At 57.5% G+C, this 102,994-nt stretch carries 88 protein-coding genes, 6 tRNA genes and 1 riboswitch; of the genes, 56 read left to right on the forward strand and 38 right to left on the reverse strand.

Annotated elements, in window-relative coordinates; all coding sequences use genetic code 11:
* Window positions 1-380 precede the first annotated feature (380 nt).
* Window positions 381-1,805 carry a type I glutamate--ammonia ligase gene (gene glnA, locus ACQQCD_RS10015; RefSeq protein ID WP_430268246.1) on the reverse strand — a complete coding sequence of 475 codons (1,425 nt, stop codon included), beginning with the start codon at window positions 1,803-1,805 and terminating at the stop codon, window positions 381-383.
* 256 nt (window positions 1,806-2,061) lie between these two features.
* Here glnA and ACQQCD_RS10020 point away from each other — a divergent pair, with 256 nt between their 5' ends.
* Window positions 2,062-2,499 (forward strand): RDD family protein, encoded by a 438-nt coding sequence (locus ACQQCD_RS10020; protein ID WP_430268247.1) that lies wholly within the window; start codon window positions 2,062-2,064, stop codon window positions 2,497-2,499.
* Between the two features lie 84 nt (window positions 2,500-2,583).
* Here the strand turns inward: ACQQCD_RS10020 and ACQQCD_RS10025 are convergent, their stop codons facing one another.
* The 3 genes from ACQQCD_RS10025 to lipB form a co-directional block, all read right to left on the reverse strand.
* On the reverse strand, window positions 2,584-3,336 hold the full coding sequence (locus ACQQCD_RS10025; protein ID WP_430268248.1) for a DUF4191 domain-containing protein: 753 nt from the start codon (window positions 3,334-3,336) through the stop codon (window positions 2,584-2,586).
* 119 nt (window positions 3,337-3,455) lie between these two features.
* The gene (gene lipA, locus ACQQCD_RS10030; RefSeq protein WP_430268249.1) at window positions 3,456-4,463 is read right to left on the reverse strand and encodes a lipoyl synthase; all 1,008 of its coding nucleotides are present in this window, start codon (window positions 4,461-4,463) and stop codon (window positions 3,456-3,458) included.
* Window positions 4,460-5,128 carry a lipoyl(octanoyl) transferase LipB gene (gene lipB, locus ACQQCD_RS10035; protein WP_430268250.1) on the reverse strand — a complete coding sequence of 223 codons (669 nt, stop codon included), beginning with the start codon at window positions 5,126-5,128 and terminating at the stop codon, window positions 4,460-4,462. The genes lipA and lipB overlap by 4 nt, the downstream gene beginning before the upstream one ends.
* A gap of 124 nt (window positions 5,129-5,252) precedes the next feature.
* On the opposite strand from lipB, the gene ACQQCD_RS10040 reads away from it, so the two are divergent.
* Window positions 5,253-6,989 carry a serine/threonine protein kinase gene (locus ACQQCD_RS10040; protein ID WP_430268251.1) on the forward strand — a complete coding sequence of 579 codons (1,737 nt, stop codon included), beginning with the start codon at window positions 5,253-5,255 and terminating at the stop codon, window positions 6,987-6,989.
* A 77-nt stretch (window positions 6,990-7,066) separates the two neighbouring features.
* Window positions 7,067-10,696 carry a S41 family peptidase gene (locus ACQQCD_RS10045; RefSeq protein ID WP_430268252.1) on the forward strand — a complete coding sequence of 1,210 codons (3,630 nt, stop codon included), beginning with the start codon at window positions 7,067-7,069 and terminating at the stop codon, window positions 10,694-10,696.
* A gap of 77 nt (window positions 10,697-10,773) precedes the next feature.
* Here ACQQCD_RS10045 and ACQQCD_RS10050 read toward each other — a convergent pair whose 3' ends face one another.
* The 5 genes from ACQQCD_RS10050 to ACQQCD_RS10070 all read right to left on the reverse strand — a co-directional run bounded on the left by ACQQCD_RS10050 (window position 10,774) and on the right by ACQQCD_RS10070 (window position 16,950).
* Entirely contained in the window at window positions 10,774-11,205 is a 432-nt protein-coding gene (locus ACQQCD_RS10050; protein WP_430268253.1) for an OsmC family protein, read from the reverse strand.
* A gap of 74 nt (window positions 11,206-11,279) precedes the next feature.
* Window positions 11,280-11,633: a hypothetical protein gene (locus tag ACQQCD_RS10055; protein ID WP_430268254.1), complete on the reverse strand. Its 354-nt coding sequence runs from the start codon at window positions 11,631-11,633 to the stop codon at window positions 11,280-11,282.
* A 185-nt stretch (window positions 11,634-11,818) separates the two neighbouring features.
* Window positions 11,819-13,585 carry a 2-oxoglutarate dehydrogenase, E2 component, dihydrolipoamide succinyltransferase gene (sucB, locus tag ACQQCD_RS10060; RefSeq protein ID WP_430268255.1) on the reverse strand — a complete coding sequence of 589 codons (1,767 nt, stop codon included), beginning with the start codon at window positions 13,583-13,585 and terminating at the stop codon, window positions 11,819-11,821.
* A gap of 109 nt (window positions 13,586-13,694) precedes the next feature.
* Window positions 13,695-15,077, reverse strand: coding sequence for a dihydrolipoyl dehydrogenase (lpdA, locus tag ACQQCD_RS10065; RefSeq protein ID WP_430268256.1), 1,383 nt, complete (start codon window positions 15,075-15,077; stop codon window positions 13,695-13,697).
* 349 nt (window positions 15,078-15,426) lie between these two features.
* On the reverse strand, window positions 15,427-16,950 hold the full coding sequence (locus tag ACQQCD_RS10070) for a leucyl aminopeptidase (protein ID WP_430268257.1): 1,524 nt from the start codon (window positions 16,948-16,950) through the stop codon (window positions 15,427-15,429).
* Between the two features lie 250 nt (window positions 16,951-17,200).
* Between ACQQCD_RS10070 and ACQQCD_RS10075 the strand changes: the two genes are divergently transcribed.
* From ACQQCD_RS10075 to ACQQCD_RS10085, 3 genes are all read left to right on the forward strand, one after another.
* Window positions 17,201-18,139: a proteasome assembly chaperone family protein gene (locus ACQQCD_RS10075; protein WP_430268258.1), complete on the forward strand. Its 939-nt coding sequence runs from the start codon at window positions 17,201-17,203 to the stop codon at window positions 18,137-18,139.
* Between the two features lie 98 nt (window positions 18,140-18,237).
* Window positions 18,238-19,443 carry a DUF4192 domain-containing protein gene (locus tag ACQQCD_RS10080; protein WP_430268259.1) on the forward strand — a complete coding sequence of 402 codons (1,206 nt, stop codon included), beginning with the start codon at window positions 18,238-18,240 and terminating at the stop codon, window positions 19,441-19,443.
* 235 nt (window positions 19,444-19,678) lie between these two features.
* Window positions 19,679-20,986 carry an RNA polymerase sigma factor gene (locus tag ACQQCD_RS10085; RefSeq protein ID WP_430268260.1) on the forward strand — a complete coding sequence of 436 codons (1,308 nt, stop codon included), beginning with the start codon at window positions 19,679-19,681 and terminating at the stop codon, window positions 20,984-20,986.
* A 167-nt stretch (window positions 20,987-21,153) separates the two neighbouring features.
* Here ACQQCD_RS10085 and ACQQCD_RS10090 read toward each other — a convergent pair whose 3' ends face one another.
* Window positions 21,154-21,375: a DUF7455 domain-containing protein gene (locus tag ACQQCD_RS10090; RefSeq protein ID WP_430268261.1), complete on the reverse strand. Its 222-nt coding sequence runs from the start codon at window positions 21,373-21,375 to the stop codon at window positions 21,154-21,156.
* Window positions 21,376-21,619: 244 nt separating this feature from the next.
* On the opposite strand from ACQQCD_RS10090, the gene ACQQCD_RS10095 reads away from it, so the two are divergent.
* Complete coding sequence (locus ACQQCD_RS10095) at window positions 21,620-23,728, forward strand: DNA gyrase/topoisomerase IV subunit B (RefSeq protein WP_430268262.1); 2,109 nt, start codon at window positions 21,620-21,622, stop codon at window positions 23,726-23,728.
* A 10-nt stretch (window positions 23,729-23,738) separates the two neighbouring features.
* On the opposite strand, the gene ACQQCD_RS10100 is transcribed toward ACQQCD_RS10095, so the two are convergent.
* Entirely contained in the window at window positions 23,739-24,737 is a 999-nt protein-coding gene (locus tag ACQQCD_RS10100) for a M56 family metallopeptidase (protein ID WP_430268263.1), read from the reverse strand.
* A 6-nt stretch (window positions 24,738-24,743) separates the two neighbouring features.
* Window positions 24,744-25,124: a BlaI/MecI/CopY family transcriptional regulator gene (locus ACQQCD_RS10105; RefSeq protein ID WP_430268264.1), complete on the reverse strand. Its 381-nt coding sequence runs from the start codon at window positions 25,122-25,124 to the stop codon at window positions 24,744-24,746.
* A gap of 244 nt (window positions 25,125-25,368) precedes the next feature.
* Here ACQQCD_RS10105 and ACQQCD_RS10110 point away from each other — a divergent pair, with 244 nt between their 5' ends.
* The 4 genes from ACQQCD_RS10110 to ACQQCD_RS10125 are packed head-to-tail and all read left to right on the forward strand — an operon-like array spanning window position 25,369 to window position 32,726.
* Window positions 25,369-26,970: a cytochrome ubiquinol oxidase subunit I gene (locus ACQQCD_RS10110; RefSeq protein ID WP_430268265.1), complete on the forward strand. Its 1,602-nt coding sequence runs from the start codon at window positions 25,369-25,371 to the stop codon at window positions 26,968-26,970.
* 9 nt (window positions 26,971-26,979) lie between these two features.
* Entirely contained in the window at window positions 26,980-28,029 is a 1,050-nt protein-coding gene (gene cydB, locus ACQQCD_RS10115) for a cytochrome d ubiquinol oxidase subunit II (RefSeq protein ID WP_430268266.1), read from the forward strand.
* A gap of 38 nt (window positions 28,030-28,067) precedes the next feature.
* Entirely contained in the window at window positions 28,068-31,670 is a 3,603-nt protein-coding gene (gene cydD, locus ACQQCD_RS10120) for a thiol reductant ABC exporter subunit CydD (protein ID WP_430268267.1), read from the forward strand.
* 9 nt (window positions 31,671-31,679) lie between these two features.
* Window positions 31,680-32,726 carry a GNAT family N-acetyltransferase gene (locus ACQQCD_RS10125; RefSeq protein ID WP_430268268.1) on the forward strand — a complete coding sequence of 349 codons (1,047 nt, stop codon included), beginning with the start codon at window positions 31,680-31,682 and terminating at the stop codon, window positions 32,724-32,726.
* Between the two features lie 38 nt (window positions 32,727-32,764).
* Here ACQQCD_RS10125 and ACQQCD_RS10130 read toward each other — a convergent pair whose 3' ends face one another.
* Together ACQQCD_RS10130 and ACQQCD_RS10135 are read right to left on the reverse strand one after the other, a co-directional pair.
* Window positions 32,765-33,283, reverse strand: a complete 519-nt coding sequence (locus ACQQCD_RS10130) for a DinB family protein (protein ID WP_430268269.1) — start codon at window positions 33,281-33,283, stop codon at window positions 32,765-32,767.
* Window positions 33,284-33,286: 3 nt separating this feature from the next.
* Window positions 33,287-35,833, reverse strand: coding sequence for a DNA gyrase/topoisomerase IV subunit A (locus tag ACQQCD_RS10135; protein ID WP_430268270.1), 2,547 nt, complete (start codon window positions 35,831-35,833; stop codon window positions 33,287-33,289).
* 62 nt (window positions 35,834-35,895) lie between these two features.
* On the opposite strand from ACQQCD_RS10135, the gene ACQQCD_RS10140 reads away from it, so the two are divergent.
* From ACQQCD_RS10140 to ACQQCD_RS10150, 3 genes are read left to right on the forward strand one after another with little or no spacing between them, the layout of a single operon-like run.
* On the forward strand, window positions 35,896-38,598 hold the full coding sequence (locus tag ACQQCD_RS10140; RefSeq protein ID WP_430268271.1) for a GNAT family N-acetyltransferase: 2,703 nt from the start codon (window positions 35,896-35,898) through the stop codon (window positions 38,596-38,598).
* A gap of 49 nt (window positions 38,599-38,647) precedes the next feature.
* Complete coding sequence (locus ACQQCD_RS10145; protein WP_430268272.1) at window positions 38,648-39,433, forward strand: DUF5998 family protein; 786 nt, start codon at window positions 38,648-38,650, stop codon at window positions 39,431-39,433.
* 1 nt (window position 39,434) lies between these two features.
* Entirely contained in the window at window positions 39,435-40,655 is a 1,221-nt protein-coding gene (locus tag ACQQCD_RS10150; protein WP_430268273.1) for an alkaline phosphatase family protein, read from the forward strand.
* Between the two features lie 76 nt (window positions 40,656-40,731).
* Here ACQQCD_RS10150 and sepH read toward each other — a convergent pair whose 3' ends face one another.
* Entirely contained in the window at window positions 40,732-42,090 is a 1,359-nt protein-coding gene (sepH, locus tag ACQQCD_RS10155; protein ID WP_430268274.1) for a septation protein SepH, read from the reverse strand.
* A gap of 239 nt (window positions 42,091-42,329) precedes the next feature.
* Here sepH and ACQQCD_RS10160 point away from each other — a divergent pair, with 239 nt between their 5' ends.
* A complete protein-coding gene (locus ACQQCD_RS10160; protein ID WP_430268275.1) occupies window positions 42,330-42,629 on the forward strand; it encodes a DUF4193 domain-containing protein in 300 nt (99 codons plus the stop codon).
* Window positions 42,630-42,744: 115 nt separating this feature from the next.
* On the opposite strand, the gene ACQQCD_RS10165 is transcribed toward ACQQCD_RS10160, so the two are convergent.
* Window positions 42,745-43,215, reverse strand: a complete 471-nt coding sequence (locus ACQQCD_RS10165) for a DUF3093 domain-containing protein (RefSeq protein ID WP_430268276.1) — start codon at window positions 43,213-43,215, stop codon at window positions 42,745-42,747.
* 82 nt (window positions 43,216-43,297) lie between these two features.
* Here ACQQCD_RS10165 and dut point away from each other — a divergent pair, with 82 nt between their 5' ends.
* The 4 genes from dut to ACQQCD_RS10185 all read left to right on the forward strand — a co-directional run bounded on the left by dut (window position 43,298) and on the right by ACQQCD_RS10185 (window position 45,600).
* Entirely contained in the window at window positions 43,298-43,771 is a 474-nt protein-coding gene (gene dut, locus ACQQCD_RS10170; RefSeq protein WP_430268277.1) for a dUTP diphosphatase, read from the forward strand.
* Window positions 43,772-43,793: 22 nt separating this feature from the next.
* Complete coding sequence (locus ACQQCD_RS10175) at window positions 43,794-44,528, forward strand: DUF3710 domain-containing protein (protein WP_430268278.1); 735 nt, start codon at window positions 43,794-43,796, stop codon at window positions 44,526-44,528.
* Window positions 44,521-44,874 (forward strand): hypothetical protein, encoded by a 354-nt coding sequence (locus ACQQCD_RS10180; RefSeq protein WP_430268279.1) that lies wholly within the window; start codon window positions 44,521-44,523, stop codon window positions 44,872-44,874. The genes ACQQCD_RS10175 and ACQQCD_RS10180 overlap by 8 nt, the downstream gene beginning before the upstream one ends.
* Window positions 44,875-44,967: 93 nt before the next feature.
* Window positions 44,968-45,600 (forward strand): DUF3159 domain-containing protein, encoded by a 633-nt coding sequence (locus ACQQCD_RS10185; protein WP_430268328.1) that lies wholly within the window; start codon window positions 44,968-44,970, stop codon window positions 45,598-45,600.
* Between the two features lie 86 nt (window positions 45,601-45,686).
* On the opposite strand, the gene ACQQCD_RS10190 is transcribed toward ACQQCD_RS10185, so the two are convergent.
* Both ACQQCD_RS10190 and ACQQCD_RS10195 read right to left on the reverse strand, forming a co-directional pair.
* The gene (locus ACQQCD_RS10190) at window positions 45,687-46,436 is read right to left on the reverse strand and encodes a potassium channel family protein (RefSeq protein ID WP_430268280.1); all 750 of its coding nucleotides are present in this window, start codon (window positions 46,434-46,436) and stop codon (window positions 45,687-45,689) included.
* Entirely contained in the window at window positions 46,433-47,107 is a 675-nt protein-coding gene (locus ACQQCD_RS10195) for a potassium channel family protein (protein WP_430268281.1), read from the reverse strand. Before ACQQCD_RS10195 ends, ACQQCD_RS10190 begins: the two co-directional genes overlap by 4 nt.
* Window positions 47,108-47,240: 133 nt before the next feature.
* On the opposite strand from ACQQCD_RS10195, the gene ACQQCD_RS10200 reads away from it, so the two are divergent.
* From ACQQCD_RS10200 to ACQQCD_RS10230, 7 genes are all read left to right on the forward strand, one after another.
* Complete coding sequence (locus ACQQCD_RS10200) at window positions 47,241-49,253, forward strand: APC family permease (protein ID WP_430268282.1); 2,013 nt, start codon at window positions 47,241-47,243, stop codon at window positions 49,251-49,253.
* Window positions 49,250-50,584 (forward strand): class I SAM-dependent RNA methyltransferase, encoded by a 1,335-nt coding sequence (locus tag ACQQCD_RS10205; RefSeq protein ID WP_430268283.1) that lies wholly within the window; start codon window positions 49,250-49,252, stop codon window positions 50,582-50,584. Before ACQQCD_RS10200 ends, ACQQCD_RS10205 begins: the two co-directional genes overlap by 4 nt.
* 66 nt (window positions 50,585-50,650) lie before the next feature.
* Entirely contained in the window at window positions 50,651-53,461 is a 2,811-nt protein-coding gene (gene acnA, locus ACQQCD_RS10210) for an aconitate hydratase AcnA (RefSeq protein WP_430268284.1), read from the forward strand.
* 182 nt (window positions 53,462-53,643) lie between these two features.
* Entirely contained in the window at window positions 53,644-55,617 is a 1,974-nt protein-coding gene (gene dxs, locus ACQQCD_RS10215) for a 1-deoxy-D-xylulose-5-phosphate synthase (RefSeq protein ID WP_430268285.1), read from the forward strand.
* Window positions 55,614-56,246 carry a DUF402 domain-containing protein gene (locus ACQQCD_RS10220; protein WP_430268286.1) on the forward strand — a complete coding sequence of 211 codons (633 nt, stop codon included), beginning with the start codon at window positions 55,614-55,616 and terminating at the stop codon, window positions 56,244-56,246. Before dxs ends, ACQQCD_RS10220 begins: the two co-directional genes overlap by 4 nt.
* Window positions 56,246-56,809 (forward strand): hypothetical protein, encoded by a 564-nt coding sequence (locus ACQQCD_RS10225; protein WP_430268287.1) that lies wholly within the window; start codon window positions 56,246-56,248, stop codon window positions 56,807-56,809. Before ACQQCD_RS10220 ends, ACQQCD_RS10225 begins: the two co-directional genes overlap by 1 nt.
* Window positions 56,810-56,814: 5 nt before the next feature.
* Window positions 56,815-57,792, forward strand: coding sequence for an aldo/keto reductase (locus ACQQCD_RS10230; RefSeq protein ID WP_430268288.1), 978 nt, complete (start codon window positions 56,815-56,817; stop codon window positions 57,790-57,792).
* 128 nt (window positions 57,793-57,920) lie between these two features.
* Here ACQQCD_RS10230 and ACQQCD_RS10235 read toward each other — a convergent pair whose 3' ends face one another.
* The 9 genes from ACQQCD_RS10235 to ACQQCD_RS10275 form a co-directional block, all read right to left on the reverse strand.
* Window positions 57,921-60,071 carry a 3-hydroxyacyl-CoA dehydrogenase NAD-binding domain-containing protein gene (locus ACQQCD_RS10235; protein WP_430268289.1) on the reverse strand — a complete coding sequence of 717 codons (2,151 nt, stop codon included), beginning with the start codon at window positions 60,069-60,071 and terminating at the stop codon, window positions 57,921-57,923.
* Entirely contained in the window at window positions 60,068-61,324 is a 1,257-nt protein-coding gene (locus ACQQCD_RS10240; protein ID WP_430268290.1) for a thiolase family protein, read from the reverse strand. The genes ACQQCD_RS10235 and ACQQCD_RS10240 overlap by 4 nt, the downstream gene beginning before the upstream one ends.
* A gap of 103 nt (window positions 61,325-61,427) precedes the next feature.
* Window positions 61,428-62,729, reverse strand: a complete 1,302-nt coding sequence (locus tag ACQQCD_RS10245) for an HRDC domain-containing protein (RefSeq protein ID WP_430268291.1) — start codon at window positions 62,727-62,729, stop codon at window positions 61,428-61,430.
* 22 nt (window positions 62,730-62,751) lie between these two features.
* Window positions 62,752-63,387 carry a DUF3000 domain-containing protein gene (locus tag ACQQCD_RS10250; RefSeq protein WP_430268329.1) on the reverse strand — a complete coding sequence of 212 codons (636 nt, stop codon included), beginning with the start codon at window positions 63,385-63,387 and terminating at the stop codon, window positions 62,752-62,754.
* A gap of 67 nt (window positions 63,388-63,454) precedes the next feature.
* Window positions 63,455-64,546 (reverse strand): threonine aldolase family protein, encoded by a 1,092-nt coding sequence (locus tag ACQQCD_RS10255; RefSeq protein ID WP_430268292.1) that lies wholly within the window; start codon window positions 64,544-64,546, stop codon window positions 63,455-63,457.
* 9 nt (window positions 64,547-64,555) lie between these two features.
* Window positions 64,556-65,296 carry an SDR family oxidoreductase gene (locus tag ACQQCD_RS10260; RefSeq protein WP_430268293.1) on the reverse strand — a complete coding sequence of 247 codons (741 nt, stop codon included), beginning with the start codon at window positions 65,294-65,296 and terminating at the stop codon, window positions 64,556-64,558.
* Between the two features lie 5 nt (window positions 65,297-65,301).
* Window positions 65,302-66,690 carry a DUF6421 family protein gene (locus ACQQCD_RS10265; protein WP_430268294.1) on the reverse strand — a complete coding sequence of 463 codons (1,389 nt, stop codon included), beginning with the start codon at window positions 66,688-66,690 and terminating at the stop codon, window positions 65,302-65,304.
* Between the two features lie 122 nt (window positions 66,691-66,812).
* Window positions 66,813-67,247 carry a peptide-methionine (R)-S-oxide reductase MsrB gene (gene msrB / locus ACQQCD_RS10270; RefSeq protein WP_430268295.1) on the reverse strand — a complete coding sequence of 145 codons (435 nt, stop codon included), beginning with the start codon at window positions 67,245-67,247 and terminating at the stop codon, window positions 66,813-66,815.
* Between the two features lie 51 nt (window positions 67,248-67,298).
* A complete protein-coding gene (locus ACQQCD_RS10275; protein WP_430268296.1) occupies window positions 67,299-67,790 on the reverse strand; it encodes a hypothetical protein in 492 nt (163 codons plus the stop codon).
* Window positions 67,791-67,856: 66 nt separating this feature from the next.
* On the opposite strand from ACQQCD_RS10275, the gene ACQQCD_RS10280 reads away from it, so the two are divergent.
* The gene (locus tag ACQQCD_RS10280; RefSeq protein WP_430268297.1) at window positions 67,857-69,143 is read left to right on the forward strand and encodes an alpha/beta hydrolase family protein; all 1,287 of its coding nucleotides are present in this window, start codon (window positions 67,857-67,859) and stop codon (window positions 69,141-69,143) included.
* Window positions 69,144-69,155: 12 nt separating this feature from the next.
* Here the strand turns inward: ACQQCD_RS10280 and ybaK are convergent, their stop codons facing one another.
* The 3 genes from ybaK to ACQQCD_RS10295 are packed head-to-tail and all read right to left on the reverse strand — an operon-like array spanning window position 69,156 to window position 71,051.
* Entirely contained in the window at window positions 69,156-69,662 is a 507-nt protein-coding gene (ybaK, locus tag ACQQCD_RS10285) for a Cys-tRNA(Pro) deacylase (RefSeq protein WP_430268298.1), read from the reverse strand.
* Between the two features lie 3 nt (window positions 69,663-69,665).
* Entirely contained in the window at window positions 69,666-70,112 is a 447-nt protein-coding gene (locus ACQQCD_RS10290) for a SufE family protein (RefSeq protein ID WP_430268299.1), read from the reverse strand.
* A gap of 21 nt (window positions 70,113-70,133) precedes the next feature.
* On the reverse strand, window positions 70,134-71,051 hold the full coding sequence (locus ACQQCD_RS10295) for a sulfurtransferase (RefSeq protein WP_430268300.1): 918 nt from the start codon (window positions 71,049-71,051) through the stop codon (window positions 70,134-70,136).
* 268 nt (window positions 71,052-71,319) lie between these two features.
* Here ACQQCD_RS10295 and zapE point away from each other — a divergent pair, with 268 nt between their 5' ends.
* On the forward strand, window positions 71,320-72,354 hold the full coding sequence (gene zapE / locus ACQQCD_RS10300; protein WP_430268301.1) for a cell division protein ZapE: 1,035 nt from the start codon (window positions 71,320-71,322) through the stop codon (window positions 72,352-72,354).
* A gap of 134 nt (window positions 72,355-72,488) precedes the next feature.
* Here zapE and ACQQCD_RS10305 read toward each other — a convergent pair whose 3' ends face one another.
* The 5 genes from ACQQCD_RS10305 to ACQQCD_RS10325 all read right to left on the reverse strand — a co-directional run bounded on the left by ACQQCD_RS10305 (window position 72,489) and on the right by ACQQCD_RS10325 (window position 73,322).
* A complete protein-coding gene (locus ACQQCD_RS10305; protein ID WP_430268302.1) occupies window positions 72,489-72,698 on the reverse strand; it encodes an antitoxin in 210 nt (69 codons plus the stop codon).
* Window positions 72,699-72,900: 202 nt separating this feature from the next.
* A tRNA-Gly gene (locus ACQQCD_RS10310) sits at window positions 72,901-72,973 on the reverse strand.
* Between the two features lie 42 nt (window positions 72,974-73,015).
* Window positions 73,016-73,087, reverse strand: a tRNA-Val gene (locus ACQQCD_RS10315).
* 48 nt (window positions 73,088-73,135) lie between these two features.
* Window positions 73,136-73,206: transfer RNA gene (locus ACQQCD_RS10320), tRNA-Cys, on the reverse strand.
* A gap of 43 nt (window positions 73,207-73,249) precedes the next feature.
* Window positions 73,250-73,322 (reverse strand) — tRNA-Gly (locus ACQQCD_RS10325).
* A 250-nt stretch (window positions 73,323-73,572) separates the two neighbouring features.
* Between ACQQCD_RS10325 and ACQQCD_RS10330 the strand changes: the two genes are divergently transcribed.
* The 15 genes from ACQQCD_RS10330 to hisF all read left to right on the forward strand — a co-directional run bounded on the left by ACQQCD_RS10330 (window position 73,573) and on the right by hisF (window position 85,318).
* Window positions 73,573-73,644: transfer RNA gene (locus ACQQCD_RS10330), tRNA-Val, on the forward strand.
* Window positions 73,645-73,801: 157 nt separating this feature from the next.
* Window positions 73,802-74,641 (forward strand): cytochrome, encoded by an 840-nt coding sequence (locus ACQQCD_RS10335; protein WP_430268303.1) that lies wholly within the window; start codon window positions 73,802-73,804, stop codon window positions 74,639-74,641.
* Window positions 74,642-74,782: 141 nt separating this feature from the next.
* Window positions 74,783-75,376: a peptide deformylase gene (def, locus tag ACQQCD_RS10340; RefSeq protein ID WP_430268304.1), complete on the forward strand. Its 594-nt coding sequence runs from the start codon at window positions 74,783-74,785 to the stop codon at window positions 75,374-75,376.
* Window positions 75,377-75,378: 2 nt separating this feature from the next.
* Window positions 75,379-76,299, forward strand: coding sequence for a methionyl-tRNA formyltransferase (fmt, locus tag ACQQCD_RS10345; protein ID WP_430268305.1), 921 nt, complete (start codon window positions 75,379-75,381; stop codon window positions 76,297-76,299).
* Entirely contained in the window at window positions 76,296-77,813 is a 1,518-nt protein-coding gene (locus tag ACQQCD_RS10350) for an RsmB/NOP family class I SAM-dependent RNA methyltransferase (RefSeq protein WP_430268306.1), read from the forward strand. Before fmt ends, ACQQCD_RS10350 begins: the two co-directional genes overlap by 4 nt.
* A gap of 46 nt (window positions 77,814-77,859) precedes the next feature.
* Window positions 77,860-78,525, forward strand: coding sequence for a ribulose-phosphate 3-epimerase (rpe, locus tag ACQQCD_RS10355; protein ID WP_430268307.1), 666 nt, complete (start codon window positions 77,860-77,862; stop codon window positions 78,523-78,525).
* Between the two features lie 65 nt (window positions 78,526-78,590).
* A riboswitch (FMN riboswitch) is annotated at window positions 78,591-78,743 on the forward strand.
* 94 nt (window positions 78,744-78,837) lie between these two features.
* Complete coding sequence (pnuC, locus tag ACQQCD_RS10360) at window positions 78,838-79,560, forward strand: nicotinamide riboside transporter PnuC (protein ID WP_430268308.1); 723 nt, start codon at window positions 78,838-78,840, stop codon at window positions 79,558-79,560.
* A gap of 56 nt (window positions 79,561-79,616) precedes the next feature.
* Window positions 79,617-80,636: a bifunctional diaminohydroxyphosphoribosylaminopyrimidine deaminase/5-amino-6-(5-phosphoribosylamino)uracil reductase RibD gene (gene ribD, locus ACQQCD_RS10365; RefSeq protein ID WP_430268330.1), complete on the forward strand. Its 1,020-nt coding sequence runs from the start codon at window positions 79,617-79,619 to the stop codon at window positions 80,634-80,636.
* A gap of 12 nt (window positions 80,637-80,648) precedes the next feature.
* Window positions 80,649-81,320, forward strand: a complete 672-nt coding sequence (locus ACQQCD_RS10370; RefSeq protein WP_430268309.1) for a riboflavin synthase — start codon at window positions 80,649-80,651, stop codon at window positions 81,318-81,320.
* Window positions 81,317-81,988 (forward strand): 3,4-dihydroxy-2-butanone-4-phosphate synthase, encoded by a 672-nt coding sequence (gene ribB / locus ACQQCD_RS10375; RefSeq protein WP_430268310.1) that lies wholly within the window; start codon window positions 81,317-81,319, stop codon window positions 81,986-81,988. Before ACQQCD_RS10370 ends, ribB begins: the two co-directional genes overlap by 4 nt.
* Complete coding sequence (gene ribA, locus ACQQCD_RS10380; protein ID WP_430268311.1) at window positions 81,988-82,725, forward strand: GTP cyclohydrolase II; 738 nt, start codon at window positions 81,988-81,990, stop codon at window positions 82,723-82,725. Before ribB ends, ribA begins: the two co-directional genes overlap by 1 nt.
* Window positions 82,722-83,204, forward strand: a complete 483-nt coding sequence (ribH, locus tag ACQQCD_RS10385) for a 6,7-dimethyl-8-ribityllumazine synthase (RefSeq protein ID WP_430268312.1) — start codon at window positions 82,722-82,724, stop codon at window positions 83,202-83,204. Before ribA ends, ribH begins: the two co-directional genes overlap by 4 nt.
* 89 nt (window positions 83,205-83,293) lie before the next feature.
* Window positions 83,294-83,557: a phosphoribosyl-ATP diphosphatase gene (locus ACQQCD_RS10390; protein ID WP_430268313.1), complete on the forward strand. Its 264-nt coding sequence runs from the start codon at window positions 83,294-83,296 to the stop codon at window positions 83,555-83,557.
* Window positions 83,558-83,642: 85 nt separating this feature from the next.
* The gene (gene hisG, locus ACQQCD_RS10395; protein ID WP_430268314.1) at window positions 83,643-84,485 is read left to right on the forward strand and encodes an ATP phosphoribosyltransferase; all 843 of its coding nucleotides are present in this window, start codon (window positions 83,643-83,645) and stop codon (window positions 84,483-84,485) included.
* Between the two features lie 50 nt (window positions 84,486-84,535).
* On the forward strand, window positions 84,536-85,318 hold the full coding sequence (gene hisF, locus ACQQCD_RS10400) for an imidazole glycerol phosphate synthase subunit HisF (RefSeq protein WP_430268315.1): 783 nt from the start codon (window positions 84,536-84,538) through the stop codon (window positions 85,316-85,318).
* 42 nt (window positions 85,319-85,360) lie between these two features.
* On the opposite strand, the gene ACQQCD_RS10405 is transcribed toward hisF, so the two are convergent.
* Window positions 85,361-86,005: a TIGR03085 family metal-binding protein gene (locus tag ACQQCD_RS10405; RefSeq protein WP_430268331.1), complete on the reverse strand. Its 645-nt coding sequence runs from the start codon at window positions 86,003-86,005 to the stop codon at window positions 85,361-85,363.
* A gap of 87 nt (window positions 86,006-86,092) precedes the next feature.
* Between ACQQCD_RS10405 and hisI the strand changes: the two genes are divergently transcribed.
* The 11 genes from hisI to pyk all read left to right on the forward strand — a co-directional run bounded on the left by hisI (window position 86,093) and on the right by pyk (window position 101,241).
* Complete coding sequence (gene hisI, locus ACQQCD_RS10410) at window positions 86,093-86,563, forward strand: phosphoribosyl-AMP cyclohydrolase (RefSeq protein ID WP_430268316.1); 471 nt, start codon at window positions 86,093-86,095, stop codon at window positions 86,561-86,563.
* A gap of 2 nt (window positions 86,564-86,565) precedes the next feature.
* Window positions 86,566-88,176, forward strand: a complete 1,611-nt coding sequence (locus ACQQCD_RS10415) for an anthranilate synthase component I (protein ID WP_430268317.1) — start codon at window positions 86,566-86,568, stop codon at window positions 88,174-88,176.
* Between the two features lie 47 nt (window positions 88,177-88,223).
* The gene (locus ACQQCD_RS10420; RefSeq protein WP_430268332.1) at window positions 88,224-88,859 is read left to right on the forward strand and encodes a Trp biosynthesis-associated membrane protein; all 636 of its coding nucleotides are present in this window, start codon (window positions 88,224-88,226) and stop codon (window positions 88,857-88,859) included.
* Window positions 88,860-88,926: 67 nt separating this feature from the next.
* On the forward strand, window positions 88,927-89,205 hold the full coding sequence (locus tag ACQQCD_RS10425) for an HGxxPAAW family protein (protein ID WP_430268318.1): 279 nt from the start codon (window positions 88,927-88,929) through the stop codon (window positions 89,203-89,205).
* 2 nt (window positions 89,206-89,207) lie between these two features.
* Window positions 89,208-90,023 carry an indole-3-glycerol phosphate synthase TrpC gene (gene trpC, locus ACQQCD_RS10430; RefSeq protein ID WP_430268319.1) on the forward strand — a complete coding sequence of 272 codons (816 nt, stop codon included), beginning with the start codon at window positions 89,208-89,210 and terminating at the stop codon, window positions 90,021-90,023.
* A gap of 59 nt (window positions 90,024-90,082) precedes the next feature.
* A complete protein-coding gene (trpB, locus tag ACQQCD_RS10435) occupies window positions 90,083-91,453 on the forward strand; it encodes a tryptophan synthase subunit beta (RefSeq protein WP_430268320.1) in 1,371 nt (456 codons plus the stop codon).
* Complete coding sequence (gene trpA, locus ACQQCD_RS10440) at window positions 91,450-92,259, forward strand: tryptophan synthase subunit alpha (protein WP_430268321.1); 810 nt, start codon at window positions 91,450-91,452, stop codon at window positions 92,257-92,259. The genes trpB and trpA overlap by 4 nt, the downstream gene beginning before the upstream one ends.
* 5 nt (window positions 92,260-92,264) lie before the next feature.
* Window positions 92,265-93,386, forward strand: coding sequence for a prolipoprotein diacylglyceryl transferase (gene lgt / locus ACQQCD_RS10445; protein ID WP_430268322.1), 1,122 nt, complete (start codon window positions 92,265-92,267; stop codon window positions 93,384-93,386).
* A 226-nt stretch (window positions 93,387-93,612) separates the two neighbouring features.
* Window positions 93,613-98,229 carry a glutamate synthase large subunit gene (gene gltB / locus ACQQCD_RS10450; RefSeq protein WP_430268323.1) on the forward strand — a complete coding sequence of 1,539 codons (4,617 nt, stop codon included), beginning with the start codon at window positions 93,613-93,615 and terminating at the stop codon, window positions 98,227-98,229.
* The gene (locus ACQQCD_RS10455; RefSeq protein WP_430268324.1) at window positions 98,222-99,679 is read left to right on the forward strand and encodes a glutamate synthase subunit beta; all 1,458 of its coding nucleotides are present in this window, start codon (window positions 98,222-98,224) and stop codon (window positions 99,677-99,679) included. The genes gltB and ACQQCD_RS10455 overlap by 8 nt, the downstream gene beginning before the upstream one ends.
* A 59-nt stretch (window positions 99,680-99,738) precedes the next feature.
* Window positions 99,739-101,241, forward strand: a complete 1,503-nt coding sequence (pyk, locus tag ACQQCD_RS10460; RefSeq protein ID WP_430268325.1) for a pyruvate kinase — start codon at window positions 99,739-99,741, stop codon at window positions 101,239-101,241.
* 66 nt (window positions 101,242-101,307) lie between these two features.
* Here the strand turns inward: pyk and ACQQCD_RS10465 are convergent, their stop codons facing one another.
* Complete coding sequence (locus ACQQCD_RS10465) at window positions 101,308-101,913, reverse strand: ANTAR domain-containing response regulator (RefSeq protein ID WP_430268326.1); 606 nt, start codon at window positions 101,911-101,913, stop codon at window positions 101,308-101,310.
* Window positions 101,914-102,080: 167 nt separating this feature from the next.
* Here ACQQCD_RS10465 and ACQQCD_RS10470 point away from each other — a divergent pair.
* Window positions 102,081-102,161: transfer RNA gene (locus ACQQCD_RS10470), tRNA-Leu, on the forward strand.
* 76 nt (window positions 102,162-102,237) lie between these two features.
* Here the strand turns inward: ACQQCD_RS10470 and ACQQCD_RS10475 are convergent.
* The gene (locus tag ACQQCD_RS10475; RefSeq protein WP_430268327.1) at window positions 102,238-102,468 is read right to left on the reverse strand and encodes a hypothetical protein; all 231 of its coding nucleotides are present in this window, start codon (window positions 102,466-102,468) and stop codon (window positions 102,238-102,240) included.
* Between the two features lie 91 nt (window positions 102,469-102,559).
* Here ACQQCD_RS10475 and ACQQCD_RS10480 point away from each other — a divergent pair.
* Window positions 102,560-102,994: transposase (locus ACQQCD_RS10480; protein ID WP_430267761.1), on the forward strand; the 435-nt coding region annotated here is incomplete at its 3' end.

Raw genomic sequence — 102,994 nt, forward strand, 5'->3', positions numbered from 1 at the left:
GAGCTAATGGCCGGCCAGAGGAACTAGCCAACGCAACAGCATCAGCCTTGAACTCATCAGAATAGGTGGGTCGAGAAGACATGAGAACAATCCTTTCAAAGACTGTCTCAGATCAGTAGTACACCTCGGTGTCGTCGAGATAGAAGAACCGCTCCAGATCGTTCTGCGAAGGTTCTCCCACGAACCGCCCGAACGCGGCGGCCTGCGCATCACTCAAGAATGCAACTGGCACAACCTACAGACTACCGACAGCCACGTAGCAGAGGGCTAAACGCGCAATCCTGTTCCATCACTACTCAGAACCCAACACAACAAAAAAGAGGGACTGTGCTCCGCACCAATGGGTACGGAGCACAGTCCCTCTGAGTTTTAGCTACGGATTACACGCCGTAGTAGAGCTCGAATTCATACGGGTTCGGACGCAGTGAGAGCGGCTTGATCTCGTTCTCGTACTTGTAATCGATCCAGGTGTCGATCAGGTCCTGGGTGAAGACGCCACCGGCCTGCAAGAATTCGTTGTCCTCGCGCAGAGCCTGGAGAGCTTCCTCGAGGGAACCCGGAGCCTTGGGGATGTCCTTGGCTTCTTCAGCGGGGAGCTCGTAGAGGTCCTTGTCGATCGGAGCCGGCGGTTCGATCCGGTTGCGGATACCGTCGATGCCAGCCATCAACTGGGCAGCGAATGCCAAGTATGGGTTGGAGGACGGGTCCGGTGCGCGGAATTCGATGCGCTTTGCCTTCGGGTTGGAACCGGTGATCGGGATACGGATACCAGCGGAGCGGTTGCCCTGCGAGTAGACCATGTTGACCGGAGCTTCGAAGCCCTTGACCAAGCGGCGGTATGAGTTCACCGTCGGGTTGGTGAAAGCCAAAACAGCGCTGGAGTGCTTGAGCAGACCACCGATGTACCAGCGGGCGGTGTCAGAGAGGCCGGCGTAGCCCTTCTCGTCGTAGAAGAGCGGCTCGCCGCCGGTCCACAGCGACTGGTGGCAGTGCATACCGGAACCGTTGTCACCAAAGACCGGCTTCGGCATAAAGGTAACCGACTTGCCCCAAGCATCAGCGGTGTTCTTGATGATGTACTTGAACTTCTGCAGGTCATCTGCAGCGTGAGTCAAAGTGGTGAACTTGTAGTTGATTTCGGCCTGACCAGCAGATCCAACCTCGTGGTGGCTGCGCTCAACCTCAAGGCCAGCTTCGTCCAAAGCGATGCACATGGCGTCACGGAGGTCAGCCTGCTTGTCAGTCGGGGATACCGGGAAGTAACCGCCCTTGACGGGGGTCTTGTAACCGAGGTTACCGCCCTCTTCCTTGCGGCCTGTGTTCCAGTGAGCTTCTTCAGAGTCGATCTTGTAGAAGCTGCCCTGCGGGGAGGACTCGTACTGAACGTTGTCGAAGACGAAGAACTCAGCTTCGGGCGCAAAGAATGCGGTGTCTGCAATACCGGTGGAAGCCAAGTAAGCTTCAGCCTTCTCGGCTACACCACGAGGGTCACGGTGGTACGGGTCACCGGTGCGCGGGTTCACGATCGAGAAGTTCAACGCGAGGGTCTTCTCGATACGGAAAGTGTCAACGAACGCAGTGGTCACGTCCGGGATGAGCTGCATGTCAGACTCGGCGATGCCCTGGAAGCCACGGATGGAAGAACCATCAAACAACTGACCGTTGACAAAGAAGTCCTGGTCTACGCTCTTGGCGGGGACATTGAAGTGCTGCTGAACTCCCGGCAGATCCGTGAAACGGATATCGACGAACTTAATATCTTCGTCTTTGATGAACTGGAGGACTTCGTCCGCGTTCTTGAACATCTATGCTCCTTATGCATATTTACAGTCAGGCTGCTGAGCCTGGTGATCAAGCTAGGGTACGTCTCTATAACCCAACGGGTCATCGGTGCTGATCTTGGAACTGGTACTAGCCTAGGCAGGTGGCATTTCCCGGCCGTGTCCGTATTGTTTCGAGCAGGTTACAGAAGGCTCCCTCGTGTAAACGCTAGTCGAATGTCCACAGTGTGAGCCACTCGAGTCCGATCTGTGGAACGTTGAGAGGAACTAAACTTGGATAGTGGTAAACCGTAGAGACTTAGGTTCGTGGCTTGAAGGCCCGGACACATCCGCAATTTCCAAGTACCCAGGCGCGCGGTTAGGACTGCCCGAATCCGGGCCAGGTTCCATGGCTCGCGCCGGGCGACGCATCTTAGCGATCGTTATTGATTGGACACTGTGCTTGCTGATCAGCAACGTGTTTTTCGGTGGCGACTCATGGGCTACCTTGGCGATATTTGCGATTGAGCAGGCCATTCTGGTGGGAACGCTCGGTTACAGCATTGGCCACAGGATCACCGGCATTCATGTGGTGCGCCCAGGTGGTGCCCCGGCCGGTCCGCTGGCCGGTCTGGTGAGGTCTGTACTCCTATGTTTGGTCATCCCGGCAGTGATTTTTGATCCGGATCAGCGAGGCCTTCATGACAAGGCAATGAACACCGTTTTGATCCGGCGCTAAAGCCAAGAGCATCCTTTAACGCAGAAGGTGCGGGAACAACCAATCGGTTGTCACCCGCACCTTCTGCGTTGTTACTGAATTTAGTTAGCGTCCACGCTGCGGGCGAGCCTTGTATGGATCAATGCCCTTCGGGATTGGCAAACGGTTTCCAAGGGAGTTGATGCGCTTAGAAACGGCGCTAACCTCAGTCTTGGTCAACTCGACCTTGAGCTTGCGCATCTTCTTGGCCACTTCACTGATCGGAGTCTGGTTTTCTTCGCGGCCGGTCTGGATCACGTGAATGGTCACATTGGGCAAAATACGGGACAAGCGTTTGCGCTCGGCGTCCGTGAGCTGCTTAACGCGGCTAGCGGGGCCCTCACTGACCAGTACGACGCCGGGACGTCCCACAGCGCGAAAAACGGCGTCTTGGGTACGGGGATTCACGGCAACGGGCTGTTCTTCAACGATCCATCCACGACGCAGTGTGCCCAGGGCGGCACCGGAAGCACCGGGCTGGCCTTCAATTTGCGCGAACGCGGCACGTTCGGCACGGCGCGACAAGATGAGTGTGGCTGCCAAAAGCCCCAAGGGAATACCAATAATCAGGCCGGTAACCCAGTTGTTGAACAGAAAGCCGATCCCGAGGCTCACTGCTACAACGGCCAAGAAGGCGAGCAGCATCAACCAAGTGATGAGTGGATCGTTGCGACGGGTCATGGTGAAGACGTCGGCGATCTGCTTGAGGCGGCCGGGCTTCTTCACCTTGGCTGCTTTGGGCTTGCGCGAGAAAAGGCTTCGCTTTGCCGGGGCGTCACCCATGGGTGCGCTGGACGTGGAGTCGGAGGATTTTGCCATAGTGCCCTTATTCTACGTGATCTAGCAGCAACGAACTGCGGCGGTAGCAGCGCTCAAGGCGCGGCTACCGCCGTCGTTATTTCCTAAACTCAGTTCCGCTCCCGCGGCAGCAACGGTTCTTAGTGGTGCGCCGCGATGAGAGAAGAAGCTTCCTGACGAGTGGTTCCCGAGGACTCAATGTGAGCCAAGTTCGCGGGGATCTCCCAGCCTTTTTTGCGCATTGCGGTGGCCCACAAACGGCCTGCACGGTAAGAAGAACGAACCAAGGGGCCAGACATTACGCCCAAGAAGCCGATTTCTTCGGCTTCTTGCTGCAGTTCAACGAATTCTTGGGGCTTGACCCAGCGGTCAACCGGCAAGTGACGCTCTGAGGGGCGCAAGTACTGGGTGATGGTGATCAGGTCAGTGCCAGCATCGTGAAGATCGCGAAGCGCTTCGGAAATTTCTTCGCGTGTCTCGCCCATACCCAAAATCAGGTTTGACTTGGTGACCATGCCAAGGTTCCTGCCCTGGGTAATGACGTCCAGCGAGCGGTCGTAACGGAAGGCGGGGCGGATGCGCTTGAAGATTCGCGGAACGGTTTCTACGTTGTGCGCAAAAACTTCAGGCTTTGAGTCACAGATTGCGGCGATGTTCTCGGGCTTGCCGGAGAAATCGGGGATGAGAAGTTCCACACCGGTGCCCGGGTTCAACTCATGGATCTTGCGTACCGTCTCGGCGTAGAGCCAGACGCCCTCATCTTCGAGATCATCACGGGCCACGCCAGTAACCGTTGCATAGCGCAGGTTCATTGATTTGACCGAGCGAGCCACCTTGGTCGGTTCAAATCGGTCAATCGCGGAAGGCTTGCCAGTATCGATCTGGCAGAAGTCACAACGCCGCGTGCATTCTGAGCCACCGATCAGGAACGTTGCCTCTTTATCCTCCCAGCATTCAAAGATGTTAGGACAACCGGCCTCTTCACAAACTGTGTGGAGGCCTTCTTTATTGACCAAATTCTTCAACTGAACGAATTCCGGGCCCATCTGGACCTTGGCCTTAATCCATTCCGGTTTGCGTTCCACGGGAACGGCTGCATTGCGCTGCTCAATACGCAGCATCTTCCGGCCTTCAGGTGCCAGGGTCACAGTAGAGCTCCTTCTGATGTTGCGACTAGCTCTGTCTCATTGTTGCGTAGTTCCTCAACAACACGCGAAACGATGTCCATTGGGGTTACGTTCTGACCGATTTCTTCTGAAATCGTGGTGGTACCGGCGTCTGAAATTCCGCACGCGATGATTTGGCCATAAGGGGCCAAGGAGTTGTTGCAGTTAATCGCGAAGCCGTGCATGGTCACACCTTCGTGGACTCGAATGCCAATGGCTGCGATCTTGCGTGCCGGGCCATTGGAATCTTGATCAATCCACACACCGGCGCGGCCGTCGATGCGGACGGCGTTGATCTTGTAGTCGGCAAGAACGTTGATCAAGACCTCTTCGAGGATATACACGTACCTCCGGATTGCGGCAGGGTCTTTCAGCTTGATGATGGGGTAACCAACGAGCTGGCCCGGGCCGTGCCAGGTCAACTTGCCGCCACGGTCCACAGCAACAACCTCGGTGCCGTCCATGGGGCGTTCGTGTTCCTCAGTCCGTTTTCCTGCCGTGTACACCGGATGGTGTTCCAACAAGAGGACTGTGCTGGGGGCCGAACCGCGAACAACTTCATTGTGCAACGTCCGTTGGATTTGCAAGGCCTCGCTGTAGTCAACGAAGTCAGGGGCAAGTCCAAGCGTGGAGAACTCAAGAGCCATGCGTAACAGTTTAGACCTCATGGCCGTTTGCGAAGGATGTTGTGGGCAAGCTCTCATTGACGCTTCAACTTTGCCTGTGGATAACTTCTGCGCGTTTCAACCGCTTTGGGATAAAACAGGGGATATGGAGAATTTCTCGGAGAAGCCGAATTCGCGTTCCGTATCGGGTGGCCGGCATCGTGGTGAACGGTCCCCATGGCCATTAAGCGCGGGGGAGGCGTCACAAGAGACGTCGCTGCAACCCGAAGTGCCTGGCTATGAAGTCATTCGCCGTTTGGGAGTTGGGTCCACCGCCACCGTTTGGCTGGTTCGCAATAGCACGGGAGCTCATGCTGGCAAGCTCTTTGCGCTCAAATGTCCGCACCCTGGATTGGATATTGCTGGGGATGAGCGCTATACCGTCGTTCAACGGGAGGCGGCCATCCTAGGCAATCTTGAGCACCAGCATTTAGTAAAAATTCATGATGTTATCCCTCTGGGCGGGCAGGATGATGGTGCTTTTGCTCTTTTGATGGATTACGCCGCCGGTGGGTCACTCACTGAGCTGATTGCCAGCCGAGGTTCATTGTCCTCGGGGGAGACGGCCACCATTTTGACGCCTCTTGCACAGGCACTTGAATACCTCCATGCCGCTGGGCTTACTCACTCTGATGTTTCTGCATCCAACGTCCTTTTTACCGCTGACGGGTGCCCGTTGCTCACAGATTTGGGCGTTGGCCGGATGCTCGGAGAACCTGGCTCGCAGCTCTGGGCTGGGACTCCGGGCTTCGCTGATCCGGCCACATACAACAGCACGGCAAACTTGCGGCCGGAGCGGGACTTGTATTCACTAGCGGCAGTGGGCTGGTATTGCCTTGCTGCCCAAGTACCGGAGCCAAATAACAGCCGGCCGCCGTTGGGGCTTCTGGTCCCTGACGTTGCGCCAGGGCTGGTAGCCGCGATTGAGGCCGGCTTGAAGCTTGATCCCAAACAACGGCCAGCGGCAGGGGAGTTCGCCCACGCGATTTATCGCAGTGCGCGCTGTGAACCGGTAGACCTTTCGGCGTCCGTCCATGCCAGCGTGGTACCTGATTTGATGACGAGAATTGAGCCAAACGCTAATGGACGACGGCGTTGGGCGGCGTTGTATCCAGGTGCCCGCTTTGCGGCTGGCAAAGGTCGCAAGAGGAGTCTTCGCAGGGGTTTTGCAGGTCTGGATCTTGCACACGGGGGACTTGCGGGCGTGGGGCACGCTGGCAATGGCAGAGTTGTGGCCACAGTGGTCACAGCTGCGTTGGTACTGGGCGGGGGAGGAGCCACTGTCTGGGCTATTTCCACTGCCCGTCATACTGCGGAGCTTCAGACTGGCAAGGTAACCGGAGGTAGCAATGCTGAAGCTGTTGAATCGGCAAAGTTGGCCAGTGGAATTTCTGCTGAGACCGGCACACAACTTGGCCTGGACGCCGGGGCCGTGCAACAGCTGAATGCGCGTTTAGCCGCTGTAGATCCGGTGCAGGCAGCTAAAGGCATTACGGAGCTACGTGATCTGGCGTTGAGTTACGGCAAGGTGGACCTCTTGGCCAGAGTGAACAGTCCTAACTCCAGTGCTGCCAAGTCCGATGCTCAACTTGCGGCGCAATTGCGCAACCGGGGACATGCTCTTAAAGGTTTTAGTACGGAACTGAAAACTTCTGCGCTTGAACAGGGAAGTAACGAGCACCAAGCCAAGGTCAAAATCTTGGCAGTCACCAGTGCCTATCAAGAGGTTGACGCTGCTGGCAAAGTAGTGGCTCAAACTGAGCACGGAGTGGATCAGTCGTTGGTTTTGGCACTGACACGTAAGAGTGGCACTTGGCTGATCGAAGAAGTTCAGAGCCCGTAGGCAAGCTATTAACCTCGCTTGCTAGACTCCCCGGAGAGGTTTCAACAAGGCATGCCGAGCGTGACTAAGATCGATGGATGACCTCTTCGAGCTACTTCCGCTTCCCACACATTCATGGCGATCTCATCACCTTTGTGGCCGAGGACGATGTTTGGCTGGCCCCTTTGACCGGCGGCCGTGCGTGGCGTGTGTCCTCCCTGCAAATGCCGGCCCGCAATCCACGATTTAGTCCAGATGGTAAGAACCTCGTGTGGACTGTGGTGCAGGGCAGCTCACCGGAAGCTGTCACTGCGAAGGTTGACGGCGGCGAATTCCGTCAATTGACGTACTTTGGCCACGCAAGCACACGCGTACGCGGCTTCACTCCCGAGGGTGAGGTGGTAGTCACCAGCGCCTTTGAACAGGGCGATTTCCGTTTGACCCATGCCTATGCGCTGGGCCTGAACGGCGGTTGGGCGCGTCGGCTCGAGTTGGGACCCGTGGATTCTGTGGTCTACGGTCCTGTCAACGGTGACGAACGCCCCGTTGTGGTCTCCAGCGTGCTCTCTCGAGAGCCTGCATGGTGGAAGCGCTACAAGGGCGGCACCGCCGGAAAACTGTGGATTGACCGTGACGGTAATGGTGAATTTGTTCGCCTTCTGAGCGAAATCACCTCTAACCTTGCTGACCCAATGTGGATCGAAGGACGCGTCGCATTTCTCTCCGATCATGAGGGATATGGAAATATCTACTCGGTTGCTCCAGATGGTAGCGATTTGAGCAGACACACCGACTTCGAAGAGCACTACGTGCGTCACGCCGCAACGGACGGAACACGAATTGTTTTCGAGTCCGCAGGGCAGCTCTTTGTGATGCACCACTTAGCGGCTGCACCGATTCCCCTAGATATTTCATTAGGTTCGGCGTCAATGCAGCGTCGCAAAACTGGCCTGAAGGTTCAGAAGCATCTTGGTGAAGTGGTGCCAGGCCATAATGGCAGCGCGAGCGCGGTTGAATCGCATGGCACCATTCACTGGCTCACCCACAAAGACGGTCCAGCCCGGGCCATCGAAGTTACACCTGGTGTTCGAGCCAGGCTTCCGCGCCCGGTGGGCGAAGACAAAATTGCTTACATCGCTGATCATGGCGGCGAGGAAGCACTCTACATTCGCGAACTCGCCTTAAGTTTGCCGGGACTAGCCAACACCGGGAACCACACAAAAGTTACCGGGGCAGTGCCGCCGGGGGCCCAGCATTCAACGCAGCATTCAACCCAGCCAACAACGCAGCTAACAACCCAGCCAAACCTCCCGGTTGCCGCTCCAGCGGAGAAAGGGGAGCCTGCGGCTGCAGAGGATTCAGACGCGCTTCCAGCACCGGTCTCAGCCCTCTCCGGTAGTTCAGTTCTTTCGGCTACGCCCGCTGCACCCAGTGTCACCGCGGCACTTGGAAACGCTGCCGAAGTTTCCAATGACGAATCACCAGCAAACAACACTCAGCTGGCTGAGAACACGGCAGGGGAGAATGGTCTAAATACGGCTTCGGTTGGCATTCGCTTCCCCTCGGTGACCCGGGCTAGCTCTATGTCCGTGAGCCCCAACGGAGAATGGATCGCGATCGGTGGAGCCTTCGGTGACTTCTACCTTGTGGAAGTAGCGGCACGCCGAATGTCGCTGCTGACCAGTGTGGGCGAGGGAAGCATTGGCGACCTAGCATGGTCCTCTGATTCAAAGTGGTTGGCCTTCGCTGAACCGCTAACAGCCTTTGGATCCCGGACACGCCTGCGGTTGGTTGAGGTCGCCTCCCAAGACTCACAGATCATCAACGTCACTGACGGTCGCTTTGCCGACGAATCACCGGCCTTCACCCCCGATGGCAAGTTCTTGGCTTTCCTATCCAGCCGCAGTTTTGACCCGGTCTACGACGGTCACTCCTTCGATCTGTCCTTCCCTAGCCCCATCAAACCGTACCTTGTGGCACTTTCTGCTAACACGCCGTCGCCCTTTGGACCTGCTGTGGCCAGCTTCGGTGAGAATACCGCCGAAACTGCGGCAGTCAGGGCCTTGAGGGACGGAAGCTTGAAGGAAGTTGAAGAAACACCGAAGCTAGTAGTTGATGCCAACGGTATTGAGCAACGAATACTGCCACTGCCTGTGGCGCAGGGAAACTACAGTGACCTGAGCGCCGGCGATGGCTGCTTGTACTGGCTGGAAAACCCCATCAGCGGCGTTCTGGGCGATGGCCGCGCTTCCACGGAAGACAAAGCAGCGAGCCCCAAGCTGGTCCGTTTTGATCTCGCTAAGCGCAAGTCCGTTACCCTCAACGAATCAGTGGACAGTTACCGCCTCTCCGGAGACGGCAAACGGATTGTGTTTATCAAGGACAAACAAGTCAGCGCCACCATTTCCTCCGCTAAGGCCGATGAAGAATCAGGGGATCTCGTCAAGGTGGACCTCGGCCGGATCCGGGTACAGCTTGAACCCGTGGCTGTATGGGAACAAGCCTTCAACGAAGCATGGCGTTTGCAGCGGGACTTCTTCTGGGCTGCGGACATGGGTGGTCTTGACTGGGACGGCGTGAAGGCAAAATTCGCTCCGATCATTCAGCGCCTTGGAAGCCATGATGATTTGGTTGACCTGCTGTGGGAAATGCACGGCGAATTGGGTACCTCCCATGCCTATGTCCGTCCGTTCGCAGTCTCCGAGCCGGGCAGCAGCGGGCAAGGCCGTTTAGGCGCGGAGTTTGTCCATAACGGCACAGCATGGGAGATCACAAAGATTCTTGCCGGCGACTCCTCAGATCCGCTAGCGAACTCTCCGTTGGCCCGAGCTGGTGTGAATGCCAAGGTGGGCGACTTGCTGATGGCGATTGACGGCGTCGACCTTTCTGCAACTCTCTCCCCGGCCATGCTCCTCACATCTTCGGCCGGCAAGGCCGTTGAATTGACCGTGCAAAACGGACAAGGCCACGGCGAGCAGGCTGGTGCGCAGCGGCGCGTTGCAGTGGTTCCGGTGCGTGATGAGGAGCGTCTGCGCTACCAAGAATGGGTCCAGAGCAACAGGCGGATGGTGCGGCAAGCGTCAGGGGATGCGTTCGGTTACTTGCACATTCCGGACATGATGGCAGCGGGCTGGGCACAGTTGCACCGCGATTTGGACACCGAAGCGTCCAAGGATGCCTTGATTGTTGATGTGCGCCGCAACCGTGGTGGGCACACGTCCCAATTGGTTGCTGAGATCATTGGCCGCAAGGTCACTGGCTGGTCGGTGCCACGTGGGGAGAAGCCGCGGACCTATCCGGAGAGCTCACCGCGTGGCCCAGTGGTCATTGTGACCGACGAGTTTGCTGGCTCCGACGGCGACATCATCACCCAAGTGTCAAAGCTGCGGGGGATTGGACCGATCGTGGGAACGCGCACGTGGGGCGGTGTTGTGGGAATCGATAACCGTTTCTCCCTCGCCGACGGTACCGGGGTGACTCAGCCTCGCTACGCGACGTGGTTTAGCGGTGGAGTGGGCTGGTCCGTGGAGAATTACGGTGTTGACCCGGACATTGAGGTGCCGTTCCCTCCGCACGCCTACAGCGCTGGAAGTGACCCACAGTTGGAACAGTCCATCAGCGTTTTGCGGGAGATGCTCCAGGAGCTGCCCACTGATCAGGCGCCAGAGCGTGCCGGGTACAAGACGCTCAAGCCAGCTCCACTGCCGCCGCGCAAGCGCACCCCTTAAACGAAACTAGCTCGCAATTGTGGCTGTTCCCATTCCTGGGAGGCGCCACAATTGCGAGCTGGTTCGGTAATGCGGGACTACGCGGAGATCAGCGTGGCATCCAAGGTGATGCTGATGCCAGCCAACGCAGCCGAGACCGGGCAACCCGACTTGGCTGCTTCGGCGATCTTCTGGAATTCTTCTTCAGAAATACCTGGGATCTTGGCGCTCAGCGTCAAGTGGCTACCGGTGATGCCGGTGCCGGGCTGGAAGCCAACGTCAGACTTTGTGGAAACTTCCTCTGGAGTGTATCCAGCCTCGCCCAAGGCATGGCTGAAAGCCATCGAGAAGCAAGCAGAGTGAGCTGCAGCAATGAGTTCCTCGGGGCTGGTTTTGCCCGCTGCAGCCTCAGTGCGAGCCTTCCAAGTGACGTCGAACGTGCCCAAACCGGAGCTATCCAGTGTGGTGTTGCCGGATCCTTCAGCCAAGCTGCCGTTCCAGACGGTGTGTGCGCTACGTGTTGTTGCCATGTCAGCTCCTCAAGATCGATATTCTTCGATTACTCACAAAGTGTTGTAACCGCTCACTTCATCCTAGGCGTTTATTACTGCCAAAGGGTGGCCAGCGCCACGTTGATCAGCGCCAGGCCGCCAACGCCGTGTGCCAAGCCGGTGGATACCGTCTCTCCGTTCTTGACCTTGCGGCTGCCAATGACGGCCAGAACTGCAACGACAATGGCGATGACCAATTTGATGCCGAGTTTGGGATAGTTCAGAGTCTCATCCGGCATCATGGGGAGGATTCCCATCATGGCAATGCCCGTAAGAAGTTGCAGGAAAGCGCCATCACGCTGACGCGGGTGGACCGTGGGAGTCTTCATCGTGGCGATCCAGTAACCAACGATCATGGCAGCGCCAACAACGTGCAGGAAAATCAGAATGTTCAGGACAATAGTCATGGTCCCAGCTTAGCCACAGACTGTCCTCAAGTATGACTTTCGCAGACTGTGACCTGCATAAATACCTTCGGCCAAATTGCAGCGGCTACATACCGCCGGTTAAAGAACGACGGCGGTACCCGGCTCCCAGAGCCGCGTACCGCCGTCGTTGTCTAGTGGTTGTCCGTTAGGCAAACGTTCCGGACTTAGAGTCCGAGGTCAGCCTCGAAGGCACCTTCCTCAAGGCGAGCCTTGAGGGTCTGCAGGAAGCGGCCTGCATCGGCGCCGTCAACCAGACGGTGATCGTAGGTCAAGGACAGGTACATCATGTGGCGGATAGCAATGGTGTCATCACCATCGGGGCCAGTGATAACCGTTGCACGCTTGACGATCGCGCCGGTTCCCAAAATGGCAACTTGCGGCTGGTTGATGATCGGGGTGTCGAAGAGAGCGCCCACGGAACCAATGTTTGTGATCGAGAACGTGCCACCGGACAGCTCATCCGGGCCAATCTTGTTATCGCGCGTACGCTTTGCAACGTCTGCGATCTTGGCGGCAACACCGGCGAGGTTGAGGTCACCCGCGTTGGAAATGACAGGAACCAACAGACCCTTGTCTGTGTCCACCGCAATAGCGATGTGTTCGGCGTTGTGGTACGTGATCTCTTGCTTTTCTTCGTTGTATTCTGCGTTGAGCTTGGGGTGCTGCTTGAGCGCCTCGGCTACGGCCTTTGCAATGAAGGGCAAAAAGGTCAGCTTGGTGCCGTTGACTGCCTGGAACTGATCTTTGGCTGCTGTACGCAGTTTGGCCACACGCGTCATGTCCACTTCGTGAACCTGAGTCAGCTGGGTGGAGGTATCCAAGGACTCGCGCATACGGCGAGCGATAACCTGGCGGATGCGAGGTGCCTTCTCAGTCTTGCCACGCAAGGAGGAAGGAACGACGGCGGCCGGAGCCTTCACTGCGCTGGCAACCGGAGCCGCGGCTGCCGGGGCAGCTGCGCTTGCCTTTTTGGCTTCGGCAGCGGCAAGTACATCCTGCTTGCGGATGCGTCCACCAACACCGGTACCGGTGAGTGAGGAGATGTCTACGCCCTGCTCGTTGGCCAGCTTGCGGACCAAGGGGGTCAGGTAGTTGGACTCGTTGCCGGTTGATGCTGCTGCGGCTGGTGCTGCAGGGGCTGGTGCTGCAGGAGCCGGTGTTGATTCCTGAGGCGCTGCCGGAGCTGCAGGTGCAGCCACTGGTTCTTCGCGCTGTTCAGCGGGAGCTGCGGCAACGGGCTCAGCCTTGGCAGGCTCTGCCGGTGCTGCGGCAGGAGCCGAAGCCGGAGCTGCGGAACCCGAACCGATGATCGCCAAAACGGAGCCAACTTCAGCAGTCTCGTCCTCGCCAACACGGATTTCCTGCAGAGTACCGGCCACGGGGGACGGGATCTCGGTGTCAACCTTGTCGGTAGAAACCTCCAGCAACGGCTCATCAACCTCAACGGTTTCGCCAACTGCCTTCAGCCAGCGCGTGACGGTGCCCTCGGTTACACTCTCGCCCAAAGCCGGGAGCGTTACTTCGTGAGTCTCACCTGAAGCAGCCTCAGTGGAAGCGGGGGCTTCCTGAGCTGGTGCTTCCTGAGCTGGTGCTGCAGGCGCGGGCTCAGTAGCAGGCGCTTCTTCAGCGGCGGCAGGTGCCGGTGCTGATTCGGCTGCGGGAGCCTCTTCTGCAGGGGCTTCGCTGGACCCGGAACCGTCGCCAATGCGCACAAGCGGCGCTCCAACGTCGGCCGTCTCATCCTCGGCAACGAGGATTTCCTCGATTACACCGGCAATCGGAGAGGGGATTTCAGTGTCTACTTTGTCGGTCGAAACTTCGAGCAGCGGCTCGTCGACCTCTACCCGGTCACCCACAGCCTTTAGCCAGCGAGTAACAGTACCTTCGGTGACGCTCTCCCCGAGGGCGGGCAAGTTAACGGTTTCAGACATATCGTCCCCGTTCTCCTTATTGATCTTTAGTGCGGTTGGATGCTGCTGATTTTGAGCTTAGTGCACCCGGCGTGTGTGCCGGGTGCACTTGCTCGAGAACTACTTAGTGCTAGCCGTGCAGAGGACGACCGGCCAAGGCCATTGCAGCCTCGCCCAATGCCTCGTTCTGCGTGGGGTGCGCGTGGATGAGTGAAGCTACATCCTCCGGGTAGGCTTCCCAGTTGACAATTAACTGAGCTTCACCGATCTGCTCACCAACGCGGGTGCCGATCATGTGAACACCCACCACGGGGCCGTTCTTCTCACGGACAAACTTGATGATTCCGCCGGTGCCCAAGATGGCGCTCTTGCCGTTTCCGGCGAGGTTGTACTCGGTGCTTTCGACGTTCTCGTCGCCGAACTTTTCCTTGGCGGCCTTCTCGGAGTAACCCACCGAAGCGATCTCAGGGTCGCAGAAGGTGACCTTGGGGACGTTGATGTCCTCAACAACCACGGGGTTCTGGCCGGCAATTTCTTCGGCAACGAAGATGCCCTGTTGGAATCCGCGGTGTGCCAACTGAACGCCAGGAACAATGTCACCTACCGCGTAAATGTTGCCAACACCGGTGTGCAGACGCTCGTTAGTAATAACAAAACCGCGATCGATGGTGACGCCAGCTTCCTCGAAACCGAGGCCTGCAGTGGACGGGCCACGACCAACAGCAACGAGCATCAAGTCAGCCTCGAAGGTTTTACCGTCTACAAGAGTTGCCTTGACGCCGTTTTCGTTCTGCTCAACGCCCTGGAAGAAGGTACCTGTGTTGAACTTGATGCCGCGCTTTTTGAAGGTGCGCTCGAGGACCTTGATGATGGAGGCGTCCTCGTTGGGAACCAAGGAGGGGAGGCCTTCAATGATGGTGACGTCTACGCCGAAGGACTTCCAGACGGAAGCAAATTCCACACCAATAACGCCGCCGCCCAGAACGATAACGCTCTTGGGGACGTAGTCCATGGTGAGTGCCTGATCGGAGGTGATGACCTTACCGCCGATTTCGAGGCCGGGGAGGCTGCGCGAGTAGGAACCGGTGGCTAGAACAATGTTCTTGCCTTTGTACTCGGTGCCGTTCACGGTGATGGTGTCTTGGCTGGTCAGTCGGCCTTCACCTTCAATAACGGTGATGCCTTTGCCCTTGATAAGACCCTGCAGGCCCTTGTATTTGCCAGCAATGATGCCGTCCTTGTACGCGTTCACTGCAGTCATGTCGATGGACTGCAGCTCAACGTTGACGCCGTACTTGGCGCCGTCGCGTGCGTGGTCAGCCACTTCAGCAGAGTGCAGGAGTGCCTTGGTGGGGATACAGCCGTTGTGTAGGCAGGTTCCGCCGAGCTTGGACTTCTCGATGAGACCGACGGTTAGTCCTAGCTGCACCCCACGAAGTGCTGCCGCGTAACCGCCGCTGCCTCCACCGAGTACCAGCATGTCGAATTCTTGCGCAGTTGCCTGATCGGCCACTTAGACGCTCCCTCGCGTAAATGATGACGCTTGGTAAGCATCATCTGTCCTGGATCTGTTCCTGCGGCGATTATGCCAGCAGTAGCGATTCTCTTGCAGTTCTCTAGCTTTTGTGACTACCGGGTGAGGTAATCAAAATCTTCCACAATTCACCTTAGCGCCACGAATATCTATGCTCCACCTTCTGAGCGTCTTTGTACCGCTCATGTGGCGCGATTCATACAAACTTGTGGCGGGAGAATCCTAGAAGCGGTCCTGCGGAGGGTGGCCAGCGCAATTGTCCCCAGCCACCCTCAGCACAACGTGTCACCGTCAGTGGAACACTGGGGACGATAATTTCGGCAACTTATTACGCTGCGTTGGTGAAGGACTCGAGGTAGCTCACCAGTGAACGAACCGTACAGCCGGTGCCTTGTTTGGGGGTATAGCCGTACGGTGCACCGTTGTTGAAGGACGGGCCAGCGATGTCGATGTGAGCCCAAGGAATAGTGCTTCCGTCCTTGGCCTTTCCAACGAACTCGCGCAAGAACGCGGCCGCCGTCATCATGCCACCGTGGCGGGCTCCAATGTTGGCTAGGTCAGCCACATCAGAATCCAAAGTGGGGCGCAATTCTTCCGGAATCGGCATGGGCCAAACCAGCTCGCCGGCACGGTCTGCGGCAGCCTTGAGTTCAGCGGTGAGCGATTCTTCGCCCATAACACCAGCGGTACGGTCACCCAGGGCGATCAATTGCGCGCCGGTCAACGTGGCGACGTCGATGATTGCATCCGGGAATTCCAAGCTAGCGGCAGCGATGCCGTCACCCATCACCAAACGGCCTTCGGCGTCGGTGTTAAGAACCTCAACCGTCTTACCGCCGAACATAGTGATGACATCGGCGGGGCGCTGAGCAGCGCCGCCGGGCATGTTCTCGGCGATACAAAGCCAAGCAGTCACCTTCACAGGCAAAGCCAGTTCGGCTGCTGCCAGCGCGGTGTTTAGTACGACGGCGGCACCAGCCATATCGCTCTTCATCTCACCCATGCCGAGAGCTGGCTTGATGGAGATTCCGCCGGTGTCGAAGGTGATGCCCTTACCTACCAGGGCAACGTGGCGCACAGCTTTGGCGGGGGAGTATTCGACCTTAACCAGACGTGGCAATCGGGTTGAACCCTTACCAACGCCCAAGATGCCGCCGAAGCCTTCTTTCTCAAGGCGCTTCTCATCCCAGATGGTGATCTTTACGGGCAGTGAGCGGGAGAGCTCCTTGGCAGCTGCCGCAAAAGACTCTGGGTAGAGGTGGCTCGGTGGCTGGTTGACTAAGGTGCGGGTTGCGTTCACGGAACGTCCCAAAACTGCAGCACGGGTCAGAACTTTGTTGATGGCCGGGTCTGTGGCAAACGGTGTAGAGAGGGTGACGTTGGCTACCGGGGTCTTGAGCCCAACAGTGCTTGAACGGTGTTCGGTGTACGCGTAGGAACCCAGAGCCGCGCCTTCGGCGACGGCTGAAACAGCGGCCAGATCCGCCGTCGGAAGTGCCAGCACAACTGAGTTAAAACCGGCCAGCTGACGAACCGCAGAACCGGCAGCACGGCGAAGAGCTTCTTCACCCACAGTCCGTCCTGGCGCTACGGCACCAACACCGGCGAGTACAAGTACTCCGCTGGCCAACTCCGGCAAGCCGGGCAGACGCACGATTTGATCGGCGGCTCCACTGACACCCAATGACTCAAGGGTGGAGGAGAGAGCCTCGGCAGCTTTGGCGCTGAGCGGGTTCTCCAGGAGAACCGGACCTTCAGGCGTGCTGGCAACGCCGATGACCAAGGCATCGCTCGGTGACTTCTTGAGGTCCTTGGCAACGGCGTTGAGCTTAAATTCACTGACTTTGGCCACGGGGTATTTGCCTCACTTCCATTGTGATTGACGGGATGCAACGGCACCGGATCTTGCGGGCCGCACTACTTACCCACCAACGATCGTAGTCCGAGGACCCGGAAGGGCGCGGATTTCCGCTCTGGGTGTAATCCCGGGTGAAAGTTTTGGATCGATGGAATGACTAGCGGCCCTCAGGCGTTGTGCAAGCGTGGCATGGAAAATCCGACTGCGCGGGAACAAACGCAGAAGACAGACACAGGAGGACGTTGTGTTCGAGCAGAGCTACGGCTCGCAGCTGGATCCGGCGAGCCTCTATACCCTTAACCCGGAGGTTGCGGGCGACGCCGAACTGACGGGCTTGAACATGGTGATGACGTTCAGCGGCTTTGCTGATGCCGGTCAAATGGTGAGCCAAATAAACGGCGAGCTCTTGGACTATTCCGAGAACGAAGTTGTGGCCGTTTTTGATGCAGACCAGCTCATCGACTACCGCTCGCGCCGGCCGCAAATTAGTTTTGTTGAGGACCACCTCCAAGACTTTCATTCACCTCGGCTCGCTCTGTACAGGCTCAAAGACGGTTTGGGAAAGCCGTACCTTCTACTGGCCGGGTTTGAACCGGATTTGCAGTGGGAGCGCTTCAGCCGTGCAGTGCTTCAGCTGGTGGAAAAATTCGACGTCAAACTCGTTACGTGGATCCACTCGATCCCTATGCCCGTGCCACACACGCGGCCAGCTGGCGTTACGGTCCACGGGAACCGGCCAGACCTCATCGAGGGAATCTCGCTGTGGAAGCCAACCGTGGAAATCCCGGCAGCAGTGGGACACGTACTCGAATTGCGCTTGAGCGAGGCTAATCGTGAGGTTGCCGGTTACGTCATTCACGTCCCGCACTACTTGGCGGAGGCAGAGTATCCTCAAGCCGCAGTAGCTGGCCTGGAATACCTTGGCGCTGCCACGTCACTGATGCTCCCCACAGACCGACTGCGTGAAGCAGGCCGGACAGTGGGCCGCCAGATTTCCGAACAGGTTGCAGCCTCGGAGGAAATTGTTGAAGTGGTCAAAAACCTTGAGGAGCGTTACGACCAAAAGGTTGAAGGCACGGTGCGGCGGTCTTTGTTGGCTGATGAGAATGATCGATTGCCCAACGCCGAGGACCTCGGTGCCGCAGTGGAGGCGTACTTGGCACAGGAAGATTTCAACAAATAGAGGATTTTGGGGGCTCGTCGAGTCCTAATTTTCTGAAGTTTTCCACATAGGACGTTTGCGCCATTTCACCTCGCGGCTCAGTGCATGAGTGTGGATCCATGAATCCTACTGAAACCCTCAAAGCTAGCCGCGCCGAAGACGTTCTAGGGTACGTTCCGCACACGCTCGGTTATTGGCCCACTAATTCGCTGGTGTGCGTCACTATGTCCAAAGGCAGACTTGGCGCCACGCTGCGTGTGGATCTGCCGCCAGCGGACATAAGCTCCTTTCAAGCACACTCGTTCTCCGCACGAGTGGTGGACTACTTGCTCAGTGACGAAAGAGCTGACGGTGTGTTGATTGCCATCTACCCGCCAGCACTGTTGGGCCCCTCATGGCAGCCGTGTATGGAGTTGCTCGAGTCACTCGAATGCGCAGTAGAAGGCGAGGGCCTGGTACTGCGCGATGCATGGGTGATCGGGACAGACCTATGGCGAAACTCCTACTGCCAGAACCATGAGTGCTGCCCACCCCAAGGACGCAGTCTGGAAGATATACGTAATAGTCCACTCAGTGCCGAGCTTATTTACCGGGGCAGCGCGCTCGGGGCTGCGCCTGGGATCAACGGTCAGTCTGCTGATGAGCTGTCCATCCAAACGGGACCATTTGGCAGACTGAGTCCTCAGCAGGCTGCCGCAGTGCTGCCTGAAGAAAATCGCTTGCGCGAGCAGCTGCTCCACGGGCCGCGCGGTGGAGCCTCGGCGGAAGCCCTTTTGGCGCAGTGGGAACCATTCTTAAGTGGTGAAAACCGTTGTGAAGTTTCGGCTAGCGATGCAGCCGCACTGCGGGCAGGTCTTTCCGTCCCATTATTTCGAGACACCATCATGGTTCAAGCTGCAGGTGGGTTGGCGCTCGCGCTAGATGGAGTTCAAGAAATTACGCGCTGTGAGCCACTGGACGTTGCAGCCGCTGATCAGAGAGACTCAGCGCAAGAGACCGTTGACCACTACGCAGAGTTTCTGATGGGGCAGTCACCGGCTGGACCGAACTGGAAGCGTATGGATACTTTTGCTGAGCTGTTGGGCGCTCTGCTCTTTGATGGCCCAGGCGGGCATAAGGCTCCGGTGTTGGCTGTTCTTGGCTGGATCGAATGGTGCCGGGGGCGAGGTTCAATGGCAGGAGCGCACCTAGATGCGGCACTTGGCCATAACCCGGACTATCGCCTCGCTGAGCTACTGAGCGAGCTTATTGCCCGAGGTCATTTGAGCAATTGGGCAAGAAATAGAGCCACTGCATGGCACGGCATTCAAGAGGACTCGGCCTAGTAGTGAACGGCAGCGGTGGGCAAAACGTGAGACAATGGAGGTCGAGACCCGGTTGGGTCCGTGTTTTACAAGCGAAAATTAGTGCTCCATTTGGGGAACTTTTCACGATGTTTTGTGGTTGTAGTCTTTGACCCTGCACCGTGAAGTCGCCTGTAAGAACCTTCACGGACTTGACAGGGTCATAGTGGTGTTGCCCTTATGGTGATTCCACAGACCGCCGCTAGAAAGGTTTTCTGTGACCCCGTCTTCCGTGAAGAAGGATTCTGCCGAACAGGTAGAGCTCAGCCCTGAAGAGAAGAAGGCTGCTGCCAACGCCAAGCGCGCCGCCACTCGGGCCGCCAATAAGGCACTCAAGGACGCTGCTGGTGAGACTGCAGGAGCCGAGACTGATGGCGCCGAAGCTAAGTCGGCACCCAAGAAGCGTGGCCCCAAGGCTGGCGCTAAAAAGGCTGCTGAAGCTGAGGCAGATGCCGCGAGCGAGGATGACATCGATCCTGAGGACCTTGTTGAGGTTGACGACGCCGACGAGAGCGATGAAGCGCCTGCCAAGGCTGCAAGCACCGGAAGCGGTTTTGTCTACTCGGACGCCGACGATGATGATGCTCCGGTTCAGCAGGTTATGTCCGCGGGTGCTACGGCTGACCCGGTCAAGGACTACCTCAAGCAAATCGGTAAGGTCGCGTTGCTCAATGCTGAGCAAGAGGTTGATCTTGCCTTGCGTATTGAAGCTGGACTTTTTGCTGACGAAAAGCTCCACGCCGATCAAGGCACCATGGATCCCAAGCTCAAGCGTGAGCTTGAGTTTGTTGTCCACGACGGCAAGCGCGCCAAGAATCACCTCTTGGAAGCAAACCTTCGTTTGGTGGTCTCCTTGGCCAAGCGTTACACCGGCCGCGGCATGCTCTTTTTGGACTTGATCCAAGAAGGTAACCTGGGCCTGATCCGCGCCGTTGAGAAGTTTGACTACACCAAGGGCTTTAAGTTCTCCACCTATGCAACGTGGTGGATCCGGCAGGCCATCACCCGCGCCATGGCCGACCAAGCTCGCACTATTCGTATTCCGGTGCACATGGTGGAAGTTATTAACAAGCTTGCACGCGTACAGCGCCAGATGCTGCAGGACTTGGGCCGCGAACCCACGCCTGAAGAATTGGCACTCGAGCTGGACATGACGCCTGAGAAGGTTGTTGAAGTCCAGAAGTATGGTCGTGAGCCGATCTCCTTGCACACCCCCTTGGGTGAAGACGGAGATTCCGAGTTCGGTGACTTGATCGAGGACTCTGAAGCTGTGGTTCCGGCGGATGCCGTGAGCTTCACCTTGCTTCAGGAGCAGCTGCACTCCGTGCTGGACACACTCTCCGAGCGAGAAGCTGGCGTGGTTGCCATGCGCTTTGGTTTGACTGATGGCCAGCCGAAGACTTTAGACGAAATCGGAAAGGTTTACGGAGTCACGCGAGAGCGTATCCGCCAAATCGAATCGAAGACCATGTCGAAGCTGCGGCACCCGTCACGCTCACAGGTTTTGCGCGACTATCTGGACTAAGGACAGCGACTAGTTCTGACGAGTGCTGCCTGATTTTCAGCGCAAATCAACCAAATGGACCCCCGGATTTCCGGGGGTCCATTTGTATTAGGCCAGATATTCGTAGGGAGAGAAAAACAGCGGCCCCCACCATCAGGTGAGGGCCGCTGGGCTAATGCATGGTTTTGCTAGTCGACTTCGACTGCCGGCTTCTCGTGAAGGCGTGCTGTCTCGTCATGCCACTCGGAACTCAGGGGCTTCAGTGTGGCTTCAAGTGCGCGGGAGTGGTGTCCGCAAAACAGGAGTTCGCCACCGGAAGACTCAAGAACTACCCGTACGTATGCTTGTGCACCGCAACGGTCACAGCGGTCTAGGGCATCTAGCTTGCGGGCTGCTACAGCTGTAGTCATGGGGGCCTCCTTAGTAGATCTGTACATCTATATAACCAGCAGTGGAGGCAAAACCATGGCAAGAGTTGGCATCTTTCGCTGTACGCGTATCACGACCGCGTAACGTAGCCCGGTAAACCAAGCAGTTTGGCTGAAGCGTGGTGTGGCAACCAGCTTGGTGCGCTGAGCGGCACTAGCCTAGATAGAGGCCGTGCCGTAGTGGACGCCAGCAATACAACCCATATGCATGTTGAGGAGCGCCCGCGTGGCACTTAATTCTGAATACAACGCCCGCCATCTTTCGGTGCTTGAAGGTCTTGAGGCCGTCCGCAAGCGCCCGGGTATGTATATCGGCTCAACAGACTCACGCGGTCTGATGCATTGCTTGTGGGAGATCATCGACAATGCTGTGGATGAGGCTCTCGCAGGGTATGGCCATGACATCAAGGTGATCTTGCACGCTGATAATTCGGTTGAGGTTCACGATGACGGCCGCGGCATCCCGGTGGATTTGGAACCGAAAACTGGACTGACCGGCGTCGAGGTTGTTTTCACCAAACTGCACGCCGGTGGAAAGTTCGGTGGTGGCTCTTACACCGCTTCGGGTGGTCTCCACGGTGTGGGTGCATCGGTGGTTAACGCTTTGTCTTCACGGCTAGATGTGCAGGTTGACCGTGGCTCCAAAACGTACCAAATGTCCTTCCGCCGTGGTGAGCCCGGACGTTTTGTGGACACTGGTAGCAAACCAAACCCGAACTCCGAATTTGTTCCGTTTGTTGATGGCTCCATTCTGGACGTTGTGGGCAAAGCAAAGCGCGGTATTACGGGAACCCGCATTCGCTATTGGGCTGACCGGCAGATTTTCACCCCGGACTCAAAGTTCTCCTATGAGGAACTTGCCGCACGAGCACGCCAGACTTCTTTTTTGGTCCCGGGCCTGAAGATCACCGTTCGCGACGAGCGCCGCCTACCCGGAACACCGGGCGAGATCGGTGCCCATGAAGAGGTCTTCCACCACGACGGCGGCATCTCAGAGTTCGTAGAATTCCTTGCCGCAGATTCCCCCGTGACAGATGTTTGGCGGCTGCAAGGCTCCGGCAAGTTTAAAGAAACGGTCCCCGTTCTGGACGAAAAGGGCCACAGTCAGCTCGCCGAAGTGGAACGTGACTGCGAGGTAGACATTTCTCTGCGCTGGGGTGTTGGTTATGACTCCACGGTGCGTAGTTTTGTTAACATCATTGCCACGCCCAAGGGCGGAACTCACCAAACTGGTTTTGAGCAGGCACTCCTGAAGACTTTCCGCAAAGCCGTTGAGTCCAATGCGCGGAAGCTCAAAGCAGGCAATGACAAGATTGAAAAAGACGATGTTTTTGCCGGTATGACCGCTGTGCTGACCGTTCGTCTGGCAGAACCGCAATTCGAGGGACAGACCAAGGAAATCTTGGGGACCTCCGCGGTGCGAGCCATCGTGGCGCGGGTCGTTGAAAAGGAAGTCACCGCAAAGCTGAACTCCGCTAACCGCGGAGACAAGGCACAGAGCGCGTTGTTGCTCGAGAAGATCGTCGCTGAAATGAAGTCGCGAATCTCGGCTCGTGTTCACAAAGAAACTCAACGCCGAAAAAACGCGCTTGAAACGTCCTCGTTGCCTTCCAAACTGGCAGATTGCCGCACCGACGACGTGAACCGCTCTGAACTTTTTATTGTTGAGGGTGACTCAGCTCTTGGTACGGCAAAGTTGGCGCGGTCCTCGGACTTCCAGGCCCTGTTGCCGATCCGCGGCAAGATTTTGAATGTGCAAAAAGCCTCGGTGGGGGACATGCTCTCCAATGCTGAATGTGCTGCACTCATCCAGGTAGTTGGTGCAGGTTCAGGCCGTAGCTTTGCCGCCGAGATGGCACGGTACGGCAAGGTCATTTTGATGACCGATGCCGATGTTGACGGTGCACACATTCGTACCCTTTTGTTGACACTATTCTTCCGCTACATGCGCCCGATGGTTGAGCAGGGGCGCGTATTCGCGGCAGTGCCTCCGCTGCATCGTGTAGAGGTGGTCAACGCCGGCCAAAAGGCGAACGAGATGATCTACACGTATTCGGAGAATGAGCTGCATGAATTGCTCGCAAAACTCTCCAAGCAGGGCAAGCGTTACAAAGAACCCATTCAGCGTTACAAGGGTCTGGGTGAAATGGATGCCCAGCAGCTCGCGGAGACAACCATGGATCCTCGGCACAGGACGCTGCGCCGAGTAACGATTGATAGTGCCGAGCGTGCTGAGAAGACGTTCGATCTTTTGATGGGCTCCGACGTGGCGCCCCGCAAGGACTTTATTGTGGCCGGAGCAGCGCATCTGGACAGAGACAAAATCGACGCATAGCCGTGGCGCTTTAGCCTACAAGTCCCGGCACCAAGATCAGCGCAGTGGGTGCTGCAAGTAGAAGGACCGCAGCGCAGATGACAGTGCGCCGGGCTAAAGCTGACAGCGGACCAAGAGGCTGAATCAACCGCTGAATCCTGGACAGCGTCACAGAGGCTTCTTCGCCGTTATTGGACCCGGCCACAAGCTGATTAAGCTCGGAAGGTGTTGGCAAACTGAGCGGCGGGCGCTTCCCATGGTCGGAGGGAGCAACGCGGGAAGATCCGCTCGAGACCATGGCGATCGCCCGCACCAAAACCGGTGGCTGTACACGTTTGAGGGCCGCATCGTCGGCGAGCATTTCGATCAGAACATTCACACTTTGCTGGGCCAAACGACTAGTCGGCAGCCAAGGGAGCGCGAATTTCCAAGCAGCGAAGGCCCACAACAAAAGATCGTGCCGTTGACTCAGATGCGTCTTTTCGTGTTCCAGAACGGCCTGGAGCTCGTTTTCGCTGAGCAATTCCAGCAGCCCATCTGACAGTACAGTTACGGAGCGGGCACCTCCTGGTAGGCAGTAGGCAACTGGTGCTGGGTGGTTAATGACCAGCGTTCGGGCCGTACTGGCACCGGGAGAGCTGAGGAGCGCGAGCAATTCGCGGTGCCGGCGGCGCCTGCTGACGATGCGAACGTAGGTCAGCAAAAGGGTAAACAGTAAGTGAGTTAGTAACAGCGCTGCCGCGGACAGTGCGAAGAGGTGCCAAATGCCGACGTCGTCTGCTGAACGGTTGTTGAGTGCAACGTTCGCTAGGGCGTGAAGCCCGGCCAAAAACGTTGGACCCAAGGGGTCTAAACCGTAGGCCAACATGGCCCCGATCATGGACAGGCCACCGGCGAGTGCTATTGCTTGCCACAGGACCATGGCTGCAAAAGGGGAGCGGGACGGCCACTTGGCATGGGAGAGCACGATAGGTACCGGCCATGCCAGTGCTATCGCGAGGACCGCAAGAATCCAAGAGGTCCAGAACAAGTGTGCCTAGGAGGCGCCAAGCATTTTGCGCAAGGCTGCGGCTTCAGTTTCGGAGACAGAGCCGATGAACCGTGCCAAAACAGCCTCACGGTCAGGTGCGGAGCCCAGTACTTCGTGCATGAGTTCTGCTGTGTGGTCTTCGCGGCTGGAAATTGCTTGGTAGCGATGTGGCCGGGTCCCGCGTTCGCGCTCAACGAGCCCCTTTTTCTCAAGCCTTGAGAGCACTGTCAATACAGTGGTGACGGCCAGATCTTTCCCGCTGGGCGCGCTGCCACTGCGGGAGTATTCCAAGGCGAGTTGATCCCGCAGCGTGTTGGCTGTTGCGGCTTCGGGTTCGGCCCACAACAAGTCCATAACGGCACGCTCTAGATCCCCCAAACTTGCCATGATTTACTGATCTTCTCCTTGGTGCAAAAGGTTGCTGGTGCGGTGCCGGGTCTCTCGGTGCCACTGAACCTGAAATAAAAGTGTTTCCGTGACTAATTTACCCGCTTTTGGAGACGCTTTCTACATGAGGTAGAAACGTGCCGGGGCCGCGTGGACTGAACCGTCACGGTTGTTCTACACTTTGTAGAAGACAGAGTTCTACGACTTGTAGAACTTGAGGGGTCATTGGAACGGATGAGGCGCAATGGATGCACTCGAAATTGCCCGTTGGCAATTCGGAATCACAACTGTCTATCACTTTATGATGGTGCCACTCACGATCGGTTTGGGTCTGGTGGTCGCGGTCATCCAGACCATGTGGCACCGGACCGGCAAGGTGGAATACCTTCGAATGACGAAGTTCTGGGGCAAGCTGTTCCTCATCAACTTCATCATGGGTGTTGCCACCGGAATCGTCCAAGAGTTCCAGTTTGGAATGGCATGGAGCGAATACAGCCGCTTTGTGGGTGACGTCTTCGGGGCACCTCTTGCCATGGAAGCGCTGCTCGCCTTTTTTGTTGAGTCGACCTTCTTGGGCCTCTGGATCTTCGGTTGGAAGCAACTAAAGCCTGCCATCCACTTGGCCTGCCTGTGGATAGCAGTGATCGGTTCTGCTATTTCCGCTTACTTCATCATCGTCGCCAATAGCTGGATGCAGCACCCGGTTGGCGTGGAAATGATCGACGGCCGGCCAGTGATGACTGACGCGTGGGCCGTCTTTACAAACAACACCGCGCTCGTGGCGGTTCCGCACACGCTCTTTGGTGCCCTCGCCGTTGCTGGCGGATTCTTGTTGGGTATCGCGTGGTATCACTTGTGGCGGCGTCGCAAGGACGGCATCGACACCGTTGGCCCTGATGGCAGTGTTATCCCAGGCTCCGCCAAGATTCCCGGCCGTGACGTCACCGATCACAAAGTTTGGATTCGCTCCCTCCGCATTGGCGCTGTGGTAGCCATGATCTCCTTCGCTGGCACAGCCGTTACCGGTGACCTCCAGGGAAAGCTGATGTTTGAACAGCAGCCCATGAAGATGGCAGCGGCTGAGGCTGCGTGCCACGACGGCACAGGTTTCTCGGTCCTCAGCATAGGCAACGTGGGCTCTAAAGACTGCTCAGACGTTGTGGCAGTGATTGAACTTCCAGGTCTCCTTTCCTTCCTCGCCAAGGGCGACTTCACTACCGAAATCAAGGGCGTGAACAGCCTCCAGCAGAGCTATAAGGAAACGTACGGCACGCAACTGCCCAACGACCCGAAATACGGTGACCGCGCCGGTCAGGAAATCCAATACGTTCCGGTGATGGAAGTGACCTACTGGGGCTTCCGCATGATGATCGGCTTCGGTGGTCTGGCTGCATTTGCAGCCGCTGTGGCACTGTGGATCACCCGCAAGGGCACCGTCCCTCAGAGCCGTTGGCTGATGCGCCTAGCTGTTTTGGGAATCTTTGCACCGTTCGGCGCCAACGCGGCCGGATGGATCTTTACGGAAATGGGCCGGCAGCCCTTTGTTGTGGCTCCTAACCCGGACATGAACGGCATCGACCAAGTCTTTATGTTCACAGCTGCAGCAGTTTCGCCTGGCGTCACGGCTGGCGAACTGCTCACCTCCCTGATTGTGCTGACTTTGGTCTACGCGCTGCTGATGGTCGTCGAGGTCAAACTGCTCAGGACCTACATTCGTGGTGGTGTGGCATCCGCCATGCCTGAACTCGCCCACGCGGACGAGGACGGAACGGGCCCCACCAGCGGTGATAAGCCCGGGGACGGCAGCAATAAGTCCGACGACGACGTTCTAGCGTTCGCTTACTAAGGGAAAAAGATGGAACTCCTGCCCACAATCTGGTTTATTGCTATCGCCGTCCTCTGGATCGGCTACCTCTTCCTCGAGGGCTTCGATCTCGGCGTCGGAATGTTGATGAAGATCTTTGCCCGTAACAACACCGAACGCCGAGTCTTGCTCAACACCATCGGCCCGGTCTGGGACGGCAACGAAGTATGGCTCCTCACAGCCGGTGGCGCTACGTTCGCCGCATTCCCGCTCTGGTACGCCTCGCTGTTCTCCGGGCTGTACTTGCCGCTTTTGGTGGTTCTGGTCGCGCTGATTTTCCGCGCGGTAGCGTTCGAGTACCGTGGCAAGATCAACACCGAGCAGTGGCGGAACCGGTGGGACTGGGCCATTGCGCTTGGCTCCACAGTTGCCGCATTTGGTGTTGGCGCAGCGTTGGCTCTCACCACAACGGGACTGCCGTTGAACGCCAACGGTGACAGAGTGGGCGGCCCTTTTGCATGGTTCAGTGGTTACGCGCTTCTGGGCGGATTGGCCGTGGTTGGTTTTGCACTAGTGCATGCACTGGCATTCCTGGCGCTCAAGACTGACGGTGAAATTCGCGTCAGGGCCCGTCGCTGGGTGGTCAGGATCTTGCCAATAGCTCTGGCTCCCATGGCACTATGGGCCATCTTGATCCAGATCCGAACCGGCAATCTCTTCTCCTGGGCGCTTGTGCTGGTGGCAGCAGCCGCTGCTATTGCCGCTTGGTTCCTGGCCCGTTCCGGATCTGAAGGACGGACGTTTATCGCCTTGGGATCCTTCCTGCTCGCAGGGGCTGCATCGATTTTCTCCGCCGTGTTCCCGGTGGTGTTGCCGTCCACGATTGACCCGGCGTTCAACCTGACCGTCACCAACGCGTCCTCAAGCGACTACACCTTGGGCCTGATGACAACCGTGGCGTGCATCGGACTACCCTTGGTGCTGGCCTACCAGGCTTGGACCTATTGGGTGTTCCGCCGTCGGATCAGTGCAGCTCATATCCCCGAAGGCCACTCGGTGGTACCCGCCGTTGCCGGGTTCTTCCTCAAAACCAAGCCATAAAGCCCAAGTCACCAAAAAACTAAGCGCTAGGACCTATGGTGCCCACCAGCTCCGAACAGCATTCACCAGCCACGTTCATCAAAAAGTTGAGCCAAAAAGGGGAGCCACGCTCGCGGGGACCCGTCTTCCCACGAAGCCCAGCGAGTACCCAAACGCTGTACCTTTTGGGAACGCTGGCAGCCCTCAAAGCACTGGGGCTGGTACTGGTGGCGCAAGCGATCAGTACAGGTATTGCCCAAGCGGTTGCTGGGAACTTTGACCTCAGTCACGTGGTGGTGGAAGGCGTCCTTGGTGCCTTCCTGCGTTCCCTCACCGCCTGGGGACAGCAAGTGGCATCGCGGCGCGGCGTAGTGGGAGTCAAAGAAGAACTACGCCCGGTAGTGCTGACTAAGGCTCTGGCTGGTGGAAACGGAGGGCGAGGGCTGGGTCACCTAGCGCTTCTGGCCACACGCAAGCTCGACGATCTGGACAACTACTACACGCAGTACCTGCCGTCTCTGGTTAATATTGCTGCGATTCCCTTGTTAGTGGGAGCGCGGATCCTCTTTGCGGACTGGGTCAGCGCTCTGATCATTGTGCTCACCTTGCCGCTGGTACCGGTGTTTATGGTGCTTATTGGCCGCTACACCCAGGACAAGGCTGAACAAGCACAACGCGCATTGGCAAGGCTATCCAGCCATGTCCTTGAGCTAGCTAAGGGACTTCCGGTGCTTTTGGGCTTGGGGCGAGCCAACGCCCAGCACAAAGCACTCGATGACATTTCGGCCCAATACCGGAAACGGACCATGGAAACGCTGAAGGTCGCGTTCCTTTCCGCGTTGGCCTTGGAACTCATCGCCACCATCTCTGTAGCTGTGGTGGCCGTATTTATTGGTGTCCGGTTGGTCCACGGCCAAATGAGCCTCGAAGTAGGATTGCTGGCACTCATTCTGGCACCAGAATGTTTTGCTCCGCTGCGGGAACTTGGCAGTGCCCATCACGCGAGCGACGACGGGCGCGTTGCCTTGGAAGAAATTCAGGACGTACACAAGGCTCCGCTACCGGCCCAGCTTGAAGCATCGTCAAAAAAACCTGCACCCAGGCCAGCCCCATCTTCGAAGTGCCAGCCACTGTCCATCCAAGATCTGACGGTCAGTTACGAGGGACGGACCAAAGCAGGAGTTGGTCCGCTGAGTTTTACAGCGCCAGCCGGGTCAATTACTGCCTTGGATGGGCCCAGCGGAAGCGGCAAGTCCAGCATTCTGGCAGCCCTTGCCGGCGTCTTGAGTGATGGTGCGTCAGTTGGTGGCACGGCGAGCGGAATCAGTGCCGGGGACGTTGCCTATGTTCCGCAACATCCCGTTTTCTTCCGCGACACCCCGGCGGAAGAGTTGGAGTTTTTTGTGACCACCCGCGGTATCAGCGCGGACGCCAGCAAGGCACTGATTAGGCAAGCCCTTGATGCCGCAGCTGCAGGTCACCTGAGCGAACGGCGAGTCTCAGAGCTCAGCCCGGGGGAGATGCGTCGTGTTGCGGTTGCGCGTGGGTTCGCTTTGGTGGCCGCGGGGGCTTCCGTTGTGCTCCTTGACGAACCCACCGCTCACTTGGATGGGATCTCAGCCCACACCATCCGGAAGTCCATCGTTGCGCTGCGTGGCCAGACCACTGTGTTGTTGGTTTCCCACGAACCGCTCACCAGGGCGCTCGCAGATGTTACAGTTCCGGTGCCGCTCTCGGTAGCAAACGACGACGGCGTTACTCACCAAGGTGACGCCCCGGCGTCGAACCTGGTATTGGACCCGGTGCTTAACTTGCCGTTGGACGCGGAACCGAAGGTAAACGCGGAGCTAGGCCGGATATCGGCTGCGGTCAACGCCAGTGGTGACACCAAAAAGGCTGCCAAAAATCTCACGTGGCGGTCCGTGAAATGGCATGGCGTGAGTGCAGCACTGCTGGGGATTGCGGCTGCAGCCTTTGCCGTAGCGCTCACTGCACTTTCAGGCTGGCTGATTGTCCGTGCGAGCGAGATGCCCCCGATCCTTTACCTGCTGGCAGCGATTGTTGGTGTGCGGTTCTTTGGTATTGGTAGAGCTGTCCTGAAGTACACCGAGCGGCTGGTACTTCACAACACAGTTTTTGCCGCCATCGGATTGCTCCGATCAGCGCTATGGCTTTCACTCTTGCGCCGAGCACCATCACTACGCCGACTCCTGGAAGGCGGCTCAGTACTCGAGTCAGTCATCGGCGACGTGGACGAACTGCGAGACCTGGCACCCCGTGTGTTGCTCCCGCCGCTCGCCGGGCTGGGAGTAGCCGTCTTGTCGATTGGTGTTACGGCATGGATTCTCACGGCGGGGTTGCCCGTGGTGATTGCTGTGGTTGTTGTAGGCATGGTGGGTGCCCCGCTGATTGCCCTAGCGGCGGACCGTTGGGCCACTACGGCCCATGTACGTCACCGAGCACTCCTTTTGCGGGACACCACCTCCTTTCTCGAAGCACGCGCGGACCTGGCCGGAAACGGGGCAGGAGCAGCAGCTCTTGCGGATGTTGAAGCACTAGCGAAGGCAGCCGCTTCGGCCCAACAACGTACGGCTTGGGCCGAAGGTGTGGGGCAAGCCATCGTGGTGCTTGGCGCCTGCCTCGGTGCTGTGTTTGTCCTCCCCGCCGCGGCAGAGGCAGTCCACACTGGGCAATCCCAAGCCGCCATGATTGCCGTGGTGGTCCTGACGCAGTTGGCGCTTATTGAACACTTTGTAGCCGCCATCTCTGCCGTTCAACTGGCTCCAGCACTCAAAGCCACCTTGAGAAAAGTGCGCTCGCAGATTGATGCCGTTGACTTTGCCATGAGTGATCAGGCGGTGAGCGATGCAGCTGCCAGCGGTTCAGCCTTGGATGATCGGTTGGTGGATAAGGCTTCGCAAAAATTTGGAGACCGCCAGTTTGGTCACTCGCAACCGCAGGTTCTGGCCGGGGTGGGTGTTCGGCTTGAAAGGCTCTCTGCCGGGTGGCCTCTGACCGCGGAGGGCTCAGCGCGAGCCTCCCATCAACACGCGCCGGCCGTTTTCTCCGGGGTCACTGCTCACGCGGAACCGGGTTCTTGGTTGTGCGTTTCTGGGCCCTCTGGTAGCGGTAAATCAACACTGCTAGCGGTACTGATGGGTTTCCTTCCACCACTATCTGGAAGCGTTAGCGTTTCCGGCAGGGTGGTTTGGTGCCCGCAAGAGGCGCACCTCTTTGACTCGACTCTGCGCGGGAACCTGTCCATTGCCCGACCCACGGATGCTGCGCCCTCAGACGCTGAAATGCTGATGGTTCTCGAGGAAGTAGGACTGAGCGACGTTTTGGCCACTATGAAGAACGGCCTCGACGCCCGGATCGGTCCTGGCGGAGCATTCCTTTCCGGTGGACAGCGGCAACGCCTAGCTGTAGCGAGGACATTGCTCAGTGGCGGAGAAGTGATCTTGCTGGATGAACCCACCGCTCACCTTGATCGCGAGGCCGCTACAGCACTGATCAAGGACCTCCGTCACGCCTTGCGGGCGAAAACTGTTGTTCTGGTCAGTCACCATCAGGACGACTTCGCGGCTGAGGACGTGGAACTTCGTTTAGAGAACGGCTTTCAATTTCAGGAGCCTCTTGCCGTTCAGGGACAGCACGCCTAGGTTCTTTATATGCCTGTTAGCGAAGTCCCAGTGCCCAACGGTGAGCTGTTCGGTCTAGATTTCCGCAGAATCGTTCGTGAAGACATCCCTGGCTGGGCTGCCTTGATTAAGCGGATTGCCGCAGCAGAAAAACCCACGTGGTTTGAGAAAGAAGCGGATTTAGAGCACGCGCTCGATTCAAAGAAGAATGACCTCAGCGTGGACAGTGTGATCGGAGTGGATACCTCAGGGATGCCCCGAGTTTTCGCCCGAGTTGCTCTGAACCCCGAGTCCACCACCGTCTACGGTATGGGTGGCGTTGACCCCGAGTATCAGGGACGGGGGATTGGCAGGGGCGTCCTTGAATGGCAACGGGCACGTGCAGCGGAACGCATCAACGTCCGTGGACGCACATCCTCAGATTCAGGCACACCAGAGAATCAGAGTCCTCGTTTACGTTTGTATTCGGAGACTGCCAATACCGCAGAGCAGCGTCTGTTCAGCCGTGCCGGTTGGAAAGTGGTTCGGTACTTCAACGAGATGAATCGGCCAATCTCCACACGAAATGACGCGGAGGAAAACTCCGCAGCTATCCCTAGGCTAGTTCTGGCCGAGGGGTATGAGATTCGTCCGTGGACCGCCGAGTACGACCACGAGATGCGGCATGTGCATAACGCCGCCTTTGCCGATCACTGGGGGAGCGAAGAACGCGACGAACAATCGTGGAAGTTTACGGTTGAGCATCCGCTGAACCGCCGTGATCTCAGCGCCGTAGTGGTGGAAAAGTCCAATGGGAAAGTTGTTGGATACCAGCTTGCTAGCTACGATCCTGACGTTCTTGAAGATTTTGGCCGGGAAGAGGGCTACACGGAGTTACTGGGCGTGGTTCGTGACCATCGAGGCCGTGGGCTCGCTAAGGCGCTATTGGTTGATGCGATGCAGCGTTTTGCGGCTGCTGGAATGACAACGGCCGCCCTCGACGTGGACTCAGAAAATCCTAGCGGAGCCTTGGCCATTTACACGTCCATGGGCTATTCGCCCGTCAAGCAAAGTATGGCCTGGGATCTAGAACTTTAAATCGCGCTGGCATCTCACAGCGCCGTGTCACAGGCCTTCTAGCCGTCGACGTCTTTAAGGTGATGGACGACGTCGTGCCCAAAGTATTGGGCGAGTGTCACCACGGTGAACGCGGAGCCATTGCTGCGCAGGCCTGTACGCTCAAATTGGTCCGGGCGCACAGCCTCAAAAGCATCGGCCGCTGAGCTGCCTGTAGCCCGCAATTGGTTGGCAACCCTCGCCGGATCCTCGTGTGCGTAGTCCTTTTCAATAGCTGTAGCGTCCTGATCCCAGTTGGCAAAGTGGGCATCGTCATCGTTGAGCATCAAGGACAGTCGTTGTTCAAAGAGTTCAAAAACGTCCCGAACGTGAGCCGCATACTCGAGAGGAGACCACGTTGACTCATTCGGCCGGACAGCGACCGTGGGGCGTTGCAAAACTGCTTCCCAGCGCGGAATCATGTCCCGAACAGTTGCGGCCAGGGACTGCGGTGTGAGGTCTTGGGCCACAAACCCGCACTCATCGCAGGGCTCATTCAGAACCCAAGTCCAGTCCTTGGTATCAGGTGTAATTCCCATTGCTTAGGCTTCTTCGATAGATGTTTCAGGCTCGGTGGCGACTTCGCGCTCCGTCATGGAGGGCCCAACCCGTTCAACAGCTTGGGATAGTGGAATGCCGGAACCGTCTCGGCGGCCGTGCTCCAGCGGCAGCGCACGAGCCACACCAGCCTGGCTTGATCCCTTCGCGGGGCCATGGCCAGCCCAAGCAAGAAGCAATTGGTCTTCGCCCTTGAGGAAGCGGTGAGCCCGGACACCAGCCGTCGCACGGCCCTTAGCAGGGTACTCAGCGAAAGCACTGACTTTCGCAGCGCCTGGGTTAGTGCCAGGCAGTGCACCTTCCAGACCCGAAATCGTTACAACGACGGCGTCCTCGTCTTCGGCGCGAACGGAACCAAAGAAGATCACCGAGTCGTTTGCGGCAAGTTTGATTCCTGCCATTCCTGCTGCCGTGCGGCCTTGCGGACGTACGGCAGTTGCCGGGAACCTCAGAAGCTGGGCTCCGCGGGTCACAAACACCAGATCGTGATCGTCAGGAGCCGGGGACACTGCAACAATTTTGTCCCGGTCCTTTAGCGCAATGATTTCCCAGTCTTCGCGGTTGAGCGGGTAGTCGGGCTGGACACGCTTGACCACACCTTGCTCAGTGCCAACGGCCAAAACAGTGTCCAAAGGTACAAGGGCCAGCAGGGTTTCACCCTTGTTGAGGGTAATGAAATCCTTGGCGGCAACACCACCAGCCAGGTTGGGCAGCCCGGAACTAGGTGGAAGCGCCGGCATGTCCATCACTTGAACACGCAGCATCCGGCCCAAGGACGTGACGGCCGCGATCTCACCGCGTGCCGAGGTTTTTACCACCGAGCTAAAAACATCATGCCCGTTCCTAGGACCAGCCTCCGCGAGGGGTTCTTGGTTGGCGGTGCGCGCAATTTGTCCCGAGGTGGTCAAGATGGCCCAGCACGGGTCATCAGGGATTTCTAGGGAGAGAGCATTTTTGCCCGCCGCAGCCCCAGTTTTACCGGTGCTTGCGGCCAGTGCACCTGCAACCGTGGGGGAGACCGCCTCGGATTCGAGAAGTACTGTTCGCCGCGGAGTGGCGTACTTGTTGGCAACCTCTTGAAGTTCGTTTGAGACGAGTTCACGCAGGAGTACGTCTGAAGCCAGAATTGCTTCGAGCTCTGCGATTTCTTTGCGCAATTCGTCTTGTTCTTTTTCTAGCTCAATCCGAGAGTATTTGGTGAGCTGGCGCAGGCGCAGTTCAAGAATGTAGTTCGCCTGAATTTCGCTGAGGTCGTAGATCGACATCAAACGGTCGCGTGCTGCTGAGGCTTCGTCGGAACTACGAATGATCTGGATTACTTCGTCAATATCGACGATAGCAATCAGCAAACCCTCCACTAAGTGCAGGCGTGCTTGCTTTTTAGCTAGCCGGAATGCGGTTCGCCGCCGAACTACCGAGAGGCGGTGCTTCACGTACACTCGCAGCAGATCCAGCAGTCCTAGGGTTTGCGGCTGTCCGTCAACCAAGGTCACGTTGTTGATTCCAAAGGAATCTTCCATGGGTGAGTAGCGGTACAACTGTTGCAGAACAGCGTTCGGGTTAAAACCGTTTTTGATTTCAATGACCAAGCGCAGACCGTGCTGCCGGTCCGTGAGGTCAACAACATCGCTGATGCCTTGAAGCTTTTTGCTCGAGACAGCATCTTTGATTTTCTCGATGACCTTTTCCGGTCCCACCATGTGCGGCAGTTCAGTGACTACCAGTCCTGTGCGCCGTGCGGACAGCTGTTCAATCTCAACCTTGGCGCGGGTCTTGAAGGAGCCACGGCCATTGGCGTAGGCGTCACGGATGCCGTCCAAGCCAACAATGCGTCCTCCGGTGGGCAGATCCGGACCCGGGATAAAACGCATGATGGCGTCGAGGTCCGCCTCGGGGTTGGCGATTAGATGCAGCGCTGCAGCAATTACCTCGCCCAAGTTGTGCGGGGCCATATTAGTTGCCATACCTACGGCGATACCCGTGGCGCCGTTGACCAGAAGGTTTGGGAAAGCGGAAGGTAGTACTTCCGGCTGGGTGAGCTGGTTGTCATAGTTGGGGACAAAGTCCACAACGTCTTCATCTAGGTGGTCAGTCAAAGTTAGCGCTGCCGCGGCAAGGCGAGCTTCGGTATAACGCGGTGCTGCCGGTCCGTCGTCGAGCGAGCCAAAGTTTCCGTGACCGTCAATCAATGGCAAGCGCAAAGAAAAGTCTTGGGCCATACGAACCATGGCGTCGTAGATGGCAGTGTCCCCGTGAGGGTGAAGCTTTCCCATCACCTCGCCCACCACACGCGCGCTCTTGACGTGACCACGATCGGGGCGTAGGCCCATCTCGCTCATCATGTACAAGATGCGTCGCTGTACTGGTTTGAGCCCGTCACGCGCATCCGGAAGTGCCCGCGAATAGATCACCGAGTAGGCGTACTCCAAGAAGGAGCCTTCCATTTCGGAAGTTACGTCGATGTCGATGATGTTTTCGGTAAAGGGCTCCGAGTCCGCACTTTGCGGAGCCGGACTCTGGCGGCGGGCCATGGGCGGCAAATATTCCTTTGGGTCACGGCGGTATGCCGAGGATTGTTCGTTACGCTAAGCCTATGGTGGAACCGTCCTTGGGCAGTGGATATCCGGAATATTGGGAAGCAGATGTCGTACTCCGTGACGGCGCAACGGCACATTTACGCCCCATTGCGCCCAGCGATGCAGACGCTGTGCAGGCTTTTCACGCGCAACAGTCCCAAGCATCAATTTACCTACGGTTCTTCTCTTTCAAGGCCAAACTCAGTGCCAAGGAAATCAAACGCTTCACGGAGGTTGATCACAAGGACCGAGTGGCCTTGGTCATGACTTTCGCTGGTGAAATTATTGGGATTTCTCGCTACGACAGGCTCGAGAACCCGGACGAAGCCGAAGTGGCATTCAACATCTCTGACCGCCATCAGGGCCGCGGAATTGGCTCCATCTTGTTGGAACACTTGGCAGCCGCTGCGCGGGAGAACGGAATCAAGCGGTTTACAGCAGAGGTTCTGCCAGAAAACCGGAAAATGTTGATGGTGTTCGCCGATGCCGGCTATGAAGTACAACGCCACTTTGACGACGGTGTGGTGAGCGTTGGCTTCAACATCTCACTCACCCAAAAATCGCGTGCCGTCATGGAATCACGCGAACACCGTGCGGAAGCTAAAAGCGTCCAGGGCCTCCTCGCCCCGCAAAGCATTGCCGTCATCGGGGCCAGTAGGACCTGGGGCAAGCTCGGATACCAGTTGCTCCAAAACATCGTTGAAGGCGGATATACCGGTTCCGTTTTTGCCGTAAACCCTGAAGCAATCGAGCTTGCTGGGATGCTCAGTTACGGCAAAGTGTCCGAGATCCCTACAGCGATTGATCTAGCAGTGATTGCTGTGCCGTACAGCGAAGTCCCTGCGGTGGTCCAAGAGTGTGCTGAAGCAGGCGTTAAGGGCGTCTTGATTGCCACGGCTGGCTTCGCCGACGACGGCGATGTAGGACTTGCTCGTCAACGTGCCATCGTGCGCCACGCTAGGGCCAACGGAATGCGTGTGATTGGACCAGCTTCTGTGGGGCTAATCAATACAGATCCCGCAATTTCCCTCAACGCCTCAGCGGCACCAGCCCTACCCGTGGCCGGAGGGCTGGGTCTCTTTTCACAATCAGCCGCTATTGGAGTGGCACTCTTTGCTGCCGCCAGCAGGCGCTCCTTGGGTATTTCTAGTTTCTTATCCGCGGGAAACCGGGCAGACGTTTCAGGTAACGACCTCATGCAATTCTGGGAAGACGATCCGGACACCAACGCCGTGGGTATGTACCTTGAGTCAATTGGTAACCCCCGCAAATTCTCGCGCATTGCCCGCCGTATTTCCCGCACCAAACCGGTGATTGTGGCAAGGTCCCTTGTGACCGGTGCCGAACTGCCCCCGGGGCACGTGGTTCGAACGACTCGAGCCCCGCAAGGCGCCGTGGACGCCATGTTCCGCCAGTCCGGTGTGATTAGCGTTGAAACGGTAGAAGAGTTGTGCGATGTCTCCCAAGTGATCTCTACGCAGCCCTTGCCACGAGGTGGTTCCATCGCAGTGATTAGCAATTCGCTAGCCTTGGGCAAGGTGGTGGGGGACAGCGCTCGTGCTCATGGATTGACCGTTCAACGAACCGTTGCTGAGCTGGATCTGGACACTGGAATGTCTCTTGCGCTGCCAGCTCTGCGGGAAAGTCTGAGCGAGGCATTAGAGCACGACGGCGTGGATGCGGCAGTGGTGACACTCTTGCCTTCACGGGGACTCACGGTTGAACACATTGCTGAAGTGCTTCAAGAGTGTGGAGCTCAGGCGGGAAAACCAGTGGTGGCCGCGTTCACCGGCATTTTAGACGTTTCAATCCACGTAGAAGGACTCCTACGCATCAGCAAAGACTTCCCAGCATTGCCGTGCTACTCCAATCCAGGGGCAGCCGTAGCAGCGCTCGCGGCCGTGGTTGGCTACGCGCGGTGGCGCGAGCAAGAACTCTCGCAAGAAGCAGTCCTAGCAACAGTTCCTGAAGGGCTCCAGCCGGCCAAGGCTGAATCACTTCTTGAACGGCTTCTCCGAGGCCAAAACGACGCAACCCTGATGAGCCTTGAAGGCACGGCTGCTCAAGAATTCTTGGATTGTTATGGCATCAAAGTTTTGGAATCTAGGACTTTTGAAACTCCGCTCGAGGCAGTCGCCGCCGCCGACGAGCTCGGTTGGCCAGTTGTTCTCAAAACCACCAACCCGGCACTAAAACACCGCATCGATTTGGGTGGTGTGCGGCTAGATATCCGTGATGGGGCCTCATTGCGGCGCAACATCGTGGCCATGGAACGCGCTTTGGCCGCGTACGGTAAGTCCGGAATGGAAGTCCAATCTATGGCAGGGCTGGGGCAGGCCTGTGTTGTCCGAGCAATTGAGGATCCGCTGCTGGGCCCGGTAATCTCCTTTGGGATGTCCGGTGACGCGGTGAAATTGCTTGATGATTGGGCACACCGCATCCCGCCCCTCTCAGACCAAGACATCAACGAGCTAGTGCGCGCTCCCAGGGCCAGTGTCAAGCTCTTTGGCTACGAGGGGCTCCCCGCCGTCAACGTGCAGGCTCTAGAAGATTTAGTGGCCCGCGTTGCGGTGCTCAAAGACAATCATCCGGAAGTGGCGCTTCTGGATTTCGCGGCTGTACTTGTCAGCCAGAACGGAGTCAGCGTTCTGAGCGTTGACCTCAAAATTGCGAACCCGGAGCAACGAACGGACAGTGCACGCCGCGCCATGCGTGCATAGAGTGAACGGAATTTAGCACCACTGGCGCTCTCAATGCGAAAATGGCTAGATGACATCCAAGACGCCGTCCCATTCCGGGCCATCAAACGTTCGCGGAAGCAAAGTGCGCGGAAGCTCGGAGGGGCTCAAAGAGGCTCTCAACCGGGCAGCCTTTTATCCACTTCTGGTCGCTGATGTTGTTGATGACGCACTGGACGGACGAGCCTCATTAGCTCACCTAGTCCACCTCGAAACACACTTTGATCGGGCCGAGGTTCGCCGGCATATCACCGTGCTGGTTTTGACCGAGGACATGCTGGTTGTCACCCACGTCGACGACCAGCAGCTCGATGAAAGTGGTGAACAGGTACTGGCACAAGTTTCCACCGAATCGGTACCCGTAACGCAGATCCGCTCCGTCATTCTCAGCTACCTGTACGCTCAGCCACAAAACTACAAGCCCAGCGATCAAGCACGAGAGCTTACCTTGGCGATTGCATGGTCAGGCGGACAACGTCTTGATGTGGGACCGGCTAATTGTGGGGACCCACAATGCGAGGCCGACCACGGCTTCACCGGAACAGTAGCCCAAGAGGACATCGTTTTGAGGATCAGCTCCGAGGCCGATGGCGCTCAGGCAGTCCAGTCAGCCAAGACGTTTGCCCGGGCACTCCGGGCTGTGAACACGGCAGGGCAAACAATTGCCGTCCCACTCTCGGCAACGTCCCCCGTTGAACACCGTTCAGGCGAGACCACGCTGCGGCCAAACGTCCATCCAAGTGGCCCGAGCCGTCTGGGCGGTCTGAACGGCATTTCAGCCTTGGCAAGTAGCCTGAGCCGCAGGCTGCGGCGCTAGCATGGCGGATCCAACGGCTCACTACGAACTACCTAAGCCCCCTGCCTACGGGAAACAATCGATCGCCGAGGTACTCGAGTCTGGGGCCGCCAGTATAGGGCTTCCGGGTTTCTCAAATAAGCTCAATCTGCCTCCGGCCCAGCGTGTATGCGTGGTGCTGGCAGATGGTTTAGGACGGTCCATGCTCAAAGCAAAAGGTGCACACACGCCGTTTATTCGAGCGGCGTTGGCGGCAGGACAAGGTTCAGTTCCCACATGGTTAGACGCCGCTTTCCCCACTACCACCGCTGCCTCTTTGGCCAGCCTTGGCACTGCTAAAGAACCTGGCAAACACGGAATGGTGGGCTACGACGTTCTGGACCCTCAGTTGGGCCGAGTAGTGAACATGCTGGGCAATTGGGATGCTGACGTTGACCCCACCACATGGCAGCCAGAAGCTACAGTCTTTGAACGGGCGAGCCAGCACACCGAGGTGGTGACGGTGAGCCTGCCCCAGTTTGCGGACTCAGCAATGACCAAGGCAGCATTGCGCGGCAGTAAGTTCATCGGCGGAGGAAACTCGCACGCGCGGACACAAGCAGCTGCTGAAGCCATGGCTAGTTCACCGAACATGCTGATGTACTTCTACACCAACGAGTTAGATAAAGCAGGCCACCGGGACGGTTGGCGATCGGAACAATGGGAAGTCCAACTTGAAGAGTTAGACCACACCATCAAACGCCTTGCCACAACACTTCCCAGCGGAACCACCATCTTGCTCACTGGAGACCACGGCATGGTGGACGTGCCGGAGAGTCAGCGCATTGACTTCTCAGCTGAACCTGAACTGATCAGGGGAGTCCGATACACCGCGGGCGAGCCGCGGATGGTCCACCTCTACCTCGAACCTGAGCTCGATCCAGCCGCAGCTGAAGCACTTTTGGGAACTTGGCGAACCCGGTTCGGTGAAAAAATTTGGGCCTTTACTCGTCAACAAGCCATTACGGCTGGGCTGTTTGGCCTGGTTGAGCCACGCGTCATTCCACGCATAGGTGACATAATGATCGCCGCCCGCGAAGAGCTAGCGCTCTATGACACCCGCCGAGTGCGGCCCAGTGCTATGGACGTTGTGGGCCAGCACGGCTCTCTAACCAAAGCCGAACGGGAAGTACCCCTGGTGATGTTCACGGCAACCGGTAACCCCAAAACCAGCCCAAAACGCTCACACACGTCCAAACGTTAACAGCTCACACATTTGAAGGAGCTCACACAGCGCAAGATCCTTCGCGCCGGATTGAAGCTTTGCGTCTTACAGCTAGCTAGTCGCCCTTGGTGCCAAAAACTATCTCATCCCAGCTCGGTACGCTCGAACGGCGCTGTTTGGCAGGCCGACGTTCCGGTTGCTGGTCCTTACGCGTTGGCTTGGATTCCTGGGTGGAATCCTTAGGAGATTTTGCGTGGCTTAAAGCGGAATCTTCGCTGGGGACTTCCTCGGAAAAGTCCTGATCCTCGGCTGTCGCTGAGCTGTCCTGATCTGCGGATTGTCCCGAACCGTTTCGAGCACCGCCAAGGAGCTCATCCGCCAGCGTGGGGGTGGTCCGGGCCGGGGAGGCGACCACTCGGATCTCACGGGTGTCGGTACTTACGCCGTCGTGCAAACGCAAGGACTCGTCGTCGTTCATCCGTGGCGCAAGGGAAAGCTTGCCAAAGCGCGATGCGGCAGGTGATACCGGCTGAGATTCCTCAGCAGCCGGCTCGTAGTCATCATGCTCTGCAGCGTTCCAATCAACGGAATCATCAGACTCGGCGTCGTCTTCATATTCGGCAGGACGGGGATGCGCGGCAGGAATACCGTTAGTAAGGATCAGCGCTAAAGCGTCATCTGATTCTTCGTCCACACCCAAGCGCTGGCCGCGGCGCGAACGCAGCATGTCCAACAGCGAATCCGAATCGGAGACACCAGCAGGAACGTCATCGGCGTCGGTCTCAAAATCAAAGGGTCGATCAGAAACGGCTGAAAGCCTGCGGGCGGGAAGCGGCCCATCGAGCGGTTCTAGCTCGCTCAATTGTTGTGCCCAGCGGTTGTTATTCTGAATCGATTTGTGAGCTGGGTTGTAACTCCACTGTGCTGGAGGCTCTTCGCCAACTCCGCTGCGGGCGGCGTCCGGGACAGTAAATTGGGCCACCACTGTCCAGATACCGTCTTCGCGGCGCCAAGAATCCCACTCAACAGTGTTGGGCTTGATTCCGTGAGCCGTGAGGCGGTGCGAAACCATCTCGCCCAAAGACGCCGGCTCATCACCAAAAGCTGAGCGGTACACGTCATGGCCGGGGCTGGGAGTGGCTACTTCCACCTTCCGCGCGAGCTGGGTGATGTACTCACGCTCGGCCAAAACTGGGCCCTCATAGCGCTGAACGTGGGCAAGATCCAGGCCAGATTCTTCAGCAACTTCAGCGGCTGTGGCACCGGCCCGGATCCGTGCCTGGATATCCCTAGGGGTTAACGACTTCTTAGCCGGGTCGCCTGCGGCGGCCTCGGCTGCAATTCTTGACGGTGTCCGGCTTGCGGCTACTCGCAATGCTTCATTGATGGGCAGCAAGAACACCTCACCACCATTTCCGCTGAGCAAGAGATGCTCGCCATCTTCATGGACACCTACAAGTCGTAGATCCTGCATAGAAATCCTCCACCCTTGCCTGGCCATCTAAGCAATGACTCTGCCACCACATACCCGGAATTCCTACTATCCGGGAGGGCGTGCCGCGATTTTTGCACCTATAGATGGCATGATGAGTTGCCGCAAGGGCACAAAAGCCGGTGTCCGAACGTTGACATACACGGATTCGTAGTTTTTGTAGTCGTAGTGCGAATCAGCTCTAGACGAGTAACACCGAAGGGAAGCGTGAGCAGTACACCATGGCGACAGATTATGACGCCCCACGTAAGACTGCGGAAGAGCCCGCCGCGGAATCAATAGAAGAGCTCAAAGCACACCGCTCGGACGCCCAATCAGCAGTAGTTGATGAGGATGAAGCCGAGCTGGCCAACTCTTATGAGCTGCCTGGTGCGGACCTCTCCGGTGAAGAACTGCAGGTTACGGTGCTCCCAGCACAAGCAGACGAGTTCACGTGCGCCTCCTGCTTTTTGGTGCGTCACCGCTCGCAGATTGCGCTCGAAAAGAACGGCTTAACGTACTGCAAGGACTGCGAAGGCTAGCTCGCAGCAGGCTGAACGAGGCACGCTGAACGAGGCACGCTGAACGGGGTGCGCTCAACGCAGAACCGTAGTATCGGCGCGATGAGGGGAACGGCTGGGATTGGTGCAGTGTTGCTTAGGAGAGCGCCTTGACCAAAGCTGCCGGATGGCGGGTCGAGGCTAGCCAATACGGGGTTTTGTCCTGAGGGTCCAAGATTTGAATCTTCACCACAGAGGAAATCCACCCGCGGATGCACAAGTAGGTCAGGCCATTGAGCCGAACACCGCGCTCGGCTGTGGCCTCGGCCCCCTCAAACGCTTCAACCGTGCCGAGCAGGGAACGCTCAATGGTGGCTCGTCCAACTCGGAGAGTGGCAGGTGTGACCTCGATGGTGGGTGTTGAGGTGTAGAGCATCACTGCCTGGATAAGAAACAAAACGATCGCGGCAATGTACCCAGAGGTCATGTTGATAGGCGCGAATACTAGGATTCCTGCACCGGAAATCCCCAAAACCACAATCCAAATCCACACCGCTGGCCACAAACGTTCGGTGTACAGCACCGTTGAGGAAGTGGCAGGGGGAATCTGGGCGGAAGTCTCAGGCATGTACTTAGCTTTCCACTCTTGGCGCCAGTTCTCCCAATTGGTCAGTGCAGTGCCCCGTCTTCAACCGCTAGAGTGGGGCACTGTGAACCAAGAGATACAGCCTGGACTACGGATTCAACTCAAAATGCTCGACGCCGGACTGGAAGCGCCTAGTTATGCCCACCCAGGTGACGCTGGGGCGGACCTGCGGGCCAGGGAAGACGTAACGCTTGCTCCTGGCGAGCGGAAACTTGTGCCCACCGGCGTCGCGATTGCGCTTCCTTTTGGGTACGTTGGGTTGATCCACCCGCGCTCTGGACTTGCTACTCGGCACGGGCTCACGGTGGTGAATGCGCCCGGTACCGTGGACGCTGGGTACCGTGGCGAAATTGCGGTGACGCTGCTCAACACCGATCGCAGCGAAACTATAGAACTCAAGCGCGGCGATAGAATTGCCCAGATGGTCATTCAGCGAGTGGAGTACGCGCAGTTTGAACACGTGGACGAGTTGCCCGATTCGGTTCGGGGCGACGCTGGCTTCGGCTCAACCGGTGGCTTTGGTCAAGTCCAAAACTGAAACAATAGAGGAGCAGTTCCCCATGGCTTTTGGGCGTTCAAAAAAGGCGAAGAATGAACTCGTGAACGACGAGCAGATTGACGTTCTTCAAACGCCTGCAGTTAGTACCGAGAAGGCCCCTTTCCCGCGCGCCGAAACAGGTCCCTTTGACGTCTCCGAGGTTGACGACAACGAAGACTTGATTGACATGGGTTCGCTACGCCTCGTTGCAGCCCAGGGTCTCGAACTCCGGCTCGAGGTGGAAGAGTCCACCCAGCGGGTTATCGCAGTGACCATGGACTTAAAAGGTTCCACTGTGCAGTTGCAGCCATTTGCGGCTCCGCGCTCGGAAGGGCTGTGGGACGAGATTCGCGAGCAGATCAGCCAATCGGTGGCTAGCCAAGGCGGGCACGTCGAAGAAATTCAAGGTTCCTTTGGCACAGAGCTCATCGCCAAACTTCCTGCCCAGACAGCTGATGGTGGTCCCGGCCAGCGAGTAGCCCGCTTTGTTGGCGTAGACGGGCCTCGATGGTTCTTGCGTGCCGTCTTCGGTGGCGATGCGGCACTTGAACGGGAAGCGGCAGCTGAGTTGGAAGATTTGTTCCGCAAGGTTGTTGTGGTCCGGGGCGAAAGCCCCATGCCGCCCCGGGATCTATTGCCGTTGAACCTCCCCAAGGACGCGATTGGTCAAGCCCCTGAGCCGGCTCCGTATTCACCTGACGAGGCTCCTACGTTGACCGCGCCTGAACGCGGCCCGGAGACAACACACATTGGCTAATCACGCTGCGTATGCCTTTGGCGGAGCCGATTTCTCTACTGTGGCCCAATTGCCGGAGCGGGGACGGGCGAGGTGCCGTGGGTACATCGAATCGGTCACATTCGCCCCATGGACGGCAACGCCAGTTTTTACCGCCATTGTGGTTGACCTCGATGAAGGAAAAACAGCCAACGAACTCAAGACCAAGCGGACAAACCGGGTGAAACTTGTGTGGCTCGGACGGCGCAGGGTGCGAGGGATTGACCCGGGCACTCAGATTCGTTTTGAGGGTATGGTCTCTCACAATGATTCGATCCCAACAATTTTCAACCCGCGGTACGAGATTTTGGCCCACCAGGAGCACTAAGTGAATGCCCACAACGATCCGCAAACTACCGCGCCCAACGAACCTGAATCCGCATTTGCCCAGACCGCTAGTGGATATGCCCAAAAGGCAGGAATAAAGCGTAAGGCCGATGGCCAAATCGACATGATGCATGCCGCCGGTGGTGTGCAGGGTATCGCTGAAAGCATTGTGCCGGGTTTGGTGTTTTTGGTGGCTTTTACTATCAGCCATGCTTTGCCGGTCTCGTTGATCGCCGCTCTTGCTGTCTCCGCCGTGTTCACAGTGATCCGGCTGGTCCAACGGCGCCCGGTGACCCAAGCGCTTGCCGGAATTATCGGCGTCGGAATTTCTGCGTGGTTCGCCAACAGCACCGGTAAGGCTGCGGACTTTTATCTTCCAGGCTTCCTGACTAATAGCGCGTACATCGTTGCGATGGTGATTTCAATTGCTGTGAAGTGGCCGGTTGCTGGCTTGTTGTTTGGTTTTATCCGCAATGAGGGCATTGAGTGGCGCAAGAACCCACTACGTGTTCGCGCCTATCAATGGGGCACGTGGATCATCGTTGCTGTACTGGCCTTGCGCCTAGCTGTCCAGGTTCCGCTCTACTTGATGGGCGACGCCGGACTAGCGGCGCTGGGGACAACCCGCCTTTTGATGGGTGCACCGCTGTACATATTGGGTTTGTGGGTGGCATGGATCCTTACCCGCGACGAGGCTGCTAAATACGACGAGTCGACAAAGAGCTAGAACTTAAAGAACTAGAGCTTAAAGAACTACGGCGCCGCTCGCCCTGAAGGCGACACGGCGCCGTAGCGCTACCGGGACTGGCGAATCTAGCCGTCGAAGCCGTCGTCCTCAGGAGTTTGGGGATCTTCAGCCAAGGTGGCGTCTGGCGCAACTGCCCGAGGCTCGTCGTCCTCGTTGATACTGGCGGCGAGAAGTTTCCGCAGCCCGTCCTCGGCCGCAATGGTGGTAACGAGGAACAGCTCATCTCCACCCTCTAGGACGTCATCAAGGCTGGGCGTGATGGGCGCTTGGTCACGCAAAATAGCCACGAGGGTGGCATCGAGCGGCCACTCGATGCCACCAACAGTTTTGCCAATCAAGTGCGAATCGTGCGGAACCGTGAATTCCACAAGGGAGGAAACACCGGTTTGGAGGGTGAGCAGGCGCACCAAGTCACCAATCTCCACGGCTTCCTCAACTAGTGCTGTCATCAACTGCGGTGTGTTCACTGCAACGTCTACACCCCAAGAGTCGTCAAACATCCAGTCATTTTTGGGGTTGTTAACACGGCCCACGGTGCGGCCCACACCGAATTCGGTTTTGGCCAGCAAGGAAACCACCAGGTTGACCTTGTCGTCACCGGTAGCCGAAACAACAACGTCCGCTTCTTCAAGCTTTGCGTCCTTGAGTGTGCTCAGTTCGCAAGCATCGCCAACCAGCCAGTGGGCCCCGCGCAGTCCGCTGCGGCCAATGACTTCGGGCTTCTCATCGATCAAAAGAATTTGGTGCTTGTTGATGAGCAGCTCACGGGCAATGGAGCAGCCAACGCTTCCCGCCCCTACGATCACAACTTTCACTGTTCCTCCTTGGCGGGAGCCTTAGCCAATTGGTGGGACGCATGGTCCAAACCGTCAACGGGGACGATTGCGTGGATGGTGTCGCCTTCTTGATAACTGCCAGCGGGGTCAACCATCACGCCCTCACCAAAGCGGGTTAGGTAAGCAATTCGAATTCCTCCAGCAGCCTCGATTTGGCTCAGGCGGTGACCTTGCCAGTCTTCGTGGAGCTGCATTTCCGCCAACATCAGGCGGCCCGAAGGTTCACGGAAGTCCCCGGTGATGGTCTGCTCGGGAAGAATCCGGCGGAGCACCTGGTCGGCGCTCCAGCGCACAGCAGCCACCGTGGGGATACCAAGTCGCTGGTAAATCTCGGCCCGCCCTGGATCGTAGATTCGGGCTACAACGTGAGGGACATGAAACGTTTCGCGGGCAACGCGAGTGGCCAGAATATTGGAGTTGTCGCCTGAAGAGACAGCTGCAAAGGCGTAGGCCTCTTCAACACCAGCTTGTTTGAGCGTTTCACGGTCAAACCCAACGCCTGTTACTTTGCGTCCACTAAATCCGCCTCGTAGCCGGCGGAAGGCTCGGTCATCTTGATCGATGATGGCTACCGAATGGCCCGCGTCTTCGAGGGTGTGCGCCAGTGTTGCACCCACCCGGCCACAACCCATGATCACAAAATGTGCCACTTGGGAATCCTTACTGTCTATACGCCACTGTTAGTCCGCCCACCCCGGCGTGTCCACGCCACCACATTCGCTGCTAAAACATACAAATGCTGGGGCAATAGCTGGGTCTAATCTACCGGCGGCGACCCAATTCATGACATTGGCCCGCAAGACGACTAACTTTAGTCAGGTGCTCTCACTATTGAACGCTATTAAACGCGTCCTCGTTGGGCGGCCGTTCCGCAATGACAGGTTGGCGCACACCCTCCTGCCCAAGCGGATCGCCTTGCCGATTTTTGCTTCTGACGCCTTGTCATCGGTGGCTTATGCCCCGGACGAGATTCTGCTGACCCTAGCCCTCGCTGGTGTGGGGGCTGTGGCGTTCTCACCCTTGGTGGGTCTGGCAGTGATGGTGGTACTGCTGACGGTTGTTGCGTCCTATCGCCAAAACGTTCATGCCTATCCTTCCGGTGGTGGTGATTACGAGATCGCGAACGTCAACCTTGGCAAATATGCCGGCTTGACGGTGGCCTCGGCACTTTTAGTGGACTACGTCCTGACGGTGGCTGTGTCCATGTCGTCTGCGGCAGCGTATCTGACAACGGCCGTGCCCATACTTCACGGGCAGCAAGCGATGATAGCGACTATCGGCGTCGTTATTTTGGCGCTTGTGAACCTGCGCGGTATCAAGGAAGCAGGAACAGTATTTGCTGTTCCCACCTACATTTTTATGGCGTCCATATTGGGGATGACCGTTGTAGGTATCATTCAAGCCCTGACCGGGAGTTTGGGCCAGGCACCGTCAGCAGCGTTTGAAATTGTTCCCTCACCCGGCTTTGACGAGGGCCTTGTTGGATTGGCTGGCGCGTTTTTGTTGCTGCGGGCATTCTCCTCTGGTGCGGCAGCCCTGACGGGCGTTGAAGCCATCAGCAACGGTGTACCCAACTTTCAAAAGCCCAAGAGCAAAAACGCAGCCACCACCTTGCTGCTGCTTGGCGCCCTTGCCGCTGCGATGCTCGCGGGAATTCTGTACTTGGCCAACGCCACCAAAGTGCACATTGTTCTAGACCCGGCCAAGGAATTCTTGCTCAACGGCAAGCCGCTTCCCGAGGGGTACATCCAGAATCCGGCCATTAGCCAGATTGCGCAGACAGTTTTTGGCGCAGGGTCAATCCCGTTTTACATTGTGGTGGCCGCAACTGGCATCATTCTGGTTTTTGCCTCCAACACTGCGTTCAACGGCTTCCCAGTTTTGGGGTCCATCCTGGCGGAGGATGGCTACCTCCCGCGTCAATTGCGTACCCGAGGCGACAGGCTGGCCTACAGCAACGGTGTCCTAGCCTTGGCTGGCGGGGCTTTGGTCCTGATCTTGGCCTTCAACGCGGACGTCACTAAACTCATCCAGCTGTACATCGTTGGAGTGTTTATTTCCTTTACGGCCAGCCAGCTGGGCATGATCCGGCACTGGGGCCGGGAATTGCGCCGCGTTAAGGACAAATCACTGCGCCGGCGAATGATCAAGTCCCGCACCATCAACATGATCGGTTTTGGAATGACCGCGTTGGTGCTCGTCATTGTCCTGATCACCAAGTTTGAACAAGGTGCCTGGATCGCACTGTTGGCAATGTTTATCCTCTTTTTGATTATGTGGAGCATCAAGGCCCACTATGACAACGTGGCCAAGGAACTCTCCGTTGACGAGGATTCCTCACCACGGGCCCTGCCCTCACGTGTCCACGCCGTGTTATTGGTTTCCCACGTCCGTAAACCGGTTCTGCGGGCCTTGGCCTATGCTAGGGCTTCACGCCCTTCGCGGTTGGACGCAATCATTGTGGACATCACACCGGAGGAGACCCAACGCACACTCAGCGACTGGGAAAAACTCAAGATCCCGGTTCCGCTGACAGTCCTCGCGAGCCCCTACCGCGACACGATCACTCCCATCATGGAGTACGTGACCAATATGCGCCGCGACTCGCCCCGGGACCTCATTGTTGTTTACATCCCCGAATACGTAGTTGGAAAGTGGTGGGAGCAACTCGTCCACAACCAGACTGCGCTTCGAATCAAAACCAGGCTGCACTTCGAACCCGGAGTGATGGTGGCCAGCGTGCCATGGCAGCTGAAATCATCGGAAGAGGCAAAGAAACTGCAGGCACTTAAATGACCCAAGCTCAAGGCCGCACCGTGGAACTGACCGTGGGCCCGGTTGCACACGGCGGGCACTTTGTGGCGCGTTACGAAGGTCGCGTGATTTTTGTCCGCCATGGGCTCCCCGGCGAACGGGTGATGGCGCGGCTGACTGACTCCTCGGAGGACGCCAAGTTCTGGCGTGCCGACGTTGTGGAGGTCCTTGACGCTGCCCCCGGACGACGCGAACACTTTTGGGCTCCAGCAGATGCCCTTGCTGCCGCCGGACGCCGCGTGCCAGCGGTGGGTGGCGCAGAATTTGGGCACATTGAACTTTCCGTACAGCGTGAGCTCAAGGCCACGGTGATTGCCGAGCAACTTCAGCGCTTGGCAGGGCTCGAAACTTCCGTGGAAGTAGAAGCCGTGGAGATTCCTGGCGCTGGCGAGGACGGCCTGCATTGGCGTACGCGGGCGAGCTACGCCGTGGGCCGAGATGGGCGCCTAGGAATGCACGCGCACCGTTCGGATCGCATTATTCCGGTTCAAGAAATGCCTCTCGCTTCAGAGCAGATTAATGCTTTGCGTTTGTGGGAACTGGACTTAAACGGAATTGAGCGCATTGAAGTGGCTGCGCCGGCTAACGGCAGTGCACCGCTGGTGCTGCTGAATCCGGCGCCGGGAACTTCGGCCAAACGACTCTCGGCGATTCTCGCCGGCATTGATCCAGCGGCTTCGGTTGCCACGTTCAACCCGGGCGGGAGTGAAACCTTGCGGCTGCGCGGCCGTACCTGGGTGAGCGAGTCAGTGGGTTCTCATGAATACCGCGTGACTGGCGAAGGGTTTTGGCAGATCCACCGCCGGGCTCCGCAGACGCTCTCCGGGGCGGTTCAAGAATTCTTGAACGACGGCGGCTATCTCACCCCGGGTGCGAACGTGGCGGACCTGTATGCGGGGGCTGGTTTATTCACGGCACCGTTGGCCCAAGCGGTGGGGGAGAGCGGTGCGGTGCTATCAGTGGAGGGTGCACCAGGCGCCAGCCGGGATGCTCGCAAAAATCTCCATGGAATTCCTCAAGTGGAGATTGTGCAGGGCAGAGTTGAGAGTGTGTTGCGGCGCCAACCTCGCGCATTCGATGCCATTGTTCTTGACCCGCCCCGCGCGGGTGCTGGTACACAAGTGGTAAAGCAACTTATTGCGAGTTCACCACGGGCCATTGCCTATGTGGCATGTGATCCGGCTTCCTTCGCTCGTGACCTAGGCTACTTCCGCAATGCGGGGTGGAAGCTAGCGCAGTTGCGTGCGTTTGACCTTTATCCGAATACGCATCACGTGGAGACGGTCGCGTTGCTGCTACCGGCATCTAGTTAGGTAAACCTAACTAGCACGTGGTGATCTGCCAGACAAAGATGAAACTGTTGCGAGAGGAGTCCTGCGATGAGCACTGTGGACAGCTTCGGGTCAAAAGGCGTACTTAATGTAGCCGGATCCGAGTACGAAATTTTCCGGTTGAACTCCGTTGAAGGCGCCGATAGCCTTCCGTTCAGCCTCAAGGTATTGCTTGAGAACCTCCTGCGGACTGAGGACGGCGCCAACATCACGGCCGACCACGTTCGCGCTTTGGCCGGTTGGGACCCGGATGCCCAGCCAAACACCGAAATCCAGTTCACGCCAGCCCGCGTGATCATGCAGGACTTCACCGGCGTCCCCTGTGTTGTGGACCTGGCGACCATGCGTGAAGCGGTCAAGGAACTCGGAGGTGACCCCAAGCGGGTTAACCCCTTGGCTCCGGCTGAAATGGTGATTGACCACTCGGTTCAGATCGATGTCTTCGGTAACTCTGGCGCGCTTGAGCGCAACATGGAGATCGAGTACCAGCGCAATGGTGAGCGTTACCAGTTCCTGCGCTGGGGCCAGACTGCGTTTGATGACTTCAAGGTAGTTCCCCCGGGAACCGGTATTGTCCACCAGGTCAACATCGAGTACTTGGCACGCACCGTTATGACCCGCGAGGTTGACGGCGTTTTGCGCGCATACCCGGATACCTGCGTTGGTACCGACTCCCACACCACGATGGTCAACGGCCTGGGTGTTTTGGGCTGGGGTGTTGGTGGCATTGAGGCCGAGGCAGCAATGCTCGGCCAGCCCGTTTCCATGTTGATCCCACGCGTTGTTGGTTTCAAGCTCTCCGGTAACATCCCGGCTGGCGCTACCGCTACCGACGTCGTATTGACCATCACAGAGATGCTTCGTAAGCACGGCGTTGTTGGCAAGTTTGTGGAATTCTACGGCGAAGGTGTTGCAGCTGTTCCGCTAGCTAACCGCGCCACCATCGGTAACATGAGCCCGGAATTCGGTTCCACGGCTGCTATGTTCCCGATCGACGACGTCACCTTGGATTACTTGCGCCTCACCGGCCGCTCCGAAGAGAACGTGGCACTTGTAGAGGCCTACGCGAAGGAACAGGGCCTGTGGCACGATCCTTCCCGCGAACTGCGTTTCTCCGAGTTCCTCGAGCTGGACCTGTCCACGGTTGTTCCCTCCATCTCTGGCCCCAAGCGTCCTCAGGACCGCATTGAGCTCACCGATGCCAAGGAGCAGTTCCGCAAGGACATCCACAACTACGTTGGAATCGAAGACGGTAGCGTTGACGAATCCCTCGAGGAGTCGTTCCCGGCTTCGGATTCGCCGTCCTTCACGCACGCTGACTCGCACACCACCGAGTCCCCACGCGTCGTTTCGGCAGCGAACGGTGCACACGGCCGTCCGTCCAAGCCGGTTCACATCAAGACTGAAGACGGCCGCGAGTTTGAGCTCGATCACGGTGCCGTTTCCATCGCCTCGATCACCTCGTGCACCAACACCTCCAACCCCTCGGTGATGTTGGCAGCAGCTCTGCTTGCTCGCAACGCCGTGGAAAAGGGCCTCGTGTCCAAGCCGTGGGTCAAGACCTCCGTGGCTCCAGGTTCAAAGGTAGTTACTGACTACTACGAGAAGTCGGGCCTCACTCCGTATTTGGAGAAGCTTGGCTTCTACATTGTTGGCTACGGTTGCGCAACGTGTATTGGTAACTCGGGTCCGCTTGAGTCTGAGATCTCCGAGGCCATTCAGGCCAATGACCTCTCCGTCACGGCAGTCCTCTCGGGTAACCGTAACTTTGAAGGCCGTATCAACCCGGACGTCAAGATGAACTACTTGGCTTCCCCGCCGCTGGTTATCGCCTACGCCTTGGCTGGTTCCATGGACTTCGACTTCGACGCCGATGCACTTGGCCAGGACGCTGACGGCAACGACGTGTTTTTGAAGGACATTTGGCCGAACCCTGTTGAGGTTCAGCAGGTTATCGATTCGTCCATCGACGAGGCCATGTTCACCAAGGGTTACGAGGGTGTCTTCGAAGGTGACGATCGCTGGAAGGCGCTCAACACCCCTGAAGGCGACACCTTTGCTTGGGATCCGAAGTCCACCTACGTTCGGAAGCCCCCGTACTTCGAGGGTATGACCGCTGAGCCTGCTCCGGTCCAGGACATCTCCGGTGCTCGTGTGCTGTTGAAGTTGGGTGACTCTGTTACTACAGACCACATCTCCCCGGCAGGTTCCTTCAAGTCAGACACCCCGGCCGGTCAGTACCTGTTGGCCAACGGTGTGGAGCGCAAGGACTTCAACTCCTACGGATCTCGCCGTGGTAACCACGAAGTGATGATCCGCGGTACCTTCGCGAACATCCGCATCAAGAACCAGCTATTGGATGGAGTTGAGGGTGGTTTCACTCGCGACTTCACCCAAGCTGACGGCCCGCAGGCTTATGTCTACGACGCCGCTCAGAACTACCAGGCTGCCGGCACCCCGTTGGTGGTCTTGGCTGGTAAGGAATACGGTTCCGGTTCTTCACGTGACTGGGCAGCTAAGGGTACTGCGCTTCTGGGCGTCAAGGCTGTTATGGCTGAGAGCTACGAACGTATTCACCGCTCCAACCTGATCGGCATGGGCGTTTTGCCCCTGCAGTTCCCGGAGGGTGAATCCGCAGCAACGCTGGGCCTGACCGGCACCGAGACGTTCGCAGTTGAGGGAGTGACGGAGCTGAACAACGGCACCACCCCCAAGACTCTGAAGGTCACGGCAACCGCAGAGGATGGCAGCAGCAAGTCCTTCGACGCTGTCCTGCGCATCGATACGCCCGGTGAAGCGGACTACTACCGCAACGGCGGCATCTTGCAGTACGTACTGCGTCAGATCTCCGCCAACTAGTCGCCACTAGATTGCAGTTGTGGCTGTTTTGAGTTCTCAGAACAGCCACAACTGCTAGTCATTTGGGCACGGCGTGGCCTCCGCTGGTTTGCACCGGCGGGGGCCTTCTGCTTTTTTCGGATGTGTCCATCCGGGAACGCGCTAAAGTTAACGAGCACGTCAAACACCCTAAGGAGGGGCCGTTGGGACTCTTGGAGACCATCCAAAATCCGCAAGACCTTGAGCAGCTGAGCACAGCAGAGCTTGAGGAACTAGCAGAGGAGATTCGGATGTTTCTGATCACCAACGTCGCCCAGACCGGTGGCCATTTGGGCCCCAACCTCGGTGTAGTTGAGCTGACTATCGCGATCCACAAAATATTCCAGTCGCCTCAGGACTCGGTCATCTTTGATACGGGCCATCAGTCATACGTGCACAAGCTCCTTACCGGGCGCCAGGACTTCTCAACCCTGCGCCAAGAACACGGGCTCTCCGGATATCCTTCACGCGCTGAGTCGGAGCATGACATCGTGGAGAGCTCTCACGCCTCCTCGTCACTTTCTTGGGCTGACGGCATCTCGCGTGCACGCCAGCTGACTGGCCAAGATGATCGCTACACAGTGGCCGTTATAGGTGATGGTGCACTGACAGGTGGTATGGCCTGGGAAGCGCTGAATAATATTGCTGCGGACAAACGCCGAAAAGTCGTCATTGTTGTCAATGACAATGGGCGTTCCTACGCGCCAACAGTGGGCGGTTTTGCGCAGTACTTGGCAACTTTGCGCCCCACGATTGATTCGTTGCGTACAGCTCCGGCCTACGAGGGAACACTGGACTGGTGGAAGAAGCGGCTCCAAGAGGGCGGCATGGTGGGCCAATTTACTTACAAGAGCCTGCACGCTACCAAAAAGGGGCTCAAAGACTGGTGGGCTCCTCAAGGTATGTTCGAGGATCTGGGCATGAAATACATCGGCCCAATCGATGGTCACAGCCTGCCAGCGCTTGAAGACGCCCTCTCCAAAGCCAAGAATTATGCGGGACCAGTTATTGTGCACGCGATTACCGAAAAGGGCCACGGTTATGCGCCAGCCCGCGCGCACGAGGCTGACCAGTTCCATGCTGTTGGTGTGATTGACCCGGAAACAGGGCAGCCCACCGAAGCATCAGGCAACGCTTCCTGGACCAGCGTGTTTGCTGATGAAATCGCCGCTATTGCCGATGAACGTGAGGACGTTGTTGGGCTTACCGGTGCAATGCTGATTCCGGTTGGTTTGCACAAGTTCGCCAAGAATCACCCCGAACGAGTGATCGACGTTGGCATCGCAGAACAGCACGCCCTCACGGCCGCGGCTGGCCTCGCCTTTGGTGGTTTGCACCCGGTAGTTGCCATCTACGCAACTTTTTTGAACCGGGCCTACGATCAGCTTTTGATGGACGTGGCCTTACACAAGGCCGGTGTCACCATCGTTTTGGACCGCGCCGGGGTCACTGGACCGGACGGCGCAAGCCACCACGGAATGTGGGACATGGCGCTGGTGCAGAGTATCCCCGGACTGCACCTGAGTGCGCCGCGAGACGCCACGAGGTTGCGTGAGGAACTGCGCGAGGCCGTGGAAATCGAAAACGCTCCGAGCGTTGTCAGATTCTCTAAAGGCGAAGTTCGTGCGGAGATTGATGCACTTGAGCGTCTTTCCGACGGTGTGGACGTACTGGCTCGTCGCCCCGCAGACAGTTCAGAAAACGATGTGCTGATTATTAGTGTCGGTGCCATGGCCGAGCTAGCTCTTGACGTTGCCAGCCGCCTGGGAGATCAGGGGATCAGCTCAACCGTGGTGGACCCGCGGTGGGTGCTGCCTGTGCCCCGCTCAGTGATTGCCTTGGCCGCACGGCACCGGCTTGTGGTGTGCATTGAAGATGGTGTCCGCACAGGTGGTGTTGGTTCGCGTATCCGCCAGGAAATGCGCGCGGCAGGTGTAGACACTGCCCTCAACGAGGTGGGCCTGCCGGCTGAATTCCTCGATCACGGTTCGCGTTCACAAGTCCTTGCACGGGTTGGCCTGACGGCGCAGCAGATCACGCACGACGTCGTCGCTCAAGTTCTGGGAACCAAAGTACCGTTTGCCCGTCCACTCCCGGGCCAAGCGCACCCCACCACCGGGAGCATGCCAACATTATGAGCTTTAGCGAGTTCGGCACAGACTCCGAGGGGCCTCAAGTGGGTGACCTTGTGGTGGTTCGTCACCGCAAATATAACGGCGGTGCCCACTGGCTGTATGCGAGCGAAGCTTTAGGGCAGGACCATCACGGGGTGTGGCTGGCTAGGCCAGCGGGGACGCTTTTGAGCAGGCCAGGTGTGGGCCTGTATTCGCGTTCGCCGGTGTTGTTATTGATTCCTCGGCTCACGGCTAACTCTGGTGCTGAATACATGGTGGAGTTCTTTGACCATCAACATCCCGGCGATTTCCGCGTTTATGCGGACATCGTTAGCCACTCCAAGTGGACCCCCATGCGGCCTGCCGGCTGGGAAATTTCGGCGATTGATATGGACCTAGACGTGGTTCGTTCCACCACCCGAGGTGACTACATCGACGATGAAGACGAATTCCTTGAGCACCAAGAGATTTTTGGCTACCCCCAAGAGCTGATTGCTGCAACTCGTAACGCAGCAGACCAACTCTTTGAACACCTTGAGCAGAGCACCGGCCCCTTTGACGGTTCGGCGGCTGCATGGTTTGAAAAGCTTTATGCACTATTTGACGCCGAGCCGGTGGCTGAGAGCGTCGCAGGAAAGAGAGCAGAACTTTAATGAGCGGAATCATCCGGGTTTACAAACGCGACGACGAGGGAATCCTCCAGTTCCGCGAGGCATGGTATGACGAAGTCACCGAACAAGTGGTGGTGAACTTTGGCACGGTGGGGCATCAGAGCAAAACTGAAGAGACTGACGTTGAATCCACCGAAGCAGCAGACGCTTTGTTGACCGCATTTGCGGCGCAATGCGAAGCAGATGATTTTGTGGATGTGCCACTTGAAGAGCAATTCTGGGCGGTGGCGCAGTACTCCCTCAAATCACCAACGGGCACAGACCGGGATAAATACCTTCAGGACAAAGCAGAACGAACCATCATTGAATACTTCGCCTGGCGGGGTATTGGCATCGTGGACCGTACCGAGATGAGCAACGGTAAGTTGAACATTTTTTGCATCGTCCCGGATGCCACGAGGGCCGTCCAAGGCCTCAAGGTTTGCTTGCGTGAAGCAAACTTGGACTTCACCAAATTGAGTATTGGTGTGGCCCCGTACAACGACATCGAAAACATCAAGGCGAAGCACCTTCCAGCCGCTGCCAAGACTTTCTCGTTAGGGTAACTTTTATGACTGAATATCGCCGTGTAGGTACTTCTGGACTGACTGTCTCTACCGTAGGGCTGGGTTGTAACAACCTAGGCCGGCCGGGAACTGTCACCGAATCACAATCCGGCACTGACGCCGTCGTCCATGCTGCGATTGATGCTGGCATCACACTGTTCGACGTTGCTGACGTCTACGGGCGTGAAAAAGGTTTGAGTGAAACTATGCTGGGCAAAGCCCTGCAGGGTCGGCGTAATGACGTTGTTGTGGCCACCAAGTTCGGTATGGACATGGAAGGGGCTAACGGCAACGACTTCGGTGCTCGTGGCTCGCGCCGTTACATCGTGGCGTCTGTAGAAGCCTCTCTGCGTCGACTCGGAACCGAGTGGATCGACTTGTACCAGTTCCATACGCCAGACCCGCTAACGCCCATTGAAGAGACGCTCAGCGCTCTTGATGACTTAGTGCGTTCAGGAAAGGTCCGCTACATTGGGCACTCGAACCGGGCAGGCTGGCAGATCGCCGAGGCTGAATTCACTGCACGGGCACTGGGTACTGAACGTTTCATTTCTTCGCAGAATCACTACAACCTTTTGGACCGACGCGCAGAGCTGGAAGTAACCCCGGCAGCTGAAGCCTATGGTTTGGGTGTGCTTCCGTACTTCCCGTTGGCCAATGGTTTGTTGACCGGCAAATACTCTTCCGGCAAGGCTCCGGAAGGCTCGCGCCTGTCCCACAGCCGAAGCAACCTCTTGGAGAAAGCGGACTTTGAGCAACTGCGTGCCTTCGGCGAATTTGCTCGCGCCCGTGACATTACTGAAGTGCAGTTGGCGTTCTCTTGGCTCGCTGCGCAGCCGTCAGTTGCCAGTGTAATTGCCGGGGCCACTCGCCCTGAGCAAGTTGTAGAGAACTCAGAGGCAGCCGGCTGGTACCTCTCAGATGAGGATCTTGAAGAGCTGGACCAAATCTTCCCCAAAACACCAAAGGTCGCTTTGTTCTGAGTCGCTGATTTCGAAGGCTTAGAAGAACAGCAGCCCAATAACCTGCATAAAAGTAATGGGTGGTTGAGCTCCGCATCTGGAGCTCAACCACCCATTAGTTTTGTGCTGTACAACTGCTAGCTCGCCACTTAGGCGTTGGCGTCCTCACTGTGGAAACGCTGGCCGTTGATCCGCTCGGAAGCACCTACACGGTCCAGATACGGTGTAACACCGCCCAAGAACAAAGGCCAGCCGGCGCCCGTAATCATACAAAGGTCAATGTCCTCGGGACCTGCCACAACGCCTTCCTTGAGCATCAGGCCAATTTCTTCGGCCAGTGCATCTTGAACGCGGGTGAGCACTTGTTCGGAAGTAGACGGTGAGTTTCCAAAGCTCAAGAGAGCAAGGGTCTCCGCCGGGATTTCCTGCTTGCCGTCAGCGCCTGGAGCCCAGATGGTTTTGATGCCGTTGTCGATCAGCTTCTGCAGATTCTCGGAAACCGCAAAGCGATCACCGAACGCCGCGTGCAAGGACTCCTGAACGTGCTGAGCCACCGGCAGACCAACCATGGCGCCGAGGGTAAACGGAGTCATTGGCAAGCCCATGGGGCGCAAAGCGTTGTCAGCCACGGCGGGATCAGTGCCTTCATCGAATGCTGCAATAACCTCGCCCATCAAACGCAAAAGTACCCGGTTGACTACAAATGCAGCTGCGTCCTTGACTAACACGGCCGTCTTCTTGAGGTTCTTAGCCAGCACAAAGGCGGTGGCAAGAACTGCGTCATCGGTTTTTGGCGCGCGCACAATTTCAACCAGCGGCATCACTGCAACAGGGTTGAAGAAGTGGAAGCCCACCAAACGCTCTGGGTTTTTCAGGTCCTTCGCCATCTCCGTTACGGACAAGGAAGAGGTGTTGGTGGCCAGAATGCACTCGGGGGAGACGATTGCCTCGACTTCAGCAAACACTGACTTCTTGACGTTGAGCTCTTCGAAGACTGCCTCAATCACAAAGTCGGCGTCGGCGAATACCTCTTTTGACACGGAGCCGGTGATCAACGCTTTAGTGCGGTTTGCGGCGTCGGGCTTAATCCGCTTTTTGGCCAAGAGCTTATCGATCTCGCCGTGGATGTAAGCAACACCCTTGTCTACGCGTGCCTGGTCGATGTCAGTCAACACCACCGGCACCTTAAGCTGCTTTGCAAACAGCAGCGCCAGTTGACCAGCCATCAGCCCGGCACCCACAACACCAACTTTGGTGATGGGGCGTGCCAGCGACTTGTCTGGTGCACCGGCCGGGCGCTTGGAGCGTCGCTGGACTAGGTCCAAGAAAGCGTAAACGGTGGACTTGAATTCGTCTGTCTGCATCAGCTCCGCTAGCGCATCGCATTCCAGCTCCGCAGATTCGCTCTGGCTCAGAGTACGGTTTGCTTCCAGTACGTCTAAGACCTTGCCGGGAGCAGGTGCTGCACCTGAGGTCTTAGCCTCCACTACGGCACGTCCAGCGGCTACAGCCTTGGCCCAGCGCTCTGCCACCGCTGGGTCAGTGGGGTCAACAGCGTTAGCGCGCGCGGGGGTAGTTTTGCCGGCGAGGACACCGGCAGCCCAGATAATGGACTGCTCAATGAAGTCGGCTGGTTCAAAAATGGCGTCAGCGATTCCCAGTTCGAACGCCTGAGGCCCGGAGAGTGGCCGGTTGTTGTTCAGCGCGTTCTCGATCATGACCTTGACGGCGTTTTCTGGGCCGATCAAGCGCGGCAGAAGGTACACGCCGCCCCACCCGGGGACAAGCCCCAAAAATGCTTCGGGCAGAGCAACCGCACCGGCACCAGTGGAGATCGTTCGGTAATCGGACTGCAGCGCGATCTCGAGTCCGCCACCGAGTGAGAGACCGTTGATAAAGCAGAACGTGGGTACGTCCAAGCCAGAGAGGGTGGAGTACACGCTGTGGCCCAATTTAGCCATAGCCAAACCCTGGTCGCGGGTTCGGAGACTCTTGACTGCGGACAGGTCAGCGCCAGCTACCAAGAAGTAGGGCTTACCGGTGATTCCGACGGCGGCAATCTCGCCGCGCTTGGCACGGTCGCCCAACTGCTCCAAGACGCCTTGGAGTTCCAGCAAAGTGTTCGGTCCCAGTGTTGTGGGCTTGCGGTGGTCAAGATCGTTGTCGAGCGTGACCAAAGCCAGTATGCCCGGGCTCTTGCCGCCGTCGACGCCGGGAAGGGGGATGTCTTTGACGTAGGAGTGGGTAATGGTTTCGTTTGGAACGAGTTCTGCGAGCTGAGAGAAGGTTGTGGTGCTCATGCTGCGGCTCCTGCGGCAATTGAATCGGTGTTGTAGTCAGCGTGGTGCGGGTTTTCCCAGATGACAGTCGCGCCCATACCAAGCCCGATGCACATCGTGGTGATGCCGTAACGAACGGAAGGATCAGCCTCAAATTGGCGTGCCAGCTGGTTCATTAACCGCACACCGGACGAGGCCAGCGGGTGACCAACAGCGATTGCGCCACCGTAACGGTTGACGCGCGGGTCGTCGTCGGAAATCCCAAAGTGGTCCAAGAAGCTGAGGACTTGTACGGCGAAGGCTTCATTGATTTCAAAAAGCCCAATGTCATCGATGGAAAGGCCAGCATTTTTCAGTGCCTTCTCCGTGGCCGGGACGGGTCCAATGCCCATCACCTCTGGTTCAACGCCCGCGAAGGCGTAGCTCACCAAACGCATTTTGACGTTCAAACCGAGCTCTTCTGCAGCGTCGGAGGAGGCCAGGATTGCGGCAGTTGCACCGTCGTTCAAACCTGCTGCGTTACCAGCCGTGACGCGGCCGTGAGCCCGGAATGGGGTGCGCAGTCCAGCCAAATCTTCAGTGGTGGTTCCTGGCCGGGGCGGCTCGTCCACGGAGTTGAGCGTCCAGCCTTGACCCGGTTTGATGGTGGCAACGGGGACCAGATCGGGCTGGATGTTGCCGGCTTCGTAGGCTGCAGCGAGCTTGTTCTGGGACTGAACGGCATAGGCGTCGGTGCGCTCTTTGGTGATGGCCGGGAATCGGTCGTGAAGGTTCTCTGCCGTGTTGCCCATGTTCAGAGCAGCTGGGTCAACCAAACGCTCCGCGGCGAAGCGGGGGTTGGGGTCTGCGCCGGCACCCATGGGGTGGTTTCCCATGTGTTCCACGCCGCCAGCAATCACTACATCGTAGGCACCAAAGCCGATGCCGGATGCGGTGGTGGTAACTGCAGTCATCGCACCAGCACACATACGGTCGATGGCGAACCCGGGGACGGTGCGGGGGAGCCCGGCCAAAAGAGCGGCGGTGCGGCCAATGGTGAGCCCCTGATCGCCGGTCTGCGTGGTGGCAGCGATGGCAACTTCGTCGATTCGCTCAGGTGGGAGTGAAGGATTGCGGCGGATCAGTTCCCGAATGCACTTCACCACCAAATCATCTGCGCGTGTACCTGCGTAGATGCCTTTCTCGCCTGCTTTACCAAAAGGCGTGCGGACACCGTCAACAAAAACAACGTCTCGAACAGCCCGGTTGCGCCGGATCCCTGATTCTTGGCTCACGTGCTACTCCTCGTTGAGATAGTGGCTCCGGATACTTTGATCCGGCAACAATATCTGCAATGTTACTTGCGAGTAACTTAGCCTGCAACACGGCGCGCGAATGCTACTTTTCTTGCAGTGGATCCGGGTTGAGGAAAGCGTTCAGAATCGGTTCAGCGGTCAACGAGATCTGCCAAGCTCTGGCCCCTAATTCGGCCATTTGTGCCTTGATGGACTCGGCGGTGATCTCTATCGGTGGCCACCACGCCAAGCGTCGTAACGTATCAGGGGTTAGCAAGTTTTCTATGGGCATATTGAGTTCAATGGAGAGCTCTTGGAGAGCCGCCCGCGCTGTCGTCAAGCGTGCTGCGGCTACGGGGTCCCGATCTGCCCAAACGCGTGGCGGCGGCGGAGCATTGGTTGGTACGTGAAGCGGCGGCAGCTCTTCGAGTGACCGTGCAGCTTGAATGCAGCGCAACCAGCGTGGCGCTTCCCTTTGGGCAGCCCTACCGTGGAAGCCCTTGGTGCTCAGGAGCTGCGGAACAGTGGTTGGCATGGCCTTCGCAGCAGCCACAAGGGCTGCGTCGGGGATAAGCCGGCCGGGGGCAACGTCTCGCTTCCGTGCCAGTTGATCTCGCTCCATCCACAACTCGTGGACCGCTGCGAGTTGGGTTCGGTCTCGAATCTGGTGCAAACCCGAGGTCCTGCGCCACTGTTCCGGCTTGGGGGCTGGGATCCCGGCATCAAGAATCGCCTGGAATTCCTCCAGGGCGTAGCCGAGTTTCCCGTCGCGCTCCAAAAGCTCAACCAACTCGTCGCGCAATTCACTGAGAACTTCAACGTCAAGTGCCGCATACTTCAACCACGGATCCGGCAAGGGGCGAGTGGACCAGTCGGCAGCGGAGTGTTCCTTCGCGAGCGAGAAACCAAGCAGTTGTTCAATCACAGCGGCCAACCCCACTCGCGGCAGGCCAGCAATGCGAGCTGCCAACTCGGTGTCAAACAACCGTGACGGCCACATGCCTAGTTCGGACAAACACGGTAGGTCTTGGCTAGCTGCGTGCAGAATCCATTCGGTGCCTGCGAGTGCATCATCGATGATTTTCAGATCATCAAACGGTTCTGGGTCAATCAACCACGTACCGGCTCCTTCGCGGCGGATTTGCACCAAAAAGGCACGTTGTCCGTAGCGAAAACCGCTTGCCCGTTCGGCGTCAACACCGGCTGGTCCGGTGCCCGCAGCAAGCGCCGCTGCGCAACGTTCCAGGGCTTCAGGGGTGGCCACCACTGAGGGGACGCCTTCGCGTGGTGTATCAAGTTCGACGACGGCGGGGACTCCACCGTCGAAACCTTCCACACTGATGGTGGTTTCGGATTCAGCGGTCGGAGCGCCGGCCGCGGTAATGTCCAGATTCTTTGGGGTCATGGTGGCACTAAGTTTAGCGACTTCAGTTGCGACGCCGGTGCGGCAAGGCCGCGACTCCTTCCGGGAGAGGGGGAAGGCCTGCGAAAGTGCAGACCATTTCTGACCAGGCTTCGAGGTGAGCTTGAATGTCAGCACTGCCGGGTGTCCATGACGCGCGCAGCTCAATATCAATGGCGGCAGGGCGCTCGGCTAAACTTCCAAAGCTTTCTGAGAGAATCCTTGTCGCAGTGCCGCCGGCTGCATGGAAGTCTGCGTTGTGGGCGGCAAGGGCGTCTAGAAGCCAAGTCCAGGCTACTGAACTGAGCATCTCGTCATTGCCCATGTCTGCTTCAAGCTGGGCACGGATGTAGGTGACGATCCGGAACTGCCCACCCCATACGGTTGACCCATGGGGATCGTGGAGCAGGATAAATCGCCCGGTTGCGAGCTCGGGCGCGTCTTCGTCGCTTGCGGCCAGTGCGGCCGGGCCGTGCAAGGGTGTGACACCGGCAGGGAAGGCATCGCCGATTACTTCGGCACCCATTGCTACCGCGTAGGGGGCTAGGCGTGCCGGTGCCGGAATCTCGTCTAGGCGCAATTCAGGACGGCACTGGGCTTTTCGCAAGGATCCCAGGGCGCTCAGGAATTCTGAGGGCAGTTGTGCTATGGCGCTCACCACAGCAGAATATGCCCCCGGTGCCATACGGAGCGCGAGGCACGCCGCACAGCACCGGTGACACTCCTAACTATTCGGTGATGAGCTCTTGACGCAGTGCTGCTGCTAAGGCATCAACGTCCGCCTCGGTGGTGTCGAATGAGCACATCCAACGGACCTCTGAGCGGGCCTCGTCCCAATCGTAAAAGCGGAACTGTTCGCGTACTTTGTTGGCCGCTGCGGCGGGCAAGATGGCAAAAACGCCGTTCGACTCGGTGCTCTGGGTAACAGCGATGCCGGGGATGCTCTCCACGGCGCTACGAAGTCGGGTGGCCATGGCATTGGCGTGTCCTGCTGAACGTAACCAGAGATCATTTTCTAGCAGGGCAATAAATTGTGCTGACATAAAACGCATCTTTGAACCAAGCTGCATGTTCATTTTGCGGAGGTACGTCAGTCCCGGGGCGGCTTCAGGATTCATCACAACAATCACTTCGCCAAAGACCAGCCCGTTTTTGGTGCCGCCGAAGGACAAAATGTCCACGCCAGCATCGCGGGTAAACTCCCGCACCGGGATTCCAAGATGAGCTGCAGCGTTCGCTAAGCGGGCGCCATCCATATGCAATTTCATCCCCTTGGAATGGACATGATCAGCAATGGCTTTCACTTCTTCTGCTGTGTAGCACGTGCCGAGCTCGGTGGTCTGGGTGATGGATACTGCCAGCGGCTGGGCACGGTGTTCGTCGCCAAAGCCCCACGCTTCGCGGTCGATCAATTCCGGTGTCAATTTGCCGTCACTGGTGGGAACTTGCAGCAGCTTCATTCCACCAATGCGCTCCGGCGCACCGTTCTCGTCCATGTTGATGTGGGCGGTGCTGGCGCACACCACAGCACCCCAGCGTGGCAAGAGCGACTGCAAACTCAGGACGTTTGCGCCGGTGCCGTTAAAGACTGGAAAAATCTCGATGCCAGCGCCGAACAAGCCTTCCATCACTTCTAGGAGCCGTTGGGTGTACACGTCTTCGCCGTACGCCACTTGGTGCCCATCATTGGCTGCAGCAAGAGCAGCCAAGACTTCCGGGTGTACGCCGGAGTAATTGTCTGAGGCAAAACCCCGGGAGTTGGGGTTGTGCAAGCGTGTTGCAGCAGGGGATAGAGCGGTATCAGTCACAGAATCGTTCACGCTTTCAGCTTAGTGCGGGGAAAGGTCAGTGTGTGCGGGAAGGGTTATGGTGCGGCCGTTGACGTCCTCGGCAGCCTGATCAAAAAGTCCGACGGCGGATTGGGCTACTTGGGCGACGTGGGTGAAACCCGGGAATTTGCGTTCTGGATGTGCGGCGATCATGTCATTGTCCAGTAGGGCCTTGACTCGGAAAATCGTTGCGGCGGCTTGCCCATGGTCTTGGCCTCCGGCTTCTTGGCCGAAACCTTGGGCAACACCCTGAGTCCACACCTCTGCGGCAGCTTTTGCGGCGTTGTAGTTGGCGCCGCCGGCCGTTGGTGTCTCAAGGGCTGTGGAGCTGATGATGGCAAAGCGTCCACCAGTGTCCACCAAGGCTGAATAAAAGGCTCTGCTGGTGTTGCGCAAAGTGCCCACGCATTGCCGGTGTAAAAAGTCCCAGTCTTCATCGCTTTGCTCAGCAAGTGTTTTGCCGCCGCGCCAGCCGCCAACCAGGTGCATCAGCCCATCAATGCGCCCAGCCTCAGCCAAAATTTCGGCGCCGAGTTTTTGCACGGCTGCGAAGTCGCTGAGGTCGCATGTTTTTGCAACTACCTCAGCGCCTGCCTGACTGGCAGCCGCAGCAATGCGGTCTCTGTTGGAGCCAACTGTGTAGACCTTAAAGCCAGCCTGGCTAAAGGCCGCGGCGGTGTTGATGCCGGAGGCGGAGCTGCCTCCAGCGACAACAATTGTTCGCTTTGTAGCCGGGCTCATAACCATCACTCCGTTGTTGTGTTGGTGTGCAATGCCGTGGCCCCGGTGATGCCGGCGGTTGATTCGATCACGGTGTGCATTTTCTTTTCGAGCGCCTCGTAGAACATCGAGAGCGGGAACTCGTCGTCGAGAACTTGGTCAGTGAGCCCGCGCGGCGGGCCGTCCAGTGGCAAGGCTTCGGGCCCCTTGGCCCAAGTTGATGCAGGGTTGGGCGTCAAGGTGTTGGAGATGAGTTCATAGGCGGCAAGCCAGTGAGCGGTTTTGGGCCGGTCGATGGAGCGCCAATACAACTCTTCGATGCTTTCGCCTAGAGCAATAACAACTTCAGGGACCTCGGCCCAATCGATGCTCAGGCGGCTGTCCGTCCAGTGCAGAACGTGGTGTTGGTGCATCCAAGCGAAAAGCAGCTGGCCACCGAGGCCGTCGTAGTTGCGCACTCGGCTACCGGTGATAGCAAAGCGGAAAATGCGGTCAAAAATCACGGCGTATTGAACAAGCTCAGCGTGGCGGCGAGCTTGCTCTGAGGCTTCTTCGTCGCTCTGGATCCGGACAGCTTCGCGGAAGGCGGTGAGGTCACAGCGGAGCTCTTCAAGGGAGTAGAGGAAAAACGGCATCCGTTGTTTGATCATAAAAGGATCAAAGGGGAGATCGCCGCGCATGTGGGTGCGGTCGTGAATCAGGTCCCACATCACAAAGGTCTCTTGGGTGAGTTGCTGATCATCAAGCATTTCCGCGGCACCGGCAGGGAGCTCAAGGCGGGTGGTCTCTGCAGCTGCTTCTAGGACTCGGCGGAAGCGAGCGGCTTCACGATCGGCAAAGATGGCTCCCCACGTGAAGGAGGGCGTCTCGCGGACGGCAACGGTTTCGGGGAACAACACAGCAGAGTTGGTGTTGTAGCCGGGGGTGAAGTCAATAAAGCTGATGGGAACAAACAACTTGTTGGAGTAGTCGCCGGACTCGAGTTCGTTGATGAAGTCGGGCCAAATGACCTCAATCAGCACAGCTTCTACCCAGCGGTTGGTGCTGCCATTTTGGGTGTACATCGGGAACAGAACAAGGTGCTGCAGTCCGTTAGTCCGCTGCAGCTGAGGTTGGAATGCCAGAAGGGAATCCAGGAAATCGGGTTCTGCAAATCCGCCCTTAGCCCACGCCTTAAGGTCGGCCTGAACTGCAGTCAGGTATTCGGCGTCGTGCTCAAAATGGGGAGCGAGTTCCGCCACCGCAGTTACCAGGATGTCAACGGCGGCACCGGCTTGAGCATGATGAGCTGGGTCCTCGATGGCACCGTTCTGGGTTTGCATGCCTTGGAGCACCATGGCCGCAGACTTGATGGCCAACCAGTATTCATTGTCGGCGGTTATGCCGTTGTTGGTGGTCAGTGCTGCTGCGGTCATGGTTGGCTCGCTTTCCTTGGTGCTCGGTCCTCGATGTTGGTAATGCTCGGGTCTGCTGTGAGCCTAGCAAGACCTAAGAGTTACTAATCGAAAAATGGACTGAGCCAAAGAAAGAGTTATGCTCAGGCATCTCCGGAGGGCACAAGGCGCAAGGAAATTGAGTTGATGCAGAAGCGCTGGTCTGTGGGGGTTTCGTAGCCTTCGCCCTCAAAAACATGGCCCAGGTGCGAATCACACGAGGCGCAGCGCACTTCGATCCTTTCCATTCCCATAGTCCGGTCATGGATATAACGCACTGCACCTTCGGCAAGCGGAGCCCAAAACGAGGGCCAGCCACAGTGGGAATCAAACTTTTCCGCGCTCGTAAAGAGGGTGGCACCACACGCCCGGCATGCGTACTCGCCCTGATCGTGAGAATCCCAGTACTCGCCGGTGTAGGGACGTTCAGTGCCAGCCTGACGGAGAACTTGGTATTCCTCCGGGGTGAGTTCCTCGCGCCACTGTTCTTCTGTTTTTGCGTTAGCTCCGGTGCTGCTTGCTTGGGTTTCTGAAGTCATGTTGGTCCTCCACTGCCTAGATCTAATGCTTTGTCCCCACTCCTACAACGTTTAGGAGTCGCCAATAAATCCCGAGCCAGCGTAGAGGTGCAGTACGGGTAGGCCCAAGGCTTGCTGGGCACGGTTGGCCCAGTCAGTCCGGAATGTATCGGCAACTGCGTGTGGGCGAGTAATCACCACAGCCTGGCTGGCCCCAAGCTCGCGGACTTTAGCCACCAAAGCATCGACCGGGTCGCCGTCCGAAACTTCCCCGCTCACCTCTGAGCCCAGACCAGCAAGTGCCGTGAGGGACCTGTCCAGAATTCCTTGAGCACTTGCGTGCACTTCAGCAGGGTTGGGCGCCTTGGCGCTCAGTTCGCGGAAGGCCTCAGCAAATTCCAAGAGGGAGAGGTGGTCCAGGAAGTCCACAAGCAAGTGGCGTTCGGTGTCCGCCGGCACCAGAAGATGCAGGGGAGCGTCAGTACCGTCTAGGAGTTCGGATATGTTGGCTCGATCCTCGGCGCCGAGGACTTCTTCGGTCATGATGATGATTGGCTCGCTCATGGAACAACACTAAGCCCACGCGCGTTGCTGACTACACGAATTCCAAGAACTTGTAAGAATGGTTCTATGGCCAATCCTCAGTGCGCCCAGGCACCGCTCGCGTCCAATACAGCTTCTTCGCTCTCAAGCGACCACAAAGTCTTACGGTGGACTTTGGCCGGTACGGGGATTGGCGTAGGGGCGGCTGCACTCGTGGCAGCCGGAAGCTCGGCGCTGGCCACCTACTTTGCCCGAAGGGTTATTACGCCCACAGCGATCCGTGTGGAGGATCAAGAAATCCTTGCCGTGGTGCAAGGAAAAAATTCTCTCGAAGTGATCCTCAAAGCCAATGACGATGTCACAGTGCCCGGGACTTACAGTCTGTTTTTCGACCAAGGACGTGGTCACGCCAGGATCGGAAGAATCCTGTCCTATGCTCCGGCGGAGGGGACAGTATCGCGTGAGGTGCAGGAGGTTTATAGCGGTGATCTCAAACAAGCGCGGCGGGGGTATTGGAGCGGAGCCACTTACCCCAACCCGCAAACGTTGGGCTATCCGGCGCAGGAAGTTCTTTTGGACGTTACCGGCGGTCAAGCTCCGGCTTGGTTAGTCGAGCCAGCCGCTGACGCTCGGCAGCAACCGGATATTTGGGCGATTATGATTCACGGGCGCGGAGCTAGCCGCTTAGAGGGTCTGCGTTCGCTCAAGGTGGCAAGGGAACTGGGCTTAACTTCGTTGCTAATTTCTTACCGGAACGACGGCGAAGCGCCCCTTGCGCAGGACGGTCGCTATGGTCTGGGGTCAACTGAGTGGGAAGACGTGGAAGCTGCCATTGCTTTTGCGCTGAGTAGCGGAGCCAAAGAAGTCGTGTTGTTCGGCTGGTCCATGGGTGGTGCCATCGCTTTGCAGACGGCGGATCTGTCCCGGAACCGTGGCCACATTCGGGCCATGGTCTTGGATGCTCCGGTCATCAATTGGGTTACCGTCTTGGCTCACCACGCCCAGCTGAACCGTATTCCGTCCCTTGTTGGACGCTACGGCCAGATGATCCTCACCCATCCTGTGGGTAGGCGGCTTACTGGCTTGGCAGCACCAGTTAACTTGAAGTCGATGGACTGGGTGGCGCGAGCCGTCGAGCTAAGGACGCCCACCTTGATTCTGCATAGTGTGGACGACGAATACGTCCCCTACGGTCCATCAGCACATCTTGCGCAGAAGAACCCGGAAATCGTGACCTTTGTGCCCTTTGAAACGGCTCGCCACACCAAAGAGTGGAATGTTGATCCTCAAAAATGGGACGAGACAGTCAGTAGCTGGTTGCTACGTGAGCTTAAGCCCAAAAATAACCCCGGCAGCTCCCGCACCGGAGACTGAGCTGGATGCCGCTTAGGAGTGATCGCGGATGTCCGCGGACACGGCTCCTAAGAAGTCCAGCAGGTCCTGAGGGTTCACTTCAATGTCTATTCCACGTTGACCACCAGAGACCAGAATAGTGCTGAAGTCCATAGCTGAGGCGTCCAGAACTGTTGGGGAACTCTGCCGTTGACCAAAGGGGGAGATGCCGCCCAGAACGTATCCGCTGCGGCGAGTAGCAAGGGTGGGATCGGCCATCACGGCCTTTTTCTGTCCCAAAACGCTCGCGATAGCTTTGAGGTTTAGTGTTCCGCTGACCGGAACCACCGCCACAGCAACGGAACCGCCGAGGTCCACCATCAATGTTTTGAAGACCCGGGCCGGGTCAATGGCGAGTTCCGTCGCCGCCTCAAGCCCATAAGCGGTATTGTCTGCGCTGTGGTGATATTTATGCACGGTGAAGCTAATACCAGCAGCCGCGAGCACCGCCGTCGCACGTGTCCCTTCACCGCCTTTGGCGGCGCGTGATGTTTTAGCCAATCTCTAGCTAATCCGCGCTTGTACTTGCCGCTTGATCCGTCCAAGCATCGCCGTCATTCCGCGCATCCGTAGGGGAGTGATGATCCGCGTTAGTCCAAGAAGTTCGGGCATATCATCCGGAACGGCCAGGATCTCGGCAGCACTGAGACCGTCAAGACCTTCGTGGAGTACGCTTGCAAATCCTCGAGTGGTGGGTGCCTCTGCCGGTGCCTTGAAGAACAAGTCCACAGTGCTTTCGGGCTGGTTGCCGTTCATCTCCAAGGTCAGGAACAAAGGGGACTGACATTCCACTACCTGCTCGAGCAGCTCGGGATGATCCACGAGCCGCTCGGGCAGGTCGGGCAATTCTTTTGAAAACTCGAGCAACAATGTCAGCCGGTCACGCTCTTCGAGTGCCTGGAAATCGTCAACAATTTCGGCCAAAGCCGCCGGGAGATTAGTGCTGGTCATGCGTTCAACTCTACCGGTGCCCTAAGCGTTGGCAGGAACCGAGCCGCGCTCAGCACCCTTGACGATGGGAACACGGACTGCGTTTCCCCATTCAGTCCACGAACCGTCATAATTGCGTACCGAATCGAAGCCCAAGAGGTACTTGAGCGCAAACCACGTGTGGCTGGAGCGCTCACCAATGCGGCAGTAGGCAACTATGTCATCCCCAGCGGCCAGTCCGGCCTCACCCAAGTACAAAGCCTCAAGTTCTTCACGGCTCCGGTAGGTACCGTCTTCGGCAGCAGCGCGTGCCCACGGGATAGATGCTGCGGTCGGAATGTGTCCACCTCGCAAAGCGCCTTCTTCTGGATAGGCGGGCATGTGAGTGCGCGCCCCGGTGTATTCATCCGCGGAACGAACGTCGATCAACGGCTTGCCGAAGTGGGCCAGGACGTCTTCGCGGAAGGCTCGGATGGGAGCATCATTGCGTTCCACAATGGGGTATTCGCCTGGGGTGACTACCGGTTTGTCAGTGCTGAGTTCGCGACCTTCGGCAATCCACTTGTCACGGCCACCGTCCACCAAACGAACGTCCTCGTGACCAAAAAGGGTAAAGACCCAGAGCGCGTAGGAAGCCCACCAGTTGGACTTGTCTCCGTAGATGACCACGGTGGTTTCGCGCGAGATTCCTAAGCGTGAGGCAAGCTGGGCGAATGCCTCGCCGCTGATGTAGTCACGCGTGACTTCATCATTGAGATCGGTGTGCCAATCTATCTTGAGTGCTCCCGGAATGTGGCCAACTTCATAGAGCAGAACGTCTTCGTCAGACTCAAGAAGAACCAGTTCGCCGTTATTCAAGGCGCCTGCCGCAACTTGATCTGCCAGCCACTGCGTTGACACTAAACGTTCGGGATGGGCATAGCCAGCAAACTTGTCGTTGGAGTCCACTTCATAGCTCATGAGGGTGGCCTTTCATGTGTGGGGCTTGGACGCCATTCATGCTGATAGTTCATTTCAAACGAATTCAGCTGAAGCAATGGCGTACGTGTGCATCTAACACTAACCACGTGGAGCCCTGAAATCTTCCGGATGATTAACACTGCGCAACGTGCGGGCCAGGGCCATCTCGCTTGGTCCCGGTTCTACTGTGTGCGGTGACGGGCGGTATTCTGGCTCTGCACCAACAACAAGCCCGGGGCACGCAAGTAACAAAGAGAATGGAATCCTTTTGGTACAGATCGAACAACTGGCTGCCCGAACGCCGTCAGTCTCGGCCGAGCAGATCCTCAACGGATTCCACCCCTCAACTCGTTTTGGCGAAGTTTCTTTTGAGAGTTACCGCCCGGACCCTTCCCAGCCATCCCAGGCTGCCGCGGTAAAGGCTTTGCAGGAGTTCGCTGCGGGTGTGGGCAACACTTCCGGAGGTTTGTTTTCTCGCCTGTTCGGTAAAAAGAGCGTTGCCAAGGCTGGCATCTATCTAGACGGCGGATTCGGTGTGGGAAAAACCCACTTGTTGGCTTCACTATGGCACTTAGTTCCCGGACCTAAAGCCTTCGGCACCTTTGTGGAGTACACCAACCTGGTGGGCGCACTTTCATTCCGTAAAACCGTTGAAGCGCTGAGCGGATACACCCTAGTCTGCATCGACGAATTTGAGCTAGACGACCCGGGGGACACGGTTCTGATGTCCCGATTGATGCGTGAATTGGCAGACGCCGGTGTAAAGCTTGCTGCAACATCCAACACCTTGCCCGGTTCCTTGGGGGAGGGGCGGTTCGCTGCTGTGGACTTCAAACGCGAAATTCAAGTCCTGGCCGATCAATTTGATGTCATCAAGATCGACGGCGAAGATTTCCGTCACCGTGGACTGCCGGCAGCTCCGGCACCATTGCGCAACGACGAACTTCAACATCATATGGATGCCGAATTCGGCTCAAAAACGGTGGCAGTTGACGAATTTTCTACCCTCTTGGCGCACCTCGCCGGAGTTCACCCCAGCCGCTACCGCCAACTGATTGACGGCATAGATGGTGTGGTGTGGAAAAACGTCACCACCATCACCGAGCAAGCAGTGGCCCTGCGTTTTGTAGTTCTTGCGGACCGCCTATATGACAAAGATGTGCCGATCTTGGCTAGTGGCGTCCCTTTTGACAAGCTGTTCACCGAAGAAATGATGGCTGGCGGGTATATGAAAAAGTATTTCCGCGCCGTTTCGCGACTGACAGCTTTGGCTCGCGAGGGGCAGAATCACGAGCCGTCCTAGCTCACATCGTTAAACGCCAAAGGCGTCGGTGCCACCTCACGGCAGGACCGACGCCTCTTTGACATTCTTTGGGCCTAGGAACCTTGTTCACGTGCTCTTTCGAGCAGTGTAGAGGACCCTACGGCGACAGGTATTTAGGCTGCCGGAGTTCCGTCGTTGTCGTTCTTTTCAACGAAGTCGGAGGCACCCTTTTGGACTGCGTCTACCTGACCTGCGAACTTGCCGCCGGTTTTTTCGTCGACAAAATCACCAGCTTTTTCGATGCCATCCTTGATGGCCTCCGAATTGCTGTTGATCAGTTCCTGCGCCTTGCCCTTTAGATCGTCAAATACAGACACGGGCACCTCCCTTCAATTGCGGAGCCAGTTCGCTCCTCTGTCGAAGAGCCTAGCGCTGTGAAAAGCAACTGCCAAGGTTTTTTCTGTGGGCGTAATCGGTTGCTGGCGTTCTTCGCGGTTCACAGCGGGAGGTTTTGGGGAGACGTAAAAGGAGCCAACCCTAGGGGCTGACTCCTTTAGTTTTATGCTCGTTTTAACAAAAAAAGAGAGCGGACGACGAGATTCGAACTCGCGACATCCACCTTGGCAAGGTGGTGCTCTACCAGCTGAGCTACGTCCGCACGGATGGAAATCCATCCGTTACAAGTGCTTGCGCACTTGAGTGGGCGATACTGGGATCGAACCAGTGACCTCTTCCGTGTCAGGGAAGCGCGCTACCGCTGCGCCAATCGCCCCTATGTTCTTGCTGACCTTTTACAGTCACAAGACCAGGGTTTTCACCGAGGTGGGTACGGGATTCGAACCCGTGTATACGGCTTTGCAGGCCGCTGCCTCGCCTCTCGGCCAACCCACCGTGTTAGTAATTCTCAGTGAGATTACTGTGACAGTGTCCTGCGAGCGGACGACGAGATTCGAACTCGCGACATCCACCTTGGCAAGGTGGTGCTCTACCAGCTGAGCTACGTCCGCAGATGGAGTCGATGTTCTTCACTCTTTCAAGTGCGTTACCCGCGCTCCAACGAGTAAAAACTCTATAGGAGGTTCAAGGAAAGTCCAAATCGAACGCGGGGCAACCGGGTGTGACTTACATCCATGTAATTTTGGAACCGTCCAGGCGCCCTAGGATTGGTCAGCTGGCCAAAGTCCGGTTAGCATTCATATGCACCAAAGTTCATTGCGAACCTCGCCGAGAGGAACGACGATCCTTGGGGTACAGCAGGGGCGATTGGCGCAGTGGTAGCGCGCTTCGTTCACACCGAAGAGGTCACTGGTTCGAACCCAGTATCGCCCACCCTGAGGAAACCCGTCAGCACACAGAAAACGTGGAGCTGGCGGGTTTTTTGTATACCCGTCTTGTATAACCACCACGACGGTGGAGCATGGTAAATGCGGGGCCAACGAATGGTGAGCCTCCAGATTTGTCAGTGGCTTGTGGAAGAGTTCTATCTATGACTGCACCACTTCTAGCTCATGCAACTGAACGCGGCAGAATGTATGCCCGCTCCACCTCGGAGCAGGCAATTGTTCCGTCAATCACCACCGTGATCTCTCAACAACCACACGGTTTGGATGGTTGGTTCAGCTATATGGGAGCGAGTGCCCTATCCAAAGACCCTGCATTGGGTGGAGCATTAGCAAGTCCTGGAAAGCTTCGGCAAGCTGTTCAACGGGCCTCGAATGCTGCCGTTGAATATCGTGACGCTGCTGCAGCACGTGGTGATCGCGTCCATAACTATTGTGAGCAATACGCACTGCGTACCTTGGGCCGGCCGCATACCTTGCCAGAAAGCCGCGAGTTGCTCGCGGCCAACGGAGAAGAAGCTTTCGCTGCCCGTTTTGATCAATGGTGGGAGCAGTATCAAGTAGAACCGTTGGCTCCTGAGATCACCGTGTGGAATCAGAGTGTGGGTTACGCCGGGACCCTTGATTTGGTAGCAAAGATCAACGGCAGAATTTGTTTGATCGACTACAAAACTAAGGGCACCACCCGCGACGGCGCCGTCAAAGCTCTTGATGACAAGGTTGTAATGCAGCTGGTGGCCGGTATGAAGGCGGAAGAGAGCCTGGTAGACGGCGCAGCAGGGGAGTGGGAATCTTGGCAGTACGGAGAATCGCCGCTACTCCTGGCCGTGGCTATTGGCGAGACCGAAGTTCGGCCACAGCGCGCCAATCCTGAGGTGTTGAAACATCACTGGTGGAAGTTTTGCGCATTGCGGCGAGTGTGGGAAGCCTCAGGGGATTCTCAAGCCGCTGGTGCGGCGCTACTGCCGCTCGCGCCACCGCGATAGTTGTGCTGTCTAAGCCAGTCCGCGGATTCGAGTGCGGCGACTAAACTAGGTAGAGGCCACCTGAGTGGGCGATTGAGCAGGCCCCTCTGCGAAAGCTGGCTACGGCACGATGCAGGAACACAACGTTAGGACATTACAGGCATGGCAATTCTGAACATTCGCATTATTGGTGACCCAGTACTGCGGACTGTTGCCGATCCGGTCACCGAATTTGGGCCAGAACTGGCCCGGCTGGTGGCTGACATGACTGAAACCATGGAAGACGTTGATGGCGCAGGTTTGGCGGCGCCGCAGGTCGGCGTGAGCCAACGAGTATTCACCTACCGAATTGACGGTGTTGAGGGACACATCATCAACCCCGTGCTGGAGAACAGTGATGATTTTCAGGACGACGTTGTAGAAGGTTGCCTGTCCATCCCCGGTATTAGCTTCCCCGTGCGCCGGCGGAAAACCACCCGGGCCACTGGCGTGGACATACATGGCAACCCGGTAGTAGTTGATGCCGAAGGTATGTTGGCCCGCTGCTTCCAGCACGAAACAGATCACCTCGACGGTGTCCTCTTTACGGATCGGCTAGAGGGCGAAAACCGCAAAGCTGCATTGCGCGCCATGCGGGACGCTACCTACAACAAGCACGCAGAACGTACGACGGCGAAGCGGGCTAAGACTGTAGGTTCAAGTTTTGGTGGGGCTAGTTCAGCTGTTGGCAGTTTCGGCCAGAGCGTGGACAACTAAGCGTGCGGGTACTTTTCGCAGGAACCCCTGAAGTTGCAGTTCCTTCGCTGGACGCGCTCCGGAGTGCTGGCTTTGACATTGTTGGGGTGCTGACCCGCCCGGACGCAGCCCTTGGACGTAAGCGTGTTATCACGCCCTCTCCCGTGGCTGCTAGGGCTCAGGAGCTTGGTATTCCGGTCATCAAAGCAGCCAAAATCACTGCCGAAGTGAGTCAAGAAATTGCCGCGCTCGCTCCAGATATTGCAGCGATTGTTGCCTACGGTGGCCTAGTTCCAGCGGCAGCGCTGACAATCCCTCAGCACGGCTGGATTAACCTACATTTCTCCTTGCTGCCCGCATGGCGTGGTGCGGCACCGGTGCAGCACTCCGTGATGAACGGCGATGACATTACCGGTGCCTCCACATTCCTCCTCGAATCAGGTCTAGACACCGGGCCCGTGTACGGGACTCTGACTGAAGAAATCCGGCGAACAGATACCAGTGGCGAGTTGCTAGAGCGGCTTTCGCGCAGCGGTGCGGTGTTGTTGACGCAAACCCTGGCTGCCATTGACGCAGGCGAGGCGTTCGGTGTTCCACAAAGTGGTGACATAACGCTGGCGCCGAAAATCACCATCGATGATGCCCGGCTGGACTGGAAACAGCCAGCATTGGCCATTGATCGACGATGCCGTGCAGTCACCCCTGAGCCTGGCGCTTGGACCACGTGGGAAGAGAAAACAATTAAGATTGGAGCTCTTGTGATGCGGCCAGACGTGCGGGACCTTGAACCCGGCCGGCTGCAGATCGTTGGGCGCAAGGTAGTAATCGGTACGGGATCGCACGGGTTGGAAATTGCCCAATTGCAGCCTGCCGGCAAAAAAATGATGGCTGCGGCCGATTGGGCCCGGGGACTCCCGGCGCCGGAAAGTGTGGTGTTCCTGTGAGCGAATCTGGTACAAACGGAGCTCGAGGAAACTCCCGTCGTGATGCTAAGGGCCGTGAGCGTAACCGCTCCGCTTCGCGAAACTTCACCCAGCAGGCGCCTGCGCAGCGGACCCGTAAAGCTGACCCTGCTCGTCTAGTAGCTTTTGAAGTACTGCGTGCTGTCTCTGGTGAGGACGCCTACGCCAACCTGGTATTGCCGTCCCGGATTCGGCACCATAATTTGGACAAACGCGACGCCGGATTTGCCACCGAACTCAGCTACGGAGCCTTGCGATCACGCGGAACCTACGATGCCATCCTGACCCGCTGCGTAGACCGGCCCCTGGAAGAACTGGACCCTGCCGTACTTGATGCCCTGCGCCTGGGCGTACATCAGCTGCTTGCCATGCGCGTGCCGGTCCACGCTGCATTGGATCAAACGGTTGGTCTTGCTAGGGCTGTCATTGGCGCTGGTCCGTCCGGATTAGTGAACGCCGTTCTACGCAAAGTTTCCGCAAAAACGCTTGACGAGTGGCTTGTTGAACTCACCGATGGCATCGAAGATGCAACAAAGGTTGCTTCGATTCGCCACGCGCACCCCGAATGGATTGTCCGGGCACTACGTCAAGCCTTAGTGATGCACGGCCGGCAAGCGAGCGAGCTCGACGACTTGCTTGAAGCTGACAATGCGGCACCAGTGGTTAACCTCGTTGCGCTGCCGGGTATCGGCGACATTACCGAGGCTTTTGATGCCGGAGCTCAGCCTGGCGATTTGGTGGAAGGATCCGCCTACTCCAGCGGTGGAGATCTAGGTCGAATCGACGGTATTCGAAACGGTAGCCTGCGTGTCCAAGACGTTGGCTCTCAACTGGTGGCGCGCGCACTAGCCAACGCGCCGTTGACGGGCGAAGCTGCCAAAGCCAAAGAGTCCAATGGTGAGAAATGGCTGGATCTTTGTGCGGGACCTGGTGGAAAGGCTGCGTTGTTGGCAGCTCTTGCTGCCGAAGATGGCGGAACCCTACTTGCCAACGAACCCGCGCCACACCGCGCCAAATTGGTCCGCCAAGCGCTCAACGCCGTTGAAGGTTCTGCATGGCAGGTCCGTGTTGGCGACGGTCGTGAAGTTGGCGCCCAGCAACCGGAAAGATTTGACCGGGTACTTGTTGACGCGCCCTGCAGCGGTCTGGGTGCACTCCGCCGTCGTCCTGAATCACGGTGGCGCCGTACGCCCGCAGACCTAGCTTCCCTAGCCCCGTTGCAGCGAGAATTGTTGGCCTCGGCTTTGGATGCCGTCCGTCCCGGTGGTGTGGTTGCGTACGTAACCTGCTCACCGCATCCGGCAGAAACCACGGCAGTGGTGACAGACGCCTTGCGTAAACGTGAAGGATTTGAGTTGCTCAACTCGGGCAACATTTTGGATAGTGTGAGCCTGACCGGCGAACTTGATGCTGGCCATAACATGAGCGCTCAGTTGTGGCCACATGTCCATGGCACTGACGCTATGTTTTTGGCGCTGATCCGCAAAAACGCCTAGCGACTAAACGAACACCCAGATCGGTTCAAACGATTAAGGATTGACCATGAGTGCTTACTGCATTAACCCGAGTATTTTGTCCGCTGACTTTGTGAATCTTGAATCCGAGCTCACAGCGATTGCCAACGCGGACTCAGTCCACGTGGACGTGATGGACAACCATTTTGTTCCCAACCTGACGCTGGGCTTGCCGATTGTTGAGCGCATTCAGGCGGTCAGTCCTGTGCCTTTGGACGTGCACTTGATGATTTCCGACGCCGATCGCTGGGCGCCGCAGTACGCTCAAGCCGGTGCCGCATCGGTGACGTTTCATGCCGAAGCGGCAACGGCACCGATCAAATTGGCCAGGGAATTGCGCACGCTTGGCGCTAAAGCGGGCATGGCCTTGCGACCGGCAACCCCACTTGAACCCTATGTGGACATGCTCAGCGAGCTGGACATGTTGCTGCTGATGACCGTTGAGCCAGGTTTTGGTGGGCAAAAATTCTTGGACGTTGTTCTGCCAAAAATCCGCCGGGCGCGTCAAGCCATTGATTCCTCTGGTGCGCGCATTGCCCTGCAGGTGGACGGCGGAATCACCGAAGAGACAATTATTCGCGCGGCAGAAGCAGGCGCTGACGTTTTTGTGGCCGGGTCTGCGGTCTACGGTGCACAGGATCCAGCTGCGGCCATAGACGCCTTGCGAGCAATCGCGGTCAGAGCAACGCAATAATTTGACGCTGTCAGCGGGAATAGCCTGACCCCGTTGACTGTTGTGCAAAAATAGCAATACACAATTTACGTGCTCCGGGGTCGGTGTAAGTCCGAACCGGCGGTTATAGTCCGCGACCCGTGCGCGTCACTTCACAGCTCTGCTGAGGGGAGATGCGCCGGTTGAACTGGTGAAATTCCAGTACCGACAGTTAAAGTCTGGATGGGAGAAGCACGTACAGCAGCTGTGCAACGCATTGCCTTAGGGCAATTAGGCGTTGCGCGTTGTGCTGTCGTTAACCCCCGGAGCCGCCGCGGCTTAGGAAGGAACGACATGGAAATTCTGCGGTGGCTCTTCGAAGCGCAAATTCCCGTTGGGGGATCGGCATTACTGCTTCGCGAAGTGCTTGGAAACGTTTTTGGGCTGGCTAGTGCCCTCGGCGGAATGCGCCGTAAAGTCTGGGCTTGGCCAGCGGGCATTGTTGGCAACCTGATCCTCCTCACTGTCTTCCTTGGCAATGTTTTTGGTGCAGCTGCCCCAGCCACTCTTTGGGGCCAAGCAGGCAGGCAGATGATGTTTATCGCCGTCTCGGTTTATGGCTGGCAACGCTGGCGCCAATCACAAACGGCAGCCGCCGAAGCTAACAGCCAGACCGGCCACCAAGCAGCTGCCTTTGTGCCACGCTGGGCAACCGTCAAAACCCGTTGGATTCTTGTGGCTGCCATGATCATTGGAACCGCTGCACTGACCCCTCTTTTTGATCGGCTTGGTTCGTACCCACCGGTTTGGGCTGATGCGTGGACGTTTATGGGTTCACTTCTGGCGACGTATGGCATGGCCAAGGGCTGGACCGAGTTCTGGCTGATTTGGGTGGCTGTGGACATAGTGGGTGTGCCGCTGCTATTTAGTGCCGGCTACTACGCAAGCGCCTTTATGTACCTGTTCTACGGTGCCTTTACCCTCATTGGGTTCTTTGTCTGGTGGCGCGCGCAACGCAAGTCAGCCACAGCAATTGCCCATGAACCGCTACTCACGGATCCAGTAGGCCATCCGTGAGTCCTTCCCAAGAATCACTCACGGACGGCGCAGTCAGCGATGCTGAACAGCAAGGAATGCTTTCCGCATTGGCGGCAGCCGGGCAGGGTCCCCGCGGCGCCAATCCCTTAGTGGGCGCAGTGGTGTTAGATGCATCCGGTAAAAACTTGGTGACTGGTTTTCACCGTGGTGCCGGGACAGCCCATGCAGAGGCTGACGCCATTAACCAAGCCCGCCAGGCCGGTATTGACCTGCAGGGAAGCACCATGGTGGTCACGCTTGAGCCGTGCAACCACCAAGGCCGCACCGGACCCTGCGCTCAAGCGATTATCGATGCTGGCATTGGCCGGGTGATCTTCGCAGTCGCCGATCCTCACGATCCCGCTGCAGGAGGTGCCCAAACTCTCCGCAACGCGGGGATCGACGTCGTACAAGGCCTTTACGCCCAAGAAGGCAAGGAACTGAACCGGCGCTGGTTCCAATCCGTTGCCGAGCACAGGCCCTTTGTCACGCTCCACATTGCCCAAACACTGGACGGGCGTATTGCGGCGGCGGACGGAACAAGTCAATGGATCTCCAGCCCTGAATCGCTACGCGATAACCACCAAACCCGCCAGCTGATTGACGCGATCTTGGTGGGAAGTAACACCGTTGCAGTCGATAATCCCCGGCTCAACGCCCGCTTGGCCGATGGCAGCCCCGCGCCCCAACAACCCGTGCGGGCAGTGATGGGTCTGACCCCAGTGGCGGCCGACGCGAACATTCGTGGCACCGATGGTCGCTTTGTACACCTCCCCACGAGGGATCCAGCCGAAGCGTTGGCGGCCCTCTTCGGAATGGGTGTTCGGCACCTGATGGTGGAAGGCGGTGCCGGGATCATTGGTGCCTTCCTTCAAGCCGGTCTAGTGGACGAGCTCATTATGTACTTGGCCCCCACATTGCTTGGCTCGGGGACCGCGTCCATCGCTGACTTAGGAATCACCACCCTCGCCCAAGCTCAAAAGTGGCAATGGGACCAAGCCAGCTCCGCGGCCGTAACCGTACTGGGCAGCGATCTTCGCTTGCGGCTTACTCCTTCCGCGGCACCGAAAGTTTAGAAAGGAACCACCGTGTTTACTGGAATTATTGCTGAACAAGGCACAGTTGTTGGGCTAGAACGCGAAGGGGACAGCTCCGCACGATTGCGATTGTCAGCACCGACGCTGGCAGCTGATCTTGGGCTCGGCGGTTCGATTGCCGTCAACGGGGTTTGCCTGACCGCTGTTGAAAATAATGGCACCGAATTTTTTGTGGACGTGATGGGGGAGACCTTGCGTCGCAGCACCATCGGGTCACTAGAGATGGGCCAAAAAGTAAATTTGGAACGCTGCGTCCAGGCTGGTGACCGCCTCGACGGCCACGTGGTTCAGGGCCACGTGGACGGAGTTGGTGCTCTTCTGGAGCGCGAATCACAAGGACCGTGGGATCGCTTGCGCTTTTCGGTTCCGCAAAATTTAGCACGGTACATTGCCGAAAAAGGTTCCATCGCCATCGACGGCGTATCCCTCACCGTGACGGCCGTCAGCGAAGCAACGTCCACGGAGCCCTGGTTTGAAGTAGGGCTCATCCCGATCACGTTGGCCGAAACCGGGCTCGGCGCCAAAACCATCGGCGGCGAGGTCAACCTTGAAGTGGACGTACTGGCTAAATACACCGAGCGTCTGTTGAGCTTCGGGCCGGCCACCACTCCAGCCGCAAACGGTACTACGGCGGCAAACAGTGCGACGGCGGCACATCAGTGAGCGCGCCGGAGATCGTTTTGGACCCTATTCCCACCGCTCTGGCGGCTTTTGCCGCCGGACGTGCCGTCGTCGTAGTAGATAATGAGGACCGCGAAAACGAAGGTGACATTATTTTTGCCGCACAATTTGCTACCCCCGAACTAATGGGCTGGACCATTCGATACACCTCGGGCGTTATTTGTGTTCCCTTATCCGCTGAACGGGCTTTGGCTCTTGATTTGCCTCCCATGACGGCTGTGAATCAAGACGCAAAGGAGACTGCCTATACGGTTAGTTGCGATGCGGCGCTCGGTGTGAGCACTGGAATTTCCGCTACTGACCGGGCGCTGACAGCTCGTGTTTTGGCGGATCCGTCATCCACGGCGACGTCTGTGACTCGGCCGGGGCATATTTTTCCGCTGCGGGCAGTTGACGGCGGAGTGCAGGAAAGACCGGGCCATACTGAGGCAGCGGTTGAACTGTGTAAATTGACTGGTTTGGCCGAGGTTGGTGTGATCGCCGAAGTGGTGCGAGATGACGGAGAGATGATGCGTCTTCCGGAACTTCGTACTTTTGCAGATGAGCATCATTGCGCGTTGATTTCGATTGCCGACTTGGTGGAGTTTGTCCGGGAGACACACACGTCGAGCGACCATAGGGCCAGCGGCACCGTTACAAAGGAGTACTGATGAGCACGGGAACAAATGTTGAAGCAGGGGCGGGTGACGCCGTTGAACACACCAAACACCCTGTTACCGCGGGGCCGATCGTCAAGCTGCCCACCGCTTTTGGGGAGTTTGTAGCTCAAGCATTCACTGACGACGCTACGGGAGTTGAACATCTCGCGGTGAGTTCAGCACAGCCGCCATCTGACGGAAAACCGCCGTTGGTTCGTTTGCACTCTGAATGCCTGACCGGGGACGTCTTTGGTTCGTACCGGTGTGATTGTGGCGAGCAGCTGGCCTTCGCCCTCGAAATGATTCACGAGCATGGCGGCACCTTGCTCTACTTGCGTGGTCAGGAAGGCCGAGGCATTGGGCTGGCAAATAAGATCAAGGCCTATGCGCTTCAAGAGGTCGGTTTTGACACCGTGGAAGCTAACGAGCAACTCGGTTTGCCCGTAGATGCGCGTTGCTACAAGGCTGCTGCGCAAATCCTGGCGGACATGGGCCTAACGGAGATTCGTTTGCTGAGCAACAACCCAGACAAACAGAACCGTCTAGCCCAAGCCGGTGTACGAGTCGTTGAAATGGTGCCCACCGAGGTTCCTTCACGAACAGAGAACATCCGCTACTTGCAAACCAAAAAAGACCGAATGGAGCACCGGCTGATTCTGGACCAGAACACGCCTGCTGTGCCCAGCGCAGATCCAGCCACCCTTTCAACACCCAGCAACACTTCAAACACAGGAACGGAAACACTATGAGCGGCCACGGCGCACCAGTCATTGACGTCAAGTCCATCAACGAATCAGGAGCAGCATCACTGAAACTAGCGATTGTTGCGGCCAGCTGGCACACCGAGATTATGGACGGTCTCCTCGCTGGGGCGTTGCGCGCTGCCGAGGAAGCTGGCGTTCAATCGCCTCGCGTGATTCGCGTTCCGGGTACTTTTGAATTGCCCGTTGCTGCGGCGCGTTTGGCTAAGGACTACGACGCAGTGGTGGCGCTGGGTGTAGTGATTCGTGGTGGCACCCCGCACTTCGAGTACGTTTGCCAAGCCGCAACAGTTGGTCTCACCGAGGTAAGCGTGCGAACCGGTGTTCCGGTTGGTTTTGGTGTTCTTACCTGTGACACGGAGGAGCAAGGTCTAGACCGGGCTGGACTTCACGGTTCGTCCGAGGACAAGGGACATGAGGCAGTGACTGCGGCCGTGGCCACCGCTTTGGTCCTCAACGCCGCATAATCGTTGGCATTTGTGGGTTCGCTCACCTTCTGCCCGTCATATGCGGGTGCGGCTCATCTGCAGCACGAACTAACAAGTAGGCTGGATACGTGAAGAATTTCGAGACCCTGTTCGAAGAACTCAGCGAAAAGGCCCGGCTACGGCCGGCCGGATCGCGCACCGTGGCCGAACTTGAATCCGGTGTCCATGGCATTGGCAAAAAAGTCGTAGAAGAAGCAGCCGAAGTGTGGATGGCTGCCGAATACGAATCGGACGAGGAAGCAGCGGAGGAAATCTCTCAGCTGCTCTACCACTTGCAGGTGTTGATGCTCGCCAAAGGCTTGAGCCTGGAAGACGTCTACAAGCATCTATAGCCACAAACTGACTGGCGTTCGCCGGTCTGTGGCCTGAAAGTGTCTTGTTTGCTCAGTACTTCCTCTCACCGAAAGTTTCCCAATTATGTTGCGTGTTGCTGTTCCCAATAAAGGTTCCTTGTCCGAGGCCGCATCGTCGATGCTCAGCGAAGCTGGGTACCGTCAGCGTCGAGATACCCGTGAACTAGTGATGGTTGACCCTGATAACGACATTGAGTTCTTTTTTCTGCGCCCGCGTGACATTGCTGTTTACGTAGGCCAAGGAACACTCGATGTTGGAATCACCGGCCGGGACTTGCTCTTGGACGCTGAGGTTGAAGCAGAGGAGCTCTTGGAGCTGGGCTTTGCTGCCTCCACTTTCCGATTTGCCGGACCGGTGGGTAACTTCACTTCTGTTGAGCAGCTCGAAGGCAAGCGCCTAGCCACCAGCTATGACGGACTACTCAAGGTTTACCTTGCTGAGCGCGGGATCAAGGCAAGCGTGGTTCGGCTTGACGGTGCCGTGGAGTCGTCCGTCCGCTTGGGTGTAGCTGACGCTATTGCCGACGTTGTAGAAACCGGCAACACGCTCAAGGCAGCCGGAATGGAAATTTTCGGGGAGCCGATCCTGCGCTCTGAAGCTGTATTGATTGGCCGTAAGGGTGAACGACTCCCTGCTGCTGAGGTTCTCATCCGCCGCCTGCAAGGCGTTTTGGTGGCCCGTCAATACGTCCTGATGGATTATGACATCCGCAAAGACCTGGTTGAGCAGGCCGCAGCGTTGACTCCTGGCCTTGAATCTCCCACAGTCTCTCCTTTGCGCGATTCTGAATGGGTAGCTGTGCGCTCGATGGTGCCCAAAAAAGCCACAAACCAAGTGATGGACGAACTCTACGATCTGGGTGCGCGAGCTATTTTGGTCAGCAGCATTCACGCGTGCCGCATCTAGCCCCCACACTCGTTGGCGGATAGTTTCCGCCCTGTACTTCAGGAGTAACCGTGACAGTCGCCATTCGTGTGATTCCGTGCCTCGATGTTGATGCTGGGCGCGTGGTTAAGGGAGTTAACTTCAAAGGTCTTCGCGATGCCGGAGATCCGGTTCAGCTCGCTCACCGTTACGACCTTGCAGGCGCTGATGAACTCACTTTTTTGGACGTTACAGCATCATCAGGAAACCGGGAGACCACGTTTGACGTAGTCAAAAGAACCGCGGAAGAAGTCTTTATCCCGCTGACAGTCGGTGGTGGGGTACGTGGTGTCGCCGAGGTGGACAAGCTGCTGCGCTTCGGTGCGGATAAAGCATCCATCAACACGGCTGCTGTTGCCCGGCCCGCCGTGATTGATGAGATCACCCGTCACTTTGGCTCTCAGGTTTTAGTCCTCTCCGTGGACGCTCGCCGAACGGTGGGGGAGAACGACGCACGGAAGACGCCGTCGGGCTTCGAAGTCACCACCCACGGCGGGCGGCAAGGCACCGGGATTGACGCTATTGCCTGGGCGAAGGAAGCTGCAGATCGTGGTGTGGGTGAGATATTGCTTAACTCGATCGACGCAGACGGCACCAAAGATGGATTCGATCTGGAGCTGATTCGTTTGGTCCGCGCAGCAGTGAACATTCCGATTATTGCGTCAGGCGGTGCTGGCATCCCTGCACACTTCCCGCCAGCCGTGCAGGCAGGCGCCGACGCAGTGCTGGCGGCTTCAGTGTTTCACTTTGGCCCGGACAGCATGATCAGTCAGGTCAAATCCGCCATCCGCGAAGCTGGGTTCGAAGTCCGCTAAGCAGGCGCGCTGCTAACCGGGCGAGAGCTGGCGCTTGATGGCTTAGAGCCCGACGTGCGCCGACTGCAAAAGTGCGACGGCGTCCGGCTGACCTTCGAAAGTGACGAGGGCGTGCTTTGTGCGCCCGTGAGCGTGCATCAACAACTCGCCGGGTTCGCCAACAATCGCCACGGATACTGGTGCTCGTTTGGCCACATGCCGAGGGCCTGAAGGATGAACCAACACAATCCCAAGGTCCACCCCTCGGTACAAGAATGCTGCGCGCTTGATCAGTTCGTCCCACAGCGCGTCAGAGTATTCATTGTCCAGCGCCCGCGGTGCCCAACGGTCAGCTGCGCGGCGGATATCTTCGGTGTGAACAAAGTACTCGATGAGATTCGAGCTCTCATCGAAGGCGCGAATTTTCATCGGTGACAGTGCTGGCGGGCCCGCCCGGAAGCGATCCACGAGCTTGTTGTATGCGTCATCTTCAGTCAAAGTCGCTGCCAGCTTGGTTGTGGCTTTATCTGAATTCTTGGCGAGCGAACGCAAGATCAGGCCCAATCCCACTACCGGCTTGTGCTCACGCAAATACAAGTGAGCGGCCAATTCCTTAGTGGTCCAGCCTTCGCAGAGCGTGGCTGAGTGTGGGCCGGCGGCGAGCAGCGTCTCGGCCAGGACTTCGCGGGAAGGATCTACAAAATGCATCACTTGTGAAACTAGCACGGTAGAGCCCTTTGGGGGCAGAAGGACAAGCAGTTTTTGACGCGAAGCTGAGGCACTAGAATTGAGCCGATGTCTGAACCACTAAGCCCCCAAGACCAAACTGGCGTAGCCGTCCTGTCTCCCGAGGTCGCCGAGCGTCTCAAAAGGGACCCTGCAGGACTGGTAGCAGCGATTATCCAGCAGCACGATTCCCACGAGGTTTTGATGCTTGGCTGGATGGATGACGAAGCCCTTCGGCGCACTTTAACCACCGGCCGGGTGACGTTTTATTCGAGGTCACGCCAGGAGTACTGGCGCAAGGGGGACACCTCTGGCCACCAGCAGTGGGTCAAATCGGTGGCCTTGGATTGCGACGGCGACGCCCTCCTAGTGCGTGTTGAGCAGATCGGTGCGGCCTGCCACACCGGCACCCGTACATGCTTCGATGGACGCGATCTGGGCGCCGTGGTGGGAACCCCGCCCGCATACGGCGCCGCGCAAGTGCCGGCTCAGGGGAACAACGTAGACCACATTCAAAGTGTCCAAGGTGGAGCAGCGTAAATATGAAAGATCTAGGAATGATTAGCCCGAGCTTGGAAGAGTTCAGGGAATTAGCCCGTACCCGGCGCGTTATCCCGGTAACTTTTAAAGTTCTGGCAGATGCGGAAACCCCCATCGGTTTGTACCGCAAACTCGCTGACGGCCAGCCAGGCACCTTCCTGATGGAATCAGCAGCTGTAGGCGGAGCTTGGTCCCGCTACTCCTTTATTGGCGCTAACTCGGCGGCGACTCTTACCAGCAAAAACGGCGGGGCTCATTGGATTGGTGAACCGCCTGCCGATGTTCCCGTTGACGGGAACCCGGTGGAAGCCCTCCGGGCAACCATTGATGCGCTGAAAACTGAGCGATTTGAGGGGCTGCCTCCCTTCACTTCCGGCATGGTCGGTTTTGTCGGTTGGGAGTCTGTGCGCCATTGGGAGAAACTGAGCGCGGGCCCCGAGGATGATTTGGCGCTGCCAGAAATCGCTATGAACCTCATCAGTGATATGGCTGTGCATGACAACATGGACGGCACTGTTCTGTTGATCGCCAATGCCATCAATTACAACAACACCACCGAGCGAGTGGACGAGGCCTGGCATTCAGCTGTCCAACGGCTGGAGGCAATGCTAAAGCGTGTTTCCCAGCCGATGAGTCAAGCGATCTCGGTTATGGATGTGGCTGAGCAAGAGTTCTCCGAGAGTGTTAAGGAACGCTGGCCTGAAGCTGACTACATGGCCGCCATTGACCGTGGCAAAGAGGCCATTGTGGACGGCGAAGTCTTCCAAGTGGTGATTTCGCGGCGCTTCGAAATGGAAGCTAAGTCCTCGGCGCTGGATGTGTACCGCGTTCTGCGCAACACGAACCCCAGCCCGTATATGTACTTGTTCAGCTTTGATGACGCCGAGGGGGAGCCATACACAATTGTGGGTTCATCCCCTGAAGCTCTGGTAACGGTGACCGGCGATGAGGTCATCACCCACCCGATTGCTGGCTCCCGGCCGCGCGGTGCAACAGTGGAACAGGACAAGGCGCTGGCTCAAGAGCTTTTGGCCGATCAGAAGGAACGCGCCGAGCACTTGATGCTAGTTGATCTTTCCCGCAACGATCTTTCCAAGGTCTGTGTTGCAGGGACAGTGGACGTCAGCCAATTTATGGAGGTGGAGCGCTTCAGCCACATCATGCACCTCGTGTCCACTGTGGTGGGAAAGCTTTCCCCCAACGCCACCGCATACGACGTTTTGGCAGCAACCTTTCCTGCAGGTACGTTGTCCGGCGCGCCGAAGCCACGCGCTTTGCGTTTGCTTGACGAGCTGGAGCCATACCGCCGTGGAGTTTACGGCGGTGTTATCGGTTACCTTGACTTCGCTGGTGACATGGACATGGCCATTGCCATCCGCACAGCCTTGTTACGTCATGGCAATGCCTACGTTCAGGCCGGTGGCGGCATTGTTGCCGATTCACATAAACCATCAGAAGCGTTGGAAACCGTGAACAAGGCGGCAGCGCCGTTGCGCGCAGTGCATGCCGCAGCCTCTCTCAAGGACGTGGATGTCAGTGTGCTGGCTGAGGAGACTAAATCCCCGGTGCACACAAATGCCCAACCCAACCCGGAAACTGAGGCTGCAAAGTGACTGGTTCGGAGGCAGAGCCCACTGCATCTGATACTTCGAGGGGAAAAATAACCGAAACTACAGTCTCGCGCTCGGCCACCACGCCGCGTTGGGCCCGTAAGGGCACGGTAGTCCTCCTGACGGTAGCCTTGGCCTTGGTGGTCTTTGGTACCACCACCCAAACGTGGCTCAACGTCACGCTGGATCCCAGCGAGGTACGCGTGGCACCCTTGAAAGTTGCTGGGTCCAAAGCCGCTACAGCTGTGACTGCCTTGGCGTTAGTGTCCTTGGCTGGCGCGCTGGCCGCTTCCATTGCGGGCCGCGTTGCTCGCTGGATTATTGCCGTGATGATTGTGATCTCCGCAGCAGGAATTGTTTCTGCAGGCGCCACGGTCTTGGCGGATCCGCTCAGTGCTGCACAGAGCGCCATCGCTTCGGCCACCGGCATTGCAGAGGGGAACGCAGACGTACAAACCACAGTGTTTCCTGTGATCGCGATGGTGGCGGGGGTGCTCTTGGCGCTATCCGCCGTCGTCCTTCTTTTGGCTGGTCGGCACTGGAAGCAGAACACACGATATAAGTCCGCCGCAGCGGCTGCCGCTTCAGGCACCGGCGAGGGGACCAACGCCGAGCATGAGGCATCTGAGGACTTGGACGAAATCGACAGTTGGGACAGCCTCTCCCGCGGAGAAGACCCAACGTAACGCGAAGGCCTCAGATGGGGTCAAATAATGGCAGAATGTAAGCAGTATTCACCCTGAGGAGATAGACATGAGCAAAGCAACCGCTTCCACTTCCACACACGAGAGCGACGTTGATTTGCCGTTGCATGGCGCAGATTTGGGCCACGGCAACAGCCCGGCCGCTTGGACCACCGTGTTCATCATGTTGTTTGGTGCCCTGGTTTCTAGCATCGCTTACGTGATCGCCAGCGCCCCCATTTTCTGGGGTGGCATTGTGGTCATGCTTATTGGTTTGCTGGTTGGTTTTGGCATGCGCAAAGCCGGCTACGGTGTGGGCGGCAGCAAGCTGAAAAGCAACGGCCACTAAGCGTGACCGTCCTCGAGGACATTATTGTTGGCGTCACTGAAGACCTAGACGTACGACGTCGGGACCTCGCCTTAGAGGACCTGAAGGCAATTGCGCTGTCCGCGCCAGCTGCACGCGATGCTTACGCCGCCTTGGGTGGCGATGAGTTGCCGCGTGAGCAGATGCGGGTGATCGCTGAGATTAAGCGCAAGAGCCCCTCTAAAGGTGCATTGGCTGGTATTTCAGACCCGGCAGCTCTAGCTGAGCAGTACCAAGACGGTGGTGCGTCGGTGATCAGTGTTCTGACTGAACAGCGCCGCTTTGGTGGCAGCCTGTCAGATCTGGATGCCGTCCGCGAACGTGTCAGCATCCCTTTGCTGCGTAAGGACTTCACAGTTGACGAGTACCAAATCTGGGAAGCCCGCGCACACGGGGCTGACCTCATTCTGCTTATTGTGGCTGCCCTTAGCGACGCCAAATTGCGCGAATTCTTGGATCTGACTCACAGCCTGGGTATGAACGCGCTCGTGGAGACGCATACCGAGGATGAAATTGACCGCGCTGTGGCGCTGGGTGCCAAGATCATTGGTGTGAACGTGCGCAATCTCAAAACTCTTGATGTTGATCGCGGTATATTCGCCAGCCTTGCTCACCGCATTCCGGCCTCTGCGATTGTTGTTGCCGAATCCGGTGTGCGCAGTGCACAAGATGTAGCCGACTACGCGAGCCACGGCGCTCACGCGGTACTGGTTGGCGAAGCTCTGGTCAGCGACGGCAAACCGGCGCAACGGATCGCAGAGTTTCGCGCAATCGGCGCCCAAGCTATGACTTCCCGCTAAAGCTAGCGATCAAGTCAACTCAAACCATTGAACCAAATGCGAACAGGACGGTGACTGCGATGGTTGACTCAACCACCTCTGACCCCCAAGACACTAACGGCGATTCGCCGGTTGACTCATTTCTTGCGGGGGAGCCGTCCTTGCGCCACGCCGCTGGACCATACTTTGGTTCCTACGGTGGACGCTGGATGCCCGAATCGTTGATTGCAGCGTTGGATCAGCTCGAGGAAACTTTTGAGAAGGCCAAAGTTGACCCTGAGTTTTTGGACCAAATTGCCGAACTCAACAAAAACTATTCAGGCCGCCCCAGCCTTTTGACTGAGGCCAAGCGCTTCTCTGAGCATGCTGGGGGAGTCCGAATCTTCCTCAAGCGTGAGGACCTCAACCACACGGGCTCACACAAGATCAACAACGTCCTGGGTCAGGCACTGTTGGCAAAACGGATGGGTAAAACCCGTTTGATTGCCGAGACTGGCGCAGGTCAGCACGGTGTAGCAAGTGCCACAGCTGCCGCTTTGTTGGGGCTGGAATGTGTTGTGTACATGGGCGCTGAAGATTGCCGGCGTCAGGCACTAAACGTTGCTCGAATGCAGTTGCTCGGTGCCACGGTTGTTCCGGTGACGAATGGTTCACAGACGCTCAAGGACGCCATTAACGATGCGCTTCGTGACTGGGTAGCCAACGTTGAGAATACTCACTACGTTTTGGGCACTGCTGCTGGAGCGCACCCTTTCCCAGCCATGGTCCGCTTTTTCCACGAGGTTATTGGTGAGGAAGCGCGCGCTCAGATTATTGAACAAACCGGCAGCTTGCCGGATGCAGTGTGTGCGTGCATCGGTGGCGGTTCAAACGCCATCGGCATCTTCCACGGTTTCTTGGATGATCCGTCAGTGAAGATCTACGGTTTCGAAGCCGGTGGCGAGGGCGTTGAATCCGGTCGCCACGCAGCCACCATTACCTTAGGCCGTCCAGGCGTGCTGCACGGAGCACGTTCTTACCTGATGCAGGATGAAGACGGTCAAACCATCGAATCGCACTCCATTTCAGCAGGATTGGACTACCCAGGCGTTGGCCCGGAGCATTCCTATTTGGCGGACATTGGCCGTGTTAGCTACGAGCCGATTACTGATGCTGAGGCTATGGATGCGTTCCGGCTTCTGTGCCAAACCGAGGGAATCATCCCCGCGATCGAATCGGCACACGCTTTGGCCGGCGCGATCAAGGTGGGACAACGGCTTGCCCAGGAACACGAGGACGCCGCCAAAAAGGTTGTAATTGTGAACCTCTCCGGCCGTGGAGACAAAGATGTGGAGACGGCAGCTGAGTACTTTGACCTTTTGGACGAAGATGGAAGCGTCAAAGGCACCAACCTGTCCACACGTAGTGCCAAGGGATCGCAGCAGAAGGCCAGTGAGGTAGGTCCGGCATGAGCCAGGAATTCGTGAGCAAATCAGCCACAGCCATTGATAAAGCCAAGGCCCAAGGACGTTCCGCTTTAGTAACGTACTTGCCAGCCGGCTACCCCGATGTTCAGGCAACGATCGACGCCGGAATTGCCATGGCGCAGAACGGCGCCGACATCATTGAGATTGGTATTCCGTACTCCGATCCGGTGATGGACGGTTCTGTGATTCAAGCAGCTACCACCGAAGCCATTGCCAATGGTTTTAGGGTAGCGAGCGTTTTTGACGTAGTGGCTGGTATCACGGCCAAGACAGATGCTGCCGTTTTGGTCATGACGTATTGGAACCCTGTGGTCCGGATGGGCGTGGATGAATTTTCCCGTCGCTTGGCCGAGGCTGGGGGAGCCGGGCTCATCACTCCTGATCTCATCCCCGAAGAGGCTGGCGAATGGTTTGTGGCTTCGGACAAGTACGGACTAGACCGAGTGTTTTTGGTTGCGCCCTCGTCCACACCTGAACGGCTCACCGCAACGGTTGAAGCGAGCCGCGGTTTTGTGTACGCGGTGTCAATTATGGGTGTCACAGGTGCGCGCTCCGCCGTGAGCGGGACAGCTCAGAAACTTGTTGATGACACGCATGCTGCTGGCGCCGAACGCGTTTGTGTGGGGTTGGGTGTTTCAAATGCTGATCATGTGCGCGAGATAGCAGCCTACGCTGACGGTGTGATCGTAGGAACCGCGTTGGTTGCCGCTATTCGTGATGGCGGCGTTCCGGCGGTCGCTGAGCTCACCAGAACCCTCAGCTCTGGGCTTGTCCCAGTAGAACAGGACTAGTTTTTATGTCGATGATCGTTTCAGCTCCGGTCAACGCTGCGGTTCACGTTGCAGCGTCCATCCCCAGCCCCAATTGGTCGGGTTTTTCCATAGGCCCCATCACGATTCACGCTTATGCATTGTGCATCTTGGCTGGAATTGTTGCGGGCTTGGCGCTCACTGGAGCTCGGTGGAAACGCCGCGGGGCGCCGGAGGGCAGCCTTTGGGACATTGCCATTTGGGCCATTCCATTTGGGATCATCGGCGGGCGTTTGTACCACGTGGTTTCCTCGCCTGACGCCTACTTTGGGCCGCATTTTGACGGCACCGGGGATTTGAGCCTTATCCCGCAGATTTGGCGAGGTGGTTTGGGTATTTGGGGTGCCGTGGTCCTAGGAACCTTTGGTGCTTGGATTGGTTGCCGCCGCGCAGGCGTGAAGTTGCCAGCATTCCTTGACGCAGCAGCTCCCGGCCTCTTGTTGGCCCAGGCTCTTGGCCGTTGGGGCAACTGGTTCAATCAAGAACTCTTCGGAGCGCCCACCACCTTGCCCTGGGGCCTGCAGATTGATTCGGCTAGCCCAAATTTCCCGGCTGGTATGGCTCCCGGAACCCTTTTCCACCCCACATTCCTGTACGAATTCGTGTGGAACGTAGTTGGCGTTGTCATCTTGTTGGTTCTAGACCGACGCTTTAAGTTCCGACGCGGCCGCCTCTTCTGGCTCTACGCGATGTACTACACCCTGGGTCGCGTCTGGATCGAATACCTTCGTATTGATGATGCCCAGCACATCACTTTCTTTGGCATCACCACACGTTTGAATGTCTGGACAAGCATTGCCGTTTTTGTTCTGGCACTGATCGTATTCATTGCCCTGTCGCTGCGCGCACGTCCAAACCCGGACACAGTGTACTTGCGTGGTGGGGAGCCTGAGCTGGTTGCTGCGGAAGAAATCAGCAAGGATGAGAATAACGACGGCGCCACGGTTGTCCGTGATTCGGACACCACCGTCTCAAAGAGTGAACAACGTGATAGTCTCGCAGCAACTCACGGCGATCTAGGTACTAAGACCGGTACCGATCGCCAACAAAGTGCCCCGGAAACAGGCGCATCAGATACTGAATCCGGACCCGCAAACAAGCAAGACTGAAACACCCTTCAGTGGACGCTCGTTCAGGCAGATGAGGGCTCAACGTGGCGTTGCGGCAGCGTACTTGTCCAGCTAGTGGTCAGAAGTACGTAACCATTCGTTAACGTAGAGCATCTGCCTTACAATTCTCAGTAAGTATCGCCTTGTTGCGCCCGTCACACGGGCAACATCGTGGGGCCAGTGTTGTCCCCTCCGTAGGCACGACCAGGAGGAAGGACGTTCAGTCATGACTCGAGAGCTTCAAATCCCTAACGGGAGCACACCAACGGCCCCCAGTGGCGTTGAGTCCCCGTTCAAGCGTTTCGCTAATATGCCTGCAGCTCAGGGACTCTACAGTCCTGACCAAGAGCGTGACGCATGTGGTTTGGCCATTATTGCCACCCTGCGCGGCGAGCCAGGCTATGACATTGTGGCCAAGGCCCTGACTGCGCTACGCAACCTCGAGCACCGCGGCGCTGTGGGCGCAGACGAAGGTACCGGCGACGGGGCCGGCCTCCTGATGCAGGTCCCTGACGAGTTCTTCCGCGCGGTCACCGACTTCGATTTGCCGCCAGCCGGACAATACGCCGTAGGTACAGCGTTTTTGCCTGCGGTGGATCGCGAAGCTGAGACGGCCAAAGCTGGCATTGAAGCTCTCGCTGAAGACGAAGGGCTTAAGGTTCTTGGTTGGCGTGAAGTGCCGATTGTGGCCGATCTTGTAGGTGCCATGGCACGAGCATGTATGCCCTACTTCTCGCAGCCGTTCTTCGCTACCGAAAACGGCGAAGTGCTGGACCGCAACGAGCTCGATTCTCGTGCTTGGCGTATCCGCAAGCGTGCCCAAAACAAGTTCGGTGTGTACTTCCCGTCGCTGTCCTCACGGACGATTGTCTACAAGGGAATGCTGACCACAGCTCAGCTGGAACCGTTCTACCCTGACCTTTCAGACCAGCGGTTTAAGACCAAACTGGCTATTGTTCACTCCCGATTCTCCACCAACACGTTCCCGTCATGGCCGCTGGCTCAGCCGTTCCGCACCATTGCCCACAACGGTGAAATCAACACGGTCAAGGGAAACCGTAACTGGATGCGTGCACGCCAATCCCAGTTGCAGAGCCCGCTTTTGGGTGATTCGCCTGAAGAGTTGTACCCCATCTGCACCCCGGGCGCTTCTGACTCAGCCTCCTTTGACGAGGTAGCTGAGCTCTTGTGGCTCTCCGGCCGCCCCATCACTCACTCGATCATGATGATGATCCCCGAGGCCTGGGAAAACCACGCCACGATGGATCCGGCTCGCCGTGCGTTCTACGAGTACCACTCCATGTTGATGGAGCCGTGGGACGGCCCTGCAGCAGTATCCTTTACCGACGGTAATTTGGTTGGCGCAACTTTGGACCGCAATGGCCTGCGTCCGGGACGTTACTGGATCACCGAAGAGGGTCTGATCGTCTTCGCCTCAGAAGTTGGTGTGCTTGATATTGAGCCGTCCAACGTGGTCAAAAAGGGCCGTGTTTCGCCGGGGAAGATGTTCTTGGTGGACACCGAAGCCGGACGCATCATTGCTGACGAAGAGGTTAAAGCGGAGATCGCTGCAGCGAACCCGTGGGCTGACTGGGTCAAGGACAACCTGATCAACCTCGAGGATCTGCCTGAGCGTGAGCACGTGGTTCACACCCGCGCCTCGGTCAACATTCGCCAGCGCACCTTTGGCTACACCACTGAAGAACTCAAGATCCTTTTGGGCCCCATGGCAAGCAAGGGTGCTGAGCCACTCGGTGCCATGGGATCGGACACTCCGGTAGCTGTGCTCTCCAAGCGTCCTCGCTTGCTGTTCGACTACTTTGTTCAGTCCTTCGCGCAGGTCACTAACCCGCCGCTGGATGCTATCCGCGAGGAACTGGTTACCTCGCTGCGTTGCGCTGTTGGTCCCAACGGTAACTTGCTGGACACCTCACAGGTCCGTCAGCCGCAAATCTCGCTGCCGTTCCCGGTGATCAACAACGATCAGCTGGCTAAGATTGCAAACTTGGAAAACGCCGACGGCGATCGCGTAGCCATCAAGGTGCGCGGCTTGTATCGCCCCGAAGGCGGCGAAGCAGCACTGCGGGCCCGTTTGACCGAAATTTGTGAGCAGGTTTCCGGTGCCATCAACCGTGGTGTTCAATATGTGGTCCTTTCTGACCGCGACTCGAACGCCCAGTGGGCGCCGATTCCTTCCTTGCTGCTTCTCAGCGCGGTTCACCACCACTTGCTGCGTAGTGCCAACCGCACCAAAACAGCGCTGTTGGTAGAAGCTGGCGATGTGCGCGAAGTCCACCACGTTGCAGTTCTGGTGGGCTACGGAGCCTCGGCAGTGAACCCGTATTTGGCCATGGAAACCGTTGAAGAGCTCATCCGCTCCGGCGATGTTGTGGGGGTTACGCCTGAAGCTGGCGTTTACAACCTCATCAAGGGCCTGGGCAAGGGCGTCTTGAAGATTATGTCCAAGATGGGCATCTCCACCGTGGGTTCATACTGTGGTGCGCAAACCTTCGAAGCACTTGGATTGTCTCAAGAGCTTGTGGATGAATACTTCTCTGGAACTCGTTCGCAGCTCGGCGGCGTTGGCTTGGACGTGATCGCGGCAGAAGTTTCCGCTCGCCACGGCTTCGCCTACCCGGAAGAGGGCATCGAGAAGCCGCACAGCCCGCTGGTGGGTGGAGGCGAGTACCAGTGGCGCCGCGACGGCGAACCACACTTGTTCAACCCTGAGACGGTTTTCCGTTTACAGCATGCAACACGCGAACGCCGCTACGACATTTTCAAGGCGTACACCAACGGTGTTGACGATCAGTCAACCAACTTGATGACCTTGCGTGGGTTGCTCAAGTTCAAGAACGGAGTCCGCCCGCCAGTTCCGCTGGAAGAGGTGGAGCCGGTTTCTTCGATTGTGAAGCGCTTCTCTACCGGTGCCATGAGCTACGGTTCCATTTCTCAAGAGGCTCACGAGACGCTTGCTATTGCCATGAACCGTTTGGGCGGTAAGTCCAACACGGGTGAAGGTGGCGAAGACGTTGAGCGTCTTTTGGATCCCGAGCGCCGTTCGGCGATCAAGCAGATTGCCTCTGGCCGTTTTGGTGTCACGAGTTTGTACCTGACGAACGCCCAAGACATTCAGATCAAGATGGCCCAGGGCGCAAAGCCTGGCGAGGGTGGCCAGTTGATGGCCCAGAAGGTTTACCCGTGGGTGGCCCGCACGCGTCACTCAACGCCGGGTGTTGGGCTCATTTCGCCGCCCCCGCACCACGACATTTACTCGATCGAGGACCTCGCGCAGCTCATCTACGATGCCAAGCGCGCTAACCCCTCGGCTCGTGTTCACGTCAAGCTCGTCTCTGAGGTGGGTATTGGCACAGTGGCCGCCGGTGTGACAAAGGCTAAGGCCGACGTCGTACTTGTTTCAGGGCACGACGGCGGTACCGGCGCCTCGCCGCTGAACTCGCTCAAGCACGCTGGTGTTCCGTGGGAGTTGGGCTTGGCAGAGACTCAGCAGACACTGATGCTCAACGGGCTCCGTGACCGTGTTGTGGTTCAGGTTGATGGTCAGCTCAAGACTGGCCGGGACGTGGTCATTGCCGCGCTCCTGGGTGGCGAAGAATTTGGTTTTGCTACGGCCCCGCTGGTGGTTTCGGGCTGCATCATGATGCGTGTTTGCCACTTGGATACTTGCCCGGTGGGCGTGGCAACACAGAACCCTGAGCTGCGTGCACGTTTCAGTGGCAAGCCCGAGTTTGTGATCAACTTCTTCGAATTCTTGGCTGAAGAAGTTCGCGAAATCCTGGCAGAGCTTGGTTTCCGCAGCTTGGAAGAGGCCATTGGCCACTCTGAGGTGTTGGACACTCGGGATGCGATCAACCACTGGAAGGCCGAGGGTCTTGACCTGGATCCGATCCTGCACGGTCTGGAATTTGACGATGACGCTCCTTTGCGCAATCTCACCACTCAGAACCACGAGTTGGATAAGCACTTTGACCAGCAACTGATCACCATGTCCGCAGAGGCGCTTACGGATCGCAGCCCGGTGAAGATCTCCCTTGAGGTCATCAACACGGACCGGTCTGTGGGCACCATGCTTGGCCATGAGGTAACCAAGAAGTTTGGTGTTGAAACGCTTGCCACGGACACCATTGATGTCACGCTCACCGGTACTGCCGGGCAGTCATTGGGTGCTTTCTTGCCAGCCGGTATTACCTTGCGGCTCTTTGGCGATTCAAATGACTACGTGGGTAAGGGCCTTTCCGGCGGACGTATTATTGTCCGTCCGGACCGCACAAACGTTTTCGCCGCCGAACGCAACGTGATTGCCGGCAACGTGATCGGTTACGGTGCCACCAGCGGAGAGATTTTCTTGCGCGGCCAAGTGGGCGAACGCTTTATGGTCCGCAACTCAGGCGCCACAGCAGTGGTTGAAGGTATTGGCGATCACGGTTGTGAGTACATGACCGGTGGACAAGCGCTGATCCTAGGACGCACAGGCCGCAACTTCGGCGCTGGTATGTCCGGTGGAACGGCCTACGTTTTGGACTTGCGTCCTGAACGGGTCAACAAAGAAGCTGTGGAATCTGGCGAACTGAAACTCATGCCGCTTGATGCTGAGGATCGGGACATTGTTCACGGTCTCCTGCAGAAGCACGTTGAGGAAACAGAATCGCTTCACGGTACTCGTTTACTCGAGAACTTTGACGACACAGCAGCGCGTATCACTAAGGTGCTCCCGCGCGATTACGCAGCAGTGCTGCAGACACGCCTAGATGCTATCGAAGAGGGCCTTGACCCCGATGGCGAAGAAGTCTGGTCTCGAATCATGGAGGTAACCGGTGGCTGATCCACGCGGATTTTTGAAAGTACGCCAGCGCGAGACGCAGCCCCGCCGCCCCGTTCCGGTTCGTATTATGGACTGGAAAGAAGTGTACGAGGCTCAGGAAAAGGGTGTCCTCAAGGCCCAAGCCGGGCGGTGCATGGACTGTGGTGTGCCGTTCTGCCACCAGGGATGCCCGCTAGGTAACCTCATTCCGGAGTGGAATGACCTTACGTGGCGTGGCCAGGGTCAGGAAGCAATTGAGCGTTTGCACGCCACCAACAACTTCCCGGAGTTCACGGGACGTTTGTGCCCGGCACCGTGCGAGTCCTCATGTGTCTTGGGCATCAACCAGCCAGCCGTAACCATCAAGCAGGTAGAGGTTTCTATCATTGATGAAGCTTTCGAAAACGGTTGGGTTGAGCCTTTGCCACCTACCCGTTTGACCGGCAAAACAGTGGCTGTGGTTGGCTCTGGCCCCGCAGGTTTGGCTGCTGCCCAGCAGCTCACCCGCGTGGGGCACACCGTTGCCGTCTACGAACGTGACGACAAGATCGGTGGCTTGCTCCGCTACGGCATCCCCGACTTCAAGATGGAAAAAGAACACCTGGACCGTCGTCTCGAGCAGATGAAGGCGGAGGGGACCCGCTTCCGTACCGGAGTTTCGGTGGGCACCGACGTTAGCTGGGAACAATTGCGACGCCGCTATGACGCCGTCGTTATTTGCACCGGCGCCACCGTGCCGCGCGATTTGCCGATTCCCGGCCGCGAACTGGACGGCGTTCACTTCGCCATGGATTACTTGGTTCCCTCCAACCGCGCGGTGGCAGGGGAGTCCCTGGAATCTCAGATTCACGCCAAGGACAAGCACGTAGTGATCTTGGGCGGTGGCGATACTGGGGCTGACTGCTTGGGTACCGCCCACCGCCACCAAGCGGCATCAGTGACTACATTGGCTATTGGTCAGCAGCCGCCGGAAGAGCGTGCAGCTCACCAGCCATGGCCAACCTTCCCCACGCTGTTTGAAGTTGCTAGCGCCCATGAAGAAGGCGGTGAGCGCAGCTACTTGGCGTCCACCGTTGAATTTGTGGGTCAAGACGGCAAACTGACCGGCGTGAAAGTTGCCGAGACAGAATTTGTAGACGGCAAGCGACTGCCCAAGGCCGGTACGGAGCGTGTGATCCCTGCTGACCTGGTTTTCTTGGCACTGGGTTTCACCGGCGCTGAGCCAGCTGGCATCCAGGAACAGGTAAAAGCAGAATTCGATGGCCGCGGCAACGTGGCACGCGATGGCTACTACATGACCAACACTGAAGGCATTTTTGTGGCCGGCGATGCTGGCCGCGGACAGTCCCTGATTGTCTGGGCCATAGCCGAGGGCCGGGCCGCCGCTGCAGCCGTTGATCAATTCTTGATGGGTAGTACCATCCTTCCGGCACCGGTGGCACCCACCGATAAGGCGATCTCCGTTCTTTAGTCGCCAGAAATTCAGACGTTAGAAATCTAATGAGTAGTTGTAAGAACTAGGGTAGGTATATGAGACGCGCAAAAATTGTGGCCACTTTCGGCCCGGCCATCGCCAGCTTTGAAAACACGCTTGCCGTGTTGGAAGCCGGCGTAGATGTGGCCCGCATGAACATGAGCCATGGTGACCATGGAGTACATGACAACACCTACGAGAACGTTCGCAAGGCATCCGCCCAATTGGGTAAGGCTGTTGCGATCATGGCTGACCTCCAGGGCCCCAAGATTCGTCTTGGCCGCTTTGTTGATGGTCCTCATGCCCTTGCCGTGGGTGACATCTTCACCATCACCACCGAGGATGTTCCAGGTACCAAGGACATTTGCTCCACCACCCTCAAGAGCCTGACCGAGGACGTCAAGGTTGGTGACGCCCTGCTGATCGACGACGGTAAAGTCGCCTTGCGTGCCATTGAGGTGGACGCCGTCAAGGTAGTCGCAGAGGTAACTGTTGGTGGTGTTGTGTCCAACAACAAGGGCATCAACTTGCCTGGAGTTGCGGTCAACGTACCTGCACTGAGTGAAAAAGACGAGACCGACCTGCGCTGGGCTATGCAGCGTGGCGTTGACATGGTGGCTTTGTCCTTCGTCCGTGATGCCTCGGACATTGTCCGCGTTCACGAAATCATGGACGAAGAGGGCCGCCGTGTGCCGGTGATCGCCAAGATCGAGAAGCCGCAGGCCGTTGAGCAGTTGTCTGAGATCATTGATGCGTTTGACGCGATCATGGTGGCTCGTGGTGACCTCGGTGTGGAGCTGCCGCTTGAAGAGGTACCGATCGTTCAGAAGCGCGCCGTTGAATTGGCTCGCCGCTGGGCCAAGCCGGTTATTGTGGCAACTCAGGTTCTTGAGTCCATGATCGATAACCCGCGTCCTACTCGCGCTGAAGCATCTGACTGCGCGAACGCCGTTCTGGATGGTGCTGACGCTGTCATGCTTTCGGGCGAAACCAGTGTTGGTAAGTACCCCATCGAGACCGTTAAGACCATGGCTCGGATCATTGAGTCCACTGAAGAGCACGGCCTCGAGCGCGTCCCCCCATTGGGTACCAAGCCCAAGACTCGCGGTGGAGCAATCACTCGCGCCGCCGTCGAAATCGCTGACCAAATTGACGCGAAGTACATCTGTACTTTCACGCAGTCCGGTGATTCTGCGCGTCGTCTGTCCCGTTTGCGTCCAATCAAGCAGGTCTTCGCTTTCACTCCTGTGGAGCAGGTCTGGAACCAGTTGGCACTAACTTGGGGCATTACGCCGTTACTGGTGCCGATGGTGGACCACACTGATGACATGACGGCGCAGGTGGACCGTAGCCTGCTCGAGAGTGGCTTGGTAGAAGATGGTGACCTGGTGGTTATCGCTGCCGGTTCCCCTCCCGGACAAGCTGGCTCCACGAACTCCTTGAAGGTTCACCGTGTGGGCGACTTGGCAGACACCAAGAAGTCTGACGGTGTTCCGGTTAACAAGGAAAAGCTTGGCCCGTGGCCTGAAAAGAAGAAAAAGAGCAACGGCAAGATCTAGTTGCACATAAGGAAGGCTCCCACCGAGGTGGGAGCCTTCCTTATTTTTTGAGTATTTAGTTGCGAACTAGTTGACCTGGTTAATGATGGTCTCGGCAACTTCGCGCATGCTCAGTCGGCGGTCCATGGAGGTCTTCTGGATCCAGCGGAAAGCTTCCGGCTCAGTGAGGCCCATCTTGGTGGTCAAAAGGCTCTTAGCGCGCTCTACAAGCTTGCGAGTGGCGAACTGTTCCTGCAGGTCAGAGACCTCATTTTCGAGGGCTTTGATCTCTTCGTGGCGAGAAAGAGCGATTTCCAACGCGGGGATGAGATCGGCCGGGGTAAACGGCTTCACCACGTAGGCCATGGCGCCGGCGTCCCGTGCGCGCTCCACAAGTTCTTTCTGGCTGAAAGCAGTGAGGAGAACCACCGGGGCAATGCGGGCTTTGACGATCTTTTCCGCAGCGGTGATGCCGTCCATGACCGGCATCTTGACGTCCATCAGGACCAGATCCGGCTTGAGTTCTTCGGCTAGCTGAACAGCCTTTTCGCCATTGTCGGCTTCGCCAACGACGTCGTAGCCCTCACCGCGGAGAATCTCAATAATATCCAAGCGGATAAGTGTTTCATCCTCGGCTACCACCACGCGGCGCGCGGGCTGGGCGGGGCTGGTTGAATCCGTCTGTTCTGACACAGGATCTCCTCGAGAGCGGGGTAGTGGGACGCTTAAAGTTTAGTCGCGATGACGCCACCCTTGCCGCCAATGCTCGATTGTTGGTTTTAGCCTATATGCATGTAGAGTAGTTTCGCGCACTGAGTCGCGGAGGGAACCAAAAGGTTACTTGACTCTAGTGTTTCCGCGCCCGAGTGGCGGAACGGCAGACGCGCTGCACTCAAAATGCAGTATCGAAAGGTGTGTGGGTTCGAATCCCACCTCGGGCACAATTGTGATGTCTCGGGTCATAGTTCTCACTATGTCTCGGGACATCGTTCCCACTTTTTGTGGGGATGAATATAGTTACACCTCGGTCTTCGGACCGGGGTGTTTCTTTTTTGCCTGGTAGTCCTTGGTGTCGTCGAGGATGTATTCGGCGATGATTTCTGCTGTGTCGTGATGGATGACTATGACTTCGGTGTCGTGTACTAGCAACCGGACCTTGTCGTATTTGTATGCTCGCCCGATGCCGAGGTGAAGGAGGTGACCTCCGTAGCGCAGGCTGACGGTTCCTGATGCGTCGACTCGGTCCATACGGGCGCGGAAGTGCGGCTGGTCTTTTGTCAGGGCTGGGGTTGCTGAGGTGTACTACTGATCTGAGACAGTCTTTGAAAGGATTGTTCTCATGTCTTCTCGACCCACCTATTCTGATGAGTTCAAGGCTGATGCTGTTGCGTTGGCTAGTTCCTCTGGCCGGCCATTAGCTCTGGTAGCCGTTGAGCTTGGCGTTTCCCTGACCGCTCTCAAACGCTGGATCAGGCTCGACCGTGAAGGCGAGACTGGCGGCGCCCGAACACCGGACACCCCGGTTGATGCAGCGAAGTACAAGGCGATGGAAATCCGGTTACGTGAAGTGGAACGGGAGAACGAATTCCTAAAAAAAGTTTCAGCGCATCTATCGCCAAAGAGCAACGGTAGAAGACTTCTACCGCCTTGTTCAGCAGGAGGAGAACGCTGGAGAGAAGATCGCGTTCATGTGCCGGAAACTCGGTGTTCCACGGTCCTCGTATTACCGCTGGAGGGATGCTATCGATACGCCCACAACGATTCGGCACCGGGA

Origin of the sequence: Pseudarthrobacter sp. J1763 (genome assembly GCF_050490295.1) — a bacterium.
Taxonomy (GTDB): domain Bacteria; phylum Actinomycetota; class Actinomycetes; order Actinomycetales; family Micrococcaceae; genus JBNPEO01.

Bases quoted from the DNA above. Each gene is read 5' to 3' on its own strand.
- glnA (WP_430268246.1), bottom strand. From the start codon at position 1,805: ATGTTCAAGAACGCGGACGAAGTCCTCCAGTTCATCAAAGACGAAGAT.
- ACQQCD_RS10025 (WP_430268248.1), bottom strand. From the start codon at position 3,336: ATGGCAAAATCCTCCGACTCCACGTCCAGCGCACCCATGGGTGACGCC.
- lipB (WP_430268250.1), bottom strand. From the start codon at position 5,128: ATGGCTCTTGAGTTCTCCACGCTTGGACTTGCCCCTGACTTCGTTGAC.
- ACQQCD_RS10040 (WP_430268251.1), top strand. From the start codon at position 5,253: ATGGAGAATTTCTCGGAGAAGCCGAATTCGCGTTCCGTATCGGGTGGC.
- ACQQCD_RS10045 (WP_430268252.1), top strand. From the start codon at position 7,067: ATGACCTCTTCGAGCTACTTCCGCTTCCCACACATTCATGGCGATCTC.
- ACQQCD_RS10050 (WP_430268253.1), bottom strand. From the start codon at position 11,205: ATGGCAACAACACGTAGCGCACACACCGTCTGGAACGGCAGCTTGGCT.
- ACQQCD_RS10055 (WP_430268254.1), bottom strand. From the start codon at position 11,633: ATGACTATTGTCCTGAACATTCTGATTTTCCTGCACGTTGTTGGCGCT.
- sucB (WP_430268255.1), bottom strand. From the start codon at position 13,585: ATGTCTGAAACCGTTAACTTGCCCGCCCTCGGGGAGAGCGTCACCGAA.
- ACQQCD_RS10080 (WP_430268259.1), top strand. From the start codon at position 18,238: ATGAATCCTACTGAAACCCTCAAAGCTAGCCGCGCCGAAGACGTTCTA.
- ACQQCD_RS10090 (WP_430268261.1), bottom strand. From the start codon at position 21,375: ATGACTACAGCTGTAGCAGCCCGCAAGCTAGATGCCCTAGACCGCTGT.
- ACQQCD_RS10105 (WP_430268264.1), bottom strand. From the start codon at position 25,124: ATGGCAAGTTTGGGGGATCTAGAGCGTGCCGTTATGGACTTGTTGTGG.
- ACQQCD_RS10110 (WP_430268265.1), top strand. From the start codon at position 25,369: ATGGATGCACTCGAAATTGCCCGTTGGCAATTCGGAATCACAACTGTC.
- cydB (WP_430268266.1), top strand. From the start codon at position 26,980: ATGGAACTCCTGCCCACAATCTGGTTTATTGCTATCGCCGTCCTCTGG.
- ACQQCD_RS10125 (WP_430268268.1), top strand. From the start codon at position 31,680: ATGCCTGTTAGCGAAGTCCCAGTGCCCAACGGTGAGCTGTTCGGTCTA.
- ACQQCD_RS10130 (WP_430268269.1), bottom strand. From the start codon at position 33,283: ATGGGAATTACACCTGATACCAAGGACTGGACTTGGGTTCTGAATGAG.
- ACQQCD_RS10135 (WP_430268270.1), bottom strand. From the start codon at position 35,833: ATGGCCCGCCGCCAGAGTCCGGCTCCGCAAAGTGCGGACTCGGAGCCC.
- ACQQCD_RS10140 (WP_430268271.1), top strand. From the start codon at position 35,896: ATGGTGGAACCGTCCTTGGGCAGTGGATATCCGGAATATTGGGAAGCA.
- ACQQCD_RS10145 (WP_430268272.1), top strand. From the start codon at position 38,648: ATGACATCCAAGACGCCGTCCCATTCCGGGCCATCAAACGTTCGCGGA.
- ACQQCD_RS10150 (WP_430268273.1), top strand. From the start codon at position 39,435: ATGGCGGATCCAACGGCTCACTACGAACTACCTAAGCCCCCTGCCTAC.
- sepH (WP_430268274.1), bottom strand. From the start codon at position 42,090: ATGCAGGATCTACGACTTGTAGGTGTCCATGAAGATGGCGAGCATCTC.
- ACQQCD_RS10160 (WP_430268275.1), top strand. From the start codon at position 42,330: ATGGCGACAGATTATGACGCCCCACGTAAGACTGCGGAAGAGCCCGCC.
- ACQQCD_RS10165 (WP_430268276.1), bottom strand. From the start codon at position 43,215: ATGCCTGAGACTTCCGCCCAGATTCCCCCTGCCACTTCCTCAACGGTG.
- ACQQCD_RS10175 (WP_430268278.1), top strand. From the start codon at position 43,794: ATGGCTTTTGGGCGTTCAAAAAAGGCGAAGAATGAACTCGTGAACGAC.
- ACQQCD_RS10200 (WP_430268282.1), top strand. From the start codon at position 47,241: ATGACATTGGCCCGCAAGACGACTAACTTTAGTCAGGTGCTCTCACTA.
- ACQQCD_RS10205 (WP_430268283.1), top strand. From the start codon at position 49,250: ATGACCCAAGCTCAAGGCCGCACCGTGGAACTGACCGTGGGCCCGGTT.
- acnA (WP_430268284.1), top strand. From the start codon at position 50,651: ATGAGCACTGTGGACAGCTTCGGGTCAAAAGGCGTACTTAATGTAGCC.
- ACQQCD_RS10220 (WP_430268286.1), top strand. From the start codon at position 55,614: ATGAGCTTTAGCGAGTTCGGCACAGACTCCGAGGGGCCTCAAGTGGGT.
- ACQQCD_RS10225 (WP_430268287.1), top strand. From the start codon at position 56,246: ATGAGCGGAATCATCCGGGTTTACAAACGCGACGACGAGGGAATCCTC.
- ACQQCD_RS10230 (WP_430268288.1), top strand. From the start codon at position 56,815: ATGACTGAATATCGCCGTGTAGGTACTTCTGGACTGACTGTCTCTACC.
- ACQQCD_RS10235 (WP_430268289.1), bottom strand. From the start codon at position 60,071: ATGAGCACCACAACCTTCTCTCAGCTCGCAGAACTCGTTCCAAACGAA.
- ACQQCD_RS10245 (WP_430268291.1), bottom strand. From the start codon at position 62,729: ATGACCCCAAAGAATCTGGACATTACCGCGGCCGGCGCTCCGACCGCT.
- ACQQCD_RS10260 (WP_430268293.1), bottom strand. From the start codon at position 65,296: ATGAGCCCGGCTACAAAGCGAACAATTGTTGTCGCTGGAGGCAGCTCC.
- ACQQCD_RS10265 (WP_430268294.1), bottom strand. From the start codon at position 66,690: ATGACCGCAGCAGCACTGACCACCAACAACGGCATAACCGCCGACAAT.
- msrB (WP_430268295.1), bottom strand. From the start codon at position 67,247: ATGACTTCAGAAACCCAAGCAAGCAGCACCGGAGCTAACGCAAAAACA.
- ACQQCD_RS10275 (WP_430268296.1), bottom strand. From the start codon at position 67,790: ATGAGCGAGCCAATCATCATCATGACCGAAGAAGTCCTCGGCGCCGAG.
- ACQQCD_RS10280 (WP_430268297.1), top strand. From the start codon at position 67,857: ATGGCCAATCCTCAGTGCGCCCAGGCACCGCTCGCGTCCAATACAGCT.
- ACQQCD_RS10290 (WP_430268299.1), bottom strand. From the start codon at position 70,112: ATGACCAGCACTAATCTCCCGGCGGCTTTGGCCGAAATTGTTGACGAT.
- ACQQCD_RS10295 (WP_430268300.1), bottom strand. From the start codon at position 71,051: ATGAGCTATGAAGTGGACTCCAACGACAAGTTTGCTGGCTATGCCCAT.
- ACQQCD_RS10335 (WP_430268303.1), top strand. From the start codon at position 73,802: ATGACTGCACCACTTCTAGCTCATGCAACTGAACGCGGCAGAATGTAT.
- def (WP_430268304.1), top strand. From the start codon at position 74,783: ATGGCAATTCTGAACATTCGCATTATTGGTGACCCAGTACTGCGGACT.
- rpe (WP_430268307.1), top strand. From the start codon at position 77,860: ATGAGTGCTTACTGCATTAACCCGAGTATTTTGTCCGCTGACTTTGTG.
- pnuC (WP_430268308.1), top strand. From the start codon at position 78,838: ATGGAAATTCTGCGGTGGCTCTTCGAAGCGCAAATTCCCGTTGGGGGA.
- ribD (WP_430268330.1), top strand. From the start codon at position 79,617: ATGCTTTCCGCATTGGCGGCAGCCGGGCAGGGTCCCCGCGGCGCCAAT.
- ribA (WP_430268311.1), top strand. From the start codon at position 81,988: ATGAGCACGGGAACAAATGTTGAAGCAGGGGCGGGTGACGCCGTTGAA.
- ribH (WP_430268312.1), top strand. From the start codon at position 82,722: ATGAGCGGCCACGGCGCACCAGTCATTGACGTCAAGTCCATCAACGAA.
- hisG (WP_430268314.1), top strand. From the start codon at position 83,643: ATGTTGCGTGTTGCTGTTCCCAATAAAGGTTCCTTGTCCGAGGCCGCA.
- ACQQCD_RS10405 (WP_430268331.1), bottom strand. From the start codon at position 86,005: ATGCATTTTGTAGATCCTTCCCGCGAAGTCCTGGCCGAGACGCTGCTC.
- hisI (WP_430268316.1), top strand. From the start codon at position 86,093: ATGTCTGAACCACTAAGCCCCCAAGACCAAACTGGCGTAGCCGTCCTG.
- ACQQCD_RS10415 (WP_430268317.1), top strand. From the start codon at position 86,566: ATGAAAGATCTAGGAATGATTAGCCCGAGCTTGGAAGAGTTCAGGGAA.
- ACQQCD_RS10425 (WP_430268318.1), top strand. From the start codon at position 88,927: ATGAGCAAAGCAACCGCTTCCACTTCCACACACGAGAGCGACGTTGAT.
- trpB (WP_430268320.1), top strand. From the start codon at position 90,083: ATGGTTGACTCAACCACCTCTGACCCCCAAGACACTAACGGCGATTCG.
- trpA (WP_430268321.1), top strand. From the start codon at position 91,450: ATGAGCCAGGAATTCGTGAGCAAATCAGCCACAGCCATTGATAAAGCC.
- lgt (WP_430268322.1), top strand. From the start codon at position 92,265: ATGTCGATGATCGTTTCAGCTCCGGTCAACGCTGCGGTTCACGTTGCA.
- gltB (WP_430268323.1), top strand. From the start codon at position 93,613: ATGACTCGAGAGCTTCAAATCCCTAACGGGAGCACACCAACGGCCCCC.
- pyk (WP_430268325.1), top strand. From the start codon at position 99,739: ATGAGACGCGCAAAAATTGTGGCCACTTTCGGCCCGGCCATCGCCAGC.
- ACQQCD_RS10475 (WP_430268327.1), bottom strand. From the start codon at position 102,468: ATGGACCGAGTCGACGCATCAGGAACCGTCAGCCTGCGCTACGGAGGT.